Below are 111,157 nucleotides of genomic sequence, written 5' to 3' on the forward strand. Positions count from 1 at the left end.
GAGCACGTCGTCGAGGGGGTGCAACAGGATCTCGTCGGCCAGGTCCTCCGGGGACACCTCGTCGACCGCCGTCACGATGTGGTCCCTGGGGACCACGACGACCGTCTGCTCGGTGTAGAGGGGGATCGCGCTGAGCACCGTCCGGTCGACGGGCAGCCGGACGAGACCCGCGTCGGCGTCACCGGCCAGCAGCAGGCCGGCCGTCCGAGCGGCGGGCGCCTGGGTGAGGGTCAGCGGGACACCGGGCAGCCGCTCGTTCCAGACGCGCACCCACTTGCCGGGCATCACCCCGGGTGCGTACACGAGCCGGAACGACGGGGACACATCCGAGGCTGTCACCCTGCCAGGCTACCGTCCGTGGCCACGGGCCCGGACCGCCGGCGACGGCCTGAGGGCCGGCCGCGCCCGCCGGTGGTGGTCGGCGGTCGCGCGTACGGTCGATACCCTGGACACCATGACGTCGCACCAAAACACCCAGACGATGAAGCCCGCGACCGCGGCGAAGAAACTGGGTGTGTACCTCGAGGCCACCCCCGCCGAGTTCCGGGAGGGTGTCGTCTCTCGCGCCGAGCTGAACGCGCTCCAGGCAGACCCGCCCCAGTGGCTGCAGGACCTGCGGCGCAACGGTCCGCACCCCCGCCCCGTGGTCGCGTCGAGGCTGGGCGTCTCCATCGCCGGTCTTGCCCGCGGCGGAATCACCGAGCCGCTCACCACGGAGCAGATCGACGCCCTCAGGGAGGAGCGCCCCGAGTGGCTGGAGCGTGAGCAGGCCACTCAGGCGGAGGTACGCAAGGAGGCGGAGCGCATCAAGCAGCGGGACGCGGAGCGCGCGAAGCAGACCGGCTGACCCCGGCGCACCCTCCCCTCCCCTCCCCTCACGTCACGCCCCCTGACGTCGAACACCCCCGAAGGGATTTTCCCTTCGGGGGTGTTCTCGTTCGAGTGGAACGCCCCAGGGCGCGGACCCGGGGGACACGAACCTGCAGTACCCCTTTCGGAACATAGAAATATCTATCACCATGACTGCGCGCCGGGGCGCGAAGCCGCCCGTCGCCGTAGGTGATTGCCAGACAGTCAGGACTTCGAGACCTGTCCCGCGGTCCCTCTGGGCTCGCCACGTCACGTCAGTAACTGGTCGCCGAGGGGGCTGCGCAGGTAGAGCACGAGGTGTCCGTGCCGGGCCCGGGTGACCAGTCCGGCGCGGTGCAGGACGCCGAGGTGCCGGCTCACCGTGCCGGAAGTGACTTCCAACCGCTGAGCCAGTTCGGTCGTGCTGGTCGGCTGGGTGAGGTGGCCGAGGACACAGGCGCGGGTGCGGCCGGGCAGGTTGGCCAGGGCGGTTGGCGGAGCGGCCTGCGTCGAATGATCCGAGCCGAGAATCAAGCCCCCGCCCCAGGAGAACGGCCGGGCTCTTGAGCGGTCAGGACGGCAGGAGCACCTGCCGAGCCGTTTCGGGCGTCGTCGCGAGGCGGGGAACGAGCCGAACGTAGGCGACCATCCCGTGGGACCTCACCAAGGTCTGGGGTACCACGACCGCCGCGGCAGCAGCCATGTCGTCCGGCATAGGCCGACGTCTCGCCGAACCGCTGGCGTATCGCTTAGCGGGGCCTGAGTCCGTCGACGACGACGTCCAGCATGCGGTTTAGTTGGGGGCGCTGCTCGGGTGCGCCGGCTACGGAAAGCAAACCGGCGAGGATGCCGCCCACGTCGGTCGGGTCGATGTCGCTGCGCAGTTCTCCTGCTGTGGCGCCGGCCTTGAGCACCATCGCCAGGACCTGCTGGACCTCGTCACAGACCGGTCCGGTGCCGAAACGGCCGGAAGCGCTCATGGCCACCAGGGCCTCGCAGATGCCGCGTCGTTCGCCGGCCCAGTCGGCGAATCGGAGCATCCACGCGTGGAGGGCCTGTGCGGGCGGCTCGGTGGCCAGCAGGGTGCGCGCGTCCTCGCGCAAGGGGCGGATCTGGTCCCGGTAGACCTCTTCGACCAGATCCTCTCGGGTGGGGAAGTGCCGGTACAGGGTGGCACTCCCCACTCCCGCGCGCTTGGCGATCGCATCCAGCGAGATCGCGCGTCCGGAGGCGAAGACTTCGGCGGCCGTGACGATCAGCTGCTCGCGGTTGCGCTGCGCGTCGGCGCGCAGGGTGCTGCGTGGAGGTGTCATGGCCTTCGCGATCGTGAGTGCCGGATGAGACTCGGGAACGAATTGGGGATGTCCCCGGTTCAGTGTACGGTGACGCAAACGGGGAGTCCCCCGTTTGTGAAGCAGTCTCGCCGGCTGCTTCAGCGACGAAAGGTTTGCCATGCCTACAGCGCTCATCACCGGGGGGACGACCGGGATCGGCAGAGCGACGGCCGAGCTGCTGCACGCCCGCGGCTACCAGGTCGCGGTCACCGGACAGAATCCTGATTCCCTCACACGGGCACGGTCCGAGCTCCCCGACGACGTGCTCGTCGTCCGATCCGACGCGCGCGTGCTCTCCGACACCGACGCTCTGATGTCGGCGGTGTCGGCGCGGTTCGGGTCACTGGACCTGCTCTTCCTCAACGCCGGGGTATTCCGTCCGGCACCGGTAGCCGAGGTGACGGAGGAATCGTTCGACGAGCACGCCGACCTCAACTTCAAGGGCCAGTACTTCGCCCTCCAAAAAGCCCTTCCCCTCATGAACGACGGCAGCTCGATCGTCCTGACCGTGGGCATCGGATCCCGTCGCGGCAGCCCCGGCGCCACAGTGGGGGCGGGGACACGCGGCGCGCTGTTGGCGATGCTGCCCTCGCTCGCGCTCGAACTGGCTCCGCGCGGAATTCGCGTCAACGCCGTGAGCCCCGGGGCCACCGACACCCCGCTGTTCGACAAGCTGGGAGTGCCCCAGAGCGGTCGGGACGCCATGCGCGCGAAGATCCCCTTCGAGCGCTTCGGATCCAGCCAGGAGGTTGCGGAAGCAGTCGCCTTCCTCGCCTCGGACGCCGCCGGCTACATCACCGGTCAGGACCTCGCCGTGGCCGGCGGCTACGGGCTCGGCGCCTGACACACGGGCACATGCCGGTCGACCGGCCCGCACCTCTCGAACGCCACGCACCACCACCAGCCACGTACCACCACCACAGGAGGACGTCATGCCCCTCACTCTCGACACCTACCGGCTGCTGGGCCGTTCCGGGCTGCGGGTCTCACCGCTGGCGCTGGGCACGGCCACCTTCGGCAACGACTGGGGCTGGGGCGCCGAGCGGGAGGAGGCGCGCAAGCTCTTCGACCGCTACACCGAGCTCGGCGGCAACTTCTTCGACACCGCCAGCACCTACACCAACGGCAGTTCCGAGCGGCTGCTGGGCGAGTTCACCCGCACCAACCGCCCCGAAATGGTCCTGGCGACGAAGTACTCGACGCTGCGCCAGCCCGGTGACCCCAATTCCGGGGGTACGCACCGCAAGAGCATGCTGGCGTCGGTGGAAGCCAGTCTGCGGCAGCTGAACACGGACTACATCGATCTGCTCTATCTGAATGTATGGGACTTCAGGACGCCGGTGGAGGAGATCCTGCGCGGCCTGGACGACCTGGTGAGGCAGGGCAAGGTTCTGTATGTGGGGATCTCCAGCGCCCCTGCCTGGCAGGTGTCGCGCATGCAGGCGATCGCCGACCTGCGTGGCTGGTCGCCGCTGGTCGCACTGGAGATGGAGTACAGCCTGATCGAGCGTACCGGGGAGCGTGACCTGATCCCCATGGCACGCGAGATGGGGCTGGGTGTGGTCTCCTTCTCCCCGCTGGGCGGCGGGGTGCTCACCGGCAAGTACAGCAGGGAGGACCAGAACCCTGTGGGCCCGATCGCCGGCGAGACCGCCGGCAACCGCAAAAGCCTCAACGCCGCCCTGGGATGGGTCACCGACCGTAATCTCGCCATCGCCGATGTGGTAAAGGAGGTGGCCTCGGAGCTGGGCCACACACCTGCCCAGGTCGCACTGGCCTGGAACCTGCGCTCCCCGGGCGTAACGGCACCCATCATCGGCGCCCGCACCGTCGCGCAACTGGAGGACAACCTGGGCGCACTGCAGGTCGACCTCGCTCCCTCCCAGCTGGCCCGCCTCGACGAGGTCAGCGCCATCGACCTCGGCAATCCGCACGGCCTGCTCGCCAGCGACCACATCCGCGCCGTCACCACAGGCGACATGACGATCGAAAACCGCCGCTGATTCACTTCACGAACCGCAACATCCAGACATATCACCACGTTTTCGATGATGGAACGGAGCAACCTCGGCATGGGTAAGTACAGCGACAAGAATGTGGTGATCACGGGTGGCAGCAGCGGCATGGGGCTCGCGGTAGCGGAGCTGCTGGTGCAAGGCGGAGCCCGTGTGGTGATCACCGGCCGGTCTCAGGACACGCTCGACGCGGCGCGCAAGCGGCTCGGCGAGAATGCCGTGGCCGTCCGGAGCGATGTGGCCTCACTGCCCGACCTGGACACGCTCGCCGACCGCGTGAAGAGCGAGCTCGGCTCGATCGAGGCTCTGTTCGTCAACGCCGGAATCTCCGCCCTGACGCCCCTGGAGTCGACGACCGAGGAGGCATACGACGAACTGTTCGCGATCAACGTCAAGGGCGCCTTCTTCACTCTGCAGAAGCTCGCCCCGCTGCTGAGCACGGACGCCGGCGTCGTCCTCACCACCTCGATCGCGAACGTCATCGGCTTGGTGGACACCAGCGTCTACGCGGCCGGCAAAGCGGCGCTGCGCTCGATGGCCCGCACCTTCTCCCGCGAACTGCTTCCGCGAGGTATTCGTGTCAACGCGATCAGCCCGGGTCCCATCGACTCGGGGATTCTGGAAAGGATGAACTTGCCCGAAGAGGCCGCCGAACAGTTCAGGGCGGAGCGGACCGCGAGCAACCCCATGGGGCGTTACGGCACGGTCGAGGAGTTCGCCAAGGCGGCCGCATTCCTCGCCTTCGACGCCACGTACACCACCGGCATCGAGCTGGCCGTGGACGGCGGCGAAACCCAGCTCTGAACTCGCCCTGCCGTCCCGCCACGGGCGTAAGGCCCGCTACGACCGACCGAGAGACTTCCCTCACGACCGTCCAGGGATCATACGGAGGTCTTTTCGTGCGCTCAGCAGGACTGATCACGCAGACGCCGGTCACCGTTCATGGCGAGCATGTCGCGGTGCTCGGGATTGCCGGCCCAGTTCCTGCGCGCGGACGGCACAGATGCGGCGGGTGGTCCTGGCAGCAGCCCTTCGCCCCGCCGACGGCAGGTGAGCGAGTTCTGGCTTCGGTATGGGACGCTGCGGACGCAGGCCCTCAGTACCGAGGAATCCTCGCGCCTCATCAGGCACATGGCAGGGGAGCTGTGAGCATCGGCCAGCACATTGAGCAGTCCGACGACCTCGCGTGGTTCAAGAGCAGCTACAGCGGAACCAACGGCGGCGACTGCGTCGAGGTGGCCGCCGGGGCGGGCGCCGTGTACGTACGGGACTCCAAGACCGTGGGCGACGGCCCCGTGCTGCGGATCCGCCGGGACGGGTGGGCCGCGTTCGTGGCGCTCGCGGCCGTGTGGCGTCACCGTGTTCCCGAGTGTGACGACGGGCTCGTCCGTGTCCTTGAAGTGACGCGGACGAGCCCGTCGCCTGCTGTGGATCCCCGCGACGACCGCGGGTGCCGCAGCCGGGCACGGTGAGCAAGCGGACCGGCCGTCGCCGGGCCTTTCCGGGTCCGGGTTGACCCTCGACCTTGTCGAGGCACGAGGGTCGTGGGCGTGGAGAGCGAGATGCGCAGCATTGGTGAGACGGCCCGGGACTGCGGACTGAGCGTGAGTGCCCTGCGGTTCTACGACCGTGCGGGTGTGCTGGTCCCCGCCTGGGTCGATCCGGTGAGCGGCTACCGCTGGTACGCCCCCGGGCAGCTGGACGAGGCCCGGCTGCTGGCGCGGTTGCGGCGGACCGGCATGCCGCTGGCCGACATCCGGCTGGTGCTGGCCGGCTGGGCCGGCACGGACACCGACCTCGTACGGCAGCTTCTTCAGGCGCACCTGCGCCGGCTGGAACAGGGGTTGTCCCGTGCCCGCGGTGAGTTCTCCACGCTCCGAGCCCTACTCGACGACAGGGAGAACCCCATGACCTCGCTCCGTACCTCCTCGGCCCGGTCGGCCCTTGCCTCGCCCGAGCTGGCCGCCGCGTTGGACGCGGTCCGCTTCGCGGCCGGTACCGGCCCCGAGCTGCCGATGCTCGGCGGGATCCTCTTCGACCTCGAGGGCGAGGCGCTGCGCCTGGTGGCGACCGACCGGTACCGGCTGGCCGTCGCGCGGGTCCCGGTCACCGTGCACAGCGGGTCCCCCGTGCGGGTCCTCGTGCCGCTGCCGCTCGTCGACGCCATGCGTGCGCTGGCCGGAGGCCCCGAGCCCGTACGGCTCGCCGTCGACGGCGACCGGGTGACGCTGGAGACCGAGGGGGGCCGCCAGGTGGCCGGTCGGGTCCTCGATCACGAGTTCCCGGACTACCGCCGTCTGGTCGGTCTTCCCGCCGGGCGCCGCGCCCCGGTCGACGTGGCCGGCTTCCGGGAAGCGGTGCAGGAGGGCCCCGTCCGCACGGGCGAGGTGCGCGAGGAGGACGGGGCGCTCTACGACGTCAGTGTGATCGAGGCCGGCGCCGACGGCACGGTGCGCGTCTGCGACGACGGTGCGGACGGGGACGGTGGCCGTCTCGCGGTCAACCGCGCGTTCCTGCTGGAGGCCCTCGACGCCGGGGCCCGGGAGCGGCTGGTCCTGGAGTTCGGCGCCCCCACGGCGCCCCTCGCGATCCGCCGGCCGGACGACGAGGACACGTTCTCCCTGCTGATGCCGGTCCGGCTGGACGGCTAGGGCCGGGGGCGGGAGTGGCGCCTGCCGCATGCTCCCGGCACGCACTCCCGCCGTCCCCGCATCCGCACCACCCGGAAGCCCGGGTACGCCCGGTACGAGAGCTTTTGGGCGTCGCGCCGGGAGCGCACGCTCCCCCGAGCTCTCGGCTTCGCTCGGGCAGGGGCCCATGACACCGCGCGACCGCCCCTCGGGCGACGACGCCACTTCCGCCACAGGCCCCAGGCCCGGGGTCACCTCACCGAACACCAAGAAGGTCCCGTGCTCCACGCCCCCGCTCGGGGTGGGAACACGGGACCCGTGCCACGGAGAGGGACGGGTCCCGTGCTACGGCCGTTCGCTCTTGCCGTCCTCGACCGGCTCCAGCGTCTCCAGGGCGGGTACGGCCCCGGCAGGGGTGGCCGTGGCGCTCACAGGGGTCTTCTTCCTGGTCAGGCGGAGGGCGATGGGCTCGGTGTAGCGGGCGGTGAGCGGGCCCAGGAGGACCAGGATCAGGACGTAGGAGGTGGCCAGCGGGCCGAGCTGGGGCTCGATGCCCGCAGTGACCGCGAGTCCGGCGATGACGATGGAGAACTCGCCGCGGGCGACCAGCGCGCCGCCCGCGCGCCAGCGTCCCTTCCCGGAGATTCCGGCCCGTCGGGCGGCCCACCAGCCGGTGGCTGTCTTCGTCAGCGCGGTGACGACGGCCAGCACGAAGGCGGGCAGGATCACCGGCGGGATGGACTGCGGGTCGGTGTGCAGTCCGAAGAAGACGAAGAACACCGCGGCGAACAGGTCACGCAGCGGGGCCAGCAGGCTGTGCGCGCCCTCGGCCGCCTCGCCGGACAGGGCGATGCCCACGAGGAACGCCCCGACGGCGGCCGACACCTGCAACTGCTGGGCGAGACCGGCGATGAGCAGGGCCAGGCCGAGGACCACCAGCAGCAGTTTCTCCGGGTCGTCGCTGGAGACGAAGCGTGAGATGACCCGCCCGTAGCGGACGGCGACGAAGAGGACGAGTCCGGCGGCACCGAGCGCGACGGCCAGCGTGACGCTTCCCGCGGCCAGGCTGACGCCGGCCAGCAGGGCGGTGATGATCGGCAGGTAGACCGCCATCGCCAGGTCCTCCAGCACGAGGATGCTGAGGATGACCGGGGTCTCCCGGTTGCCGAGCCGTCCGAGGTCGTTGAGGATCTTGGCGATGACGCCGGAGGAGGAGATCCAGGTGACGCCGGCGAGGACCACGGCGGCGACCGGGCCCCAGCCGAGCAGCAGGGCGAGGATCGCGCCCGGGACGGCGTTCAGCAGCATGTCGACCAGGCCGGCCGGGTACTGGGTCTTGAGGTTGGAGACCAGGTCACTGGCGGTGTACTCGAGGCCGAGCATGAGCAGCAGCAGGATCACGCCGATCTCTGCGCCGATCGCGACGAACTCCTCGCTCGCGCCGAGCGGCAGCAGCCCGCCCTCGCCGAAGGCCAGGCCGGCCAGCAGGTAGAGCGGGATCGGGGAGAACCGCAGGCGCCCGGCGAGGCGCCCCAGGAGACCGAGTCCGAGAATGATCGCGCCGAACTCGATCAGGAAGATCGCGGAAGAGTGCATGCGCTCATTCCCGCCCGAGGATCTCGGCGGCGTTCTCGATGCCCTCGCGCGTCCCGATGACGATGAGCGTGTCACCGCCCGCCAGCCGGAAGTCGGGCGGCGGCGACGGGATCGCCTCGGCCCGGCGCAGTACGGCCACGATCGAGGAGCCGGTGTCGCTGCGCACCCTCGTCTCGCCCAGCACCCTGCCGTTCCAGTGCGAGGCGGCGGACAGCTCGATGCGCTCGGCGACCAGTCCCAGGTCGGTCGTGTGCAGCACGTTCGGGCTGTGGTGAGCGGGCATCAGCGCGTCGACCAGGGCGGCCGATTCGGCGACGCTCAGCCGCAGCGACTGGGCACAGGCGTCCGGGTCGTCGGGACGGTAGACGTTGACCGTGCGGGCACCGTCCCGGTGCGCGACCACGGACAGGTGCTGGTGCTCACGCGTGGTGAGATCGTACTTCACGCCGATGCCCGGCAGTGGCGTGGTGCTCATCCGTGGAGCAGGCACAGCCCGTCCCCTTCCCGGTCTTCTTCTGGTCGTCCGTGTATGACTGAGGGCCCTCATCACGCTGGTGGACGGCCCCAGGCAGGACATGGTGTCATCCCGCGAGCTCACCGGGATGTCGGGTATTGCCACGGACGGGCAGCAGGCGCAACGGCCACCGGTCGCCCACCGCACCGGCCGGGGCCCGGACCCGCGGCTCGGGAGCCTCCGGGTCCGTCCGGCGGCGGGGTGTGCCCCATGGGACCCATGGCGGAGGGACACGCGCGTGGGAGCATTTCCGTGACGCACTGATTCTGGAGGCGTGATGAGTGGTCTGATCGTTGTGGGAGTCGACGGGTCGGCATCGGGCCTGGCCGCGGTGGGGGCCGCGGCGGTGGAGGCCCGGCGGCGCGGGGCCGGGCTGCGAGTGGTGCACGCGTTCCTCTGGCCCGCCATGCATGTGCCACTGGGCGCCTCGCCGCTGGGACCGCCCGAGGGCGGTCTGCGGACCATGGCCGAGAAGCTGGTGGCCGAGGCGGTGGCGCACGCCGAGTCCGTGGCACCGGACGTGGAGGTCTCGCACGCCGTGGTGACGGGCGAACCGCTGACCGTGCTGGAGGCCCAGTCCCGCGACGCGGAGCTCGTGGTCGTCGGATCGCGCGGCATGGGCGGTTTCATCGGACTCCTGGTGGGATCGACGGCGGTGCATCTGGCGAGTCACGGGCGGTGCCCGGTGCTGGTCGTGCGGGAGACGGGAGCCGCGGACGGGCCGGTGGTGCTCGGGGTCGACGGTTCCCCGGCGGGTGCGAAGGCGATCGACTTCGCCTTCGCCGAGGCGTCGCTGCGCGGGGCCGAACTGGTCGCGCTGCACTCCTGGACCAGCTGGAACGCGCCCGCGCCCACGCCGCAGGACGAGAAGGCGCCCTACGCGAGCCGGCCCGGCGAGCTGGGGGCGGCCGAGGAGCGTCTGCTGTCCGAGGCGCTGGCCGGCCGGCAGGAGCGGCACCCCGGTGTGAAGGTGCGGCACGAGGTGGTGCACGGCGGCACACGCGAAGCGCTCATCGGGGCGAGCCGTACGGCTCAGCTGCTGGTGGTCGGGGCCCGGGGGCGGGGCGGGTTCTCCGGACTGCTGCTCGGCTCGGTCAGCCAGGCGATGCTGCACCACGCCCACTGCCCGGTGGCGGTCGTCCGCGGCGGCGGGGAGAAGGACGGGGACGCGTAGACCCCGCGCGCGTCCCGCTTTCCCCTTCCTCCCTCTCCCTTCCTGTTTCCCCCTCCTCCCTCTCCCTTCCTGCTCGTTCACTCGCCCTGTGTGCGGGGGCGAGCAGGGGTCCGCACGGGGTGTTCCGTCTCCACCCGCGGGTACTCAGGGCGTACCGGGGACGGACGGGAGGGAATGGTGGACGACGCGGTGATCGTCGGTGTGGACGGGTCGCCGTCCAGCCTCGCCGCGGTGGACGTCGCGGCACATGAGGCGCGCCTGCGCGGCGCGGAGCTGCGGATCGTGCACGCCTTCAGCCACTCCGCCGACCTGGACCCGATGGTCCACGGCGTCCTGGCTCAGGCCGAACGGCGGGCCCATGACCGTGCGCCGGGCCTGGAGGTGACCAGGACCGTGGCGTCCGGGGGCACCCTGACCGTGCTGCGGAGCGAATCGCGCCACGCGGTACTGGCGGTGGTCGGCGGGCGGGGCCACACCCGGCTCGGGGATCTGCTGCTCGGCTCGACGGTCGTCCGGCTGGCCGCCCACGCGGACTGCCCGGTCATGGCGGTCCGGGGCCGGCCCGGTCCGCGGGGACCCGTGCTGCTCGCCGTGGACGGTTCGCCCGCCGGGGCCGCGGCGGGCGAGTTCGCCTTCACCGAGGCGGGGCTGCGGGAAGCCCCGCTGATCGCGCTGCACGTGTGGAACACCTGGAGCGAGCCGACACCGTACGAGGGCCCGGCCGACCCGCTGAACGTGGCGGTCGACCTTGATCAGCTCCGGAAGAAGCACCGGCGCCGGCTGGAGGATACGGTGGCTCCTTGGCGGGCCGCGCGTCCGGAGGTGCCCGTGGAGCTGCGGCTCGAGCGGTCCCGGGTACGGAACGCACTGCTCGGCGCCGCCGAGGAAGCCCAGTTGGTGGTGGCCGGGGCCCGGGGGCACGGCGGGTTCACCGGGATGCTGCTGGGTTCGGTGAGCCAGGCGCTGCTGTACCACGCCGGCTGCCCGGTCGCCGTCGTCCGCGGCGAGCAGTGACCCGTCGGCAGAGTGACAGGGCGACAGGGGCGCCGGACACACCTGCGCGGTGAAGCGCCGGGAGCGGGCCCCGTTCCGGCTCACCGGCCTCCGAGGAAGCTCAGCCTGACCCGGCGGTCCGGGTTGTCGCGGTTCGTGTCGACCAGGCACACGGACTGCCAGGTGCCCAGTTCCAGTTGTCCGCCCAGTACGGGCAGGGTGGCGTGCGGCGGGACGATGGCGGGCAGGACGTGATCGCGGCCGTGGCCGGGGCTGCCGTGGCGGTGCTGCCAGCGGTCGTCGGCCGGCAGCAGGCTGTGCAGGGCCGCGAGGAGGTCGTCGTCGCTGCCGGCGCCGGTCTCGATGACGGCGACGCCGGCGGTGGCGTGCGGGACGAAGACGTTGAGCAGTCCGTCACGGCCGGCCGCCACCTCGCGCAGGAAGGAGTCGCAGTCGCGGGTGATGTCGGCGATCCGCTCCACGGAGCCGGTGGCGACGTTCAGGACCCGGGTGTTGAAGGCATCTGACATACGCCCCATCCTGGCCCATGAGCCGGAGGTCCTCGGGATCCGCGGTCTCCCGGACGGCCGCGGCGGTCCGTGGGAAGACGTGCAACCCTCAGCAGCGTTAGTAGAAATATGAACTGCATGAGCGAGGCTGCGGTGCCCGAGGACCGGGCCGCGCAGGACCGCGCGGCCGAGGTCCGGGTCGTCGTCGTGGGCGCCGGACAGGCAGGGCTGTCCGGCGCCCATCACCTGCGGCGCACCGGGTTCGAGCCGGGGCGCGACTTCGTGGTGCTCGACCACAACCCGGGCCCCGGCGGGGCCTGGCGGTACCGCTGGCCCTCGCTCACGTACGACAAGGTGCACGGGATGCACTCGCTGCCCGGCATGGAACTCACGGACGCCGACCCGGCCCGGCCGTCCTCCGAGGTCGTCACCGAGTACTTCGACCGCTACGAGCGGACGTTCGACCTGCGGGTGAGGCGGCCGGTGAAGGTGCGGGCGGTACGGGAGGGGACCGGCGGGCGGCTGCTCGTGGAGACCTCGGCGGGCACCTGGTCGACGCGGACGCTGATCAACGCCACCGGCACCTGGGACCGACCGTTCTGGCCGCGCTACGAGGGCCAGGAGACGTTCCGGGGGAGGCAGTTGCACACCGCCCGGTACCCGGGCCCCGAGGCGTTCGCCGGCCGGCGGGTCGTCGTGGTGGGAGGAGGCGCCTCGGCCACCCAGCACCTGATGGAGATCGCCCCGTACGCGGCGGAGACCACCTGGGTGACGCGGCGGCCTCCGGTCTACCGCGAGGGCCCTTTCGACGAGGACGCGGGACGGGCGGCCGTGGCACTGGTCGAGGAGCGGGTGCGGCAGGGGCTGCCGCCGCGCAGTGTCGTCTCGGTCACGGGGCTGCCGCTGACCGGCGCGATCCGCCGGAACATCGCCGACGGGGTGCTGGAGCGCCGGCCGATGTTCGACCGGATCACGCGGGAGGGTGTGGAGTGGAAGGACGGGCGGCGGGTGGCGGCCGACGTCATCCTGTGGGCCACCGGCTTCCGTCCGGCCGTCGACCACCTCACCCCGCTGCGGCTGCGGGAACCCGGTGGCGGCATCCGGGTCGAGGGCACCCGGGCGGTCGCCGATCCGCGCGTGCACCTCGTCGGCTACGGGCCCTCGGCCAGCACCGTCGGCGCCAACCGCGCCGGGCGTGCGGCCGTACGGGACATCAGGCGCCTGCTGGCAGAGGAGCGCGTCACGGTCTGAGAGGGCCGGCCGGGGAGCGCGCCGCGGTCCGACGCGGACGACCGGTGCGGCTCGTCTCACTTCTCCGCCGGCTGTTCGTGCCTCTCCCGCTGCTCCTTCTGCCGCGCGGTGAACTCGGCAACGTCGCTCTGGTGTTCCTTGTGGTCGGCGGTGAAGCGGGTGTCGCCCGGCTTGACCGTGACGAAGTACAGCCAGTCACCCGGCGTCGGATTGATCGCCGCGCGCATCGCCTCCTCGCCGGGGTTGTCGATCGGGGTCGGCGGCAGCCCCATGCGGGTATAGGAGTTGTAGGGGCTGTCGGCCCCGATGTCGGTCTCCTTGACGCCGGGCGTCGAACGGCCCAGGGCGTAGTCGACCGTCGAGTCCATCTGCAACGGCATCCCGCGCTCCAGGCGGTTGAAGATCACCCGGGCCACCTTGCCCATGTCGGCCTTGGTGGACGCCTCGGCCTGGACGATGCTCGCGATGGTGACGGCCTGGTAGACGTTCATCGCGTTGCGCTGTGCCCCGGCGGCGACGGGGGCTCCGTTGAACTTCTTGTTGGCCGCCTCGACCATCAGCGCCAGCAACTGCTCCGGTGTCGCCTTCTCCTTCAGCGGATACGTCCCCGGGAAGAGGTAGCCCTCCGGATTCCCCTCGGCGTCGGCCGGCAGCTCGAGGCCGGCCTTCGCGAGGGACTTCCTCGTGCTTCCCGCGGGCAGTTCGAGGGCCTTGTCGACGGCCGCGTACACCTGGCTCGCCCGTCGGCCCTCCGGGATCACCAGGGTCGTGGGGCGGGAGTCGCCGTCGTCGCCCAGGACGAGCAGGGGCACCGCCACGGCGGTACCGGCCACGACGGCCCCGGTCGCGATGAGGGCGAGCCGCCCCCGGCGCGTCAGTCGGATCGTGCTTCGTGACGGAGTGTTCGTCTGCATGCGGGCACGGTAACCCGCATATCGCCACAAACCTGGCATATTTTCATCTTGTCGACTCCAGTTGGGCGTCCCTGCGGACGAGGGCCGCGTACCGTCCGTCCCGCTCCAGGAGTTCCTCGTGCGTGCCGCGTTCGACCGCGCGTCCCGCGTCGAGCACCACGATCTGGTCGGCACCGCGGACGGTGGAGAGCCGGTGGGCGATGGTGAGCGTGGTCCGGTCGGCCGACAGCGCGTCGATGGCCTGCTGGACGGCGGCCTCGGTACGGGTGTCGAGCGCGCTGGTGGCCTCGTCGAGGACGAGCACGGGCGGGTCCCGCAGAATGGTCCGGGCGATCGCCAGGCGCTGCTTCTCACCGCCGGAGAAGCGGTGGCCTCGCTCCCCCACGACGGTGTCGTACCCGTCGGGCAGGGCGGCGATGTGGTCGTGGATCTGCGCCGCCCGGGCCGCCGCGTGGAGTTCCTCGTCCGTGGCGTCGGGCTTCGCGAACCGCAGGTTGTCGGCGACGGAGGCGTGGAAGAGGTACGTCTCCTGGGAGACGACGCCGACCGCGCGCGCCAGGGTGTCGAAGTCGAGGTCGCGCACGTCGACACCGTCGAGCGTGACCCTGCCCCCGGTGACGTCGTACAGCCGTGGCACGAGGTGGCCCAGCGTGGACTTGCCGGCGCCGGTCGAGCCGACCACCGCGAGGCTGGTGCCGGCGGGGACAGTGATGTCGATTCCGTCGAGGACGGGGCCGCCCTTGCCGTCGTAGCCGAAGGTGACGTTCTCGAACCGGACCTCGCCGCCGACCCGGTCGAGGTGGACCGGATCCGCGCGCTCGGTGATCTCCACGGGAAGGTCGAGATACTCGAAGATGCGCTGGAACAGCGCGAGCGAGGCCTGGATCTGGACCCCGGTCGACAGCAGGCTCACGGCCGGCCGGAACAGGCCCTGCTGGAGCGAGACGAAGGCGACGATCGTCCCGATGGAGACCCCGGGCCCTCCCGTACTCAGGGCGATGCCCGCGGTCCAGTAGATGACGGCGGGCATGGCGGCCATGACGATCGTGATGACGGCCATGCGCCAGCGGCCGGCCATGTTCGAGCGGACCTCCAGGTCCACCAGGCGGTCGGACTCCTCGGCGAAGGCACTGGTCAGCGAGTCGGACCGGCCCATGGTGCGGCCCAGCAGGATGCCGCTGACCGACAGCGACTCGGTGATCGTGGCGGCCATCGAGGCCATCTGCTTCTGACGCCGGGTGGTGATCTTCTTGCGTTCGTTGCCGACACGACGGCTGATCCACACGAAGGCCGGCAGCAGGACCAGTGAGACGACGGTCAGCCGCCATTCGAGGACGAGCATCGCGACGACGGTGGCGACGACGCTGGTGAGGTTGGAGACCAGGGAGGTCGCCGTGGAGGTCACGGTGGCCTGCATGCCTCCGATGTCGTTGGCGATGCGGGACTGGACCTCGCCGGTGCGGGTGCGGGTGAAGAAGGCGAGCGACATGTGCTGGAGCCGGTCGTAGACGGCGGTGCGCAGATCGTGCATCACGCGCTGGCCCACGGTCGTGGAGATCAGCGTCTGGAGCACGCCGAAGACACTGGTGAGGACGGCGCCGAGGATCATGCCGAGGGCCAGCAGGCTGAGGAGTCCGGTGCGTCCCTCGGGGATCGCGACGTCGAGGATCGCCTTGAGCAGGAACGGGGTGGCGACCGAGACGAGCGACGCCGCTCCGACGAGCAGACCGACGATCGCGAGGCGGCCCCGGTAGGGACGGAACAGCCGCAGGATGCGGCGTACCTGCCGGGGCTGCTCCTCGGCGCCCGCGGGTGCGCTCCAGGCGGGTTCATGGTCGGGGTGCATGGTCTCCTTCGAGGGCTCGGGAGCGGGAAGCCGGAGGCGTGAGCCCGGCGGGTCCGGGGGCCGGACAGGGATCGGTCCCGGGAGTCCCGGGACGGCGGAGCCTAGCTCATTGTTACCTACACTCACAATGAACGGCATGCTGATATTGTTCCGCACATGACCACCCCCGACCCCGACGGCCTGCTGGCCGAGCAGCTGCTTCGGCTGACCCTCCGGGTGCACCGCATCCAGAAGCGCCATCTGGTGCGGCGCGAGCTGGGCATCACCCCGGCCCAGTCCCGGCTGCTGCGCAGCCTCGCCCACTACGCCTCGCCGCCCCGCATGGCCGACCTGGCCGAACGGCTGGAGGTCGTGCCGCGCGCCGTGACCACACTGGTCGACGGGCTGGAGACCGGCGGCAAGGTGCGACGGGTGCCCGATCCGGCCAATCGGCGGGTGATCCGGATCGAGCTCACCGACGACGGACACGCGGCCCTGCGGGAGATCCACGCCGCGCGCAGGGCCGCCGCGGAGGAGATCCTGGCTCCGCTGGCGGACGAGCAGCGCGAGGTTCTCGGCGCGCTGCTGGACACACTGGTCGACGGCACGTCCGCCGCCCCGCAGCACCGCGACGCGTCCTGCTGAGCCGCCGCGCGGGGATCTGTTCCGAAGCCTCGTGACGCCGTCGGCCGGTGTGCCGCGTCGAGGTCGCCCGGCGGCCCCTGCCGCGCCGGTCCGGTCCGGTGTGCCACGAGGTTCCCGTCCGGCGGATCGCGCCGGTCCTGTGCGACGGCGTGAAAAATCGTTTGCCTTACGGCACGAGACGGCGTCAACCTGTCACGGTTTGCTGTCGCCGCCGTCCGAGGACGGCGCGCGGCCCCGCCTCCGCGAGCCCCTGGGACGTCATGCAGATCCAAGACCTTCCGTATCCCGACCCGGGCGTGCCCGACGCCCGCTCGGGCCCTCGATTCCTGCGGTGGCTCTTTCGGAATCAGCTGCCGGGCCAGCTCAAGTCCCTGGCCTGGGGACTGCTCCACTTCGCCTCCGTCGCCTCGCTCCCGTTCTGTGTGGGCATCGGCGTCCAGGCCGCCGTCGACCGTTCCGGCACCCGGCTCGCCCTGGCCGGCGGACTCATGGCCCTGGCCTGCGCGGGCAACGCGATCGGCGACACCTTCCTGCACCGGGCCGCGGTCACCAACTGGATCACCGCGGCCGCCCGCGTCCAGCAGTTGCTGGCCCGCAGGGCCGCGACCCTGGGTTCCGCACTGACCCGGCGCGTCGCGGCCGGCGAGGTCGTGGCCGTCTCCACCGGTGACGTCGAGAAGATCGGCTGGTTCGTCGAGGCCCTGTCCCGGTTCACCGCGGCCCTGGTCACCATCGTGCTGGTCTGCGTCGGCCTGGTTCTCTACCAGCCCGCGCTCGGTGTGGTCGTCGTCGTGGGCCTGCCCCTGCTGGCGCTCGCGGTCCTGCCGCTGCTGCCCCGCGCCACCCGGCGGGCCGACGTCCAGCGGGAGAAGGCCGGCCGGGCCACGGAACTCGCCTCGGACACCGTCGCCGGACTGCGTGTGCTGCGCGGCATCGGAGGCGAGGAGCTGTTCCTGGACCGCTACCGCCGCGCGTCCCAGGAAGTCCGCCACGCCGCCGTGCGCAGTGCCCGGATGTGGTCCCTGATCGCCGCGATCCAGGTGCTGCTGCCGGGACTTCTGCTGATCACCGTGGTCTGCTACGGAGTTCACCTGGCCCGTCAGGGGCGGATCACCGTGGGTGAACTGGTCACCGTCTACAGCTCGGTGATGCTGCTCGCGTACCCTCTGCGCCACTTCGAGGAGATCGCGATGGCCTACTCCTTCTCCCGGCCGTCGGCCAAGCGGGCTGCACGGGTGCTGTCACTGGAACGGGCCACGGACACCGCCGGTACGCGCGGCCCCGAGCGGCCTTCCGGCGACCTGTACGATCCGGCGACCGGTCTGCTCGCCCCGGCGGGCCGGCTCACCGCGGTGGTGTGCGGGGATCCGGACGCGGCGGGACACCTCGCCGAGCGGCTCGGCGGGCACGCGGCGCACACCACGCACGCCGAGCGGGACGGCTCGGTGCTGCTCGGCGGCGTGCCGCTCGACGAGCTGCCGCTGGACTCCGCGCGCGGCTGCGTCCTCGTCCAGGACAAGGATCCGGTGCTGCTGTCCGGCACGCTGCGCGAACTGCTCGACGTGCCCGCGTCCGGGGCCGTCCCGGCACGCGAGGCGCTGGACGCCGCGCAGTGCGGGGACGTACTGGCGGCACTGGTGCAGGGTTCGCTCGACGTCGCGGACCCGATGGACGCACAGCTCACCGAGCGCGGACGGTCCCTCTCCGGCGGCCAGCGGCAGCGGCTGTCACTGGCCCGGTCGCTGGTCACCGACCCGGAGGTCCTCGTTCTGGACGAGCCGACCTCCGCCGTCGACTCGCACACCGAGGCCCGGATCGCCGAGGGTCTGCGAGGGCTGCGGTCGGGCCGCACGACCGTGGTCCTCACCTCGTCGCCCCTGCTGCTGGACCGGGCGGACCAGGTGGTCTTCCTGCACGACGGGACGGTCGTGGCCGTCGGCGGCCACCGCGAACTGGTGCGTACCGAGCCCCGGTACCGGGCCGTGGTGACCCGCGAGACGGAGACGGAGACCGGGGCGAGGACCGAGGCGCGGCCCCGGGTGGAGAACGGGGCACGGGCCGGGACGGACGACCTGGCCGGTCTGGACCAGCTCGTGGAGATCGAGGAGACAGCATGATCGGCGTGGCGCCACCGTCCTACGACCCGGCGGCCCCGACCACGGCAGGCACCCTGCCCGTGGGCGCGCCCGCCACCGTCCGCACCTATGTGGGCGAGCTCCTCCGCAGGCATCGCAGGGCCTTCGTGCTCCTGATCACGGTGAACACCGTCGCGGTGATCTCCTCGATGGTGGGCCCGTATCTGCTGGGCGGCCTGGTGGAGCGCGTCTCTGACCGCGCACGGGAGCTCCACCTGGGTCCCACCGCCGCACTGTTCGTGCTGGCGCTGGTCGTCCAGGCGGTGTTCGTGCGGCAGGTGCGGCTGCGCGGAGCGATGCTCGGCGAGCGGATGCTGGCCGATCTGCGCGAGGACTTCCTGGTGCGGTCGGTCGGGCTGCCGCCCGGTGTGCTGGAGCGGGCCGGGACGGGTGACCTGCTGTCCCGGATCACGACCGACATCGACCGGCTCGGCAACGCGATGCGTGAGGCGGTGCCCCAGCTGGCCATCGGTGTGGTGTGGGCGGTGCTGCTGCTGGGCGGCCTGGTCGTCACGGCCCCCGAACTGGCGCCGGCCGTGCTGGTCGCCGTTCCGCTGCTGGTGGCCGGCTGCCGCTGGTACTTCCGGCGGGCACCGGCCGCGTACCGTTCCGAGGCCGCCGGATACGCCGCCGTGGCCGCGGCCCTCGCCGAGACCGTGGACGCGGGGCGGACCATCGAGGCGCACCGCCTCAGCGAGCGCCGGGTGGCGCTGTCGGACCAGCGGGTCAGGGAGTGGACGGCCTGGGAGCGCTACACGCTGTGGCTGCGGTCGGTGCTCTTCCCCGTCGTCAACATCACCCATGTGACCGTGCTCGGCTCGGTGCTGATGATCGGTGGCGTCTTCGTCCTTCAGGGCTGGACAGACGTCGGCCAGCTGACGACCGGAGCGCTGCTGGCACAGATGCTCGTCGACCCGGTGGGGCTGATCCTGCGCTGGTACGACGAGTTGCAGGTGGCCCAGGTGTCGCTGGCCCGGCTGGTCGGGGTACGGGACATCGAGCCCGACGCCGGTGACACCGCTCTGGCCCCCGACGGGCGCCATGTGCGGGCCGAGCGGGTGCACTTCGGCTACCACGAGGGCGTCGACGTGCTGCGCAAGGTGTCGCTCGAGGTCGCGCCCGGCACCAGACTGGCGCTGGTCGGCCCCTCCGGCGCGGGCAAGTCCACCCTGGGACGGCTGCTCGCCGGGATCTACGCCCCCCGGGACGGCACGGTGACCCTGGGCAGCGCCGAGCTGTCCCGGATGACCGCCGAAGACGTCCGCACCCATGTGGCCCTGGTCAACCAGGAGCACCACGTCTTCGTGGGTTCCCTGCGCGACAACCTGCGGCTCGCCCGGGCGGGTGCCGAGGACGCCGAGTTGTGGGCCGCGCTCGGCGCGGTCGGCGCGGACGGCTGGGCGCGTGCGCTCGACGAGGGCCTCGACAGCGAGGTCGGCTCGGGCGGGCTGGCGCTCACCCCGGCCCAGGCACAGCAGATCGCGCTGGCCCGTCTGGTCCTGGCCGACCCGCACACGCTGGTGCTGGACGAGGCGACCTCGCTGCTCGACCCCCGCGCGGCCCGGCACCTGGAACGCTCACTGGCCCGTGTCCTCGACGGCCGCACCGTCGTCGCCATCGCCCACCGCCTGCACACCGCACACGACGCCGACGTCATCGCCGTCGTCGAGGACGGCCGCATCAGCGAGCTGGGCAGCCACGACGAACTGGTCGCGGCGGACGGCGCGTACGCGGCACTGTGGCGCTCCTGGCACGGGTGAGTGCCTGCCCGTCGTCCCATGAACGGGCCCCTCACCGACGGGGGCTGTGGGACCCCGCAGCCGGGGGATTCCCCGCTCGTGCCCGGCCGGTGGCAGCGGTCGCCGTGTCGTCGGCCACCCGGGCTTCGTCCTCGACGAAGCCCGGGTCAGCGTCCGGTCGCCGATGATTTCCGCTGGCCCTCCAGCCCTTCATTGCTCTGAGGGCGCCGGGTGAGCACGAGCGGGCCGGTCTCGGTGATGGCAACCGTGTGCTCGGAATGAGCGGTGCGCGAGCCGTCGGCCGAGCGGATCGTCCAGCCGTCCGGGTCAAAAACGATCTTGTTGGTGCCGGCGGCGAACCAGGGCTCGATCGCGATCGTCAGGCCGGGACGCAGCTTCCAACCACGGCCGGGACGACCGTCGTTGGGGATGTGCAGGTCCTCGTGCATCGTGCGGCCGATACCGTGACCGCCGAACTCCAGGTTGACCGGGTAGCCGTACTCGGCGGCGACCGCGCCGATGGCCGCCGAGATGTCCCCGAGCCTGTTGCCCGGCCGGGCGACCTCGATCCCGGCTTCCAGGGCGACCTCGGTGGCCTCGATCAGCCTCAGGTCCTCCTCGGCCGGGGTGCCGACGATCACGGAGTGGGCCGAGTCCGCGGCCCAGCCGTCGATGACCACCGCCATGTCCATGGTCAGCAGATCCCCGTCGCGCAGCTTGTAGCTGTGCGGCAGCCCGTGCAGCACGGCGTCGTTGACCGAGAGGCACACCACGTTGCGGAACGGGCCCTTGCCGAACGAGGGCTCGTAGTCCCAGTAGCAGGACTCCGCGCCGCGCTCCTTGATCCGGCGGCGGGCGTGATGCTCCAGGTCCAGCAGGTCGACCCCCACCGCGGCGAGGTCGGCGAGTTCAGCCAGCACCTGGCCGACGAACTGTCCGGTGACGTGCATACGCTCGATGTCTTTGGGAGATTTGTGCTCGATCACTGCGGTCCTCGATTCCCCGGGGCACTGGCAGGTATATTTATACCAGGTGGAGTGGTTGCCGCCGGTCACCTGCGGCTCTAGCATGTGCGCATGGTTCGCTATCCGCTCGCCCCCGAACAGATCGAGGCGGGCCGACGCCTCGGGGCCGCGTTGCGCTCCGCCCGGGCCGGACGCAGCCCCGTCGAAGTGGCCTCGGCGGCGGAGATCTCGCCGGAGACCCTCCGCAAGATCGAGACCGGTCGGCTGCCGACGCCCGCGTTCGGCACCATCGTCCGGCTCAGCGAGGTACTCGGCATACCACTGTCCGAACTCGCCGCCGTCTGGCGCACCGATCCCGCCCTGAGCAAGGCCTCCTAGCAGCGGCCCTTCGCGGTGCGGCGCCGGCGTCGACGGGCCGCCCCCGTCCTCGAGGAGCTGGGCGAGGTGCTCGTCCAGGGTGAACGGGCCGGCGTCGATCGCGGCCTCCAGCCGGTCCGCAGCGCCATGGCCCTTCGCGATCCCCTGGCGGATCGTCTCGCGCCCGTCGTCGGTGGACTCCCGGTGGCCCCCGTGCGAGGACCCAGGTGCCGCGCCGCTCCGACAGCGGCAGGCCTGCTTCCCGGAGCTCCCCCGGACGGCGGTCGGCCGCGGACCGGCAGACGCCGACATCCGCGATGTCGCCCGCACGGGCCGGCCGGCGCCGCCGGTATCGTCCGCGGTGACCTGCCCCTGCGCCGCAGGCCACCGCCATCACCGACCGATGGGGTGCCGACGGCCACGACCGCCTGTCCGGGACTCTCGCCGCCCTCGCGACGACCGCCTCCGCGCCCGCCCCGTTCACCGGTACCGCCCTGGCCGTCCCCCTCGGCGGCTGCCCCCACCTGTCCACCGCCCTCGCTCCGGCCTCGGCCGGAGCAGCGCTCACCGCCCGGCACGCCACACCGACCGGCCGGACGGGCCGGCGGCCCTGCCGGAAGGCGGGGCCCGGTCCGTCGCCGCAGAAGCGCGGGAGACGATCGGCGAGTCGGGCCGGCGCCGGGTGGGTCATCCTCGGGCGCCGAGAAGCCCGGCGATCTCTCGGGCCGCGTCGCGAGCCGGCCGTCCGACGCCGATGAGCGTGGCGGAGGCGGGGCCCGTCCAGTCGCCGTAACCGAGAAGGTGCAGCCGGGGTTCCTCCACGGAGCGGGTGCCCCGGGTGGCGATGTGGCCGCGCGGGCCGCGCAGGCCCAGGGGTGACAGGTGCGAGAGGGCCGGCCGGAAGCCGGTGCACCAGATCACCACGTCGGCGGGCGTCCTCGTACCGTCGGCCCGGACGACACCGTCGCGGTCGAGGCGTACGAACAGGGGCGAGGCCTTGAGCAGTCCGGCGTCCCGGGCCTCGCGCACCGGCGGTACGGCGACGATGTCCCCCAGTGAGGCGACGCCTCCGGTGTCGGTGCGGCCTTCGTCGAGGGCGCGGCGGCGGGCGGTGGCCGCGTCGAACAGGGCGCGGCCGTCGATGTCGTCGGAGAGGAAGCGGGGTGGACGCCGGGTCACCCAGGTCAGTTCGGTGTCGTGGGCGAGGTCGGCTGCGATCTGCGCGCCGGAGTTGCCGCCCCCGACGACGATCACGCGTTGGCCCGCGAAGTCCTGCGGTCGGCGGTAGGAGACGGTGTGCAGTTGCCGGCCCGCGAAGTCCCCACGGCCCGGGACGGCGGGGAGGAAGGGGCGCCACCAGGTACCGGTCGCGCTGATCACCGAGCGTGCGTGCCAGGTGCCGGAGTCGGTCTCCACGCGCAGCAGCCGCCCGTCGTCGTGCACGCCGAGCACCTGGACCGGCCGCTGCACGGGAAGCTCGTACCGCTTCTCGTAGTCGCTCAAGTACGCCACCACGTGTCCGGCGTCGGGGTACTCCTCGCCCGGCTGCGTCGGCATGAGGCGGCCGGGGAGGGAGGAGAAGGCGGCCGGGGAGAACAGGTGCAGCGAGTCCCAGGTGTGCTGCCAGGCCCCGCCGGGGGTGGCCCGGGCATCGAGGACGACGAAGTCCAGGCCCTGGCGGCGCAGGTGGTAGCCGGCGGCGAGCCCTGCCTGGCCGCCGCCGATCACCACCACGTCGGTGTGCCCGGTCATGCCGCCTGCGCCGCCGCCCCGGGCGTGGTGCACCGTACGGTGCGGGCCACGGCCTCGCCGTGCCGTCCGGAACGGGAGCCCTGGCGCACGACTTCCCCGCGCACGACACGGTTCGCGACGGGCGTGTGCTCGTGGCGGACGACGGCTGCGCGGTCGCGGCGGGCACCGGGGGCCGTGGCGGTCGCCCCCTGTGCACGGCAGCCCGGGCGGTGCATCAGTACTCCCTTCCCTCAGTGGTCAGAGCGGACGGGGCGAACTTCCTGCGCCAGGCCAGGGACACGTAGACGAGACCGATCAGGACCGGGACCTCGATGAGCGGGCCGACGACTCCCGACAGGGCCTGGCCGCTGGTCACGCCGAAGGTGGCGATGGCGACCGCGATGGCGAGCTCGAAGTTGTTGCCCGCCGCGGTGAAGGCGAGCGTGGCGGTGCGGTCGTAGGCCAGGCCGATCGCCTTGCCCAGCAGGAAGGTTCCGGCCCACATCACGGCGAAGTACACCAGCAGCGGCAGCGCGATGCGCACGACGTCCAGCGGCTGGGAGGTGATGGTCCTGCCCTGCAGGGCGAAGAGGACGACGATCGTGAAGAGCAGGCCGTACAGCGCCCACGGGCCGATCCTCGGCAGGAAGTTGGACTCGTACTTCTCGCGGCCGAGCTTCTTCTCTCCGAGGCGGCGGGTGAGGAAGCCGGCCAGCAGCGGGACGCCGAGGAAGATGACGACGTTCAGGGCGATCTTCCACATCGAGATGTCCAGATGCTCGCCGTCGCCCAGGCCCAGCCAGCCGGGCAGCAGGTCGAGGTAGAACCAGCCCAGCAGGCCGAACGCCAACACCTGGAAGACCGAGTTCAGCGCGACGAGTACGGCCGCCGCCTCACGGTCGCCGCAGGCGAGGTCGTTCCAGATGATGACCATGGCGATGCAGCGGGCGAGGCCGACGATGATCAGGCCGGTGCGGTACTCGGGAAGATCCGGCAAAAAGATCCAGGCCAGGGCGAACATCACCGCCGGGCCGGCGATCCAGTTGATCACCAGCGACGAGGCCATGAGCCTGCGGTCGCCCGTGACGGCGTCGAGCCTGTCGTAGCGGACCTTGGCCAGGACCGGGTACATCATGATCAGCAGGCCGATGGCGATCGGCAGGGAGATGCCGCCGATCTCGACCTTGGCGAGGGTGTCGTTCAGGCCCGGGACGGCCCTGCCCAGGCCGAGCCCGACGGCCATGGCGATGAGGATCCAGACGGCGAGGAAGCGGTCGAGTGTCGACAGCTTCGCGACGACCGACGAGTCCTCGGTGGTCGCGGGTGCTTCGGTGCGGGTCACGGGCAGGCCCTCTTGTTGTCGGCGGCATTGCGGGCGGACTCGGCCAGGTCGGCGAACTGACCGGCGAGCGAGGCGATGACGTCCGGCCGGACCTTGTAGTACGTGTAGCGGCCGCACGGCTCCGTCTCGACGACACCGGCCTCGCGCAGCACTCTCAGGTGGTTGGAGAGGTTGGTCTGCCGCGCGCCGGTCTCCTCCACCAGGTGGGTGGTGCAGAGCGTCTCCCGGGCGAGCAGGGTCACGATTCGAAGCCTGAGCGGGTCGGCCAGAACCCGGATCAGGTCAGTGTCGACTGACGTCATCATGGACTGATAATCTCACATCAGTGGTGGCTGACACCACCGGGTGCTGAAGTCATTCGCACCTGATGCCGTCGTGAGACAAGAGAGACCTCCTGATGTCCGACAAACCCTCCGTGCTGTTCGTCTGTGTCCACAACGCCGGCCGCTCGCAGATGGCCGCCGCATGGCTGACCCACCTGGCCGGGGACCGCGTCGAGGTCCGTTCCGCCGGCTCCAACCCGGGTGCCGGCGTCAACCCGGCCGCCGTCGAGGCCATGCGCGAGGTCGGCATCGACATCTCCGCCGAGGTGCCGAAGATGCTCACCGTGGACGCGGTCCGGGAGTCCGACGTCTGCATCACCATGGGCTGCGGCGACACCTGCCCCGTCTTCCCCGGCAAGCGGTACCTGGACTGGCAGCTGGAGGACCCGGCCGGCCGGGGCGTCGAGGCCGTCCGTCCGATCCGCGACGAGATCAAGGTGCTGGTCGAGGGCCTGATCAAGGAGATCGCGCCGGAGCCACAGGCATGAACGTCTACAAGGGCGGAGAAGTCGTCCGGACGATCGTCGGCGCCAAGCCGAAGGCCGCGCTGGAACGCGAGCTGGCCGACCACCTCGGCTGAGCGGCGACGTCAAAGGGCCGGCCTCGCCGAGGACCGGCCCTTGCGCCGCGGATCGGCACCCGAAGGGATCCGGAGCTGCGGCATCGCGGCCACACCCGGTCGGGAGTTCCGCGTCGCCCGGCTGCCGGCCACCGGATCCGGCATGATCTTCAGGTAACGGCTCGGGGCCGGCTGCCGGAAGCCCGGGCAGTCGACGAGGCTCCCCGCACACGGGCTTCGCCGGCCGGCGCACGCTCGATGATGCGGAGGATCTGCAGCCGGGCGGGGTCGGCGACGGCCATGAGGACGAGGGCCGGACGCCCGGCCCCGGCCCGCTCGACGAGCAGGCACACGAGGCCGGGACCACAGGTCTCAGCCGTGGTCCGCCCGCTTTCCCCCCGCAGCGCGGGGGGCTGTGTGGTGGGCCGTGCGGCCGTGCCCGGGGGCCTGTCCCCCAGCCGCGGTGCGAGGCGGCCCGGGCGCGGGTTCGTCGGGTGTGCGGTCCGTCACCGGGTGCCGCCAGGTACGGGCCGTGCCGTTGCGCGGAGCCGAACCGGGGTGGAAGGGTGGAGTCAGGCACCGGCTCGGGGGACGCCCAAGTCTCCGGGGAACCGGGGTGCGGGTGACGCCAGTGCCCCGTACAGGCGCGGCCCGCAGCGGGCCATGGCGGGAACGGGCCCGTCCCCACCCCCTGGAGGTCCCCGTGAACAGAGCCGGCGGTTGGGGAGACGATGTCTACCAGCCCGACGGATCCGAGGTCCAGGACGACGCCGGACTGCTCGACGCCGAGGACACTCTCGAGAACGACGGCGTCGACGATCCCCTCGACCGGGGCTGGTCCCCTCCCGAGCGGCCATGGGCTGTGGAACACCGCGGGGTGACCGCGTCGGAGCGCAGGGCGGGCGAGACGCTGGACCAGCGGCTCGCCGAGGAGCTGCCCGATCCCGCCGCCTTCGACGGTGACGGCCTGGGCGACAGTGAGAGCACCGACGGCGAACTCCTGGACAACGAGGTCGGCACCGCACGCTCCGGCCGGCTCGTGGCTCCCGACGAAGGGGCGCACGAGGACGAGGAGGCCGCCCTGGTCGCCACGGACGTCGGCATCGACGGGGCGGCGGCCTCGGCCGAGGAGGCCGCCGTGCACGTCGTCGACGAGGACGACCTGCCCGGCTGACGCCACTGTTTCCCGGCCACCACGGCCGCCCGGGCGGTGCCGGCCGGCTGGCCCGCCCTCCGAACGGTCCCGGTGACCCGGTTCGCCCAGACCGTTTTGGCCGTCCGGACCGGCGGGGCCGATCACCTGGCACGCGCCGCACGCTCGCCCACCTCGCACGAGGAGCATCCATGCAGCAGGACAAGCACCCCGACTACCGCCCCGTCGTCTTCCGCGACCGGGCGGCCGGATACGCGTTCCTGACCCGGTCCACGGCGACCAGCGAGCAGACGATCGAGTGGGACGACGGCGAGACCTATCCGGTCGTGGAGGTGGAGATCTCCTCGGAGAGCCACCCCTTCTACACGGGAAAGGCCCGGACCGTGGACACGGAAGGACGCGTCGCCCGCTTCGAGCGCCGCTACGGCGGTGAAGGCTCCGGCTGAGCCGAGGACGGCGACCACCGGGTCGCGCCTGCGGCAGGGCGAGGGGCACAGCCCCTTCGTCCGCAGCTCAGATCAGGTTGAGCGCGGCCGCACAGCCCACGCCGCCGAGCAGCATGAACCCTGGCATCAGTACCTTGACCTCCACCCAGCTGCCCGCCCGGAACCGCATCGCCTTCGGCGGACCGAGGGGGTACCAGCGCTTGCGGCCCACCGGTATGGGCCACAGGATCGGGCAGCCGGAGATGGTCAGGGCGTCTCCGACGTCGTGCACCAGCGCTCCCAGGACGATCGGCAGCCCCAGCCACAGGTACTCCTGGCCCGGTGCCGTGAACAGCCAGTCGGCGCCGCTGCCCGGCTGGTCCAGAATGCCGGCGAGGATCCAGGCGCTGGTCGCGGCGAGCAGCCACACCAGGACCTCGCTGCTGGCGCCCCGGGTCGCCCGCCACAGCAGGCCCTCGATGGCCAGCACCATGTGGACGAAGAGGAGCGCCAGTACCGCCCACCGGCCGCCCGTGATCGCCAGTGCGGACGCGCCCCCTCCGATCAGGACCGCCCACAGCCACGTGTGGGTGAGGGTGCGGTGGCCGCCGGAGCGGCGCGGGTCGCCCGGTTTCCGGGTGGCCTTGTAGACGGCGTACGAGAGCTTGTCGACGATCTCGCACAGCCGCCGGGACACCGGCCCGAAGGACCTCGAGATCGTCGCCGCCTTGTGGTCCAGGTCCGGGGCGAGAGCGGCGCCGGCGCATATCAGTGCGCCGACCAGAAGCACCGGCCACGGCATCGGCTTCCCCGCGGCGGCCGTCGCCGCGCCCACTCCGAGCCATGCCGCGGCACCCGACAGTGAGTGTGCTGGTCCCATCATCCCGTGGCCCGCCCTGTTCTTCCTGTGCCGCTGTCCGGTTGACCAGGTGCGCTGCCGCCCCTTCGGCGCCACAGCGTAGCGTTCGCGATCTTCGTAACCGAATCCGATTCCCGCGCGGGGCCCGGCGGCAGGCAAGATGGGGGCGTGACCCTCATCGATCAGCTGCCGCCGACCGCCGACCCCGACGCCCTGTACGAAGCCTTCGAGTCCTGGTCCGGGGAACGCGGCCTCACGCTCTACCCCCACCAGGAGGAGGCGCTGATCGAGGTGGTCTCCGGGGCGAACGTGATTGTCTCGACACCCACCGGTTCGGGCAAGAGCATGATCGCGGCCGCCGCGCACTTCGCCGCGCTGGCGCGGGACGAGGTCACTTTCTACACCGCGCCGATCAAGGCGCTGGTGTCGGAGAAGTTCTTCGAACTGTGCAAGATCTTCGGCACGGAGAACGTCGGCATGCTGACCGGCGACGCGTCCGTGAACGCCGATGCCCCGGTCATCTGCTGCACCGCCGAGGTGCTGGCGTCGATCGCGCTGCGCGACGGCGGGAACGCCGACGTCGGCCAGGTCGTCATGGACGAGTTCCACTTCTACGCGGAGCAGGACCGGGGCTGGGCCTGGCAGATTCCGCTGCTGGAACTGCCCCAGGCTCAGTTCGTGCTGATGTCGGCGACGCTCGGCGACGTCTCCTTCTTCGAGAAGGACCTCGCCCGCCGCACCGGCCGCCCCACGTCGGTGGTCCGTTCGGCGACCCGGCCGGTTCCGCTGTCCTACGAGTACCGCTACACACCGCTCACCGAGACGCTCACCGACCTGCTGGCGGCCCGGCAGGCACCGGTGTACATCGTGCACTTCACGCAGGCCCAGGCGGTGGAGCGGGCGCAGGCGCTGATGAGCATCAACATGTGCACGCGCGAGGAGAAGGAGAAGATCGCCGACCTGATCGGCAACTTCCGCTTCACCACCAAGTTCGGCCGCAACCTGTCCCGCTACGTGCGGCACGGCATCGGCGTGCACCACGCCGGCATGCTGCCCAAGTACCGGCGGCTGGTGGAGAAGCTCGCACAGGCCGGTCTGCTGAAGGTCATCTGCGGTACGGACACGCTGGGCGTGGGGGTCAACGTCCCGATCCGCACTGTGCTGTTCACCGCCCTGACCAAGTACGACGGGAACCGGGTGCGCACGCTGCGGGCCCGTGAGTTCCACCAGATCGCGGGCCGGGCCGGACGGGCCGGCTTCGACACCGAGGGGTTCGTCGTCGCGCAGGCCCCCGAGCACGTCGTCGAGAACGAGAAGGCGCTGGCCAAGGCGGGCGACGACCCGAAGAAGCGCCGCAAGGTGGTCCGCAAGAAGGCTCCGGAGGGGTTCGTCGCCTGGTCGGAGCAGACCTTCGAGAAGCTCATCGGTTCCGATCCCGAGCCGTTGACCTCCCGCTTCCGGGTGACGCACACGATGCTCCTGTCGGTGATCGCCCGGCCCGGCAACGCCTTCGAGGCGATGCGCCGTCTCCTGGAGGACAACCACGAGCCGCGCAAGCAGCAGCTCCGGCACATCCGGCGGGCGATCGCCATCTACCGCTCGCTGCTGGACGGCGGCATCGTCGAGAAGCTGGACAGCCCGGACGCCGAGGGGCGGATCGTCCGGCTCACCGTGGATCTGCAGCAGGACTTCGCGCTGAACCAGCCGCTGTCCACCTTCGCGCTGGCCGCGTTCGAGCTGCTGGACCCCGAGTCGCCGTCCTACGCGCTCGACATGGTGTCCGTGGTGGAGTCCACGCTGGACGACCCGCGCCAGATCCTCGCGGCCCAGCAGAACAAGGCGCGCGGCGAGGCGGTCGCCCTGATGAAGGCGGACGGTGTCGAGTACGAGGAGCGCATGGAGCGCCTCCAGGACATCACGTACCCGAAGCCGTTGGAGGAACTGCTCTTCCACGCGTACAACACCTACCGCAAGAGCCACCCGTGGGTCGGTGACCATCCGCTGTCGCCGAAGTCCGTGGTGCGGGACATGTACGAACGCGCGATGTCCTTCACCGAGTTGGTGTCCCATTACGAGCTGGCCCGGACCGAGGGCATCGTGCTGCGGTACCTGGCCAGCGCCTACAAGGCCCTGGAGCACACCGTCCCGGACGACCTGAAGTCCGAGGATCTCCAGGATCTGATCGCCTGGCTGGGCGAGATGGTGCGCCAGGTCGACTCGAGTCTGCTGGACGAGTGGGAGCAGCTGGCCAACCCCGCGGAGATGACCGCCGAGGAGGCCCAGGAGAAGGCCGACCAGGTCAAGCCGGTCACCGCCAACGCGCGCGCCTTCCGTGTCCTGGTCCGCAACGCCATGTTCCGCCGTGTCGAACTGGCCGCTCTGGACCAGGTGGGCGCGCTGGGCGAGCTGGACGCCGAGGCCGGCTGGGACGCCGGCGCCTGGGGTGAGGCCATGGACAAGTACTGGGACGAGTACGAGGAACTCGGCACCGGCCCCGACGCCCGCGGCCCCAAGCTGCTGCTGATCGACGAGGAGCCGGACAACGGACTGTGGCGGGTCCGGCAGATCTTCGACGACCCGAACGGCGACCACGACTGGGGGGTCAGCGCCCAGGTCGACCTCACCGCCTCCGACGCGGAGGGCCGTGCGGTCGTCCGGGTCACCGATGTCGGCCAGCTGTGAACGCAGGAGCAATGTGCCCATGACGAACCCGACCGAGAGCCTCGTCGCCCTGCTCGACCTGGAGCAGATCGAGGTCAACATCTTCCGTGGCCGCAGTCCGCAGGAGTCGCTGCAGCGGGTCTTCGGCGGCCAGGTGGCCGGCCAGGCGCTCGTCGCCGCGGGCCGTACCGCGGAGGGCGACCGCCCCGTGCACTCGCTGCACGCGTACTTCCTGCGCCCCGGCCGGCCCGGGGTTCCGATCGTGTACCAGGTCGAACGGGTGCGGGACGGCCGGTCGTTCACGACCCGCCGGGTCACCGCCGTGCAGCAGGGCCGCACGATCTTCACTCTCACCGCCTCCTTCCACCAGCCTGAACAGGGGAGTTTCGAGCACCAACTACCGCCGGCCCGTGAGGTCCCGGATCCGGAGTCGCTGCCGACGGTCACGGAGGAGATCCGCGAGCATCTGGGCGAGCTGCCGGAGCAGTTGGAGCGGATGGCCCGCCGTCAGCCCTTCGACATCCGCTACGCGGACCGGCTGCGCTGGGACCCGGACGACGTCAAGGACGCCGAACCGCGCAGCGCCGTGTGGATGCGTGCGATGGGTCCGCTCGGCGACGATCCGCTGGTACACACCTGCGCTCTCACCTACGCCAGTGACATGACGCTGCTGGACGCCGTCCGGCTCCCGGTGGAACCCCTGTGGGGTCCGCGCGGCTTCGACATGGCGTCGCTCGACCACGCGATGTGGTTCCACCGTCCGTTCCGCGCGGACGAGTGGTTCCTGTACGACCAGGAGTCACCGATCGCCGTGGGCGGGCGCGGTCTGGCCCGGGGCCGGATCTACGACCGTGAGGGACGGATGCTGGTGTCCGTCGTCCAGGAGGGACTGTTCCGGGCGCTGTAGATCGCGGGCGGATCACCCCGGCCGGCGGGGCGGCGGGGCGGCGGGCAGCCGCCGCCCGAGCCACCGGGCAGCAGCCGCCGGGCGCCCGGTCCTCGTTTTCGGCCGCGCCGCCGGGCGGGCAGCGCGGCCGAACACCCCGCGTGGGCGCTCCGGCTCCCCGGGCATCGGCCCCGCCGGTGCGGCCCCGCCGGTGCGGGGCGGTGGGGGACGGGAGCCGGGCGGGGCGCCGGCCGGTGTTCGCGGGCCTGTGCCAGCAGTTGTGCCAGGTCCGCCTGGAGCCAGGCGATCTCGTCGGGGTCCTGGGCGGTCACGAGGGTCTCCGCGAGGACGGCGGCGGGTGAGCCCGGGGCTCCGCGGGAGGGCCGCCCGGGGCAGAACCGGCTGAGGTGGGAACGCTCGTAGGGGTCCCTGACCACCTCGGCCACGTGCGGTGGGGCGAGCAGGGAGGCGAGGGCTCCGGCGCGTGACCACGGGTCGGTGGCCCTTCGGAGCAGAACGGCCGCCCGGCGGGTGCGCCGGTTACGGGCCCGCAGGTCGAGGCCGGTGTCGAGCTGCCCCCTGAGATGGTCGGGCGTGCGGCCCCTCAGCAGCACGGTGTTCTTCTCGTCCGCCGTGAACTGCCTCAGCTCCTCGGCGGGACAGAGCCAGACCACGGCACGGTGGCGGTTGAGGCAGAACCTCGTGGGGACCAGCAGTCCCAGCCGGGCCAGGCACGTGAACCGGTCCTTCGTCACCCCCATGAGCAGCGCACCTTCTGTGGTGCCCACGGTCCTGACGCTCTCCCGCAGGGCCCTTGGGCGACCGGGACGGGCCCGCAGCCGTCGGAGTTCGCCACGGTCGACACGGCGGCCGGTGCCCGGTTCACCGGAGGTGACGCGAATCCGGCCGAGGTCCACGGCGAGGTCGAATTCCCCCGGCTTGAGGCCGAGTTCCCGTGCCACGCGATCTGCCGTGGCCCAGGAACCAACCGTCGCGACGTCATGTGTGGCGGTGTTTTCGGACATGCTCGTCTCCCCCGTGGAGTACGTGCGGCCGACGCCGTGTGCGCCGCCCGGAGAAAACCGTATCCGGTTCGCCACTCTTCGTGACAGATCTGTGGACAACTCCGCAGGGGTCGACGAACGTGCAGGTCAGTCGCCTACGGGGTCCTCGGGTTCCGGTCGGCGGGCGTCCACGTCCAGATGTTCGCCGACCCGGTTGACCAGCAGGGTCATCTCGTACGCGATCCGGCCGATGTCGGCCTCGGCCCCGCTGAGCACGCACAGGCAGCTGCCTGCGCCGGCCACGGTGACGAAGAGCACCGCGTCGTCGAACTCGATCATCGTCTGGCGCATCCCGCCCGCGCCGAAATGCTGTCCGGAACCCTTGGCCAGACTGTGCAGTCCGGACGACACGGCGGCCAAGTACTCCGCGTCCTCGCCTCGCAGCCCCGTGCTCCTCCCGGTCACCAGTCCGTCGTTGGACAGGACCAGTGCGTGCCGTACCTCCTCGACTCTCTGGGTCAGGTCGTCCAGCAGCCAGTCGAGTCCCCGGTTTTGCGCCATGCGGCGGATCCCCCCTTGCTCTGCCCCTGCAGATTCCTCCGCCAGCCTTCCCCACGACCGGGCGCCGGACAAGGAGGATAGGAGCCATGGGACAGAGGATGACCGACGAGGAATGGCGGGAGTTCGTCTCGTACGGAACCCGGACCGCCAAGCTTTCCACCGTGTGCGCCGACGGCAGTCCGCACGTGGCACCGGTCTGGTTCGTGCTCGACGGGGACGACATCGTGTTCAACACCGGCGAGGCGACGGTGAAGGGACACAACCTGGCCCGTGACGGGCGGGTCGCCCTGTGCGTGGACGACGACCGGCCGCCGTTCTCCTTCGTGGTGCTGCGGGGCCGTGCGCGGATCTCCGGGGACGCCGAGGACCTGGTGAGCTGGGCCACCCGGATCGCCGCGCGGTACATGGGCGAGGACCGTGCCGAGGAGTTCGGGGAGCGCAACGGCGTACCGGGCGAACTCCTCGTCCGCGTCACCGTCGAGAAGGTCCTGGCGGAGAAGAACCTCGCGGACTGACCGCCGGGCCGACCGCCGGGCCGGTGGCCGGATCCGCCGGCCCGATCCGGCGGCTCGGCGGCGCGCGTGATCGCGTACGGAGCGCGGGGGGCACGAGGGACGGGGGCGAGCCGCCGCGGGGCGCTGGGGGGCGGGCCGGCAGGTGGGGGATCATGCCGGACATGAGCGACGACCACACACACGTCCAGGAGTTCTTCACCGCACGCGCCGCCGACTGGGAACGCCGGTTTCCCGACGACGGTCCCGGCTACGCGGCCGCGGTCGCCGAACTCGGATTGCGCGAGGGTGACCGGGTCCTTGATGCCGGTTGTGGCACCGGGCGGGCCCTGCCCCCGCTGCGAGCGGCCGTCGGGCCCTCCGGAACGGTCCTCGGGGCGGATCTGACCCCGGCCATGCTGCGGGAGGCCGCACGGGCGGGACGGGACCGTGACACCACGCTGCTGCTCACGGATGTCGCCGCACTGCCGCTGCGTCCGGGGGCGCTCGACGCCGTGTTCGCGGCGGGTCTGATCGCACACCTGCCTCACCCGGCCGTGAATCTCAGGGAGCTGGCCCGGGTGGTGCGCTCCGGCGGGATGCTCGCGTTGTTCCACCCGATCGGCAGGGCGGCGCTCGCCGCACGCCAGGGCCGCACGATCACGCCGGACGACCTCCGCGCGGAACCCAACCTCCGTCCGCTGCTGGCTGGTTCGGGCTGGCGCATGACGTCCCACACCGACGAGGACACGCGGTTTCTGGCATTGGCCGTCCGGGAGGGCTGACCTGGTCGGGCCCCCCCCCCCCCCCGGGGCCCCCCGCGGCGGGGGGGGCGATCGAGGGGGGTGGTTCGCCCCGGCCGGGACGGAAAACCGCAGGCCCAGGTACGGGTACGGGGTCGTGACAAAGGGCTCGGGGCCGGATCGGTGTGCGCGCCGGGGGCACGGCGTCAGGCCGCCGGCGGGCCGAACGACCGGCAGGCCCGCGGACGGTGGCGTGGTCGACTCCTGCCGCCCCGGACGGTGCCGGGGCGGCGGCGCGGTAGCAGCGCCCGGCAGGGGCCCGGCCCTTCGGGACGGACCCCCGTGTCTCAGCGGCCCAGCTCCTTGCGCGAAACGCGGCGCAGCCTGCTCCGCTGCGAGGGGTCCAGGGCAAGGTACGCGGCGGCCGGGACTCCCAGGATGATCAGGAGCGCCGCCCACCAGGGCAGCCAGATGAGCAGGATGAGCCCGGCCGCCACACCTCCCGCGGCGATCTTGGCATTCTTCGACATGGTGTCGCCTCCTTCGCGGCCACTGCCGCTCTCTGTCGTGAGAACGGCCCCGCACTCCCGGCGGTTCCGACCGCACCCCTGAGACGTCCCTGAGGTTCACCCCTAGGGTTTCCCCGGAGGGCCGTCGTCGGCTCGCCGGACTCCCGGCCCGCCCACAGGCCGGCCGGGGCGGAGCACGACCGCGTGTCCATGGTGCCCCAGTTCACATCCCAGGCATACCCGGCCGACTGCGGCCGTGTTGTATCCTCGGCGACCCCACCTCCACTAGTCAAGTTTGATGAATCAAGGATTCCGTGATCGCTGCGCAGACGACTCCCGTGCCTCCCTCCCCCGCCCGGTACGCCGGCCTGGCCCGCTGCTCCGCCGTATTCGTACCCGGTGACCCCGCCCGTACCGGCCTCATGGCCTTCTGGCGGCCCGACGGGGCGGATCCCCCTGCCGTGGACACGGCACAGGTCGAGGACCTCACCGTCGTCGTGCCCGGCGGTGAGGGTGTGGCGGCGGCGGGCGTCCGTGCGGTCGTGCTGCCGTTGCGTGCCGCCCTGCCCGTCCTCACGCGTGCACGGGCCGGCGGTGACGGGCATCCCGCCCCCGTGTTCTGGGGCGCCGCCGCCCTGCACGCGCTGCGTCTGGTGGCGCGCGGTCTGCTGCTGCCGGGTCTGTCCCCGGCCGGCCACGACGCCTGGCGCGCGGGTCCGCTGGACGCCGAGGACGTGGAGGCGGTGCGCCGGCTCGCCGCCGCGATGCCGCCCGAGGCGCACGCCCAGCCGCTGGACGGCACCGGGCCCCTGCGGCTGCCCGACCCCGAACGGCTGCTGCGCTCCTTCCTCGACGCGGTCGCCGACACCCTGCCCCGCTCCCCCGCCGCGCCCCTGGTGACCGGCTCCCCCGCCTACGCCGTGCCCGAGCCCCAGCATCTGCCCGAACTGCGCGACTGGGCCGCCGACGTCGCCGCGGGCCACGACGCGGGCGTCCGCCTGTCGCTGCGCATCGAGGTGCACGGCCTCACCGACGCGTCAAAGGTCTGGGACGCACCGGAGGCGCCGGGGGGCACGGACCACGCCGCCCCCTCCGCCCACCCCACCGACGACAGCATCGGCGCCACGTTCCGGGCCGTGCTCCAGGTGCACTCCGTGAGCAATCCCGCGCTCGTCGCACACGCCACCGACGTGTGGGCCGGGACCGCAGAAGACCGGCACGGTCCGGCCGGACCGGCCGAGGGCTTCGGACCGCGGGCCCGGATGGGCACACTGCTCGCGCTGCGCCGGGCGGCCCGCGCCTGGGCCCCGCTCACGCCCCTGCTGTCGGCGACGGTGCCCGACGCGGTCGAACTCGCCGACGAAGAGGTCACCGAACTCCTCGGCGAGGGCGCGAGGGCGCTCGCGGCCGCGGGCGTCGACGTGCACTGGCCCAAGGAACTGACCCGCGGACTGACCACCCGCGCGGAGATCGGTCCCGCCGACGGGAGGCGGTCACCCGGCCGGGCAGGCTTCGAGGGCGCCTCCCGGCAACCGTCCTTCCTGTCGGCCGACGCGCTGCTCGCCTTCGACTGGTCGTTCGCCCTGGGCGACCGGACACTCACCCGCGCGGAGCTGGACCGGCTCGCGGAGAGCAAGCGGCCCGTCGTGCGGCTGCGTGACCGGTGGGTGCTGATCGACCCTCAGGAGGTGGTCCGCGCCCGCGCACGCCAGGACCACGAGGTCACACCTGTCGACGCGCTCGGGGCGGCCCTGACCGGCTCGGTGGAGGTGGACGGCCGCAGGTTCGAGGCAAGGCCCACCGGCTGGCTGGCGACCCTGCGGGACCGGCTCGCGGACCCCGGGTCCCAGGAGCCCGTCCCGCAGCCCGCGGCCCTCGCCGCCACCCTGCGGGACTACCAGCGGCGCGGGCTGAACTGGCTGGCCCACATGACGTCCGTGGGACTGGGCTGCTGTCTCGCCGACGACATGGGGCTCGGCAAGACGATCACCCTGATCGCCCTGCATCTGCACCGGCAGTCCGGCCCCGCGTCCGCCGGGCCCACCCTCGTGGTCTGCCCGACCTCCCTGATGGGCAACTGGCAGCGGGAGATCGAACGGTTCGCGCCCGGCACCCCGGTGCGCCGGTTCCACGGGGCGCGCCGCTCGCTGGCGGATCTGGCCGACGGCGAGTTCGTGCTCACCACGTACGGCACCATGCGTCTGGACGCCTCCCGGCTCGCCGAGGCGTCCTGGGGCATGGTCGTCGCCGACGAGGCGCAGCACGTGAAGAACCCGTACTCGGCGACGGCCCGGCAGCTGCGGTCCATCGGCGCACGCGCGCGCGTGGCGCTCACCGGCACTCCGGTGGAGAACAACCTGTCGGAGCTGTGGGCGGTCCTCGACTGGACGACGCCCGGCCTGCTGGGCCGGCTCGGGACCTTCCGCCGACGGTACGCGGACGCCGTGGAGGGCGGACAGGACCCTGCCGCGGCGGAGCGGCTGGCCCGGCTGGTGAAGCCGTTCCTGCTGCGCCGCCGCAAGGCCGACCCGGGTATCGCGCCCGAACTGCCGCCGAAGACGGAGACCGACCACGCGGTGCCGCTCACGCAGGAGCAGACGGCGCTGTACGAGGCCGTGGTACGTGAGGCCCTGGCCGAGATCTCCGGCACCTCCGACGTCTTCGGGCCCGACGGCATGGCGCGGCGGGGAGTGATCGTGAGGCTGCTGACCGGGCTGAAGCAGATCTGCAACCACCCGGCACAGTTCCTGAAGGAGGAGCGCCCGGTGATCGCGGGACGGTCCGGGAAGCTCGAACTGCTCGACGAACTCCTCGACACCGCGCTCGCCGAACGGGCCTGTGTACTGGTCTTCACACAGTACGTGCGGATGGCTCGGCTGCTGGAGCGGCACCTCGCCGGGCGGGGTGTGCCCTCGCAGTTCCTGCACGGCGGCACACCGGTCGCCGAGCGCGAGACGATGGTGCGGCGCTTCCAGGACGGCGAGGTCCCGGTCTTCCTGCTGTCGCTCAAGGCGGCGGGCACGGGACTGAACCTCACCCGTGCCGAGCATGTCGTGCACTACGACCGCTGGTGGAACCCCGCGGTGGAGGCGCAGGCCACGGACCGCGCGTACCGGATCGGGCAGACCCGCCCGGTGCAGGTGCACCGGCTGATCGCCGAGGGCACGGTCGAGGACCGCATCGCCGAACTGCTGGGCCGCAAGAGCGAGCTGGCGGACGCGGTGCTCGGCTCCGGCGAGGCGGCGCTCACGGAGCTGACGGACGCGGAACTGGCGGATCTGGTGGCACTGCGAGGGGGGCCGCGATGACCCGGTACGACGACGGTGACGGAGCCGGCGTGGAAGACACCGACGACTGGTACGAGCCCGAGGGAGCCCGGGCGGACGGGACCGGCCCGGACGAAACCGGCGGGAAGGGGGCCGACGGTGGGGCCGGCGTGGAGCGGACGTTCGCCGCACTGCCTGCCGCGCGGGGGCGTGGTTTCGCGCAGACGTGGTGGGGCCGGGCCTGGCTGACGGCGCTGGAGGGCACGGCGCTGGACGCCCAGCAGCTCACGGCGGGCCGCCGGCTCGCCCGCGCGGGAGCGGTCGGTGCCGTGTCCGTACGACCGGGGCGGATCACGGCCGTCGTGCGGGACCGTGACCGCACGGCACACCGCGCGGACGTGCTGTTGCGGGAACTGTCCGACGAACAGTGGGACCGCTTCCTGGACATGGCCGTCGAGCGGGCCGGGCATGTGGCGGCGCTGCTCGAGCGGGAGGTGCCGCCGCACCTGGTGGAGGACGCGGAGCTGGCCGGGGTCGACCTGCTGCCCGGCCCGGGCGGTCTGGAACCGGAGTGCGGCTGCGGGGCGTGGGACCACTGCGGTCACACGGCGGCGCTCTGCTACCAGGTGGCCCGGCTGCTGGACCAGGACCCGTTCGTCCTGCTCCTGGTCCGGGGACGCGGTGAACGCGCCCTGCTGGGCGCGCTCCGGTCCCGTGGCGGGCCGGCGTCCGCGGCCGCCTCCGGGGAGCGGTCCCGGCCGGAGGGCGTGGACGCGGCCGAGGCGTTCGCGGCCGGGGGCATCCGGCCCGCGCTGCCCGGCGTCGCCCCGCTTCCCGCGGAGCCGGGGGTGCCGCCGTCGCTGGACACGGACGAGCCTCCCGTCGCCGGGGTCCACCCTGCCGCCCTGGAGTTCCTCGCCTCGCGGACGGCCGCGCAGGCCCGCCGTCTGCTGGCGGAGGCGCTCCGGGACGGGCATGAGCGGCAGCCGGTGGCGCCGGAGCCGACGGTGGCGCGGGACGCGGTGCGGCTGGCCGCCGGTGAGCCTCCGCGCGCCGTGACGGACCGGCTCGCCGATGGTTCGGGCCGTGGCCGGGAAGGGCTGGCGGTGGCGGTACGGGCCTGGCGCCAGGGCGGGGCGGCGGCACTGGCCGTGCTCGACGAGGAGTGGGCGGTGGACGCCGGGACCCTTGCACGCGCGCGTGCCGCCCTGCAGTCGGCCTGGGCCGGGAGCGGCGAAGCCGAGCGGCCGGCGTTCCGGGTCCGCGCCAACCGCTGGACCCTCGACGGCGGTCGGATCCAGCTGCGTCTCGGGCGCGACGGCCGCTGGTGGCCGTACCGCAAGGAGCGCGGACGCTGGGTCCCGGTCGGAGCCGCCGCCCAGGACCCGGCGACGGCCCTGGCCACGGCGGACGCGGAGGATCCGGCGGAGCCTGGTACGCAGACCTGGGCGGGCGCGGGGACGCGTGCGGGGCGGCTCTTCGGGACGTAGTCCTCCCGAAGAGCCGCCCCGCCGGCCTCGTACGCCCTCGCGTTTCCGTTCGGTTCAGCGCAGCGCGGCCCCTCCCAGGGACGGCGGGAGCGATTCGAGGCCGCTCGGCAGGTTGCTGGGTACGTTGCTCGGAAGTTCGGTGGGCGGATCCCGCAGGCCGGTCGGCAGCAGGCTCTCCAGACCGCTGGGCAGCGCGCGCGGGAAGGCCGGGGGCAGTCCGGTGGGGAATCCGGACGGCAGCAGGCTCTCCAGGCCACTGGGGAGTTCGGACGGGACGCCCGGGGAAGGCTCCGGCGAGCCGTCGGTGCTGTTCCCGGTGGGCCGCTCGTCCGGCGCCCCGTCGTCTCCCGACACCATCAGCACGATCACGGCGGCGGCCACCACGGCCACGATCGTCGCGAGCACGATGAACAGGAGTCCCCGACGCCCGCCGGGGCCACGCCCCGGGCCGCCCCCGTCGTCGGGCGGGCCCGTCGGTGGAGGGGGCCCCTGGGGCGGCGGCGCACCGCCGTACGAGGGGGGCCGAAGCCGCCGCCCGGAGGCGGCGTGGCACCCGGCGGGCCGAGGGCCGGGGTGGTACCGGTGGCGTGGCCATACCGGCCACGGTCGCCTCGGACGCCCCCTGTGCGGGCATCCCGCACGGAATCCGGCACGGAGCCGGACCTCGGACCTCGGCTTCGGAGCCGGCGTCGGACATCGGCGTCGTCCGGTCCCCGCGCGGGGGGGGGGGGGGGGCCGGCGGCCCCCCCCCGGGGGGGCCCCCCCCCGGGGCCACCCCCCCCGGGGCCCCCCCGGGGGCGGCGCCCCCCCGGGGGGGGGGCCGCCGGGCCCCCCCCCCCCCCCCCCGCGGGGAGGCACCGCCCCGGGAACTCAGCCCCGGGCGCCCAGCAGGTGGTCCATCGCCAGCTGGTCGAGACGCTCGAAGCCCATGCCGCGTGCGGCGGCTGTGTCGGCGTCGAAGTCCTCGAAGGCGGAACGGTCGCCGAGCAGCGACCGGAGGCCGTCGGCCGCCGTGGGCTCGGCCAGCTGGTCCAGGCGGGCCGCGCGCAGTGCCTCCTGCACCTCGGGGTCGGAACGGAAGGCGGCCGCGCGGTCCTTGAGGATCAGGTAGTTGCGCATGCAGCCGGCCGCCGAGGCCCACACACCGTCGAGGTCCTCGGTCCGCGGCGGCTTGAAGTCGAAGTGCTTCGGGCCGCTGTAGCCGGCCGATTCCAGCAGGTCCACCAGCCAGAACGCGGCGCGCAGGTCACCGGCGCCGAACCGGAGGTCCTGGTCGTACTTGATGCCGGACTGGCCGTTGAGGTCGATGTGGAACAGCTTGCCCGCCCACAGCGCCTGCGCGATGCCGTGCGGGAAGTTCAGCCCGGCCATCTGCTCGTGGCCGACCTCGGGGTTGACGCCGTACAGCTCGGGCCGCTCCAGGCGCTCGATGAACGCCAGGGCGTGGCCGACGGTCGGCAGCAGGATGTCGCCGCGCGGCTCGTTCGGCTTGGGCTCGATGGCGAAGCGGATGTCGTAGCCCTGGGAGGTGACGTACTCGCCGAGCAGGTCGAAGGCCTCCTTCATGCGCTCCAGGGCGACCCGTACGTCCTTGGCGGCACCGGACTCGGCGCCCTCGCGGCCGCCCCAGGCCACGTACACCTCGGCACCGAGCTCGACCGCGAGGTCGATGTTGCGGATGGTCTTGCGCAGTGCGTAGCGGCGCACGTCGCGGTCGTTGGCGGTGAAGGCGCCGTCCTTGAACACCGGGTGGGTGAACAGGTTGGTCGTCGCCATCGGCACCTTCATGCCGGTGGAGTCCAGCGCCTGCCGGAACCGCTTGATGTGGCCCTCGCGCTCGCTGTCGCTCGAGCCGAAGGGGATCAGGTCGTCGTCGTGGAAGGTGACGCCGTGGGCGCCCAACTCGGACAGGCGCTGCACCGATTCGACCGGGTCGAGGGCGCGTCGGGTGGCGTCACCGAACGGGTCCCGTCCCTGCCAGCCGACGGTCCACAGGCCGAAGGTGAACCTGTCCTCGGGGGTGGGCTGGTAGTTCATGCCGCGGCTCCTTGCTCACTGAGACTATTTCGTCATGGCGATTTACAAATTAGTATGCAGCAGCATCTCTGGGAAGATGGTCAGCCCGCCGAGCCGCGTTAGAGGGAGAAATCGATGTCAGCAGCCGAGGGTCCGCTCGTCGTCGGCGTGGACACGTCCACCCAGTCCACCAAGGCGCTCGTCGTCGACGTGGCCACCGGACGGGTCGTGGCGAGCGGCCAGGCACCGCACACGGTGACCTCGGGGGCCGGCCGGGAGAGCGATCCACGTCAGTGGTGGGACGCCCTGACCCAGGCGCTGCGCCAGTGCGGCCAGGCCGCGCACGAGGCCGCCGCGGTGTCGATCGGCGGCCAGCAGCACGGGCTGGTCACCCTGGACGCGCGGGGCGAACCGGTGCGCCCGGCGCTGTTGTGGAACGACGTGCGCTCCGCGCCCCAGACCCACCGGCTGACCGAGGAACTGGGCGGCGCGAAGTTCTGGGCGGAGCGCACCGGAAGCGTGCCGGCCGCCTCCTTCACGGTCACCAAGTGGGCCTGGCTGGCGGAGCACGAGCCGGAGGCGGTCCGTGCCACCAGGGCCGTCCGGCTCCCCCACGACTATCTGACCGAGCGGCTCACCGGGCAGGGCACGACCGACCGCGGCGACGCCTCCGGCACCGGCTGGTGGGCCTCCGGGAGCGAGGCGTACGACGAGGAGATCCTCGCGCACGTGGGGCTGGACCCGGCTCTGCTGCCCCGTGTCGTACGCCCCGGCGAGGTGGCCGGGACCGTGCGGGAAGGCCATGAGCTGCCGTTCTCCAAGGGCACCCTGGTGGCGTGCGGCACCGGGGACAACGCGGCCGCCGCGCTGGGCCTCGGCGTACGGCCCGGCACGCCGGTGATGAGCCTCGGCACCTCGGGCACGGTGTACGCCGTGTCGCGGCGGCGGCCCGCCGACCCGACCGGCATCGTGGCGGGCTTCGCCGACGCGCGCGGCGACTGGCTGCCGCTCGCCTGCACACTCAACTGCACGCTCGCCGTGGACCGGGTGGCGACCCTGCTGGGCCTGGACCGCGAGGCCGTCGAGCCGGGTGACGGCGCCACACTCCTGCCCTTCCTGGACGGCGAGCGCACCCCGAACCTGCCGAACGCGTCCGGGCTGCTGCACGGGCTGCGCCACGACACGACCGGCGGTCAGTTGCTCCAGGCCGCCTACGACGGCGCCGTGCACTCCCTGCTGGGCGCGCTGGACCGCGTGGTCGACGAGGACGCGGACCCGTCGGCTCCCCTGCTGCTGATCGGCGGTGGTGCGCGGGGCACCGCCTGGCAGCGGACCGTACGGCGGCTGTCGGGGCGGCCCGTGCAGGTGCCCGAGGCACGGGAGCTGGTCGCGCTGGGAGCGGCGGCCCAGGCGGCCGGTCTGCTCACCGGTGAGGATCCGGCCGCGGTCGCCCGCCGCTGGGACACGGCGGCGGGACCGGTGCTGGAGGCGGTGGAGCGGGACGAGGAGACACTGGCCAGGATCGCCGGGGTACTCTCCGACGCGGCCCCGCTCCTGGAGCGCGGCACGGACACCGCCTGACGGCCTGGTCCGATCCAGGACCGGACCAGGCCCCCTCACCACCGACCGGGAACGACCGAGCGCTCCCCTGACCGACCGAGGACTGACGGAGGCATGAGCGCACCGCTGCACGAGGCCCGACCGGCCGCTCCGGGGCGGGTACTGCCCTCGGCCGGTCCGGAGCGCGCGCTGCCCGACACCCAGCAGGGCATGCGCCGCCGCAACCTCTCACGGGTGATGCACACCGTCAGCGCCCAGGGACCCCTGTCCCGGGCTGCCGTCGCCTCGCGCATCGGCCTGACCAGGGCGGCGGTGTCCACCCTGGTCGACGAGCTGATCCGCTCGGGCCTGCTGGAGGAGCTGGGCCCCGAACGGCCCGGACGCGTGGGCCGGCCGGGCTCGGCCCTCGCCGTCAGCGGGCGCGGTCCGGCCGGGATCGGCGCCGAAATCGGCGTCGACCATCTCGCGGTCTGCGCGGTCGACCTGCGCGGGGAGGTCCGGACGCGGGCCGTGCGGCACGTCCCGAACCGCGGTCGTGCCCCCCGGGCGGTGATCGGGGAGCTGACCGCGCTGCTGTTCCGGGTCGTCGCCACGGCCGAGGACGAGGGCCTGTGGCCGGCCGGGCTGACCGTGGCCGTGCCGGGCCTGGTGGCACGCGACGCGCGGACCGTCGTCCGCGCGCCGAACCTCGGCTGGCACGACACCGACCTCGGCGCCCTGCTCCCGGCACGGTTCCCGCTGACCGTGGCCAACGAGGCCGACTGCGGTGCGCTGGCCGAGCTCTGGCTCGGCGAGGAGACCCCGCGCGACTTCCTCCATGTGTCGGCCGAGATCGGCATCGGCGCCGCGGTGGTCGTGGACGGGCACCTACTGCTCGGAAAGCGGGGCTTCGCCGGCGAGCTGGGTCATGTGCCGGTTTGGCCGGACGGCCCGGAGTGCGCGTGCGGCGGCCGGGGGTGCCTGGAGCAGTACGCCGGCGAGGAGGCCGTGCTGCGCGCCGCCGGCCTGGAGCCCGGCGAGGACCGCGTGGGCCTGCTCGCGGGCCGCGCCGAGCAGGGCGACCCCGCCGTACGACGTGCCCTGCACGACGCGGGAACGGCGCTGGGCATCGCGCTGACCGGGGCGGTCAATCTCCTGGACCCCGAGGGCGTCGTCCTGGGCGGCGCGCTGTCCGGGCTCGCCCCCTGGCTGCTGCCCTCGCTCCGTTCCGAGCTGGCCCGGCGCACGGCGGGCCCGGCCTGCCCCGTCTCGGTGTCGGCCCTGGGCCCGGAGGGCCCCCTCCTGGGCGCGGCGCACTCGGTGATCCGGGGCGTCCTGGACGACCCCGCGTCCGTCGCCGAACGGGCTTGAGACCGCCCCTGTGCGCACGGTGCCGTTCAGGCCACCGCGGAAGGTGGTCGCCGCGGGTGAGTGCGCCCAGGGCCTGTGGCGCAGGTGGCGCCGTCGTCCGGAGGGCGGCCGCACGGCGTCGTGGGGCCCCCTCTGCTCGGGCGAAGCCGAGAGCTCGGGGAAACGTGCTCCCGGCGTGCCGCCCGGAAGCCCTCGTACCGGGGGGCGTACCCGGGCTTCCGGGCGGCGGGGCGGGAGTGACGCCTGCCGGGCGTCGTGCGGCAGGCGTCACTACCGCCCCAGGCCCTGGTCAGTCCCCACCGCCACCGCCACCGCCGTCCCCGCCCCCTCCGTCACTCCCACCGTTGTCGCCGCCGTCCGAGCCCCACCCGTCGCCGCCTCCGGGCTCGTTGTCGTCCCTCCCTCGGCCGAGGTTGCTGAACCAGGGGCGGCCCCACCACTCGTCGTCGGCGACGAGCGGCTCGTCCCTGTCGACCGGGCGCCGGCCCGGCCGGAACCGCGCCGACCCCGTCGTGTCCCCGATCCCGAAGGCGACGGCGAAGACCTGCGCCATGACGGCGTCCAGCGGGTCGGGGCTCTCGTACCGCACAGGGGCCAGCGGCAGCAGCACCGTGTCCCGCTCCGGCACCGGCCAACTCGGGGGACGCGTGAGGAGGGCGACCGGCCGTTCGTCGCGCAGCAGCCACGAACTCTCCGCGTTCTCCCGCCGCAGCACCCAGCGCCGGTCGGGCAGCCCCACCTCCACGGACCGCTTGGACTTGCGCCGTTTCTTCGTGAGAACGACTTCCGCCGCAACCTCGCCGACGGTCAGGCGCAGGCCCCTGGACGGCTCGAAACTGTCACGGTCGAAGCCGCGCGGCGCCCTGATCCGTACGACGGGAGCCCCCGGCCCCCACACGTCCACGCGCACCAGCCGGCGGTCCACGGCGACGGTGACCGGTCCGGCGGGTCCCGCCGCGGTCCGCCGCGCGATCCACAGCGGCACACCCTCGGCGCGGGCCCGGGCCGCGAGGGCGGCCACCCGGTCGGGCCCGCCGCACTGCCGGACCGCCAGTTCCCCCAGCGTGCGGGCGAACTCCGCGGCCCGCCGTACCTTCACCGGCGTGCTCGTGCCGGTGACGCGGGTCACCGGGACCGCCCCGGCCCCGGCCGGCAGCCACGCCAGCGGGCGTTCCGCCCCGCCGCCCCCGAGCCAGTTGCCTCGCTGGAACGCCTCGGCCATGGCGTGGAGGTTCAGTTCGCCCAACGGCGTGCTCCTGCCGCCCCTGCGCAGCCGGTCCCCGGAAAGCTCCACGGTCCGCGCCAGCGGATTCCACGACTGCTCCCCATAGAGCACCCTGCTCACCACAATCCCCGCCCCCCCCATGCCCACGCGGTGGGCCCGGCGGAGCCCGAACCGCCCCGTCGGTCGCCGACGGCTAGTTGCTGACAGCGAAGCGCATCAGGGCGTGCTCGTCGCCCTGCTTGACCTTCCCGGTGGTGTTGATCACTTCGAGCTTCCACGTGCCACCGACCCGGATCGCCCTGGCCACGGCGCAGCCGTTGTCCTGGGTCAGCAGGCTCGGCCAGATGTCGGCGACCTGCTGCGTGCTGCCCCCGCTCGCGTCGTAGACCTTGAAGCTGATGTTGCGCGCCTTCTGGAAGGAGGAGCCCTTCTTGTACGCGGCGGCGACGAACACGATCGACGTGATGTTGGGCGGGACCCGGGCGAACTCGACGGTGACCGTCTCGTCGTCCCCGTCGCCGTGTCCGGTCTGGTTGTCGCCGCTGTGGACCAGCGCGCCGTTGCCCAGGGGGTCGAGCGAGTCGAGACCCGCGAGGCGCACCGGGTCCCCGCCCTGCAGGGCGACGGCGATCAGGTCGAGGTCCGTGCCGGTCTTGCGGCGCAGCTTGCCCAGCACTCCGCCGCTGCTGCCGGCGGTCGGGTCCCAGGAGACCCCGATGGACAGATGGGTCACTCCGTCCAGGTCTGCCGGGCCGTCTTCCTTCGTGAGCGTGATCATGAGTGGGTCATCCTTCGTCGAGGCGGACTACGACACGCAAAGTGTGCCTGATGCCCTGCATGGCCCCCGTGCCCGGCCCCGAGGAGAACCCGGAGGGCCTCCGGGCGGTGTCCTCACCCGGTTTTTGGGCCCGCCCTCACCCCAGCCGCTCCTCGAGTTCCGCGCGGTCGGAGACGAACCCGAGCCGGTGGCCGCGGTTCGCCTCGCGCACGAAGCCGCGCAGGGCATCACTGCCGGCCACGTGGGAGGCGATGTCGCCGATGACCGCCAGGCGGAGACGGTGGTGGACGCACTTCCGCGCCACCTCGCCCGCGACGCCCGGGCGCAGCGAGAAAAAGTCGTCCGCCACTCGCTCGACCGGGACAGCCACCAGGTCCGCCTGACACCCCAGGGCATCACCGATCAGATCGAGAGCGGTCTGACCACCGCCCAGTTTCGTTCCGCCGTTGTCACACATGAGGACGGAGACTCCACGCACGCCACGAGGTGACTGTCCGTCATGATGTGATCATGCGTGAGAGGTGCGTCGCCTCACTGATCGATTACGAAACGCCCAACTACTGGTTACCGCACGGTGAGCGAGTCACTATGAGGCCATGACACCGGCGCAGCGAGCCATGGAGCGACTTCGGGCCTGGCCCGACCTCACCGTCTGCAAGGCAGGGTGCGGTACCGGACGGGCTCTCCGTTCCGTCCGGGACGAGGTCGTCCACTTCCACTCGGGACGGAACGTCGACCTCCACCTCACCCGCCGCGCCATCCAGCGCCTCCGCTACGACCTCAGCGCCTCGACCGCGATCCAGCTGGTACCGGGGTCGAACTGGGTGACGGTGCATCTGGACTGCGAGACCGACATCGACCTGCTGCTGACCCTGGTGAGCGTCGCCCTCAAGGCCCATCAGGCCACCCCGCCGCCCTCCCCCGTGCCGGCGGCCACCGGATGCAACTTCCACCGGGTCACGGTACTGCCGCGCGACCCGGTGACCGAACACTGAGAAGACGCCCGCTCCTTGACGGAGCGGGTCAAGGGCCCCACTCGTCCGCGGCACCCGGCCTCACGGCCGCAGACCGCTGACGATGTCCGCCGTCGCGGTCAGGCCGCTGTGGATGGCGGGGGCGATGTCCGAGCCGGCCAGACAGAACCCGAGCAACAGGCAGACGATCCCGTGGGAGAGCTTCAGCCCGCCGTTGCGCAGGAAGATCACCGCCAGGATCGCGAGCAGCAGCACCACAGAGATGGAAACGGCCATCGTCAACCTCCTCCGCCACGTCCGCTTCGCGGCGTTCGGCCGCAAGTGTGGCGTAGCGGAGGGTTCGTCCGGGCGACCGGCCTGTCCTCCGAACGTGTGGTGTCCACGACGTACCGCGGTCGGTACGCGTCCCGCCGCGGGAGGCAGGCGTCCTACCGCGGGCGGTACGCGTCGAGGAAGGATTCCAGCCCCGCGAGGTCGTCGGTGTTGAGGTGGTCGACGTCCGCGGCGACCAGTTCGCCCCACAGGGCGTCCCGGGCGGGGCCCGGCAGGTCGGGGGTGGCCCAGAACCGTACCGTCTGGCCGCGCGCGTGCGCGGTGCCCACGATGTCGTGCAGCTTGCGGCGCTCGGCGTCGGGAAAGACGCCGACGCCCCGCCAGGTGAAGTTGAGCGCCCAGTTGTCGCTGATCAGCGGAATCAGGGAGGAGCGGGCCGGACCGCCGAGGTCGGTCAGCCGGCCGTCGTAGAAGGCGTGCCGCACCCGCTGGGCCTCCATGGGCGCGCGGGCGGCACGGTGGCCCGAGACGACGGCGGTGACCGGTCCGGGCAGCACCCGGCCTCCCGCGCAGGTGGTGAACAGGTGCCGGTACCGCCGGAGGTGGCGGTGGAGCTCGAGGTAGGTGGACGCGCCCTCGGTCTTGATGTCGATGAGCAGCTGGAGCGGCTTGCGGTGCCCTCGGTACACCGCCCCGTGGTGGGCCCGCACGCGGGCGGCGAGGGGGTCGAGGTAGAGGGACTCGAGGGTGCGGGACGGGTCGAGGTCCTCGGGGTCGTGGGCGACCAGGAGTCGGCCGCCCACGAGGTGGATGTCGGCCTCGACGCTGCCGAAGCGGTGGTCGAGGGCGTCGAGGAGGGGACGCGGGTGCTCGTAGTCGTTGTGGGCGTGGGCCCGCCACAACGGCCGCGTCCGGTGACCGTGTTCACCGGCCAGCGCCTGGGCGGCCGGCAGAGCGATCGAGGCCGCGAGGGCGGTGCCGAGGGTGGTGAGGGCTCTGCGACGGGTGGTGAGGGCCATGCTCCGCCTCCCTGGAATGGCGTACGGGGACCTCTGGAGTATGAGGTCCACGCGGGTCCAGGGAGCAGTGCTGTGAAGCGAGTTGGCTGATCCGCCGTCGCCCGTTCACCTCCGGGAACCGCCGGACGCACGGACGCACGGACGCACGGACGCACGGACGCACGGACGCACGGGAGAGCCCGCGCCCGAGGGCGGGCTCTCCCGTGGGACTCGGTGGTGCGACCGGGTACGTGAGGCTGCGTCAGGGCGCTCGCAGGTCCACGAGTTCGGCCAGTGCCTCGCGGTGGGCGCCCGCCGTACCGTAGGCGATCGAGTCGGCCTTGGCCCGCTTCAGGTACAGGTGGACCGGATGCTCCCAGGTCATCCCGATGCCGCCGTGCAGCTGCAGTGCCTCCTCGGCGGCATGGACGGCGACCTGGCCCGCGTAGGCCTGTGCGACGGCGACGGCGACGGCCGCATCGGCGTCGTCACCCGCTGCCGCCTCGTCGGCAGCCGCCGCGCCGGCGCTCAGCGCTGCCGCCGCGTTGCGGGCCGCAGCGCGGAGGCTGACGACCTCGAGCCACAGCTGGGCGAGCCGGTGCTTGAGGGCCTGGAAACCGCCCACCGGCCGGTTGAACTGCCTGCGGTCCTTCAGATAGCGGACGGTCTCCGTCAACGACCATTCGGCGAGCCCGAGTTGTTCCGAGGCCAGCAGCCCGGCGCCCGTGCTCAGAGCCCGCCGCACAGCGGGTCCGGCGTCGCCGACCCGCTGTCCCGGGGCGCCGTCCAGGACGACACGGGCGAGGGGGCGGGTCAGATCCAGGGACGTCTGCCGGGCGACGGTGACGCCGGCGGCGTCCGCCTCGACGGCGTACAGCCCACCGTCGTCCGCTGGTACCAGCAGCACGTCGGCCGCGGCCGCGTCCGCGACACCGGCCAGTTCGCCGTGCAGGACGCCGTCCGCCGCGCGGGCGGCGGGAAAGGGAGCGCCGGGCGCGGTGTGCAGAGGGACGGCGAGGGCGCCGATCCTGCGCGCGGACGCCAGCGAGGCGAGCACCTCACCCCCGCCGGCACAGGCCAGAAGCGCGGCGGTGGCCACGACGGCGCTGGTCAGATAGGGCACGGGGGCGACGGCCCGGCCCAGCTCCTCCAGGACGACCGCGGCCTCCCGGTGCGTGGCGCCCTGGCCGCCGCGGTCCTCGGGCACCAGCAGCCCGGCGAGGCCCATGCCGTCGGCGAGCGCCTTCCACAGGGACAGGTCGTGCGGGGTGTCCGACTCGGTACGGGAGATCACCCGGGCCGCGTCGCAGTGGTCGGTGAGCAGGTCCCGGACGGCGGCGCGCAGCGCCTCTTCCTCCTCCGAGTACAGGAGAGCGGGCTGTGCGCTCTCCGGATCCGCCGGACTCACCGGGCCGGTCCCCGTCGGGCTCGTGGTACTCGTCGTGCTCATCGGGCCAGATCCTTCCAGGCGACGTCCTTGTCGGTACGCGGCTCGGCCGGGAGGCCCAGGACGCGCTCGGCGACGATGTTCAGCAGGATCTCGCTGGTCCCGCCCTCGATGCTGTTGCCCTTGGAGCGGAGGTAGCGGTAGCCGGCCTCACGGCCGGTGAAGTCGACCAGTTCGGGGCGGCGCATGGTCCAGTCGTCGTACAACAGGCCCTCTGCTCCGAGGAGTTCCACCTCCAGGCCGCTGATCTGCTGGTTGAGGCGGGCGAAGCCAAGTTTCATCCCGGCGCCCTCCGGCCCGGGCTGGCCGGCGACGAGCTGCTGGCGCAGGCGTTCGCCGGTGAGCCGGGCGACCTCTGCCTCCACCCAGAGCCCCAGCAGGCGCTGGTGCAGATCGTGGGTGCGCAGTTCGGGACGTTCGCGCCAGGTCCTCGCGACCGGGCCGATCATGCCGCCCTCACGGGGCAGCCGCATGCCGCCGATGGCCACGCGCTCGTTGTTGAGGGTGGTCTGCGCGACCCGCCAGCCGTCACCGACCTCGCCGAGCCGGCAGGAGTCGGGGATGCGGACACCGGTGAGGAAGACCTCGTTGAACTCGGCCTCACCGGTGATCTGGCGCAGCGGCCGCACCTCGACACCGGGGTCGGTCATGTCGCAGACGAAGTAGGTGATGCCCCGGTGCTTGGGCACGTCCGGGTCGGTACGGGCGATCAGGATGGCCCAGCGGGCGGCATGGGCGCTGGAGGTCCACACCTTCTGCCCGTCGACCACCCAGCCGTCCCCGTCCACACGGACCGCGCGGGTACCGAGGGCGGCCAGGTCCGATCCGGCGCCCGGCTCGCTGAACAGCTGGCACCAGACCTCCTCGCCGGTCCACAGCGGCCGCAGGTAACGGCGCTGCTGCTCCTCCGTGCCGAACCGCAGGATCGTCGGTGCGGCCATGCCGAGGCCGATGCCGATGCGCCGCGGGTCGTTGTCGGGCGCTCCCGCGGCCTCCAGCTCGGCGTCCACGACGGCCTGGAGGGACCGGGGGGCGCCGAGCCCGCCGAGCCCTTCGGGGTAGTGCACCCAGGCGAGTCCCGCGTCGAAGCGGGCGCGCAGGAAGTCGAGGCGGCTGGTGGTGGCGGGTGGCTGTGCGGACAGCAGGTCCTGGGTGCGCCGCCTCAGTCCGGCTGCGTCGGTCATGCGGCGGCTCCGTTCTTCGCTGCGGGGAGCACCGCGACGCGTCCGGTGGTGACGCCGTCCGCGACCCGCTGCACGGCGTCGGCGGCGCCGGACAGCGGCACGCGCTCACTCACCAGCGGTTTGACGACACCCCGGGCGGCCAGCTCCAGGAGCTGTCCGTGGCAGTGCTGGACGAGTTCCGGGTTCCTGGTGTTGTAGAGGCCCCAGTGCAGGCCGAGGATCGAGTAGTTCTTCACCAGGGCGTGGTTCAGCGCCGCGCTGGGAATCGTGCCGCTCGCGAAGCCGACGACCACGATCCGGCCCTCGAACGCGACGACCTTGGTGGACTGGGTGTAGGCGTCCCCGCCGACCGGGTCGTAGATCACATCGGCGCCGCGGCCGCCGGTGGCCTCCTTCACCGCGGCGATGACGTCCTGCTCGCGCCGGTCGATCACCACGTCGCATCCCAGCTCGCGGGCGACGGACACCTTGGCGGCTCCGCCGACCACGCCGATGACGGTGGCGCCGGCGGCCTTGCCGAGCTGCACGGCCGCGCTGCCGACGCCTCCCGCGGCGGCGTGCACGAGCAGGGTCTCGCCGGCCTCGAGGCCGGCCCGCCGGTGCAGCCCGAACCAGCCGGTCTGGTAGCCGATGTGGAGGGCCGCGGCCTCGGCGTCGTCCAGCGCGTCCGGCGCGGAGCGCAGTCCGGCGGCGTCCGCGACGGCGTACTCGGCGAAGCCGCCGTACGGCAGCGCGGGACTGGCGAGCACCCGGCGCCCGTCCTCGGTCTCGCCGCAGATCTCCACGCCCGGGGTGAACGGCAGCGGCGGCCTGACCTGGTACTGACCCCGGCACATCAGTGCGTCCGGGAAGTTGATGTTCGCGGCGCGCACCTTCAGCAGGACCTGGCCCTCACCGGGTGTCGGCCGCTCCACGTCCGCGAGGCGCATCACCCCGCCCGGCTCGCCGATCTCGTGCACCTGCCATGCCTGCATGCGGAGCCTCCACGGGACTGTGAACGTCGTGTTCGCCTGACCGGGTCCACTGCATACTAAGCGGTCGCTTGCCCCCCGGGGAACCGTCTCGCACATCACGGCCTCCCGCACCCGCGCCCGCCAGGGGGCGCCTCGTCCGTCAGGACCGCTTGGGACGTGCCCGTACGTGCATCCGCTCCCCCTGCGGGCCGAACAGGCTGAGGAACTCCACCGGCCCCTCCCCCGTCGACCCGAAGGCGTGCGGCACGCGCGTGTCGAACTCGGCGGCCTCCCCCGCCGTCAGCACCACGTCGTGCTCGCCCAGCACGAGGCGCAGCTTGCCGGACAGCACGTACAGCCACTCGTAGCCCTCGTGTGTACGGGGCTCGGGCTCGAACGCGCGCTGCGGTTCGAGCACCTTGTACGCCTGGAGTCCGCCGGGCTGGCGGGTGAGCGGCCAGTGGGTGCGACCACCCTGCTGGAACGGCTTGGCGCGGATGCGCGGATCGCCGACCGGCGGCGCGCCGACCAGTTCGTCCAGCGGCACCTGATGGGCCTGCGCGATCGGCAGCAGGAGTTCGAGGCTGGGTTTGCGCAGTCCGGACTCGAGCCGCGAGAGGGTGCTCACGGAGATGCCGGTCGCCTCGGACAGCGCGGCGAGCGTCACCTCCCGCTCCTTCCTGATCCGCCGCAGCCGGGGGCCCACATCCGCGAGGACGTCGTCAGTGGTCATACGGATATTGCAGGTTCGGCAAAGACATTTGTCAATCCGGCAGTACTCGGGCGACGGTCGACGTGGAGGTGGTCGGCATGACCGAGAAGAGTGGGAAGCCCCGCGACGGATTCGCGCACGGCAACGGAGAAAAGGACGGCACCGGTACAGGCACCGGCACCGGCTACGACGTGGTGGTCGTCGGAGGAGGTGCGGCCGGGCTGTCCGCCGCGCTGGTGCTCGGCCGGGCCCGGCTGCGGGCCCTGGTCGTCGACGCGGGCGAGCCGCGCAACGCGCCCTCGTCCCACATGCAGGGCTATCTGTCGCGGGACGGGATGTCACCGGCGGCGTTCCTGGCAGCCGGCCGCGAGGAGATCGCGGGTTACGGCGTCGAACTGCTCGCGGGCCGGGTGACGGACGTGACCCGGAACGACACCGGTACCGGTACCGGCACGGCGGACTTCACCGCCCTGCTGGACGGTGGCCGGACCGTCCGCGCGCGGCGCCTGATCGTCGCCACCGGACTGAAGGACGAGCTGCCCGCGGTCCCCGGTGTCGCCGAGCGGTTCGGGCGGGACGTGCTGCACTGCCCGTTCTGCCACGGCTGGGAGGTCCGCGACCAGCCGTTCGGGGTGCTCGCGTCGAGCGCCATGAGTGTGCACCAGGCCCTGATGGTGTCCCGGTGGTCCAAGGACGTCGTCCTCTTCCTGCACACGGTCGCCGAGGAGGAACTGTCCGACCAGGACCTGCGCCGACTGGCCGCGGCCGGCGTCGACGTGGTGCCCGGCGAGGTCGCGGGGCTGGTGGTCGAGGACGACCGGCTCACCGGCGTCCGCCTCGCCGACGGCTCCGTGCACGCCCGCTCCGTGCTGTACGTCGGGCCACGTCCCGTGCCGCGGACCAACTTGCTGGAGCGGCTCGGCGCCGAGCTGTCCGACACCCCGTTCGGCGCGTACCCGGTGGTGGACCCGACGGGGCTGACCTCCGTGCCGGGTGTCTGGGCGGCGGGCAACGCGATCGGCTTCGCCGAGCAGGTCGTCCACGCGGCGAGCGGCGGATACCGCGCGGCGGCCGCGATCGTCGGGGATCTGCTGATGACGGACCTGGACGCCGCGATGACCGGGTGATCCGCGGCTGGTGGTCCGAGGCGGCCCGGGTGTGGAACGCCGGGCTCCGTAGCACCATGGCTGCATGCTGCTGTCCCGGCTGGCCCGTGTGTCGCAGGAGGTCGCCGCCGCCTCGGCGCGGTCCCGGAAGGTCGAGCTGCTCGCCGAGCTGTTCCGGGAGGCGGAGGCGGACGACGCGCCCGTCGTCCTTCCGTATCTGGCGGGCCGGCTGCCGCAGGGCCGGATCGGCGTGGGCTGGAAAACGCTGAGCCGGCCGGTCGCCCCGGCGGACCGGCCGACCCTGACGGTGCGCGCGGTCGACGCCCGGCTCGGCCGGCTCGCCAAGGTGTCCGGGCCCGGTTCTCAGGCCGAGCGTGCCCTGCTGGTCGGGGAGCTGCTGGGCGTGGCGACCGAGGAGGAACAGCGGTTCCTGCTGGGCCTGCTCACCGGCGAGGTCCGGCAGGGGGCTCTGGACGCGGTCGCCGTGGAGGGGCTGGCGCGGGCGACCGGGGCACCGTCGGCGGGTGTGCGGCGGGCGGTGATGCTGGCGGGCTCGCTGCAGACGGTGGCCGGGGCACTGCTCGCGGACGGCCCCGAGGCACTGGAGCGGTTCCGTCTCACCGTGGGGCGCCCGGTGCTGCCGATGCTGGCGCACAGCGCCTCCTCGGTCGCCGAGGCGGTGGAGAAGCTGGGGGCGGCGGCGGTCGAGGAGAAGCTGGACGGCATCCGCGTCCAGGTGCACCGCGACGGCGACACGGTGCACGTGCACACCCGCACTCTGGACGACATCACCGACCGGCTGCCCGAAGTGGCCGCGGCGGCACGGGCGTTGCCGGGCGAACGGTTCATCCTGGACGGCGAGGTCGTCTCGCTCGACGAGCGGCTGCGTCCCCGTACGTTCCAGGAGACCGCCGGGCGGGTCGGTTCCCGGTCGGACGTGGCCACCGCCGCCCGGGACCTGCCCGTCGCCGCCGTCTTCTTCGACGCGCTGTCCGTCGACGGCCGTGAGCTGCTGGACCTTCCCTTCGCCGAGCGGCACGCGGAGCTGGCCCGGCTGGTGCCGCAGGCCATGCGGGTACGGGGCACCAGGGTGTCCGGCTCCGGGGACGTACCGGCGGCGGAGGACTTCCTCGCCGACACGCTGGCGCGCGGTCACGAGGGCGTCGTGGTCAAGGGGCTCGACGCCCCCTACAGCGCCGGGCGGCGCGGCGCGGCCTGGCTGAAGGTCAAGCCCGTGCACACGCTCGACCTGGTGGTGCTGGCGGCCGAGTGGGGGCATGGCCGCCGCACCGGCAGGCTGTCCAACCTGCACCTGGGCGCCCGCACCGCCGAGGGCGGCTTCGTGATGCTCGGCAAGACCTTCAAGGGAATGACCGACGCCATGCTGACCTGGCAGACCGACCGGCTGCGCGAACTGGCCGTCGGCACCGGCAGAGGCGACGCGAACGCGTACGTCGTCACCGTACGCCCGGAGCTCGTCGTGGAGATCGCCTACGACGGCCTCCAGCGCTCCACCCGCTACCCGGCCGGCATCACCCTCCGCTTCGCGCGGGTGGTCCGCTACCGCGAGGACAAGCGGCCGGACGAGGCGGACACCGTGGAGTCCCTGCTCGCCGCGCACCCCGGGCTGCTGCCGTGACCGGCGCCCGGAGCGCCGGCCTGCTGGTGTTCCGGCACACCGATCACGGGCTCGAGGTGTTGCTCGGTCATATGGGCGGTCCGTTCTTCGCCCGCCGGGACGCCGGCGCGTGGACCGTGCCGAAGGGCGAGTACGACACCGGTGAGGCGGCCTGGGCCGCGGCGCGCCGGGAGTTCCGGGAGGAGCTGGGGCTGCCGCCGCCCGACGGGGAGGCCGTGCCGCTCGGCGAGGTCCGGCAGTCGGGGGGCAAGACCGTCACGGCCTGGGCGGTCGAGGGCGACCTCGACCCGGCGGCCGTCGCGCCCGGCACCTTTGGGATGGAGTGGCCGCCGGGATCGGGGCGGATGCGGGAGTTCCCGGAGCTGGACCGGGTGGAGTGGCTCTCCCTGGAGCGGGCGCGGGCGCTGGTCGTCTCCGCCCAGGTCGCGTTTCTCGACCGCCTGGCGGAGCACTCGCCCTGAGGAACGCTCCCGCGTTGCGAGGCCCACCGCCGCGCGGGAGGGTCGACATGCACGCCCCGTCCCCAGGGAGGCCAGCCATGCCCATCGCAACGGTGAATCCGGCGAACGGCGAGACGCTCAGGACGTACGAGGCCATGGGCGAGGAGGAGACCGAGCGCCGGCTCCAGCTCGCAGAGGCCACGTTCCGCACCTACCGGACGACGACGTTCGGGGAACGCGCCCGCCTGCTGCACCGGGCCGCCGAACTCCTCGACGAGGACCGGCACAGCATCGCCGAGGTGATGACCACCGAGATGGGCAAGCCGGTCGGGCAGGCACGCGCGGAGGCCGCCAAGTGCGCCAAGGCGATGCGCTGGTACGCCGACCACGCCGCGGGCCTTCTCGCCGACGAGGAGCCCGACGCGTCCGACGTGAAGGACTCCGGCGGCTCCCGGGCTCTGGTGCGTTACCGGCCGCTCGGTCCGGTGCTCGCCGTGATGCCGTGGAACTTCCCGCTGTGGCAGGTCGTACGGTTCGCCGCGCCCGCGCTGATGGCCGGCAACGTGGGCCTGCTCAAGCACGCCTCGAACGTGCCGCAGACCGCCCTGTACCTGGAGGACCTGTTCCACCGGGCGGGCTTCCCCGAAGGCTGCTTCCAGACCCTGCTCATCGGCTCCGCCGCCGTCGACGCGATCCTGCGGGACGAACGCGTCAGGGCGGCCACCCTCACCGGCAGTGAGCCCGCCGGACGCGCGGTGGCCGCCACCGCCGGAGAGATGATCAAGAAGACGGTGCTGGAACTGGGCGGCAGCGACCCGTTCGTCGTGATGCCGTCCGCCGACCTGGACCGGGCCGCCGAGGTCGCGGTCACCGCGCGGGTGCAGAACAACGGGCAGTCCTGCATCGCCGCCAAACGCTTCATCGTGCACACCGACGTCTACGACGCCTTCGCCGAGCGCTTCACCCGGGGCATGCGGGCGCTGAAGACCGGCGACCCCATGGACGAGGCGACGGACGTCGGCCCCCTCTCCAGCGAGCAGGGCCGAAAGGATCTGGCGGAACTGGTCGAGGACGCCGTGCGGTCCGGGGCCCGTGTGCTGTGCGGCGGTGAACTCCCGGACGGGCCCGGCTGGTACTACCCGCCGACCGTCCTGGCCGGGATCACCCGCGACATGCGCGTCCACCGGGAGGAGGCCTTCGGCCCGGTCGCCACGCTGTACCGGGCGGCGGATCTGGACGAGGCGGTGCTGATCGCCAACGACTCCCCGTTCGGACTGAGTTCCAACGTCTGGACACGTGACGAGACCGAGGTCGACCGCTTCGTGCGCGATCTGGAGGCGGGCGGCGTCTTCGTGAACGGGATGACGGCGTCCCATCCGGCGTTGCCGTTCGGCGGGGTCAAGCGGTCCGGGTACGGGCGTGAGCTGTCCGGGCACGGAATCCGCGAGTTCTGCAACATCACCACGGTTTGGCACGGTGCGTGACGCTCCCGCGGCTACGATCCGGTCTGTGAACCGCGAAGTGACTCTGCCTCTGATCGTCGACCACCGCGGTACCTTGCAGGTCTCCGCGGCGGACGTGAGCAAATTGCTGCGCACGGTGGGCGGCCGGTGGCTGCATCTCGTGGAGTCCGGCGACGACCGGCTCGACGAGGACACGGTCGCCGCGCTCACCATCGAACTGGCGAAGCTGGCCGACCGGATCGACGTGGCGTGCATCGCGCACAGCAGCGGGAGCAGGGCCTAGGGTGCGGCCGGCGGTCGTCGGTCATGTGTTCAGACCGGCCGGAGCAGCGTCCTCCAGAACAGCGACTCGTAGCTCTGCAGCAGGTGGCCGTACCGGCGCGCCAGGCTCTCGTCGAGGCGGCCCGTGTCCAGGCCCTCCTGGACCGCTTCCGCCGCCGTCCGGTCCAGGCCGGGGGCCGGTTCGGCGAAGAGGTCGAAGAACGCGCAGGCTTCGTCGGTGAAGCCGTAGTGCGTGCGCAGCGCCCGGGCGATGGTGGCGCAGTAGCCTCCCCAGGCCGAGAAGTTGGCGGTCACGGAGAGGACGGCGTCGGCCGGTGCCGCGTTGAGGGCCAGCCAGGCGACGTAGGCGGGATAGGCCTGGCAGCCGGGCAGGGGGTCGTACGCCGCCGCACGCTCCCGGTCCACGCCACAGGCGGCGGCGAAGGCGTCCAGCCGGGCCGCCGCCAGGTCCTCGCCCCCGGCGAGGGCGGTGAAGTACGCGGCGGCCCCCGGCTGGTCCGCGGACCGGTCCGCCAGGTGCTGGAAGGCACGGCGGTCGGCGGGTATCACCCGGCTCTGTTCCAGGGCGAGCGCGGCCAGGGTGTCCCGGTCGGCCTCACCGCGGGCGATCAGCGGTACGAGCGGGTTGGACCGGGGGTCCGGGGCCAGTTCCCGCGTGATCGTCTCCAGCAGTTCCCGGGCCGTGCGCGTCATCGCGGTCTCCGTCGCGTCGGTCGGCCGGTCCGTGGGGTGACCGGCTCCCCCACCATGGTCCCCCAGGAGCCGGTGGACGTCACCCGAAACGACACGGCGCCCGGCGGTCCGGGGCACGGCAGTCCTTTGACGGCACGGCGGCCCGGGACGTGGACCACGCCGCCGTGCCGCCCTCGTTGCCTGCCCCCGGCCACCGTACCTAGCGGATGGGCATGCCCGACAGGGTGCGGGCGATGACCAGGCGCTGGATCTCGCTCGTGCCCTCGAAGATCGTGTAGATCGCGGCGTCGCGGTGCATGCGCTCCACCGGGTACTCACGCGTGTAGCCGTTGCCGCCGAGGATCTGTATCGCCTGGGCGGTGACCGTCTTGGCGGTCTCGCTGGCGTACAGCTTGGACATCGAGCCCTCGGCCGCCGTGAACGGCTTGCCGTTCACGGCCATCCAGGAGGCACGCCACACCAGGAGGCGGGCGGCGTCGATCTGGGTGCGCATGTCGGCCAGCTGGAAGGCGACGCCCTGGTTGTCGATGATCGGGCGGCCGAACTGCTCGCGGGTCTGCGCGTACTCCAGGGCGACCTCGTAGGCGGCGCGGGCAGTGCCGACCGCCATGGCGCCGACCGCGGGGCGGGACGCCTCGAAGGTGGCCATCGCGGCGTTCTTCACCCGCTCCCCGCCCTGCCTGGCCCGCTCCCGGGCGCGGGCGAGGCGTTCGTCGAGCTTCTCCTTGCCGCCGAGCAGGCAGGAACCGGGCACGCGGACGCCGTCCAGGATCACCTCGGCGGTGTGCGAGGCGCGGATGCCGTGCTTCTTGAACTTCTGGCCCTGGGAGCAGCCGGGGGTGTTCGGCGGGATGATGAACGAGGCGTGGCCCTTGGAGCCGAGCTCCGGGTCGACGACCGCGACGACGACGTGGACGTTGGCGATGCCGCCGTTGGTCGCCCAGGTCTTGGTGCCGTTGATCACCCACTCGTCCCTGGCCTCGTCGTACACGGCACGCGTACGCAGGGAGGCGACGTCGGAGCCGGCGTCGGGCTCGGAGGAGCAGAAGGCGGCGACCTTGACGTCGTTGGCGTCCCCGTACATCTGGGGGATCCAGGTGCCGATCTGTTCCTCGGTGCCGTTGGCGAGGACGCCGACGGCCGCGAGGCCGGTGCCGACGATGGACAGGGCGATGCCCGCGTCGCCCCAGAACAGCTCCTCCATCGCCATGGGGATGCCGAGGCCGGTGGCGTCGAAGTACTGCTGGGCGTAGAAGTCGAGGGAGTAGATGCCGACCTTGGCCGCCTCCTGGATGACCGGCCAGGGAGTCTCCTCGCGCTCGTCCCACTCGGCGGCCGCGGGGCGGATCACATCGGCGGCGAAGCCGTGGAGCCAGTCCCGGACCTCCTTCTGTTCGTCGTTGAGCTCCATGGTGAACTCGGCCATGTCCCCTCCAGCGGCGACGCACGTGCATGTTACTTGCGGTAACCAGAGTCTGTTACCGACAAGTAGGAAAAGTCAACTCCCCGGCCCTCCCGACATCCCGTCCGCCGCAGGTCACACCGTCAGTGTTAGTTTGCCCGGGCGTCACCGAATCAGCAGGGGTGGGGAGAGATCATGGACACCACACAGCGGACCGATCAGCAGAGGGCCGCCGACCGCCGTCGGCGCGAGCTGCTGGAGGCCGCCGACCGGGTGGTGCTGCGCGACGGCCCGCACGCCTCGATGAACGCGATCGCCGCCGAGGCGGGCATCACCAAACCGATCCTCTACCGGCACTTCGGCGACAAGGGGGGCCTGTACGCCGCCCTCGCCCAGCGGCACACCGACGCCCTGCTGGCCTCGCTGCGGGCGGCTCTGGACGCCCCGGCCGACCGGCGGGAACGGGTCGAGAACACCCTGGACACCTATCTCGCGGCGATCGAGCTGCGCCCCCAGGTGTACCGGTTCCTGATGCACCCGGCGGAGGGTTCGCCCGGCGACCAGGGCTTCGACGTCGGCAGACACTCGGCGCCGCTGCTGCGGCGCATGGGCGAGGAACTGGCCCAGGTCATCGAGGAGCGACTGGACCTCGGCCCCGGCAGCCAGCAACTGGCCCGTGTGTGGGGGCACGGGATCGTCGGCATGATGCACGCGGCCGGCGACTGGTGGCTCGGCGAACGGCCGTGCTCCCGGGCCGAGCTGGTGCGCAGCCTGGCCGACCTGCTGTGGGGCCGGCTGGCGGCGGCGGGCGACCGGGTCGGCGGGCCCGGGTTCTGAGCCCCGGGCCCGCCGTCCGCTCCGGAGCAGTCCGCCCCCTTCACCCTTCTCTTTCCACCTGCTCCGCCTGCTCTGCTCGCTTCACCCGGTCCCGCCCGCTCCAGGAGGCCCGCCGCGCCTGGCGGGTGAGTCTGCGCCGGCGCCAGCCGGTCAGGCGGTCGGCGTAGACGCGTCCCTCCAGGTGGTCGCACTCGTGCTGCAGGCACCGGGCGAAGAAACCCGTGCCGTGCACGGTGACCGGCTCCCCGGTCGCCGTGCGGCCCTCGACGACCGCGTGGTCGTGACGTTCCGTCCCGGCTTCCAGGCCCGGCAGCGACAGACAGCCCTCCGGGCCGCGCACCACCACGCCGTCCGTCTCGACCAGCCGCGGGTTGACCACATGGCCCAGATGGCGGACGTCCTCGTCGTCCGGGCAGTCGTACACGAACACCCGCAGTGGCACACCCACCTGGTTGGCGGCCAGGCCCACACCCCGTGCGGCGTACATCGTCGCGAACAAGTCCTCCACGAGGCGGGCCAGTTCCGGGCCGAAGTCGGTCACCTCCTCGCAGGGAGCGTGCAGCACCGGGTCGCCGAGCAGTGTGAGGGGCCGGACACGACCGTGGACACCGGGAAGGGAACCGTCTCGCATGGCGGTCAGAGTACGGTCCTGGCAGCAACTCCCGTCCCCTGGGTGGCGACGTGGTTCTGGAGTGCGAACGGATCTCGATAGGCTGAGGTTCACACCACGTGGCCGTCAGCCACAGGCGCGGCGCGTACGCAAGGAGGATCGAGACTTGATGGCAGGCAACTCGGACCCGCTCACGCCGCGGGCCAAGCTGGCCGTGACCGCCGGCAAGGCGGTCGCAGCGGCATCACGCGCCGCGGGACGCGGCAGCGGTTCGGTGATCGGTGGCCGGGTCGCGCTCAAACTCGACCCCGATCTCCTCGCCCGGCTCGCCCAGAACCTGGACTGCATCCTGGTGTCGGCGACCAACGGCAAGACCACCACCACCCGGCTCATCGCGGAGGCCCTGCGGGCCGCCGGGCCGGTCGTGTCCAACGCCCTCGGCGCCAACATGCCCGCGGGCATCACCTCGGCGCTCGCGGGCGGCTCGGAGTCGAAGTTCGGCGTCATCGAGGTCGACGAGAAGTACCTCGCCGGTGTCGCCCGCGACACCGACCCCAAGTGCATCGCCCTGCTCAACCTCTCCCGCGACCAGCTCGACCGGGCCGGCGAGACCCGGATGCTCGCGGAGAACTGGCGCGAGGGCCTGGCCGGCTCCAAGGCGGTCGTCGTCGCCAACTGCGACGACCCGCTGGTCGTGTGGGCCGCGTCCTCCTCCCCCAACGTGATCTGGGTCGCCGCGGGCCAGATGTGGAAGGACGACGCCTGGTCCTGCCCGTCCTGCGGCGGCGTGATGCAGCGCCCCGGCGACGACTGGTTCTGCGGCGAGTGCGGCTTCCGCCGGCCCACCCCGAGCTGGGCACTCTCCGGCGACCACGTCCTCGACCCGCACGGCTCCGCCTGGCCGATCCACCTCCAGCTGCCGGGCCGCGCCAACAAGGCCAACGCCGCGAGTTCCGCGGCCGTCGCCGCGGTGTTCGGAGTGCCCCCGCAGGTCGCCCTGGAGCGCATGTACCAGGTGCAGGCCGTCGCCGGCCGGTACGACGTCGTCCAGTACCAGGGCCGTGACCTGCGGCTGCTGCTCGCCAAGAACCCCGCGGGCTGGCTGGAGACGTTCTCTCTCATCGACCCGCCGCCCACCCCGGTGATCCTGTCGGTGAACGCCCGCTCCGCCGACGGCACCGACACCTCCTGGCTGTGGGACGTCGACTACACCCGGCTGACCGGCCACCCGATCGTCGTCCTCGGCGACCGGAAGCTGGACCTCGCGGTGCGGCTCGAGGTGGCGAACCAGCAGTTCCAGGTCTGCGAGGACCTCGACCAGGCACTCCAGCAGTGCCCGCCCGGCCGGATCGAGGTCATCGCCAACTACACCGCGTTCCAGGACCTGCGCCGCCGCGTCGGCAACTGACGCCGGCGACGCATCGCGACGTACTCACAAGGACAGTGACTTCATGAGCGACAACGGTCTGCGGATCGTATGGATCTACCCCGACCTGCTGAGCACCTACGGCGACCAGGGCAACGTGCTCGTCGTGGAGCGCCGGGCCCGGCAGCGCGGCCTCGACGTGTCCCGGCTCGACGTGCGCAGCGACCAGCCGATCCCGACGTCCGGCGACATCTACCTGATCGGCGGCGGTGAGGACCGTCCGCAGCGGCTCGCGGCCGAGCGGCTGCGCCGGGACGGCGGCCTGCACCGGGCGGTGGGGAACGGCGCGATCGTGTTCTCCGTGTGCGCCGGCTACCAGATCCTCGGCCACGAGTTCATCAACGACCTCGGCCAGCGGGAGCCCGGCCTGGGCCTGCTCGACGTCGTCTCGGTGCGCGGCGAGGGCGCGCGGTGCGTCGGCGACGTGCTGGGCGACATCGACCCGCCGCTGGGACTGCCGCCGCTGACCGGTTTCGAGAACCACCAGGGCGTCACCCACCTCGGTCCGACGGCCCGCCCGCTCGCCCGGGTGCGTTTCGGCAACGGAAACGGCACGGGGGACGGCACCGAGGGCGCCTACAACGACACCGTGTTCGGCACGTACATGCACGGTCCGGTGCTGGCCCGCAACCCGCAGATCGCGGACCTGATGCTGAAGCTGGCGCTCGACGTCAACGCGCTGCCGCCGACCGACGACCACTGGTACGAGGCGCTGAGGGACGAGCGCATCTCGGCCTCGCAGCAGCCCGCGTAGGCCCCGCGCTCCCCTGTGCCCCCTCGGACGGGCCGGTGCCCCCGGCCCGTCCGAGGGCTGATTCGCACAGGTGAGCACGGTAGTCCAGTAGGCGGACGCGCTCTTCGGTCCCACCCCCCGGTGCCGCTAGGGTGGCGGGGATCGAGCCGGACGACGCGGTCCGGTCCCGGCCCACGGCTAGAAGGTTGTTTCGGGCTATGCGTATTGGTGTCCTCACGTCCGGCGGCGACTGCCCCGGCCTGAACGCCGTCATCCGCTCCGTCGTGCACCGTGCCGTCGTCGACCACGGCGACGAGGTCGTCGGCTTCCGGGACGGCTGGAAGGGCCTCCTGGAGGGCGACTACCTCAAGCTCGACCTCGACGCGGTGGGCGGCATCCTCTCCCTCGGCGGCACCATCCTCGGCTCCTCCCGGGTCCGTCCCGAGCATCTGCGGGACGGGGTGGTACGGGCCAGGGGGCACGTCCAGGAGCTCGGCCTCGACGCGATCATCCCGATCGGCGGTGAGGGCACCCTGAAGGCTGCCCGGCTGCTGTCGGACAACGGCCTGCCGATAGTGGGCGTGCCGAAGACCATCGACAACGACATCGCCGTCACCGACGTCACCTTCGGTTTCGACACGGCCGTCGGTGTGGCGACCGAGGCGCTGGACCGGCTGAAGACGACCGCCGAGTCCCACCAGCGGGTGCTCATCGTGGAGGTCATGGGCCGTCACACCGGCTGGATCGCCCTGCACTCCGGCATGGCGGCCGGCGCGCACGCGATCGTGGTGCCGGAGCGGCCCTTCGACATCGAGGAGCTGGCCGCGAAGGTCGGCGCGCGGTTCTCGGCGGGCAAGCGGTTCGCCATCGTGGTCGCCGCGGAGGGCGCCAAGCCGCGGGCCGGAGGCATGGACTTCGACGAGGGCGGCAAGGACGTCTACGGCCATGAGCGGTTCGCCGGGATCGCACGGCAGCTCTCCGTCGAACTGGAGGCACGGCTCGGCAAGGAGGCGCGTCCGGTGATCCTCGGACACACCCAGCGCGGCGGGACCCCGACCGCGTACGACAGGGTGCTGGCCACCCGGTTCGGCTGGCACGCCGTTGAGGCCGCGCACCGCGGGGAGTTCGGACGGATGACCGCGCTGCGCGGGACGGACATCGTGACGGTGCCGCTGGCCGAGGCCGTCGAGACGCTGAAGACGGTGCCCGAGGACCGCTACGCCGAGTCGGAGTGTGTCCTGTAGCACCTGCCGCCCGTCGTCGCTCCGGCAGCCGCCGGGCGAAGCCGCCCCCGGTCGCAGCCGCGGCCGGGGGCGGTTCTAGTCTGGTGCGGACAGACGGCGGACAACCCCCCACGAAACGGAGCCGGCGGATGGATCACAGCGGGCACGGCATGACCATGGATCTGCCGCCGTTCACGCTGGGGCGAGGGCTCGCCTGGTCGGCGGACCCCTTCTTCCTCGTCGCCTGCCTGCTGGGACTGGGGCTGTACGGCTGGGCGGTCGTGCGCCTGACGCGGCGCGGCGACAAGTGGCCGGTGGGACGGACCGTCTCGTTCGTCCTCGGCGTGCTGAGCATCGGTCTCATGATGTGCACCGGGCTGAACGACTACGGCATGGTCATGTTCAGCGTGCACATGGTGCAGCACATGGTCATCAGCATGGTGTCGCCCATCCTGCTCCTGCTCGGCGCCCCGATCACGCTGGCGCTGCGCGCCCTGCCGCCGGCCGCCCGCGGCAGCAAGGGGCTGCGCGAACTGCTGCTGATGCTGCTGCACAGCCGCTACATGCGGGTCGTCACCCACCCGCTGTTCACCATCCCGATGTTCATCGCGAGCCTGTACGGGCTGTACTTCACCCCGCTGTTCGACTTCCTGATGGGCTCCCGGGTGGGGCACATCGCGATGATGGTGCACTTCCTCGCGGTCGGCCTGGTGTTCTTCTGGCCGATCATGGGTGTGGATCCGGGCCCGCACCGGCCGGGCCATCTGATGCGGATGCTGGAGCTGTTCGCGGGCATGCCGTTCCACGCGTTCTTCGGCATCGCGCTGATGATGGCGTCCGCGCCGATGGTGACGAGCTTCCAGAACCCTCCGGGCTCGCTGGGTATCGACGCGCTGTCCGACCAGAACGCGGCCGGCGGTATCGCCTGGGCGTTCAGCGAGGTCCCGTCCGTGCTGGTACTGATCGCACTGCTGTTCCAGTGGTACGCCTCGGACCAGCGGCAGGCCAAGCGCACCGACCGGGCCGCGGACCGCGACGGGGACAAGGAACTCGAGGCGTACAACGCCTACCTGGCCTCCTTGCACCCCACTGGGAAATGAACCCTTTCGATCACTTTCTCCCCCCTTCTCTCCCTGTCGCTCACTTTCTCCCCGATTCACCTGAGAGGTGCCACCGTTCAGTAGCATGAGCCGCCAGAGGCGGGCCGCCGGAGGGGGAAGCGGTCGCCGGGGGGAGAAGCGGTCATGGCACTGCGCGCGTCGTCGTCGGGAGCGGGCCGGGTCGTCGCCGGCCGTTATGTGCTGCTGCACCGGCTGGGCCGGGGCGGTACGGGGCACGTCTGGCTGGCCCATGACCAGAGACTCACCTGTGAGGTCGTCCTCAAGGAGATCGTGTCCGACGATCCGGCCGGGCCGGGGCAGGAGCGGGAGCCCAGGGTCGCCCGTGCCCGCGCGGAGGTCCGGCACGCGGCCGGTCTGCGTGATCACCCGCATGTGGTGACCGTGCACGACGTCGTGGAGCACGAGGGCCTGCCGTGGGTCGTCATGGAGTACGTGGCGGGCGCCGTGAACCTGAGGGAGCTGGTCGCCCGGCGCGGCGCGCTCGCTCCCGCCGAGTGTGCCCGGGTCGGGCTGGCCGTACTGGACGCGCTGACCACCGGTCACGAGCGGGGCGTGCTCCACCGGGACGTGAAACCGGCGAACATCCTGCTCGCCCCGGACCGCGCCAGCGCGCCGTACGGGCGGGTCCTGCTCACCGACTACGGCATCTCCGTGCGGCCGGGCACCGGTGAACCGCGGCACACCTCGGCGTCCGGGGTGGTCGGCACCGAGGGCTGGCCGGCGCCGGAGCGCGCCACCGGGAGTCCGGCGACGCCGGCCGCCGACCTGTTCTCCCTGGGCTGCACGCTGTACCACGGTGTCGAGGGACGCGGCCCCTTCGAGCGGGAGTCACCGCTCGCGTCGATCGCGGCGGTCGTCACGGAGGAGCCGCACCGGCCGGTGCGGGCGGGCGCCCTGGGGCCGGTGCTGCGGGGCCTGCTCGAGAAGGACCCCCGGCGGCGGACGTCCGCACGGGTGCTGGAGGCTGAGCTGTCGCGGCTCGTCACACCCGAGTCGCAGTCGTACGCCCGGCCGCCCACCGGCCTGGGCTCCCAGCCGCCCTGGGCCGCACCGGCCCCGCCCGCGGGCACCACAGCGCCCGCGGGAGCCGCTGAAGACGTGGCTCCCGCGGGACGCACGGCACCCGCACCCGCACATCAGCGTCCGCGCCGCCCCGTCCCGCGGGCGGCTGCCGCCGTCGGGCTCGGCGTGCTGCTGGCCCTGGGCGGCGCCTGGTACGCGCTGGCCGGCCGGACGGACGACGGGAGGGCGACGGCACCGTACGGGGATGCCGTGGGACTCGCCGAACCACTCGAGCGGGGCGACTGCGTGCGCGCCGTCTGGCCCGGTGGCCGCCGGTTCGCCGGCGTGCCCCGGCTCAGCGTCGAACCGGCCTGTGCGGGCGCGGCGGGCCGGGAGGTCGACGGGCAGGTCATGGGGTTCGTCGGGGCCGCCTCCGCCGAGGAGGCGCGGGAGCTGGGTCCGGCCCGGTGCGAGGAGGCCACCCGGGAGTTCCGCGGGCGTATGGCCGCGGTACGCCCTCTCGCCGTCGTACCCGTCCCGGAGGGTTTCGAGGAGACCGGGCGGCGCACCGCCTGTCTGGTCCTGGGGGCGCGGGGGCCGGTGTACGGACCGCTCGGCGACCGTCGCCCGTACGGCACGGCGATCGCGGATATTGTGTCGATGCAGCGCCGGGACTGCCTGGACACGCGTCCGGGGCGTCGGGCCCTGCTGGTGCCGTGCGGTGGCCGGTACGAGGAGCAGGTACTCGGGTTCACCCGACTGGGCGAGGAGGTCACGCTCACCGAGGCGCGCGCACTGGCGGACACGGCCTGCGCCCGTGACGTGCCGCCGCGTGACTACGGCTTCGACCCGTCCGTCCACGAAGCCGGGGCGTGGACCGGTGAGCTGTCCTGGGACACGGGCCTGCATGTCGTCGTGTGCACGGTAAAGCGGCAGAACGGGGGCACCATGGAGGGAACCGAACCATGAGGAGGGTGTCGCGATGCCCGGTTCCAGCAACGGTTCCACCTCGACGAAGACCATGGGAGTACTCACCGTCGGCGGGCTCGTCGTCGTGACGGCCTACACGGTGGCGCTCGGCAGCAACGGATGGCTGTGGTTCGGCTGGGTCGTCCTGGGGCTGATCACCCTCGCCATGGTCACCACACACAGTGCCTGAGCCACCGGACAGGCCCTGGCCGAGCCTGTCCCGGCACCCGACCGGCGGGCGGCTCACTTCGGTGTGAGCCGGCCCGCCAGGTGCACGCCCGGCTGGTACTTCGGCAGCCGGACGGTGACTCTCATGCCCGCGCCGACCGCGGTCTCGATGACGAGGCCGTGGTCGTCGCCGTACACCTGGCGGAGCCGGTCGTCGACGTTGGACAGGCCGATGCCGCCCGTGTGGTCGACCTCGCGGGCGAGGATGCGGCGCAGCAGGCCGGGGTCCATTCCGGCGCCGTCGTCCTCGATCACGACGAGGGCTTCGGCACCGGTGTCCTGTGCGGTGATCTGGATGTGGCACTTGTCGGCCTTGCCCTCGAGGCCGTGCTTGACGGCGTTCTCGACCAGGGGCTGCAGACAGAGGAAGGGCAGGGCGACCGGGAGCACCTCGGGAGCGATCTGCAGGGTGACGGAGAGACGGTCGCCGAAGCGGGCCCGGACCAGCGCCAGGTAGTGGTCGATGGCATGGAGCTCGTCGGCGAGGGTGGTGAAGTCGCCGTGCCGGCGGAACGAGTAGCGGGTGAAGTCGGCGAACTCCAGCAGCAGCTCGCGGGCCCGCTCGGGGTCGGTACGCACGAACGAGGCGATCACGGCGAGTGAGTTGAAAATGAAGTGCGGGGATATCTGGGCCCGCAGCGCCCTGATCTCGGCCTCGATGAGGCGGGTGCGGGACTGGTCGAGATCGGCGAGTTCGAGCTGGACGGAGACCCAGCGGGCGACCTCCGCGGCAGCCCGGACCAGGACCGCGGACTCGCGGGGCGCGCAGGCGACGAGGGCACCGTGCACCCGGTCGTCGACGGTGAGCGGGGCCACGACGGCCCAGCGCACCGCGCAGTCGGGGGTGTCGCAGGTGAGGGGGAAGGCCTCGCCGCGTCCGGACTCGAGGGGGCCGGCCAGGCGTTCCATGATCTCGGTGCGGTGATGGGCGCCGGCACCGTCCCAGACGAGGACCTGTTCGCGGTCGGTGAGGCACAGGGCGTCGGTGCCGAGCAGGGAGCGCAGTTTGCGGGCGGACCGGCCGGCGGTCTCCTCGGTCAGTCCGGCGCGGAGCGGGGGTGTGGCCAGGGAAGCGGTGTGCAGGGTCTCGAAGGTGGCGTGCTCGACGGGGGTGCCGAGGCCGGCGAGGCCGGGCGACCGTGCGGTGCGCCGGCCGAGCCAGAAGCCGGCGGCCAGCAGGGGCAGGACGGCGACGCACAGGCCCGCCAGGAATCCGCTCACTTGGACGACACCTCCGTTCGCAGTTCCTCCGGCAGATGGAACCGGGCGAGCACCGCCGCCGTGCCGGGCGGCACCCGGCCGGGGGTGGCCAGGGAGACCAGGATCATGGTGAGGAAGCCCACCGGCACCGACCACAGGGCGGGCCAGGCGAGCAGCGCGTGCCAGGCGCCCTGGCCCGGGTAACCGGCCATGGTCGCGGCGACGGCGAGGAAGGCGGAGCCGCCGCCGACCAGCATGCCGGCCGCCGCGCCGGGCGGGGTGAGCCGGCGCCACCAGATGCCCAGGACGAGCAGCGGGCAGAACGAGGAGGCCGACACGGCGAAGGCGAGCCCCACGGCGTCGGCCACCGGCAGCCCGCCGACCAGGACGCTGGCCAGGAGCGGGACGGCCATGGCGAGGACCGTGCCGAGCCTGAAGTGCCGTACGCCGCGCGAGGGCAGGACGTCCTGGGTGATCACGCCGGCCACGGCCATGGTCAGCCCGGAGGCCGTGGACAGGAACGCGGCGAAGGCGCCCCCGGCGACCAGCGCGCCGAGCAGGTCGCCGCCCACTCCCCCAAACATGCGGCCGGGCAGCAGGAGCACGGCGGCGTCCGCGTCACCGGTGAGGGCCAGTTCGGGGGCGTACAGGCGGCCGAGGGCTCCGTAGACGGGAGGCAGCAGGTAGAAGGCGCCGATCAGGCCGAGAACGGCGACGGTGGTACGACGGGCGGCGACACCGTGCGGGCTGGTGTAGTAGCGGACCACCACGTGCGGCAGGCCCATCGTGCCGAAGAAGGTGGCGAGGATCAGTCCGTACGTGGCGTACAGCGGGCGTTCCTCGCGGGACTCGGCGCGGGAGGGCGTCAGGGCGTCGTCGGCGCCGCGTCCCGCGGCCGGGACCTCGGCCCCCTCGGCGAAGGTCAGCCGGGTGCCGCCGTCGATGCGGTGGGTGCCGGCGGTCAGGTGGACCTCGGTGCCGTCGTGTTCGCGGCCGTCGACGGTGCCGTCCACGGTGACGGCCAGCGGGCCGGCGATTCTCAGGTCGACGGTGTCGTCGACGCGGACGACACGCTGTTCGCGGAAGGCCGCGGGTTCGTCGAAGGCGTGACTGGGCGCCCCGTCGCTCTGCCAGGCGAGGACCAGGAACAGGGCGGGCACGAGCAGGGCGGTGAGCTTGAGCCAGTACTGGAAGGCCTGCACGAAGGTGATGCTGCGCATGCCGCCGGCGGCGACGATGACGGTGACCACGACGGCGACGATCACTCCGCCGAGCCAGTCGGGGGCACCGGTCAGCACGGTCAGGGTGAGTCCCGCGCCCTGGAGCTGGGGCAGCAGGTACAGCCAGCCGACGCCGACGACGAAGGCACCCGCGAGCCGCCGCACGGCGTGCGAGACGAGGCGGGCCTCGGCGAAGTCGGGCAGTGTGTAGGCGCCGGAGCGGCGCAGCGGTGCGGCGACGAACAACAGCAGGACCAGATAGCCGGCGGTGTAGCCGACCGGGTACCAGAGCATGTCGGGACCCTGGACCAGGACCAGGCCCGCGATGCCGAGGAAGGACGCGGCGGAGAGGTACTCGCCGCTGATGGCGGCCGCGTTCAGGCGGGGGCCGACCGTGCGGGAGGCGACGTAGAAGTCGGAGGTGGTGCGGGAGATGCGCAGGCCGAAGGCGCCGACGAGGATGGTCGCCAGGACGACGAGGGCCACGGCGGGTACGGCGTAACTGGAGTTCACGGCGCCCGGGTTTCCTCAGCGGTCCTCGACGAGCCGCACGAAGTCACGTTCGTTGCGTTCGGCGCGGTGTACGTACCAGCGGGCGAGCAGGACCAGTGGCGGGTAGAGCCCGAAGCCGAGTACCACCCACTCCAGCCGGCGGGCGTCCGGGGCGGCCGCGAAGACCAGCGGGAGCGGTCCGACGAGCAGGACGAGGACCGCGAACACGGTCAGGCCGGTGCGCAGTTGGATGCGCATCAGGGAACGGACGTAGGTGTGGCCGAGGGTGGTCTGCTCGTCGATCTCGGTGCGCGGGCGGTAGTAACCGGAGGAGCGGCGGGTGCGGCGGGGCGGGCCGGTGACGACCACCCGGCGTTCGGTCGGGTCCTGCACGCCTTCTCCCCTCAGCCCGTGGTCCTGCGCATCAGCAGGTCCCGCAGTTCGCGGGTGTGCCGCCGGCTGACCTGGAGCTCCTCGGAGCCGATCAGGACACTCACGGTGCCCGTTCCGAGACGGAGTTCCCCGATGTGGCGCAGGGCGACGAGATGGCGGCGGTGGATGCGGACGAAGCCGCGTGAGCGCCAGCGTTCCTCCAGGGTGGACAGCGGTATGCGGACGAGGTGGCTGCCGCGGTCGGTGTGCAGGCGGGCGTAGTCGCCCTGGGCCTCCACGTGCGTGATGTCGTCGACCACGACGAAGCGGGTCACTCCGCCGAGTTCGACGGCTATGTGGTCCGGGTCGGGTTCGTGCACGGGGATGCGCGGGGTGCTGTCGCGCTGTTCGGCGGCGCGCAGTTCGACGACGCGACGGACCGCTTCGGCCAGCCGTTCCGTGCGGACGGGCTTGAGGACGTAGTCCACGGCCTTGAGGTCGAACGCCTGCACGGCGAAGTCCTCGTGCGCGGTGACGAACACGACCAGCGGCGGCCGGGCGAAGCCGCCGAGCAGCCGGGCGAGGTCGAGGCCGTCGAGGCCGGGCATCTGGATGTCGAGGAAGACGACGTCGATGGCCTCGGGTCCGTCGGGCCCCGACTCCAGCGCGCGGTTGATGCGGCGCAGCGCCCCGGTCGCGTCGCCGGCGCCCTCGGCACTGCCGATGCGGGGGTCCGCGTGCAGCAGGTAGAGCAGTTCCTCCAGCGAGGGGCGTTCGTCGTCGACGGCGAGGGCGCGCAGCATGAAGGTGGAGTCTAGGGGGGATTTCCGCGTCTGGACATGGCTCGGACGTGGGCTTTCCCGTCGGACGGCGAGGGCCTGCCGGTGCTGGTTACAGTGCGGGTATGAGCAGCAGGCCGGCACCGTTCGACGAGCTGGACCGACAGATCGTCACCGCGCTGGTGGCGAACGCCCGGACGTCCTTCGCCGAGATCGGCGCGGCGGTCGGCCTGTCGTCGACGGCGGTCAAGCGCAGGGTGGACCGTCTGCGCGAGACGGGGGTGATCACCGGGTTCACGGCGACGGTGCGGCCGTCGGCGCTGGGCTGGCGCACGGAGGCGTACGTCGAGGTGTACTGCGAGGGGGCGGCGCCGCCCCGGCGGCTGGCGGAGGTGGTGCGCAACCATCCGGAGATCGCCGCGGCGATGACGGTGACCGGGGGCGCCGACGCGCTGCTGCATCTGCGGGCGCGGGACGTGGAGCACTTCGAGGAGGTGCTGGAGCGGATCCGTGCGGAGCCGTTCATCCGGAAGACGATCAGTGTGATGGTGCTGTCCCACCTGATCCCGGAGAGTCCGGAGGCGGGCGCGAGCCAGCCGGCTCCGTAGCGCCCGCGGGTCCCCGCGCGAGGCGCAGCAGGCGTGCGCGCAGCGGGGGGAACACGCAGCATTACTGCGTGAGCGCGCACCTCCTGTTCCTTGTCGCCCGGCCCTGTCGCTTCCTACCGTGGAGACACCCCCGATGACACCGCGTGGAAGCGGAGGCACCCCTCTGTGACCGACACCCGTGTGCCGTCCCGACGGCGCTACCTCGTCTGCGACCCCGGACACTTCGCCGTGCGGTACGCGATCAACCCCTGGATGCGTCCCGACCGTCCCGTCGACCTCGCCCTGGCCCAGCGGCAGTGGCGCACGCTGATCGACGTCTACCGCGCCCACGGTCATACCGTGGAGAGCGTGAAACCGGTACCCGGCCTGCCCGACATGGTGTTCGCCGCGAACGCGGCGGTCGTCGTCGGGGGCCGTGTCCTCGGCTCCCTGTTCCTGTCGCCCGAGCGGCGCCCCGAGTCCGAGCCCTACGAGACCTGGTTCAAGGCGGAGGGCTTCGACGTCCACCGTCCCGAGTCGGTGTGCGAGGGCGAGGGCGACCTGGTTCCCGCCGGGCGCTGGATCCTCGCCGGCACCGGTTTCCGCACCGCCCGCGAGGCACATCACGAGGCGCAGGAGTTCTTCGGTGTGCCCGTGATCGGCCTGACGCTGGTGGATCCGTGCTTCTACCACCTGGACACGGCGCTGTTCGCGCTGGACGAGGAGAACATCGCGTACTACCCGGAGGCGTTCTCGCCGGGGAGCCGCGAGGTACTGGCCCGGCTGTATCCGGACGCGGTGACCGCGACCCGCGAGGACGCGATGGCCTTCGGCCTGAACTCCGTCTCCGACGGACGCCACGTGTTCGTCTCACCGGGGGCGACGGCCCTCGCCGCGCGGCTCGCCGACCGCGGCTACGTTCCCGTTCCCGTCGACCTGTCCGAGTTCCACAAGGCAGGCGGCGGGATCAAGTGCTGCACTCAGGAGATCCGCTCATGACCTCTGCCGCCCGTACCCGTTCGTCCGCCGAGCTGATCGGCGCGGAGGAGCCGGTGCTCGCGCACAACTACCACCCGTTGCCCGTGGTCGTCGCCCGCGCGCAGGGCGCCTGGGTGGAGGACGTGGAGGGCCGCCGCTACCTCGACATGCTGGCCGGCTACTCGGCGCTCAACTTCGGCCACCGGCATCCCGCACTGACCGGGGCGGCGCACCGCCAGCTGGACCGGCTCACGCTGACCTCGCGCGCCTTCCACAACGACCGGCTCGCCGAGTTCGCCGAGCGGCTGGCCGCGCTGACCGGGCTGGACATGGTGCTGCCCATGAACACCGGCGCGGAGGCGGTGGAGAGCGCGGTGAAGGTGGCCCGCAAGTGGGCCTACGACGTGAAGGGCGTCCCGGCCGGCGAGGCGACGATCGTGGTCGCCGCGGACAACTTCCACGGCCGGACGACGACCATCGTCAGCTTCTCGACGGACGAGACCGCCCGCGCCGGCTTCGGGCCCTTCACCCCGGGCTTCCGGGTCGTCCCGTACAACGACCTGGCGGCGCTGGAGGCGGCGGTCGACGGGACGACGGCCGCGGTGCTGATCGAGCCGATCCAGGGCGAGGCAGGGGTGAACATCCCCGACGACGGCTATCTGGCGGGCGTACGGGAGCTGACGCGCCGCGCGGGGTGCCTGTTCGTCGCGGACGAGATCCAGTCGGGACTCGGCCGTACGGGGCACACGCTGGCCGTGGACCACGAGTCGGTCGTCCCGGACATGGTGCTGCTCGGCAAGGCGCTGGGGGGCGGCATCGTCCCGGTGTCGGCGGTGGTGGCCCGGCGCGAGGTGCTCGGGGTGCTGCACCCCGGGGAGCACGGATCGACGTTCGGCGGCAATCCGCTGGCCGCGGCCGTCGGTACGGCGGTGGTGGAACTGCTGGAGACGGGCGAGTTCCAGCGCCGGGCGGCGGACCTGGGCGTGGTGCTGCGCGACGGGCTGGAGTCGCTGCTCGGCCGGGGCGTCGTCGGTTTCCGCTCGCGCGGGCTGTGGGCGGGCGTCGACGTGGACCCGGCGCTCGGCACCGGCCGTGAGGTCAGTGAGCGGCTGATGCGGGAGGGAGTCCTGGTCAAGGACACCCACGGGTCCACCATCCGGCTGGCCCCGCCGCTCACCGTCCGGGGCGAGGAACTCCGGGATGCCCTGGAGACACTGGGGAAGGTGCTGGGCCAGGGCGGCTGACCCGGCCCGTCCCCGTCCTTGTCCGCCCGTCCGGCCGTTTTCACCGGTCCCCGCCTCGCCCGGGAAGCCCGCTGCCCGGTTCCCGGGTGAAGATGGGGACAAGAGGTGGTAGACCACTCTCAGCGACAGAGAGGTCGGCCGTGGGCGGACACGTGAGCGGACATGGGGAGCAGGACGTTGCCCGGCAGCAATTCGACGTGGCCGACGCCGCTCCCCTGCTGCTCGATCCGCAGGGCGTGGTGACGAACTGGACCGGCCCGGCCGAGCGGCTGCTGGGGTACACGGCGGCCGAGGCGGTGGGCGGGAAACTGTCCGATCTGCTGACCGCCGAGGACGCCGAGCGGGTGCCGGAACTGGTCGGGCGCTGCCGGGCCGACGACGGCTGGGCCGGCCTGATGACGGCCCGGCACCGGGACGGACACGTGGTCCCCGTCATGGTCAGGGTGCTGCGGACCGTGGAGCCGCGTGGCCGCTCGTCCCTGCTGGTGCTGCTGTCGGAGCTGGCCGGCTCCTCGGGCTGGGACATGAGCCGCACGATGCTGGAGCAGATGGTCTCCGGATCGGCGATCGGGCTCGCGATCGTGGACACGGACCTGCGGTACGTGTGGTCGAACACCGCGCTCGAGCAGTTCGGCGGCGGCCCCGCGCAGCGGCGGCTGGGCCTGCGGTTCGCCGATATCCAGCCCGGACTGGACGCCGAGGCCGTCGAGGCGCGGATGCGCCACGTCCTGGAGACCGGCGAGTCGGTGGTCGGCTTCGAACACGTCGGCCGGGCCCGTTCGGCGCCGCTGCGGGAAACCGCGCACATGCTGTCGTTCACCCGGCTCGACGACGACCGGGGCAACCCGATGGGCGTCTACTACAGCGTCGTCGACATCACCGACCGGCACCGCGCGCGCCAGCGCCTCGCGCTGCTCGACCGGGCCGGCCGGCACATCGGCCGCACCCTGGACATCATGCACACCGCGCAGGAGCTGGCCGACGTCACCGTCCCGGACCTCGCGGACTTCGTGACCGTGGACCTCCTGGAGACGGTGCTCCGGGGCGCCGAGCTCCCGCCGGGACCGCTCGCGGAGACGGACAGGGTGCCGCTGCTCGGCGCGGGCCACCGGTCCGTGTACGAGGATCTGCCGCGCACGGTCCGGGACATCGGCGCGCCGGTCTCCTATCTGCCCGGTTCACCGCCGGTCCGCTGCCTGACCACGGGCAGGACCTGGCGTCAGGAGCAGCTCGACCCGCTCGCCCTGGAGTGGGCCGAGAGCAGGCCCGGCCTCCGGGAGGCCACGTTCCTGGAACTGGGGCTGCAGAGTGTGATGATCGTGCCGATCCGCGCCCGGGGTGTCACCCTGGGCATCACCGTGTTCTTCCGGCGCCGCCGGGACCCCTTCAGCGAGGACGACTCGAACCTCGCCGAGGACCTCGTCTCGCGCGCCGCGGTCTGTGTGGACAACGCCCGGCGCTACACCAGGGAGCGGAACGCGGCGCTCGTGCTGCAGCGCAGTCTGCTGCCCCACCGGCTCCCCGAGCAGGACGCCGTCGAGGTGGCCGCGTGCTACCGCCCGGCCGACGAGCTGACCGGTCTGGGCGGTGACTGGTACGACCTGATCCCGCTGTCCGGTGCCCGTGTCGCCCTCGTGGTCGGCGAGGTCCCCGGGCACGGTATCGACGCCGCCGCCGCGATGGGCCGGCTGCGGACCGCCGTACGGACCCTGGCCGCGCTGGACCTGCCCCCCGAGGAGGTGCTGGGGCATCTGGACGACCTGGTGTCGCAGTCGGCGTGCGAGGGGGAGGCCGAGCCGGCGGCGGCCTACGGCCAGTCCGTGGGATCCGGTTGCCTGTACATCGTCTACGACCCGGTCGAGGGGCGGTGCGCGATGGCCGCCGCGGGCCATCCCGCGCCCGTCCTGGTGGCGCCCGACGGCTCGGTCGGCTTCGTCGAACTGCCTGCGGGGCCTGCGCTCGGTGTGGGCGGTCCACCGTTCGAAGCGGTGGAGCTGCCCCTGGCCGAGGGCAGCACGGTCGTCCTGCACACCGACGGTCTGCTGGCCGGTGTCCCCGGCGGAAACGACGCGGCCGGGAACGGGACCGGGGACGCGGACCCCGGCCGGGAGCTGCTGCGGCAGGCGCTGCAAGCGGCTCCGGACTCCCTGGAGCAGTGGTGCCGGGCGGTGGTGGACGCTCTGGTACCGGCCCGCCCGTACGACGACGTGGCCATGCTGCTGGCCCGTACCCGGCTCCTGGACGCCGGCCAGGTGGCGGTCTGGGACCTGCCGGCGGATCCGGCCGTGGTGGCCGAGGCTCGCAGGAGGGCCACCCGGCAGCTGGGCCGCTGGGACCTGGACGAGCTGGTCTTCACCACGGAGCTGGTCGTCAGCGAGCTGGTCACCAACGCCATCCGGCATGCCGCCGGCCCCGTCCGGCTGCGGCTGATCCGGGGGCGTGCGCTGGTCTGCGAGGTGTTCGACGGCGGGGCGACCACACCCCATCTGCGTCATCCCCGCGCCATGGACGAGGGCGGGCGCGGGCTGCTGCTGGTCTCGCAGCTCGCCCAGCGGTGGGGCACCCGTTTCGTTCCCGACGGGAAGGTCATCTGGGCCGAGATGTCGCTGACCGGCCCGGACGACCTTTCCCTCGGCTGACGCCGCCGGCATCGCACGTCTCCCGAGCCGCCGGCCCACCCTGCCCGGCATGGTGGCGGCCCTCACCCCGGATCTCGTGTACGCGGACGTCGGCGAGGCTTCCCGGAAGGGACCGGGAGGTCCTGTGAGGAACTGCCGGGCCGCTGCGCGCACGGGGTCGACGGCGTCGGGTCCGCGACGTGGTCACCGCCTTCGTCGGCTTCGGCCGGCACACCGTCGCGTACGGCGGCGCCTGCCGTCTCCCTCCCTCTTGCTGGTCCGCCGCGACGGGCGGGTGGGGTTGCTCGGCCGGGGCACCGGTCACCCGCTCGACGCGCTCCCCGAACCGGCACCGAGGCCCGAGGCGACGACCACGTTCACGCCGGGACGGCCCTCGTGCGCTGCACCGGCGGTCCGGCCGAACGGCGCCGGGGGGACATCGGCACCGGCCTGTTCCGCCTCTGCGAGGCGCTGCGCCGCCACCGGACGCGGGATCCGCAGTCGCCGGCGGACACCGTGCCGCCGGCGCCGCCGCCCGGCGGCGCCGGCGACGGCAGCGCGCTGATCGTCGTCCGGCTGTGACGGTTCAGCCGGTGGTGGGCCGTGTGCCGTCGAGCAGGGCCAGCCGGTCCACGTTGTGCCGGTCCTCCTCGTCCCGGCCGGACACCGGGGCGAACCAGGCGTCGAGGATCTCCCTCAGCTGTGGCTCGGACGTGAGCCGCAGCCCGAGCGCCAGCACGTTGGCGTCGTTCCAGCGGCGTGCGCCGTCCGCCGTGTAGGCGTCCGTGCACAGGGCCGCCCGTACGCCCGGAACCTTGTTGGCCGCGATCGAGGCGCCCGTGCCGGTCCAGCAGCACACCACCGCCTGGTCCGCGGTCCCGTCGGCGACGTCGCGGGCGGCGGCCTCGGAGCAGAACGCCCACCGTGCGTCGCTCCCGGGACTCAGGGCACCGTGCACGCGCACCTCGTGGCCGCGCTCGCGCAGTTCGGCGAGCAGGGCGCGGGCCACGGGTTCGTCCATGTCGGAGGAGACGGAGATCCGCATGGTACGGAGCCTATGGGGTCTCCCCTGCTCGAGTGAAGCCGAGAGCGTGGGAAAGAAGCCCGCCCGGGGTACTCCGCCCGTGGAGCGGGCCGGGTGGAAAGCGCGGCGGCGCGCGTCCTCACCGGCTCGTGCGCCGAAGGGTGTTCAGCCGTACCGCGGGCCCGGCCCGGCCTGCCCCGGGCCTGTCGCACATGGTGCCGGACGGGCCCGCCCCGACCTACACTGACAACCCCACGACGTGCCGGTTGACCTGCTGCAACACGCCGCTGGGCCCGTCCGACGGAGTCGAGGAGCGCGCCCCTTGTTCTACTACCTGCTGAAATACGTACTGCTGGGCCCGCTGCTGAGACTGGTCTTCCAGCCTCGAATAGAGGGCCTGGAGCATGTGCCGTCGTCCGGTGCCGGCATCGTCGCCGGCAACCATCTGTCGTTCTCGGACCACTTCCTGATGCCCGCGATCCTCAAACGGCGCATCACCTTCCTCGCCAAGGCCGAGTACTTCACCGGCCCGGGCATCAAGGGCCGGCTGACGGCGTTCTTCTTCCACAGCGCGGGCCAGATCCCGGTCGACCGCTCCGGCAAGGAGGCAGGGCAGGCCGCGATCCGGGAGGGCCTCGGGGTTCTGGGCAAGGGGGAGTTGCTCGGCATCTATCCGGAGGGCACGCGATCGCACGACGGGCGCCTGTACAAGGGCAAGGTCGGGGTCGCGAAGATGGCCCTCACGGCCGGTGTCCCGGTGGTTCCCTGCGCGATGATCGGCACCTTCGAGGCCCAGCCGCCCGGCAAGGTCGTTCCCCGTATCCATCCCGTGGTGATCCGCTTCGGCGAGCCCCTCGACTTCTCCCGCTACGAAGGCATGGAGGACGAACGGGCGGTCCTGCGTGCGATCACCGACGAGATCATGTACGCCATTCTGAAGCTGTCCGGGCAGGAATACGTCGACCAGTACGCGGCCGTCGCCAAGGCGGAGGAGGCCGAGCGCAAGGCGCAGGAGAAGCGCCGCCTCCCGCGGCTGCCGCGGAACTGAACCGCCCGGTGGACGAGCGGTGAGGGGCGGCCGGACGACTCCGCGGGCCCCGCCCCGCGCGGGCGCCCGCGGCCCGGGGGGCGGGAGAAGCGCCGCCTCCCGCGGCTGCCGCGGAACTGAACCGCTCGTCCACCGGGTCCCGGCTCTCAGGGTCTCCTACGGCGCGGCTGTTCCGCGGCGATGCCGAAGCGCTGCTGTTCGCGGGGAGCGGACGCGGCCGTCCCGTGGACACCGGCCACCGTGCTGACCACCTGCTCGCCGACGGGCTCCCGGTCCTCGTCGAGTTCCTGGAGCCGGTCGAGTCGTCGCAGGTCGTCGGCGGACACGAGGGCGACGAGAGGCTTTCCGTGCCGGGTCACGACGACGCGCTCACCGCCGTACACCACGCGGTTGATCAGGTCCGCGAGCTCAGCCCTCGCTTGCGTCACCGGAATCTCGTAGGCCATGCCCCATCATAACGTCCTGTACGTCCTGTACGTTTTTGACAGAGGGTCGCCACGAGGAGGGGTCCATGACCCGCCCGCCCGCCACGTCCCGCCCGGGTCCACCGACCCCACGGCGCCCGGGCGCCGGCCCACGGATCCGTGCGCGAAGCCGATGGAGGAGCGGATCGCCCTCCCGGGAAGGCCGATCGACGAGACCTTTGAGGACGACCCGGTCGCCCGGTTCACGCACCGGCGCGGCGAGACCGAACCGCATGCCGCCACGCCGGCCCGGGCCCTGCGGGTACTGGACGGCGCCCGGCGCACGGCCCGGGTCACGCTGCCGCCGGGCTCCGGCAGTTGACGCCCGTACCGGTCCCACCGCGGTCGGCGTCGGCAACACGTCCGCACCCGAGTCGAAACGGACCAAAAGGGGTACCACCAACCGGCGTAGGCGAACCACTTCTTTTCGGACCGCCACGGTTGCGCACCACGCGCGGCCACGCACCGGAGCAGGCCACTGCGATGCTGGTCCGGGACTCCTCGAGACTCCGGACGGCAGCCCGGATGCGAGGCTGTCCACCCGAACGGATGAGTGGTGAGTAACAACACAAACCCCCGGTTCAGTTGGGATTTCGGACCGGCGGTTGCCAAGATCGCTCACTGACGACAAGACCCCGCCACCGCGGCGGGGCGATCCGGGCGGACGCCGAGTCCTGCCGCCGCCCGGATGACCGGTCGACAGGAGTGGATCGGCAGGAGTGGAGGACCCAAGCACGACGGGTCGCCGGAACGGGAGTTCGACTCCCGAGCCGAGCAGCCCTTGGGGTGAAGCCGCACTCGTGCGGCCGGGCAACTTCGCCAGCCCGAATCCGACAGGTCATCCTTCACAGGCGGCTGACGAAGGGTTGCGCATGACCGCGCTCAATCGTGTCCCGTCTCTCATGGCCAGGGCCGGCACGGCCTCGGCCCTCACCCTCGCCGCCGTGGGCGGCTCGATCGTCCTCCCGGGCACCGCCCCGGAGGCCTCGGCCGCGACCACGGCCACCAAAGCCCTCCAGGTCGCGGCGTCCAAGAAGGGCGCGCCCTACCGCTGGGGCGCCACCGGACCGAGCCGCTTCGACTGCTCCGGACTGACCCTCTACTCCTTCAAGAAGGCAGGCAAGGCACTGCCCCGTACCGCAGCCCAGCAGTACAACAAGACCCGCCACGTCTCCGCCTCGAACCGCAAGGCGGGGGACCTGGTCTTCTTCCATTCGGGCCGGAACGTCTACCACGTGGGCATCTACGCGGGCCAGGGCAAGCTCTGGCACGCCCCGAAGACCGGGGATGTGGTGCGCCTGCAGAAGATCTGGACCAACAGCGTCTGGTACGGCCGGGTGAAGTGATCCGCGAGGGCGGCGGCACCCCCCTGCCGCCGCCCCGCCGGACACGCCGAACGGCACCCGGACAACACACCGGCGTGGCGGCTCGAGGATCTGCGCATCGCCCGAACAGATGAGCAGGCCCGCTTCCCGGTCCCCTCCCGGTCCTCCTTCCGGTTCTCTCCCTGCTCGCTCCTCCACCTCGCCCGCGTTCCTGCCGTGGCCCCTACGGTTCCTGCCTGCCTGCCGCCTCGACCGCCGTGACCGCAACGGCGGGGACGGTCCACGGGAGGACGACGGAGACGGTTTTTCCGCCCTCCCTGGTCGGGCGGACCCTCATCCTGCCGCCGCACTCCACGGCCAGCCAGCGGATGATGACCAGCCCCCGGCCGTTGTCCTGCTGGACCGCGGCGGGGAGCCGTCTGGGGAACCTCGGATGGCTGTCGGTGACCCCGATGCACAGCCGGCCGTCGCGGTCGAGGGCGACGTCCACGGTGAACGTGGGCGACTGCCCCAGGGTGTGCTGCACGGCGTTGGTCGCGAGTTCGGACACGATCAGCCGGACGGTGTCGGACACTTCCGTGTCCTCCGGCATGCCCCACTCCGCCAGCGTGCCCACCACATGGGCGCGGGCCGCGGAGACCGAGGCAGGATCGCTCGGCAGAGTGATGGACGCTTCCAGGTGGTCTGCCATGGCGATGTCGTCCCTTTCCACGGGACCGCAGTCCGACACGGAGCGGCTGATTCGAGTACGGTCCCGCACTGGTGCTTCGTCGTCAGACTGCCATCACCACGGACCGTCGGCGACGATACGGCCAAGATATGCATATATCTGTCGCTCAAAGCGGTGAACTCTGCGACGGGAGACCGTGCACGGGTGGCCCTGAGGGAGTAAGGGGGAAGCCATGATGCAGCACGGTCCCGCGGTGCGCCGCCGGAAACTGGGCGCCGAACTGCGCTCGCTGCGCACATCGGCGGGGTTCACCAGTGGTGAGGCAGCCCGGTTGGTGGGCTGGCACCAGTCGAAGGTGAGCCGGATCGAGACGGGCACGAGCGGGGTGAAACCGGCCGATGTGCGGTTACTGCTCGACGCCTACGACCTGACCGATCCTCAGGTGCGGGAGTTGTTGATGGTGTTGGCGGGGTCGGACGACAGCGACGGACGGCACCACTGGTGGCACGCGTACCGGGGTGTACTGCCGCCCACCTACCGGGACTTCATCAGTCTGGAGTCCCAGGCCAGCGCGATGCGCACGCTGGAGACCACCGTGGTGCCCGGGCTGCTGCAGACACCGGAGTACGCGCGGGCCGTGACGGAGGCGGCGCTGGAGGACGCTTCGCAGGAGCGGCTGGACACACTGGTGGAGGTGCGGCTGGCCCGGCAGGACGTCCTGCGGGCGGACCCGCCGCTGGGGTTCAGCGCGGTCCTGGACGAGGCGGTGCTGCGCCGGCAGGTGGGCGGCCCCGGCGTCATGACCCGCCAGCTGGAACGGCTCGTGGAGGCGGCACGCCTTCCCCAAGTGCGTCTTCAGGTACTGCCGTTCACCGCCGGGGCACACATCGGCGTCACCGGCCCTTTCGTCATCTTCTCATTTTCGCGCACTTCCGATCTGGATGTTGTAGTGCTCGACCACTTGACGAGTAGCCTCTATCTGGAGCGGAAAGAAGACCTCCGGGTGTACTCGGAGGCTTTCAACGCGCTTTCGATCCACGCCCTTTCACCCGAGGACTCGTTGGATTTCATCGCCGGGACAGCTGCCGGCGTGTAAGGAGGCACGATGCCCGCACCGCCTCGGACCCTTCCCTCCAGCACCGACCTGCACGGTGTGCGGTGGCTGCGCAGCAGCCACAGCACGGGCGCGAACAACTGCGTCGAGACTGCCCGGCCCGCCGCCGGCCCCGGTGCCGGACTGCTCGCCGTGCGCGACTCCAAGGACCCGGACGGACCCGCGCTGCTCATCTCCCCCGGGAGCTGGACGAAGTTCGTGGCCGCGGTTCACTGACCTGCCGCTCCTTGGCCCCCACTCGCACTCGACCCTCCGTCATCGGGCGGCTCACGGCCGTGCCTCGCCGACTCATGGCCGCGTCTCGCCGATCACCTGTACAGCGCGTTCGATCTCGGCCCCGGACAGGTCCGCACGGGCGGTCAGTCTGAGCCGTGAGATGCCGTCGGGCACGGAAGGAGGACGGAAGCAGCCCACGGACAGGCCGGCCGCCCGGCAGTCGGCCGCCCATCGCACGGCCTGCTCCGGGGACGGGGCACGCACGGAGACGACCGCGGCGTCGGGGCGTACGGCTTCGAGGCCCGCGGCCGTCAGCCGGTTGTGCAGGTCCCGTGCCACCGCGCCCGCCCGGGCCGCGCGCCCTGGCTCACGGCGCAGCAGCCGCAGGGCCGAGAGCGCGGCGCCCGCGGCCGCCGGGGCGAGGCCCGTGTCGAAGATGAACGTCCGGGCCGTGTTGACCAGATGCTCGACGACCCGTGCCGGACCGAGCACGGCTCCGCCCTGGCTGCCGAGCGACTTGGAGAGCGTGAGCGTCGCCACGACGTCCCCGGCGCCGGCGAGCCCCGCCGCGTACGGGGCGCCGCGTCCGCCGTCGCCGAGCACCCCGAGGCCGTGGGCGTCGTCGAGCACCAGTCCCGCGCCGTGTTCACGGCACACCCCGGCCAGCGCGGCGAGCGGGGCGGCGTCCCCGTCGACCGAGAAGACCGTGTCGGACACGGCGACGGCGGCTCCGTCGTGCCCGCTCAGCGCCTTGCGCGCGGAGTCGGGGTCGGCGTGCGCCACGACCTGCGTCCTGCCCCGGGCCAGTCGGCAGCCGTCGATCAGGGAGGCGTGGTTGCCCGCGTCGGACACGATCAGCGAGCCGTGCGGGGCCAGCGCGGTGACGGCGGCGAGGTTGGCCGCGTAGCCGGAGGAGAGGACGAGGGCCGCCTCGAAGCCGCAGAAGTCGGCCAGTTCGCCTTCCAGCTCGGTGTGCAGTTCGGTGGTGCCGGTGACGAGCCGGGACCCGGTGGCCCCGCCGCCCCAGGTCCGCGCCGCCCGCGCCGCGCCCTCGGCCACTTCCGGATGCCGGGCCAGGCCCAGGTAGTCGTTGCTCGCCAGATCGAGGAGCGGTGCGTCGGCGGCCCGCGGGCGCAGGGTCCGTACGAGCCCGGCCCTGCGGCGCAGCGCCGCCTGCTCGTCGATCCATCCGAACGCCATGGGTCCTCCGGTGGCTTTGTAGGCAATGGACAGACACTAGCGGGGCGGTCGGCGGACCACTGTGTGGCCATGCCCACAGCCGTCAGCGCCTCTGTTGTACGAACCCTCCTTGGCCGGGACGGCGGAATAGGACAGGATCGGCTCCCATGGACCTGCTGAACACGCTGGTGGACAAGGGGCTTCGGCGCGAGACGCCGACCCGTGAGGAAGCGCTGGCCGTCCTCGGGACGTCCGACGACGATCTGCTCGACGTGGTGGCCGCGGCCGGGAAGGTACGGCGGCACTGGTTCGGGCGGCGGGTGAAACTCAACTATCTGGTCAACCTCAAGTCCGGCCTGTGCCCGGAGGACTGCTCCTACTGTTCCCAGCGGCTCGGCTCGAAGGCCGGCATCCTGAAGTACACCTGGCTCAAGCCCGAGCAGGCCTCGGACGCGGCCGCGGCCGGGCTGGCGGGCGGCGCCAAGCGGGTGTGCCTGGTGGCCAGCGGCCGCGGTCCGACCGACCGTGACGTGGACCGCGTCTCCGACACCATCAGGGCGATCAAGGAGGGCAACGAGGGCGTCGAGGTGTGCGCCTGCCTCGGACTGCTCTCCGAGGGCCAGGCGGAGCGGCTGCGCGAGGCGGGCGCGGACGCCTACAACCACAACCTCAACACCTCCGAGGCCACCTACGGGGGCATCACCACCACGCACACGTACGCCGACCGCGTGGACACCGTGCAGAAGGCGCACGCGGCCGGTCTGTCCGCCTGCTCCGGGCTGATCGCCGGCCTGGGTGAGAGCGACGCGGACCTGGTCGACGTGGTCTTCGCGCTGCGCGCACTGGACCCGGACTCGGTGCCGGTGAACTTCCTGATCCCGTTCGAGGGCACACCGCTCGCGAAGGAGTGGAACCTCAGCCCGCAGCGGTGCCTCAGGATCCTGGCGATGGTGCGGTTCGTGTGCCCGGACGCCGAGGTGCGGATCGCGGGCGGCCGGGAGGTGCATCTGCGCACGATGCAGCCGCTCGCGCTGCACCTGGCCAACTCGATCTTCCTCGGTGACTACCTCACCAGTGAGGGCCAGGCGGGCCGGGCCGACCTGGAGATGATCGCGGACGCCGGGTTCGAGGTGGAGGGCACCGACCGCGTGACACTGCCCGGACACCGGGCGGGCGCGGGTGCGGGCGGATGCGGGTCGCCCGACGGGGGTGACGGATGCGGGTCGCACGAGGGCGGTGGCGGGTGCGGGTCGGCATCCTTTGGCGCCGGGGCGTGCGTGGACACGGGGGCGGACGCGGGTCCGGGAACGGTGAGCGAGGGGACGGGCCGGGCCGGCGAACCGCGTACCGGTCTCGTCGCCGTCCGCCGGCGGGGCGCCGGAACGGATCTCGCCCCCAATGCCTGAGCGGTCCGTACCCGAGCTTCTCGAGCTGGACCGGCGGCATGTCTGGCATCCGTACGGGCCCATGCCCGGCCGCGGGGAACCACTCGTCGTGGAGTCGGCGAACGGGGTGCGGCTGCGGCTCGCCGACGGCTCGGGCGAACTGGTCGACGGGATGTCGTCCTGGTGGTCGGTGATCCACGGCTACAACCACCCCGTGCTGAACGAGGCCGTGCGCGACCAGCTGGGACGGATGAGTCATGTGATGTTCGGCGGGCTCACGCACGAGCCCGCCGTCCGGCTGGCGAAGCTCCTTGTCGACATGTCACCCGACGGCCTCGAGCATGTCTTCCTCGCCGACTCGGGTTCGGTGTCGGTCGAGGTGGCCGTCAAGATGTGCCTGCAGTACTGGCGTTCGCTCGGGCGGCCCGGGAAGCGGCGGCTGCTGACCTGGCGGGGCGGCTACCACGGCGACACCTGGCAGCCGATGTCGGTCTGCGATCCCGAGGGCGGGATGCACGAGCTGTGGACCGGGGTGCTCCCGGAGCAGGTGTTCGCGAAGGCCCCGCCCGCCGAGTACGAGGAGTCGTACGCCGAGCACCTGCGGGAGCTGATCGGGCGGCACGCCGGCGAACTGGCGGCCGTGGTCGTCGAGCCGGTGGTGCAGGGCGCGGGCGGCATGCGCTTCCACTCCCCCGCGTATCTGCGGGTGCTGCGCGAGGCGTGCGACGCGCACGACGTGCTGCTGGTGTTCGACGAGATCGCGACCGGGTTCGGCCGTACGGGCGCGCTGTTCGCGGCGGGGCACGCGGCGGTGACGCCGGACGTGATGTGCGTGGGCAAGGCGCTGACCGGCGGCTATCTGACCATGGCGGCGACGCTGTGCACCGCGCGGGTGGCCGACGGCATCTCGCGCGGCGACGTGCCGGTGCTGGCGCACGGTCCGACGTTCATGGGCAACCCGCTGGCGGCGGCCGTGGCCTGCGCCTCGATCGAGCTGCTGCTCGGGCAGGACTGGCTCGCGGAGGTCAAGCGCATCGAGTCGGGCCTGCGGGAAGGGCTGGCGCCGGCGGCCGGGCTGCCGGGCATCCGTGACGTGCGGGTCCTCGGCGCCATCGGCGTCGTCCAGCTCGATCGCGCGGTGGACATGAGGGCGGCCACGCGCGCGGCGGCGCGCCGGGGCGTGTGGCTGAGGCCGTTCCGGGATCTGATCTACACCATGCCGCCGTACGTCACCGGCGACACGGACGTGGCCCGGATCGCGGACGCGGTGTGCACGGCGGCCGAGGAGGGATGACATGCCGGTACTGGTGGTCACGGGCACGGGCACCGAGGTCGGGAAGACGGTGGTGACGGCCGCGGTCGCCGCGACGGCGCTCGGGGCCGGCCGGTCGGTGGCCGTGCTGAAGGCGGCCCAGACCGGGGTGCGGCCGGACGAGCCCGGGGACGCCGAGGAGGTCGTGCGGCTCGCCGGGGCCGTCACGGCCGCCGAACTGGCCCGGTATCCCGACCCGCTGGCGCCCGCCACCGCCGCCCGCCGGGCGGGCCGGGCGCCGGTGCGTCCGCACGACGTGGCCGAGACCGCCGCCAAGCTGGCCGCCGAGCACGATCTGGTGCTGGTGGAGGGAGCGGGCGGGCTGCTCGTGCGGTTCGACGAGGACGGCGGGACCCTGGCGGACGCGGCGGCGCTGCTGTCGGCGCCGGTGCTGGTGGTGGCGGCGGCGGGCCTCGGCACCCTGAACGTCACGGAACTGACGACCCGTGAACTGCGCTCGCGCGGGCTCGCCCCCGCGGGCGTGGTGATCGGCAGCTGGCCCGCAAGGCCCGGTCTGGCCGAGCGCTGCAACCTGCGGGACCTGCCGGAGGTGACGGGGGTACCGCTGCTGGGCGCGGTGCCGGCCGGCGCGGCGGCCCTCGGCCCGGCCGGCTTCCGGACGTCGGCGCCCGGGTGGCTGGCGGCGCGACTGGACGGCACGTGGGACGCGGCGGTGTTCCGGGGGCGGGAGGCCGGCTGATCCCCCGCGCGGGCCCTGTGCCCCGGGCGCCGGTGCGAGGGGTGCGCGGGGTGCTCACGGGGGACAATCACGGTAGGGCCCCGGTCGGCCCGGGGCTCGTCCTGCGGGAGGCGGGGCCCTCGTGACCTGCCTCGGCTCCCGGATTCGTCCAGACAGGGAGGCCCCATGTCCGCCGGCTCCGCGAAAGTGGCGCGGGATCCCGTGCACCACCCGCTGTTCGCCCGTTGCTACGCCCGGGTCAGTGAGGCCGCCGAGACCCGTGCGGGCATGGCCGCGGTCCGCCGGCGGCTGCTCGGCGGACTGTCCGGGCGGGTGATCGAGGTGGGCGCGGGCAACGGCCTCAACTTCGCGCACTATCCGGACACCGTCTCGGAGGTCGTCGCCATCGAACCGGAGCGGGTGCTGCGCAGGCTCGCCGTGGAGGCCGCCCCGCGTGCCGCCGTGCCGGTGGATGTCGCGCCGGGTGCGGCGGAGGCGCTGCCGGTCAAGAGCGAGGCGTTCGACGCGGCGGTGGTCTCCCTGGTGCTGTGCAGTGTGCGGGACGTGCCGCGGGCGCTCGCGGAGCTCCGGAGGGTGCTGCGGCCGGGCGGCGAGGTGCGGTTCTTCGAGCACGGGCGGGGCGGCGGCCGGGTCATGCGCTTCACCCAGCGCGCCCTGGACCGGACGGTGTGGCCGCTGCTGACGGGGGGCTGTCACGTGGCGCGGGAGCCGGTCGGCGCGCTGCGGGAGGCGGGCTTCGAACTCGGCCCGTACCGGCGGACGCTGATGCCGGAGAACGGGCCCGCGCTGCCGACGTCGTACTGCGTGCTGGGCACCGCCTGGCGGCCGTCGGACGACGCGGCGACGGATACGCGCTGATCACCGGCTCCGGTCGCCCGCCTGTTCCGGGACTCCGGCTGCTCGCTCGCTCCAGCTGCGCGGCGGCGGTGTCGTGCACGGAGGCCTCGCCGTTCTTGACCGGTCCGGTCGCCGCCATGGAGGAGATCCGGGGCCCGGAGGAACCTCACCCCCCGCATCGATTCGCCGGACTTGCCGCCGGACGTCGTCACCGCCCGGAAGCAGCGGATCATGTTCAAGACCCGCACCGTCCGGGGAGCGGACGGCGCCCTCAGCGAGGCCGAGGAGCCGCGGGCCACCGTCAACCACTGGTCGCCGGCCTCCACGTCGGCCTCGACGGTGCGGAGGCCGGGCTCGCCCGGCTCGACGGCCGCTCCGCCGTCCGCCTCGGCATGCCCGACCTCAGCCGCGTGGTCGGGCGAACCGGCACCGGCCCAGAACCCTCAGCAGACGATGACTGACGCAGCGAGGCCAGGCTCGGCTCATCGCCAGCCCGGGTTGTCGGTGGGCACGAACTCTCCGAAGAGTGACTCGTACTCATCCCCGGACTCAGTGACCACCAGGTGGTCCGGTTCCGTCCTCAGCACCGCACTCCTGAGCCGGGCGACGAGCTCGGACACAGGCACCCGGTCCAGCGACAGGGCCGCAGCAACCTGCGCCCGATGCTCGACAATCGCAGGCTCGTCGCTGACTCGGTCCTTTTCGAGGAGTACAGCAGCGGCCTCCATGGCCTCCAGCCTTCCGCCGCCCGAGAACTTCAGGCAGTCCTGCCACACGGCCAGACCGGTGACGATCTCCAACGCCTGCTTCAAGTCATCAGCGATCAGACCGCCCTGGCCCTCGGAGCTTGCGTACATCACGGGGCGACGCCCGTCCTCGTCAAGGCACAGGAAGAAGGTCCCGCCGGCCCAGTCACCAGCGATGGCCTCCAGCCAGGCACCGGAGGCCGCGCGGACCGCCTCACCGTGTTCCTTGCGGAAGATGCCGAACTCGAAGGAGGAATGCAGCAGTTCAGCGACGTCCGGGGTGTCCCGGATCAATGCGAGCAGATGATCGGTTGAGGTCACGGCGCGGACCTTAACAGGAGCCACCGACACGGACCCGACCCCAGAAGCAGAGAAGCACCTCGCCGGAAGCGAGGTGCGAAGGCGGGTCCCTCACCAGCAAGCCATTCAGTGGGTTCAGCCAATCCCCGGTCGGCGACCCGGAGGTCTCCCGGGGTCTGCCGCCCGGCGAACATCAGCAGCCGGGCGAGGCCGACGCGCAGGTCGTCCAAGGGACCAGCGGCGGCCTCCACGAAGGTGTGGCCGACCTCACCGGCGTCCTGCCGGGCCAGTTCCTCGGGGGGGCGGTTGACGCGCGTCCCGCGGGCCGGGGCGCGTTCCCTCGCCGCTCGGGCGGCGCCCTCGTCCACGCGTACGTCCTGCTGGTTCCTCGCCACGCCTTGAAGCCGGCGCGCCGGGACCTGCACCTGCACCTGCACCTGCACGGGGCGACGGAGACGGCAAAGATGCCTCTTACGTCGGAATGACACGGTTCTGCACCTACGGGGGATATCCGGTGTGGGCGCCATCACACTACCCTCGGGCTCGACCACCACGACCGGCACGGCCCGGTGTCCACACGGAGGAGGCGGTCTTGTCGACACCCGCTGCGGAACACGCCCCCGGCCTCGCGTCGGCCGACCCGGTCGCGGCCCGCGCCCGCGGCCTGACGAAGGCGTACGGATCCGGCGAGACGACCGTGCTCGCCCTGGACGCGGTGGACGTGGACATCGTGCGCGGCCGGTTCACGGCGGTGATGGGCCCGTCGGGGTCGGGGAAGTCGACGCTGATGCACTGCCTGGCCGGGCTCGACACCGTCTCGGCCGGACAGGTGTGGCTCGGCGACACCGAGATCACGGGGCTGAAGGACCGTGAGCTGACACGTCTGCGCCGGGACCGGATCGGGTTCATGTTCCAGTCGTTCAACCTCATCCCGACGCTGAGCGCGCTGGAGAACATCACGCTCCCCATGGACATCGCGGGCCAGAAGCCCGACGGGAAGTGGCTGGACCAGGTCATCGACACGCTGGGCCTGCGGGACCGGCTGCGGCACCGGCCGGCTCAGCTGTCCGGCGGCCAGCAGCAGCGCGTGGCCTGTGCGCGGGCGCTGGCCTCCCGGCCCGAGCTGATCTTCGCGGACGAACCGACCGGCAACCTCGATTCGCGTGCCGGACTGGAGGTGCTCGGGTTTCTGCGCGAGGCCGTGGACCGGCTGGACCAGACCGTCGTGATGGTCACCCACGACCCGGGTGCCGCCACCCACTCCGACCTGGTGCTGTTCCTGGCCGACGGGCGGATCGTCGACGAGATGGAGCGGCCCACGGCGCGGGCGGTGCTCGACCGCATGAAGCGGTTCGACGTCATCCGCGCCCAGGCCGGCGGCGACGGCGGCGGACCGGTACCGGGCGGCACCCCCGGCACCGCGCCCGTGGCCGGCTCCGCCGCCGGGGGTGCCGTACCCGCCGAGCCGGTCCCCGGCAAGGACGGCAAGGACGGCAAGGACTGAGACCTTGCTGAAGGCGACGCTCAGGAGCTTCCTCGCGCACAAGGGACGGCTGCTGCTGTCCGCGCTGGCTGTCGTCCTGTCCGTGGCGTTCGTCGCGGGCAGCCTGATCTTCTCGGACACCGTCTCCCGTACCTTCGACCGGCTCTTCGCCTCCGCCGCCGCCGACGTGACGGTGTCACCCCCGGACGACCTGGACCCGGCCGTGCCCACGGGCGAGGTCCGGACCGTGCCCGCCTCCCTCGCCGAACGGCTGGCCGGGCTCGACGGGGTCGAGTCCGCCCGCCCCGACGTCGAGGCCGGGAACATCGCGGTCGTCGACAGTGACAACGAGCCGGTGGGCCCGACGACCGGCGCGCCCACCCGCGCGGTGGACTGGTACGCCCACGAACGCAGCGTCGTGGAGCTGACCTCGGGCCGCCCCCCTCGCGGTGCCGGGGAGGCCGTACTGGACGCAAACACGGCCGACGCCAAGGACGTGGCGATCGGTGACACCCTGTCGGTGCAGGCGCAACCGGGCACCTTCCGCGTCGAGATCGTCGGGATCGCCACCTTCACCACCACGAACCCGGGCACAGCCCTCCTCTTCCTCGAGCCCGAGGTCGCCGCCGCCGCACTGCTGGGCTCCGCGGACCGGGCCACGAGCATCGCGGTCGAGGCGGCGCCGGGTGTGAGCGACGAGGAACTCGGGCGCCGGGTCACCGAGGCGCTCGGTGCCGGCGCCTACCAGGTGGAGACGGCCGACGAACAGGCCACGACGGCCGCCGAGGAACTGGGCGGGTTCCTCGACGTGATCAAGTACGTGATGCTCGGCTTCGCCGGGGTCGCGGTACTCGTCGGCACATTCCTGATCGTCAACACCTTCTCGATGCTGATCGCGCAGCGTACCCGCGAGCTCGGGCTGCTGCGGGCACTCGGCGCCGACCGGCGTCAGGTGCGCCGCTCGGTGCTCACCGAGGCGGTGCTGCTCGGCCTGGTCGGCTCGACGCTGGGCCTCGCGGCCGGCATCGGACTCGCCTACGGGCTGATCCGGCTGATGAGCGTCTTCGGCATGAACCTGAAGACCACGGAGATGGTCATCGGGTGGGGCACACCCGTCACGGCGTACGGGGTCGGGGTCGGGGTCACCTTCGTGGCCGCGTACCTGCCGGCCCGCCGCGCGGCGGCCGTGTCTCCCATGGCCGCCCTCGCCGATGCCGAGATCGCCGGGGTGGGACGGCCGCTGCGGACCCGCGCGGTGGTGGGTTCCGTGGTCGGGGCGCTCGGCGCGGCCGCCCTCGTGGGCTGCGCCGTCTCCACCGAAACGGGGCCGGCGGCGTCCCTGCTGGGGTTCGGGGTCGTCCTCACCCTGATCGCGACGGTCGTCGCCGGTCCGTTGCTGGTGCGGCCGGTGATCCGGGTGCTGGGCGGGGCCTTCCCCGCCCTGTACGGGCCGGTGGGCCTGATGAGCCAGCGCAACGCCCTGCGCAATCCCCGCCGTACGGGTGCCACCGCCGCCGCGCTGATGGTGGGGCTCGCCCTGGTCGGCGGCATGTCGGTGGCCGGCGCCTCCATGTCCCGCTCCTTCGACGAGCAGATCGACAGGACGCTGGGCGCGGACTTCGTCATCCAGAACGCCAACTTCCTGCCCTTTTCCCAGGAGGTCACCGACCGGGTGCGGGACACGGAGGGCGTGGGCCTCGTCGTACGGCAGCGGTTCGCACCGGTGGCGGTGCGGCTGCCGGACGGGGAGCGGATCGAGACGACCGCCGCCGGGTACGACGACCGGGTCGACGACGTCGCCCGGGTCGTGTACACCAGCGGCGACACGGCGGCTGCCCTGGCAGACGGCGGCATCGCCATGGACGCCGGTTTCGCCGCGGACCACGGCGTCCGGACGGGCAGTGTGGTCCCGGTCGAGTTCCCGGGCGGGCAGCGCACCGGGCTGACCGTGAGCGCCCTCACCGACATGGAGAGCGGCGAGGGCTTCGGCATGCGGGGCGGGCTGTTCCTCGGCATCGCGACGGTCGAGAAGTACGTGCCCGGCGGGCAGGACTCCACGCTGTACGTGAACGCCGCCGACGGCACGAGCGCGGAGGAGCTGCGCGACCGGCTGGAGACGACGCTCGAGCCGTACCCGCAGCTCCAGGCACGTGACCAGGCCGACTACAAGGAACTCGTGCACGACCAGATCGCGGTCCTGCTCCACCTCGTCTACGCCCTCCTGGGGCTGGCGATCATCATCGCGGTGCTCGGCGTGGTCAACACCCTGGCGCTGTCGGTGGTGGAGCGCACCCGGGAGATCGGGCTGCTGCGGGCCATCGGACTGGGCCGCCGGCAGCTGCGGCGGATGATCCGGCTGGAGTCGGTGGTGATCGCCGTGTTCGGCGCGGTGCTGGGTCTCGCGCTGGGGCTGGTGTGGGGCGTCTGCACACAGCAGGTGCTGGCGCTGCAGGGCATGACCGCGCTCGCGATTCCCTGGGGGACCATCGTGGCCGTCGTCATCGGCGCGGCGGTGGTCGGCATCGCGGCGGCACTGCTGCCGGCCCTGCGCGCATCGCGGATGAACGTCCTGGAGGCGATCGCGCACGAGTGACCCGCGCGTGGGGCGCCGCCGGGTACGCGCCCGGGGAACACCGGCGTCGCTGGGTCGAGCCGCTCCCGGACAACGCCCCGGACGGCAGGTTCCGAGCGTGCCTGCGGGCGGTGGACGAGCTCGCAGGCGATCTTGGGCGGTCCTTTACTCTGGGTGGGTCACTCGGTCCTCCATGAAAGGTTGTGTGCGTCCGCCCATGGGCGAGCCTCCCAGTAGAAAGCGGCATCGAAGTACCCGACGTCGCAGCGCATCGCATCGTGCACTCGTTCGCTTCCCGTCCGGCCGCGGGACGGAGGTGACCCGATGACCGAGCTGCTCCTTCTTCTGGTGGCGATCCTGCTCTCCCTCGCGTGCGGCGCGTTCGTCGCGGCCGAGTTCTCCCTCACCACGGTCGAGCGGTCCGACCTCGAGCGGGCCGTGGAGCGCGGCGACCGGGGCGCCGCAGGTGCCCTCAAAGCCGTACGGAACCTGACCTTCCAGCTCTCCGGGGCGCAGCTCGGCATCACGGTCACCAATCTGGTGGTCGGCATGCTCGCCGAGCCGTCGATCGCCGCGCTGATCTCCGGCCCCCTGGAGGCCGCCGGCATCTCCGCGTCGGTGGCGGGCTCCCTGGCACTGGTGCTCGGCACGGCTCTGTCGACCGTCTTCCTGATGGTGGTCGGCGAACTGGTGCCCAAGAACTGGGCGATCTCGTCGCCGCTCGCCGTCGCCAAGAACGTGGGCAACACGCAGCGCTGGTTCAGTGCCGCTTTCCGCCCCTTCATCACGCACCTGAACAACGCGGCGAACCGCATCGTGCGCCGCTTCGGTGTGGAGCCCGCGGAGGAACTGGCCTCCGCGCGCGGCCCCCAGGAGCTGGCGGCCCTGGCCCGGCACTCCGCCAAGGAGGGCGCCCTGGAGGCCGACACCGCGGAGCTGTTCGTCCGCACCCTGAACCTCGCCGATCTCACCGCGGAGAACGTGATGACCCCGCGCGTCCAGGTCGTCGCGCTGGAGGTCCAGGCGACCTGCGAGGACGTGGCGAACGCGACCCGGGCGACGGGGTTGTCCCGGTTCCCGGTGTACCGCGGCACCTTCGACTCGGTGGTCGGCACCGCGCACGTCAAGGACGTACTGGCGGTGCCCGCCGAGCGCCGGGCCCGGGTCCCCGTGTCGGAGATGATGCGCGAGCCGCTCCTGGTCCCGGAATCGCTCACCGTGGACCGGCTGCTGGACCGGCTCTCCGGCCGGCGCACCATGGCCGTGGTGATCGACGAGTACGGCGGTACGGCGGGCGTGGCCACGCTGGAGGACATCGTCGAGGAGGTCGTCGGCGAGGTCCGCGACGAGCACGACCCGCACGAGACCCCCGACCTGGCCCGGACGGGTTCGGACGAGGGCGGGCACGACCTGTTCTCGGCCGACGGTTCCGCGCGCGTGGACCAGCTGGCGCGGGTCGGCCTGCGCGCGCCGGACGGGCCGTACGAGACCCTGGCCGGGCTCGTGGCCACCGAGCTGGGCCGGATCCCCGCCGTCGGCGACACCCTGGAGGTCGTCGGCTGGCGGATGGAAGTGCTGGACGCGACCGGCCGTCGCGCGGCACGCGTACTGCTGCACGCGCCGCTCCCCGACCCGCGCCCCCAGGACGCGGGGGACGAGCGGTCCGGTACCGGGTCGGCCGCCGAGCCGGACGGCCGGACGGCCGGCAGGGGACACGGCACGACGCGTGAGAAGGGGGTCCGGCGATGATCGCCGTACAGCTGCTGATCGGTCTGGCGACGCTGGTCGTCAACGCCTTCTTCGTGGGTGCCGAGTTCGCTCTGATCTCGGTGCGCCGCAGCCAGATCGAGCCGTACGCCGACCAGGGCGACCGGCGCGCCAAGAACGTGCTGTGGGGCCTCGAGCACGTCTCCGCCCTGATGGCGGCCGCGCAGCTCGGCATCACGCTGTGCACCCTGGTCCTCGGTGTGGTCGCGGAGCCGGCCATCGCGCACCTGCTGGAACCGGCGTTCCACGCGATGGGCGTGCCGGACGGCGCGGGGCACGCGGTGTCCTTCGTGGTCGCCCTGTCGCTCGCGACGTATCTGCACATGCTGCTGGGCGAGATGGTGCCGAAGAACATCGCGCTCGCGGAGCCCGTGCGCAGTGCGCTGATGCTCGGTCCGCCGCTGGTGGCACTGTCCCGGGCGCTGCGCCCGGTGATCTTCACGATCAACGCCTTCGCCAACGCGCTGCTGCGGCTGCTGCGGGTCGAGGTGCGCGACGAGGTCGTGGCGACCTTCTCCGACGCGGAACTGGCGCAGATGGTGAAGGACTCCGGCGAGGCGGGTCTGATCGACGACCGTGCGCAGGAGCGTCTGAACGACGTGCTGGAGCTCGGCCGCCGGCCGGTGCGGGATGTGGTGCTGCCGCTGGAGAGCGTGGTCTACGCGCGCGTGGGCGTCACCCCCGAAGGGCTGGAGGCGCTCTCGGCCGAGTCCGGGTACTCCCGCTTCCCGGTGGTGGACGAGGGCCGGCGGATCGTCGGCTACCTGCACGTGAAGGACGCTCTCGACGCCTCGCCGCGTGACATGCCGTTCCTGCTGCGGGACATGCGTTCCATCGCGCGGGTGCGGGAGAGCACGCCGATGGACGACGTTCTCACCGCGATGCGCGGCAGCCGTACGCATCTGGCGGCCGTGCTCGGGTCGGACGGACGGCTGGCGGGCCTGGTGACGATGGAGGACGTCCTGCAGAAGCTGTTCGGCCAGCGGGTCTGAGCGGGGCCCGGGCGGCCCCCGAGCGGGGAGGGAGCCGACCGACCGACTGGTATGTGCACGGGATATCATCTCTGTCGCCATGCGGACGAACCCCACTCACACCAGCCTGGTCGCGGTCGGCGACTCCTTCACCGAGGGCATGTCGGACCTGCTGCCCGACGGCACGTACCGGGGGTGGGCCGACATCCTCGCGGCGCGGATGGCGGCCGTCGCGCCCGGCTTCCGGTACGCCAACCTCGCGGTGCGCGGCAAGCTGATCCGGCAGATCGTCGACGAGCAGGTGGACGCCGCCGCGGCCATGCGGGCCGACGTGGTCACCCTGGTCGGCGGACTGAACGACACGCTGCGGCCCAAGTGCGACATGGTCGTGGTGCGGGATCTGCTGACCGAGGCGGTGGAGCGGCTGGCCCCGCACTGCAAGCAGCTGGTGCTGATGCGCAGCCCGGCCCGCCAGGGCCCCGTGCAGGAGCGGTTCCGGCCGCGCATGGAGGCGCTGTTCACCTGTGTCGACGAGCTGGCCGAGCGGCACGGCGCGCTGGTCGTCGACCTGTACGGGGCGCCCGCTCTCGGCGATCAGCGGCTGTGGGACGTGGACCGGTTGCACCTGACCGCCGACGGTCACCGCAGGGTCGCCGAGGCGGTGTGGCAGACGCTGGGCTACCCGGCCGGGGACCCCGAGTGGCGGCTGCCCCCGCCGGCCTCGCTGCCGCCGGGCTGGACGGCGCGGCGGGTCGCGGACGCCCGGTTCGCGCGGCAGCACCTGCTGCCGTGGATCGGCCGCCGTCTCACCGGCCGTTCCTCGGGCGACGGCCTCCCGCCGAAGCGCCCCGAGCTGCTGCCGTACGACCTGCGGTGACGGCGGGTCGGCGCCGCCTTGCCCTCGTAGTTTCCTCCGGATCACCCCGCGGCGCCGACCTGCACGAATCACCAGTAAACTCCGTACACGTGACTGCTGCGCCCGCCAAGCCCCGTATCCCGAACGTCCTCGCCGGACGCTACGCCTCCGCCGAGCTCGCCACGCTCTGGTCGCCCGAGCAGAAGGTGAGGCTGGAGCGGCAGCTCTGGCTTGCCGTGCTGCGGGCGCAGAAGGACCTCGGCGTCGAGGTGCCGGACGCGGCGATCGCCGACTACGAGCGAGTCCTCGACCAGGTCGACCTGGCCTCCGTCGCGGAGCGCGAGAAGGTCACCCGGCACGATGTGAAGGCGCGGATCGAGGAGTTCAACGACCTCGCCGGGCATGAGCACGTGCACAAGGGGATGACCTCCCGCGACCTCACCGAGAACGTGGAGCAGCTGCAGGTCCGGCTGTCGCTGGAGCTGATGCGCGACCGTACGGTGGCGGTGCTGGCCCGGCTCGGCAGGCTGGCCGGCGAGTACGGCGAGCTGGTCATGGCCGGCCGCTCGCACAATGTGGCGGCCCAGGCCACCACGCTCGGCAAGCGCTTCGCCACCGCCGCCGACGAGTTGCTGGTCGCCCACGGCCGGCTGGAGGAGCTGCTGGGCCGCTATCCGCTGAGGGGCATCAAGGGCCCGGTCGGTACGGCGCAGGACATGCTGGACCTGCTGGGCGGCGACGCGGACCGGCTCGCGGAGCTGGAGCGGCGGATCGCCGGGCACCTGGGCTTCGCCGAGGCGTTCACCTCGGTCGGTCAGGTCTACCCGCGGTCGCTGGACTACGAGGTGGTGACCGCGCTGGTGCAGCTGGCGGCGGCACCCTCGTCGCTGGCGAGGACGGTCCGGCTGATGGCCGGGCACGAGCTGGTCACCGAGGGCTTCAAGCCGGGTCAGGTCGGCTCGTCGGCGATGCCGCACAAGATGAACACCCGTTCCTGCGAGCGTGTCAACGGCCTGATGGTGATCCTGCGCGGCTACGCCTCGATGACCGGTGAGCTGGCGGGCGACCAGTGGAACGAGGGCGACGTGTCCTGCTCGGTGGTGCGCCGGGTGGCGCTTCCCGACGCGTTCTTCGCGCTCGACGGGCTGCTGGAGACGTTCCTGACGGTGCTCGACGAGTTCGGCGCGTTCCCGGCGGTCGTCGCCCGGGAACTGGACCGCTACCTGCCGTTCCTGGCCACCACCAAGGTGCTGATGGGCGCGGTGCGCGCGGGTGTCGGCCGTGAGGTCGCGCACGAGGCGATCAAGGAGAACGCCGTCGCCACGGCCCTCGCGATGCGGGAGCAGGGCGCCGAGCGCAACGACCTGCTCGACAAGCTCGCGGCCGACGAGCGGATCCCGCTCGACCGGCCCGCCCTGGAGGCGCTGATGGCGGACAGGCTGTCCTTCACGGGCGCCGCGAGCGCCCAGGTCACCGCGGTCGTGGGCCGTATCGACGAGATCGTCAAGCGGCATCCGGAAGCCGCCGGCTACATCCCCGGGGCGATCCTCTGACGCGCTTCACCCCGGAGGAGTTGCAGGCCGCCCGCGACCGGTTGGTGCCGGACGTGGCCGCGGACGGCCTGCACGTGCTGTTCTGCGGCATCAACCCGGGTCTGATGACGGCCGCGACGGGCCACCACTTCGCCCGCCCCGGCAACCGCTTCTGGCCGGCGCTGCACCGCTCCGGCTTCACGCCGAGGCTGCTGGTGCCGTCCGAGCAGGAGGAGCTGCTGTCGTACGGGCTCGGCATCACCAATGTCGTGGCCCGGGCGAGTGCGCGGGCCGACGAGCTGAGCGCCGAGGAGTACCGGGAGGGCGGGCGGCTGCTCGCCCTGAAGGTGGACCGGCTCCGTCCGCGGTGGCTGGCCGTTCTGGGGGTCACCGCGTACCGGGTCGCGTTCGACGACCGCGGGGCGAAGGTGGGGCCGCAGGCCCGGACGATCGGCGACACGCGTGTGTGGGTCCTGCCCAACCCGAGCGGGCTGAACGCGCACTGGACGCCGGCAGCCCTGGCCGAGGAGTTCGCGCGGCTGCGAGAGGCCGCGCGGGGGTAGGCGCCGGGGGGGCCCCCCCCCCCGGGGGGGGGCGGGGGGGGCGGGGGGGGGGGCGGCCCCCCGGGGGGGGGGGGCGGCCCGGCTTCGGGTCAGGCGTCCCTGCGGCGCAGGCTCCACGCTCCCGCCAGCAGTGCGGCGGCCGTCCACAGGGCGGTCACCGCAAGACCCGCCCAGGGGCCCGGCGTTCCCTCGTGCGTCTGCTGGAGGATCACCTGTCCGGCCCGGTCGGGCAGGAAGTCGGTGGCGGTGCCGGCCGCGTCCCCGATCACGAACGACACGATCAGGATGAACGGGATCAGCACGGACAACGTCGCCACGCCGCTGCGCAGCAGGGTGGCCAGTCCGGCCGCGAGCAGGGCCATCAGTGTGAGGTAGATGCCGCAGCCCACGACCGCACGCGCCTGCTCGCCCGCGGTGAGCCCGTCCGCCGCGGAACCCATCGTCGCCCTCGCGGCGAAGAGGGAGGCCAGGGCCGTCAGCAGACCGACGGCGAGCGCCGGCAGGGCGATGGCGGTCACCTTGGCCGCGAACCAGTGTCCGCGCTGCGGGACCGCCGACAGCGACAGCCGCAGCGCGCCGCCGCGGAACTCCGCCGACACCGCCATCGCGCCGAAGGAGATCGCGGCGATCTGCCCCAGGTGGACCCCGAACTGGGTCGTGAACAGCGGGTCGAACTCCGGTTCCGACGCGCTCGAGGCACCGCCGAGCGCGGAGAACGCGGTGCCCGTCACGAACAGCACCCCCAGCGCGCCCAGCAGCGGGCGGAGGGTGCGGATCTTCAGCCACTCGGCGTGGAGCACGGGTGCGAACTGCATGGTCAGGCCTCCCGGGGCGGTGCGGCGAACTCGGTCTCGGCTGCTGTGAGGTCCAGGTAGGCCTGTTCCAGCGTGCCCTCGTCCGCGGTGAGTTCGAGGATCGGTACGCCCGCGGCGGAGGCGAGGCGCCCGATGTCGTCCACGCGCGCGTGCGGCACGGTCCAGTGCCCGTCCCGCTGCCCGACCACCTCGTGACCGTGCGGGGTGAGCGCGCTCTTCAGGGCGACGGGGTCCGAGGTGCGGATACGGACGGCCGGTCGCACGCGGGCCTCGATGAACGCGCGCATCGGGGTGTCCGCCAGCAGCCGGCCCCGGCCGAGGACGACGAGGTGGTCGGCGAAGGACGCGGTCTCGTTCATCAGATGGCTGGAGACCAGCACGGTGCGCCCCTCGTCGGCGAGCCGGCGCAGCAACTGCCGTACCCACACGATCCCTTCCGGGTCGAGCCCGTTGGAGGGCTCGTCGAGCATCACCACCTCCGGGTCGCCGAGCAGGGCGGCGGCGATGCCCAGCCGCTGGCGCATGCCCAGGGAGTACGTCCGTGTCCTGCGCGTGGCCGCCGGGGCCAGACCGGTCTCCGCCAGCACCTCGTCGACCCGGCGGTCCGGGATGCGGTTGCTCGCGGCCAGGACCCGCAGGTGGTCACGGCCGGTGCGGGAGTCGTGCGCGGCCTGCGCGTCCAGCAGGGCGCCGACGCGGCGCAGCGGTTCGCGCAGCGTGGCATAGGCACGGCCGCCGAGGGTGGCGGTGCCGGCCGTCGGGCGGTCGAGGCCGAGCACCAGCCGCATGGTGGTGGACTTTCCGGCGCCGTTGGGGCCGAGGAAGCCGGTGACGCGGCCGGGCAGGACCCGGAAGGTGAGGTGGTCGACGGCTCGCCGGGTGCCGTACTCCTTGGTCAGGTCGTGGATGTCGATGCTGGTCATGCGCACCAGCGTGGCCGCGGCCCGGGGACCGGCGCCTCCCCCGGGCGGGGGGACCGTCTCCCCCTCGCGGGGGAGGTCCGTCGCCGGTGGCGGTGCCACGATGTCCCCATGGTCCGCATGCTGCGCCCGTTCACCCGGGCGGTGACGTACACACGGTGGCTGCATCTGTTCATCGCCGCCGTGTGGCCCACCGTGTGGTCCTTCGTCGACAGTTCCCGCATGTACGTCGCCGTGGTGCTCCTCGCACTCGCCGGGCTGGTCCCCGCGATGCGGACGGGAGAGGGGATCCAGGCCTCCGTGCTGCTCCTCGGCCGCCGTCCCGGCGTGGAGGACCCCCTGCACACGGGAGATCCGGGGAAGGAGGAGGGTGCGGGCCGCAGGGAGATCGTCACGACTCCGGCCACCGGCTGGGCGGACCGCGGACGGACCGTCGTGTGGCTCCAGTGCCGCCTGGCCATCGGCTGCGTGGTCTCCTTCCTCAGCGTGCATCTCCCCCTGCTCGCCACGGATCTGGCGGCGACGGCCCGCGGCGGCACACCGGACCCCTCGACGTTCGTCCGGGTTCCCGGACAGCACTGGTGGCACGCGCTGCTGGTTCCCCTGCCGGTGCTCCTGCTCGCCGGGCTGGTCGTCGGGGCGGGCGGGCTCATCACCGTGCTCGCCCTGAGGCTCCTCGGCCCCTCCCCCGCCGAGCGTCTGGCCGCGCTGGAGACCCGTACCGAGCAGCTCCTCGAGCGCACCCGTATCGCGCGCGAACTGCACGACACCATCGGCCACGCCCTGACCGTCGCCGTGGTGCAGGCCGGTGCCGCGCGGGCGGCGGGCGACCCCGCCTTCACCGACCGGGCCCTGGAGGCCATCGAGGAGACCGGCCGGACCGCCCTGGAGGACCTGGACCGGGTCCTCGGCATCCTGCGCGAGCCGGCGAGGCCCGTGAGCAGCCGACCGACGCTGGTGGACGCCGACCGGCTGCTGGAGTCCGCCCGCTCCTCCGGCGTGAAGGTGGACGCCGAGGTGGCCGGCCCCCTGGACACCGTGCCGGGCCCGGTCTCGCGCGAGGGGTACCGCATCCTCCAGGAGTCGCTGACCAACGTGCTGCGGCACGCGGGGCAGGTCCCGGTGCGGGTGGGGGTGCGGGTCGCCGACGGCACCCTGCTGCTGGAGATCCGCAATCCACTCGCCGGGAAGGCACCGGGCCCCGGACGCGGCAGCGGCCTGCGCGGTGTCCGCGAGCGCGCCGCGCTGCTGGGCGGCCGGGCGCGGACCGGTCCGCACGGGGGTGACTGGCGGGTCCGGGTCGAACTGCCGCTGGGCTGAGGCGGGGTGTGCCGCACCGGGCCGTAGGCTGGCCGGATGCCGGTCACCGTTCTCCTGGTCGACGACGAACCCCTCGTACGCGCGGGCCTGCGGGCCGTGCTGGAGGCACAACCCGACATCGAGGTCGTCGGGGAGGCGGCCGACGGGGCGGCGGTGGTTCCGCTGGTGCGGCAGTTGCGGCCGGACGTGGTCGCCATGGACGTCCGCATGCCGCTGATGGACGGCATCGAGGCCACCCGTACCGTGCTGCGGACGGTCGCGGACCCGCCGAAGATCATTGTGGTGACGACGTTCGAGCAGGACGAGTACGTGTACGAGGCACTGCGCGCGGGCGCCGACGGATTCCTGCTGAAGCGGGCGCGGCCCGCCGAGATCGTGCACGCGGTGCGGCTGGTCGCCGAGGGCGAGTCGCTGCTGTTTCCGGCGTCGGTCCGGCAGTTGGCCGCCCAGTACGGTGAGAGCGGCGGCAACCACGCGGTGCGGGCCGTGCTGGAGCGGGCGCGGCTGACCGAGCGGGAGGCGGAGGTGTTGCGGCTGATGGCGCGGGGCCTGTCGAACGCGGAGATCGCCGGCCGGCTGGTGGTGGGGGCGGAGACGGTGAAGTCGCATGTGAGCGCCGTGCTGGCGAAGCTCGGGGCGCGTGACCGCACGCAGGCGGTGATCACGGCGTACGAGTCGGGGTTCGTGGCACCCGGGTGAGGCGGGTGCGGCGGAGCCGAGCCGTGTGAGACGGGGCGTGTGGGGCGGGTCGTGTGAACGGTCGGGCGGGTCGCGGCAGTCCGGTCGTGGGCCGGAGGTGGTCGTGCCCGGTGGTCGCCGGGACCCGCCGTGCCGAGTACGATCCGCCCCACACGCGCACGAGCGGGGAGGACGGACGGTGAGTCGGCTGACCGGCGGGGATCCCTCGCTGCTGCGGAGGATCAACTCCGCGGTGGTGCTGCACGCGCTGCGTGCCACGGACTGCGCGACGCTGACCGAGGTCACCAGGGTGACGGGGCTGTCGCGGCCCACCGTCGAGGGCGTGGTCGAGGGGCTGATCGAGGCGGGCCTCGTCGTGGAGAAGGCGGCTGAGGAGGGTGCGGCGCGGCGCCAGGGGCGGCCGGCCAGGAGGTTCCGGTTCCGGGCGGAGGCCGGGCATCTGCTGGGCCTGGAGATCGGACCGCACCGGGTGGCGGCGCTGCTGGCCGACCTGGACGGCCGGGTGGTCGGAGCCCAGGCCAAGGACGTCGGGGAGACCGCCGGTGCCGACGAGCGGCTGGAACGGCTGCGCGCCGCCGTCGCAGAGCTGCTGCGCCGGGCCGGCGTGCCCCGCGACTCGCTGCGGGCCGTGGGCGTGGGGACGCCCGGGATCGTCGAGGCGGACGGCACCGTACGGCTGGGCACGGCACTGCCCGGGTGGACGGGGCTGGATCTGGGCGAGCAGCTGAGCCGGTCCTTCGAGTGTCCGGTGCTGGTCGAGAACGACGCCAACGCGGCGGTCGTGGCCGAGCACTGGAAGGGCGTCGCGACCGGGACCGACGACGTGGTGTTCGTGCTGGCCGGACTGAGTCCGGGCGCCGGCTCACTGATCGGGGGGCGGCTGCACCGGGGGTACGGCGGGGCGGCCGGTGAGATCGGCGCGCTGCATCTGCTGGGCCGCGAGGCGACCCCCGAGAAGCTGCTCTCCACCACGGACGAGCCGCTGCATCCGCTCGACGAGCGGGCGGTGGCCGAGGTCTTCGCCCAGGCGCGCGAGGGCGACAAACGGGCTCTCGCGGCCGTGGAGCGCTTCATTCGGCGGCTGGTCCACGACGTGGCGGCGCTGGTGCTGGCCCTGGACCCGGAACTCGTCGTGATCGGCGGCTGGGCGGCCGGGCTGGACGGCGTGCTGGAGCCGTTGCGGCGCGAGCTGGCCCGCTACTGCCTGCGTCCGCCGCGGGTCGCCCTGTCCCGCCTCGGGGAGGCGGCGGTGGCGACGGGTGCGGTACGGCTCGCCCTGGACCATGTGGAGCAGCAACTCTTCGCGGTGGAGGGCACGGTGACGGCCCGCCGGTAGGCGGCGCACCGCCCGCGTGGCACCACGCGTCCCAGGCATGCCCGGCGCCGCCGGTCTGTTTCCCCGGCCCTCAGCGCCCACCTCGCCGACACCCCATGTGCCGCTCGGTCGGCGGCCGGCGCCCGGAGACGCCGAGGCTCAGCAGGCGCGGCGCTCGGGGCCGTGGTGGATCTCCACACCTCCGAAGTCGCCGAAGGTCAGCCGGCAGGTGTCCGCCCGGTAGGTGGCCACGGAGAGCGCGGCGACGCGGCCCCGTGCGATGAAGCGGGTGGTGACGACGAGGACGGGCGCGCCCGGCAGGCGGTCCAGCTCCTTGGCGTCGTCCGCGCGGGCGGAGCCGAGCTCCACCGCGTTCTCGTGCCGCTCCAGCTCCAGGTGCTGCAGTTCGCGCAGCACCGCACGCGCGCGGGCCGCCCCCGACGGGGCGTCTATGGCGGTGAGGCCGGGCACCGAGGAAGCGGGGATGTACAGGAGCTCGGCGGCAACGGGCTGCCCCTGCGAGACCCGGGACCGCCGTACGGTGTGCACGGGCTCGTCCCGGACTGTCGCCAGGGTGTCGGCGACGGCCGCGGGCGGTGCTTCGAGCGTGCAGTCCGCGGCCTGCCAGGCGTCGTCGGACCCGCCCGGCCAGGCGTGCTGCGCCGTGCCGAGGGACACACCCATGCGCGGCGGGGCGACGGTGGTGCCCACGCCCCGGCGGCGCTGCAGCCTGCCTTCCAGCTCCAGCTGCTCCAGCGCCTGACGGAGCGTGGCACGGGCCACGCCGAAGCGGGCGGCCAGATCGCGCTCGTTGGGCAGGATCTCACCCACCGCGAACTCCGAGTCGAGGGCCTCGCTGAGCACGGTCCTGAGATGCCAGTACTTCGGTTCCGGCACCGTTTCCAACTGCGTGGTCCCCACCCTGTCCTCCGCGATCGCCGGGTCCGGTGGCGTTTTAGCGCCCTTGTTTATTAAAGGTTGTTTCACTTCTCTGCGACCATATGGTGGCCCTCACCCTTGGTCAATACCAATCGGACAGGGCGACGGGGCCCAGGCCGGACGGCGCGGGCCCCGTGCGCGGGCGGCCGGCCCCTACTCGGCGGCCGCCAGCGAGCGCAGCTTGTCGGGGTTGCGGATGATGTAGACCGTCTGGACCCGGCCCTCGGCGACGTCCAGCTGGAAGACGGGGCCGGGCCTGTCCCCGGTGAGGACCAGTGCCGCGGGGCCGCCGTTGATCTCCAGGAGACGGACCGGGGGGTCGAAGAAGCCCTTGCGGGTGACACCGACGAGGAAGCGGCCCACCTTGTCGGCGCTCTCCAGCACGCGCAGCGGGGCGCGCGACTTGCCTCCGCTGTCGCCGACCAGTCGTACGTCGGGGGCGAGCAGCTTCATGAGCCCTTCCAGATCCCCGCCGGCCGCCGCCGCCAGGAAACGTTCGGTCAGATCGCGGCGCCGGGCGGGGTCGACGTCGTAGCGCGGACGGCGCTCCTCGACGTGTCTGCGGGCCCGCGCGGCGAGTTGGCGCACCGCCGGTTCGCCGCGGTCGAGCAGGGCGGCGATCTCGGAGTAGGGGTAGCCGAACGCCTCCCGCAGGACGAACACCGCACGCTCCGAAGGGGACAGCGACTCCATGACGACGAGGACGGCGAGGGAGACCGAGTCGGCGAGCACCGCCTGCTCGGCGGTGTCGGGAGCGGTGTCGCCGAAGTCGGTGACGTACGGCTCGGGCAGCCACGGGCCGACGTACGTCTCGCCCCGTGCCTTGATCTGACGCAGCCGGTCAAGGGCGAGGCGGGTGGCGACACGCACCAGGTAGGCGCGCGGCTCGCGCACCTCGGACCGGTCGCCGCCCGCCCAGCGCAGCCATGTCTCCTGGACGACGTCCTCGGCGTCGGCCACCCGGCCGAGCATGCGGTAGGCGACCCCCAGGAGGACGGGGCGGTGTTCTTCGAAGGCGTTGGTCACGGTGTCGGTGCTGTCGGTGCTCACCCCTGCATCCCAGCCGACCCGCGCGGCGGTGTCCAGGCGGATCCGGGCACCTCCCGGATCCGGAGCCCCGTAGCGGGCCCCGGAGGGCTACCCGTCGGTAGTAATTGCTGACAAGCTGTCTACGGCGTCGGACGGCGTCCCACCCCGAGCCCCAGACGAGGAGCACTCCCATGTCCGCGACCGTCTCCTTCGAGGTCACCTCCGCGCACGGTCCGCGGACCGTGACCCTGTCCTACGCGCGCGTGGGCCGCGGCGAACCGCTGCTCCTGCTGCACGGCATCGGTCATCACCGCCAGGCGTGGGACCCGGTCGTGGACATCCTCGCCGCCGAGCGCGAGGTGATCGCCGTGGACCTGCCCGGTTTCGGCGCCTCCCCGGCACTGCCGGGCGGCCTCACCCACGGCCTGCCCACCATGAACGCCGCCCTCGTCGCCCTGTGCGAGAAGCTGGGACTCGACCGGCCCCATGTCGCGGGCAACTCGCTCGGCGGTCTGCTGGCCCTGGAGCTCGGCCGTGAGAAGCGGGTGCGGTCCGTCACCGCACTGTCCCCGGCCGGGTTCTGGACCCGTGCGGAGCGGCGGTACGCCTTCGGCGTGCTGATCGGGATGCGGCGGATCGCGGAGCGCATGCCGCTGCCCCTGGTCGAGCGGCTCGCCCGCTCCGCGGCCGGGCGCGCGGCGCTGACCAGCACCATCTACGCCCGTCCGGGCCGCCGCTCCCCCGAGGCGGTGGTCGCCGAGACCCGCGCGCTCGCCGGGGCCACCGGCTTCACCGAGACGCTCCGGGCGGGCACCGCCGTACGGTTCGCCGACGACGTGCCCGGCATCCCGGTCACCATCGCCTGGGGCGCCCGCGACCGGCTGCTCGTCCCGCGCCAGGGGGTCCGCGCCAAACGGACGATTCCCGGGGCGCGGCTGGTCCGGCTGCCCGGCTGCGGTCATGTCCCGATGAACGACGACCCGGCCCTGGTCGCCCGCGTCCTGCTCGACGGCAGCCGCTGAACGGGTCGGTACGCGGCGCCGGCTGCGCGTCGCCCCCCGCGGCTTGGCGGCGGGTTGTTCACTTGGGGTTTGCGTGCGGGCCGCACCGCCCGAGTACGTGTGGCAGTGCACACCGGCCGGATCTCCCGCCCCTGGAGGCGCATCCATGTCACCCCGTCCGCTCCCCGGTCGTCGTTCCGTCCTGCGCGGCTCGCTCGCGGCCTCGGCGGCCCTGACCCTGCCCGCCGTCGGGTCGGCGCCCGCCTTCGCCCGGTCAGGGCGCCCCGAGGCGAAGTGGGGTGTGCAGACGGGTGACGTGACGCGCGACTCCGGGTTGGTGTGGGTGCGCTCCGACCGCCCGGCCCGGATGATCGTCGAGACGTCGGCGACCGAGTCGTTCCGCCGCCCGCACCGCCGGCACGGCCCGTTGCTCGGCCCCGGCACGGACTTCACCGGGACCACCCGGCTGCACGGGCTGCCGGCCGGTGAGCAGATCCACTACCGGGTGCGGCTCGCCGACCCGGACGACCCGCGCCGCTGTGGCGAGCCGGTCACCGGTACGTTCCGGACGGTGCCCGCGCGGCGGCACGAGGGCGTGCGGTTCGTGTGGTCGGGCGACCTGGCGGGGCAGGGCTGGGGCATCAACCCCGATTTCGGCGGCTACCGGATCTTCGAGGCGATGGCCCGCACCGACCCCGACTTCTTCCTGTTCAGCGGCGACACCGTCTACGCCGACGGGCCGATCCCGGCGACCGCCGCACTGCCGGACGGCGGTGTCTGGCGGAACATCACCACGAAGGAGAAGTCCAAGGTCGCCGAGACCCTGGCCGAGTTCCGCGGCAACTTCCGGTACAACCTGCTGGACGAGCACTTCCGCCGGTTCAACGCCCAGGTGCCGTCCATCGTGCAGTGGGACGACCACGAGGTGCGCAACAACTGGTATCCGGGCCAGCGGATCGCCGACACGGACAGCAGGTACACGGAGAAGAGCGTCGACGTACTGGCGGCGCGGGCACGGCGCGCCTTCAGTGAGTACTTCCCGATGTCCACGTTGCGGCCGGGCGCGCGCCAGGGCCGGGTCCACCGGGTGCTGCGGCAGGGGCCGCTGCTGGACGTGTTCGTGCTGGACATGCGCACGTACCGCAATGCCAACTCCCCCGGTGACCAGACCGTGGACCCGCAGGGGATCCTCGGGCGGGAGCAGCTGGAGTGGCTCAAGCGGGAGCTGGCGCGGTCGCGGGCGGTATGGAAGGTGATCGCCGCGGACATGCCGATCGGCCTGATCGTGTCCGACACGAGCGAGGGCGGCCGGCACGTCGAGGCGGTGGCCCAGGGCGACCCGGGAACGCCGCTGGGGCGCGAGCTGCAGATCGCCGAGCTGCTGCGGTTCATCAAGCACCGGCGGATCACCGGCACGGTGTGGCTGACGGCCGACGTGCACCACACCTCGGCCCAGCACTACCAGCCCGCGCGGGCCGCGTTCGGGGATTTCGAGCCGTTCTGGGAGTTCGTCTCCGGGCCGTTGAACGCGGGCGCCTTCCCGGCGAGCGCGCTCGACGGCACCTTCGGTCCGGAGCGGGTGTTCGTGAAGGCGCCGACCGCGGCGAACGTCTCGCCCGCCGGCGGTTACCAGTTCTTCGGCGAGGTCGACATCGACGGCGGCAGCGGAGAGCTGACCGTACGGATGCGGGAGCAGGACGGGACCGTGCTGTACACGAAGCGGCTGCAGCCGGGCCTGGTCGGCCAGTAGCCGGAGGACGGGCAGCCAGTCGTCCGACAAACCGACAAAGGGATCATAGTTACCATAAGAACTCTTTACTCGCCAGCCATGGCACGTTAGTGATCACGAAACACACTTCCTTCACAGTGGTCGCATGAGTCGAGACATGTCAGACGTGGCGCGAGACCGGCACGGCCGTCCCCCGCGGGGGCGGACGAGAGGCGGACCGACCTCGCGGTTCACGGCGGCGTTCCACAGTTGGCGGGCACGCCGCCACGGTCACGCGCCCCCTGCGTCCGATACCGGCGGCCCGCCCCCGGCCGCCGCCGGGGCCGGGGGCGGCACCCCGGCCCGGAGCACGCTGTGGCGGATGCGGACGACGGTGCGGGACGAACCGGGCGCGCTGGCCTCGCTGTGCACGGCGCTGGCCGGGGAGCGTGTCGACATCCTGAGTCTGCAGACGCACCCGCTGGGCCGGGCCACGGTCGACGAGTTCCTGCTGCGGGCCCCCGCCGACCTGTCCGGCACCGGCCTCACGGCTGCGGTGGCGGGCGCCGGGGGCACCGGCACCTGGATCGAGCGGGCCGACGCCCACGACCTGGTGGACGCCCCGACCCGGATGCTGGGCCTCGCCGCGCGTACGGCACTGGACGCCTCGGAGCTCCCGCTGGCACTGCGGCAGTTGCTGGGGCGGTGCACGATCCGTTCGCTGCCCGCCGTGCCGGGCCCCGGCCGACGGGCACCGGAGGGCGTGCCGGTCGAGGGGACCCTGGAGGACACCGTGATGCGGCTGCGCGCCCCCGAGGGCGGCGTGATCACCGTGGAGCGGCCGTACCTGCCGTTCACCCCCACCGAGTTCGCGCGGGCCAGGGCCCTGGTGGAGCTGGACGCCCGGCTCGGCCCCCGGGTCCCGCGCGGCCAGGACGTCCTCACGCTGCCCGAGGGCGGCGACATCACCGTGCGCCGGGCGGACACCGGCGACCTGGAGGCGGCCCGGGCGATGCACGAGCGGTGCTCGCCCGAGACGCTGCGCCTGCGCTACCACGGGCCGGTCGGCGACGTGGACCGCTACCTGAACCACCTGCTGAGCCCGCGCTTCGGCCGCACGCTCGCAGTACGGACCGCCTCGGGGCAGATCGTGGGACTCGGCCATCTGCTGTGGGACGGCGACGAGACCGAGGTGGCCCTGCTCGTCGAGGACGCCTGGCAGCGCCGGGGCATCGGCGGCAAGCTGCTCGCCCGGCTGGTGGCGATGGCCGGCGAGGCGGGCTGCGCCCATGTCTACGCGGTGACGCAGGCGTCCAACACCGGCATGGTCGCCGCGATGCGCGGCCTGGAGCTCCCCCTCGACTACCAGATCGAGGAAGGCACCCTGGTCATCACCGCCCGCCTGGAGCAGCGGCCGGCCCGCCGCGCACAGGAGGAGCGCGACGAGCAGGAGGAGCGCGGCGAGCAGGAGCACGGCGGCTCCCGGATCGGCCGCCGGCCGTAGCCACCGCACCACGGAACACGCGGACCGGAGCGGCCCGGCGGAATCCGCCGGGCCGCTCCGTCGCCCTGCCGCGTGCGTGCGCGGTGCCTCAGCCGAGCGTCCCCTCCGGGCCGCCCAGCGCCTCGTCCAGGTCGGCCCACAGGTCGTCGACGTCCTCCAGGCCGACGGAGAGCCGCAGCAGCCGGTCGCCGACTCCCGCGGCCCTGCGGTCGTCGGCGTCGACGATGCGGTGGCTGATGGACGCCGGGTGCTGGATGAGGG

106 protein-coding genes, 5 pseudogenes and 1 riboswitch (2 of these 112 running past the window's edge) are annotated in these 111,157 nt (G+C 72.7%); of the genes and pseudogenes, 65 read left to right on the forward strand and 46 right to left on the reverse strand.

Annotated elements, in window-relative coordinates:
- Positions 1-339 carry the start of a LysR family transcriptional regulator substrate-binding protein gene (locus ORI94_RS14470; protein ID WP_266075217.1) on the reverse strand. The gene continues 462 nt to the left of window position 1, outside the view, so the window shows 339 of its 801 coding nt (coding positions 1-339); it begins with the start codon at positions 337-339; its stop codon lies beyond the left edge, outside the window.
- Positions 340-454: 115 nt separating this feature from the next.
- Here ORI94_RS14470 and ORI94_RS14475 point away from each other — a divergent pair, with 115 nt between their 5' ends.
- Positions 455-847, forward strand: coding sequence for a DUF5997 family protein (locus ORI94_RS14475; RefSeq protein ID WP_266075218.1), 393 nt, complete (start codon positions 455-457; stop codon positions 845-847).
- Positions 848-1,119: 272 nt separating this feature from the next.
- Here the strand turns inward: ORI94_RS14475 and ORI94_RS14480 are convergent, their stop codons facing one another.
- Complete coding sequence (locus tag ORI94_RS14480; RefSeq protein ID WP_266075221.1) at positions 1,120-1,383, reverse strand: ArsR/SmtB family transcription factor; 264 nt, start codon at positions 1,381-1,383, stop codon at positions 1,120-1,122.
- Between the two features lie 215 nt (positions 1,384-1,598).
- A complete protein-coding gene (locus ORI94_RS14485; RefSeq protein ID WP_266075223.1) occupies positions 1,599-2,162 on the reverse strand; it encodes a TetR/AcrR family transcriptional regulator in 564 nt (187 codons plus the stop codon).
- 139 nt (positions 2,163-2,301) lie between these two features.
- Between ORI94_RS14485 and ORI94_RS14490 the strand changes: the two genes are divergently transcribed.
- From ORI94_RS14490 to ORI94_RS14510, 5 genes and pseudogenes are all read left to right on the forward strand, one after another.
- Complete coding sequence (locus ORI94_RS14490; protein ID WP_266075225.1) at positions 2,302-3,027, forward strand: SDR family oxidoreductase; 726 nt, start codon at positions 2,302-2,304, stop codon at positions 3,025-3,027.
- Between the two features lie 88 nt (positions 3,028-3,115).
- Complete coding sequence (locus tag ORI94_RS14495) at positions 3,116-4,186, forward strand: aldo/keto reductase (RefSeq protein ID WP_266075227.1); 1,071 nt, start codon at positions 3,116-3,118, stop codon at positions 4,184-4,186.
- Between the two features lie 69 nt (positions 4,187-4,255).
- Positions 4,256-5,002 carry an SDR family oxidoreductase gene (locus ORI94_RS14500; RefSeq protein ID WP_266075229.1) on the forward strand — a complete coding sequence of 249 codons (747 nt, stop codon included), beginning with the start codon at positions 4,256-4,258 and terminating at the stop codon, positions 5,000-5,002.
- A gap of 347 nt (positions 5,003-5,349) precedes the next feature.
- Positions 5,350-5,544, forward strand: a pseudogene (locus ORI94_RS14505) (DUF397 domain-containing protein); the annotation flags it as partial.
- A 216-nt stretch (positions 5,545-5,760) separates the two neighbouring features.
- Positions 5,761-6,849 (forward strand): MerR family transcriptional regulator, encoded by a 1,089-nt coding sequence (locus tag ORI94_RS14510; RefSeq protein WP_266075231.1) that lies wholly within the window; start codon positions 5,761-5,763, stop codon positions 6,847-6,849.
- Between the two features lie 324 nt (positions 6,850-7,173).
- Here ORI94_RS14510 and ORI94_RS14515 read toward each other — a convergent pair whose 3' ends face one another.
- Both ORI94_RS14515 and ORI94_RS14520 read right to left on the reverse strand, forming a co-directional pair.
- Positions 7,174-8,424: a cation:proton antiporter gene (locus tag ORI94_RS14515; protein WP_266075233.1), complete on the reverse strand. Its 1,251-nt coding sequence runs from the start codon at positions 8,422-8,424 to the stop codon at positions 7,174-7,176.
- Between the two features lie 4 nt (positions 8,425-8,428).
- The gene (locus ORI94_RS14520) at positions 8,429-8,899 is read right to left on the reverse strand and encodes a cation:proton antiporter regulatory subunit (protein ID WP_266075235.1); all 471 of its coding nucleotides are present in this window, start codon (positions 8,897-8,899) and stop codon (positions 8,429-8,431) included.
- Between the two features lie 316 nt (positions 8,900-9,215).
- On the opposite strand from ORI94_RS14520, the gene ORI94_RS14525 reads away from it, so the two are divergent.
- Complete coding sequence (locus ORI94_RS14525; protein WP_266075237.1) at positions 9,216-10,112, forward strand: universal stress protein; 897 nt, start codon at positions 9,216-9,218, stop codon at positions 10,110-10,112.
- Positions 10,113-10,286: 174 nt separating this feature from the next.
- Complete coding sequence (locus ORI94_RS14530) at positions 10,287-11,126, forward strand: universal stress protein (RefSeq protein ID WP_416237825.1); 840 nt, start codon at positions 10,287-10,289, stop codon at positions 11,124-11,126.
- Positions 11,127-11,206: 80 nt separating this feature from the next.
- Here ORI94_RS14530 and ORI94_RS14535 read toward each other — a convergent pair whose 3' ends face one another.
- Positions 11,207-11,635, reverse strand: a complete 429-nt coding sequence (locus ORI94_RS14535; protein WP_266075239.1) for a YjbQ family protein — start codon at positions 11,633-11,635, stop codon at positions 11,207-11,209.
- 117 nt (positions 11,636-11,752) lie between these two features.
- On the opposite strand from ORI94_RS14535, the gene ORI94_RS14540 reads away from it, so the two are divergent.
- The gene (locus tag ORI94_RS14540) at positions 11,753-12,865 is read left to right on the forward strand and encodes an NAD(P)-binding domain-containing protein (RefSeq protein ID WP_266075241.1); all 1,113 of its coding nucleotides are present in this window, start codon (positions 11,753-11,755) and stop codon (positions 12,863-12,865) included.
- Between the two features lie 56 nt (positions 12,866-12,921).
- Here the strand turns inward: ORI94_RS14540 and mltG are convergent, their stop codons facing one another.
- Positions 12,922-13,779, reverse strand: coding sequence for an endolytic transglycosylase MltG (gene mltG / locus ORI94_RS14545; RefSeq protein WP_266075243.1), 858 nt, complete (start codon positions 13,777-13,779; stop codon positions 12,922-12,924).
- A 43-nt stretch (positions 13,780-13,822) separates the two neighbouring features.
- Positions 13,823-15,625, reverse strand: a complete 1,803-nt coding sequence (locus tag ORI94_RS14550) for an ABC transporter ATP-binding protein (RefSeq protein WP_266075245.1) — start codon at positions 15,623-15,625, stop codon at positions 13,823-13,825.
- A 156-nt stretch (positions 15,626-15,781) separates the two neighbouring features.
- On the opposite strand from ORI94_RS14550, the gene ORI94_RS14555 reads away from it, so the two are divergent.
- The 3 genes from ORI94_RS14555 to ORI94_RS14565 all read left to right on the forward strand — a co-directional run bounded on the left by ORI94_RS14555 (position 15,782) and on the right by ORI94_RS14565 (position 20,144).
- Positions 15,782-16,249 (forward strand): MarR family winged helix-turn-helix transcriptional regulator, encoded by a 468-nt coding sequence (locus tag ORI94_RS14555; RefSeq protein WP_266075247.1) that lies wholly within the window; start codon positions 15,782-15,784, stop codon positions 16,247-16,249.
- 260 nt (positions 16,250-16,509) lie between these two features.
- A complete protein-coding gene (locus tag ORI94_RS14560; RefSeq protein ID WP_266075249.1) occupies positions 16,510-18,366 on the forward strand; it encodes an ABC transporter transmembrane domain-containing protein in 1,857 nt (618 codons plus the stop codon).
- Positions 18,363-20,144 (forward strand): ABC transporter ATP-binding protein, encoded by a 1,782-nt coding sequence (locus tag ORI94_RS14565; RefSeq protein WP_266075251.1) that lies wholly within the window; start codon positions 18,363-18,365, stop codon positions 20,142-20,144. Before ORI94_RS14560 ends, ORI94_RS14565 begins: the two co-directional genes overlap by 4 nt.
- Positions 20,145-20,290: 146 nt before the next feature.
- Here ORI94_RS14565 and map read toward each other — a convergent pair whose 3' ends face one another.
- On the reverse strand, positions 20,291-21,109 hold the full coding sequence (gene map, locus ORI94_RS14570; RefSeq protein WP_266075551.1) for a type I methionyl aminopeptidase: 819 nt from the start codon (positions 21,107-21,109) through the stop codon (positions 20,291-20,293).
- A gap of 90 nt (positions 21,110-21,199) precedes the next feature.
- On the opposite strand from map, the gene ORI94_RS14575 reads away from it, so the two are divergent.
- Positions 21,200-21,466, forward strand: a complete 267-nt coding sequence (locus ORI94_RS14575; protein WP_266075253.1) for a helix-turn-helix domain-containing protein — start codon at positions 21,200-21,202, stop codon at positions 21,464-21,466.
- 60 nt (positions 21,467-21,526) lie between these two features.
- Here ORI94_RS14575 and ORI94_RS35525 read toward each other — a convergent pair.
- The 4 genes and pseudogenes from ORI94_RS35525 to ORI94_RS14595 all read right to left on the reverse strand — a co-directional run.
- Positions 21,527-21,757, reverse strand: a pseudogene (locus ORI94_RS35525) (DUF6192 family protein); the annotation flags it as partial.
- Between the two features lie 375 nt (positions 21,758-22,132).
- Positions 22,133-23,197, reverse strand: coding sequence for an ArsO family NAD(P)H-dependent flavin-containing monooxygenase (locus ORI94_RS14585; RefSeq protein ID WP_266075255.1), 1,065 nt, complete (start codon positions 23,195-23,197; stop codon positions 22,133-22,135).
- A gap of 214 nt (positions 23,198-23,411) precedes the next feature.
- Positions 23,412-24,518 carry an ACR3 family arsenite efflux transporter gene (gene arsB, locus ORI94_RS14590; RefSeq protein ID WP_266075257.1) on the reverse strand — a complete coding sequence of 369 codons (1,107 nt, stop codon included), beginning with the start codon at positions 24,516-24,518 and terminating at the stop codon, positions 23,412-23,414.
- Positions 24,515-24,823 carry an ArsR/SmtB family transcription factor gene (locus tag ORI94_RS14595; protein ID WP_266075259.1) on the reverse strand — a complete coding sequence of 103 codons (309 nt, stop codon included), beginning with the start codon at positions 24,821-24,823 and terminating at the stop codon, positions 24,515-24,517. Before ORI94_RS14595 ends, arsB begins: the two co-directional genes overlap by 4 nt.
- Positions 24,824-24,915: 92 nt before the next feature.
- Between ORI94_RS14595 and ORI94_RS14600 the strand changes: the two genes are divergently transcribed.
- The 4 genes and pseudogenes from ORI94_RS14600 (at position 24,916) to ORI94_RS14615 (ending at position 26,999) form a co-directional block, all read left to right on the forward strand.
- On the forward strand, positions 24,916-25,329 hold the full coding sequence (locus tag ORI94_RS14600; RefSeq protein WP_266075261.1) for an arsenate reductase ArsC: 414 nt from the start codon (positions 24,916-24,918) through the stop codon (positions 25,327-25,329).
- Positions 25,326-25,421: pseudogene (locus tag ORI94_RS14605) on the forward strand (thiol reductase thioredoxin); the annotation flags it as partial. The gene ORI94_RS14600 and the pseudogene ORI94_RS14605, both read left to right, overlap by 4 nt.
- A gap of 682 nt (positions 25,422-26,103) precedes the next feature.
- On the forward strand, positions 26,104-26,574 hold the full coding sequence (locus ORI94_RS14610; RefSeq protein WP_266075263.1) for a DUF5709 domain-containing protein: 471 nt from the start codon (positions 26,104-26,106) through the stop codon (positions 26,572-26,574).
- Positions 26,575-26,744: 170 nt separating this feature from the next.
- Positions 26,745-26,999, forward strand: coding sequence for a type B 50S ribosomal protein L31 (locus ORI94_RS14615; protein ID WP_266075265.1), 255 nt, complete (start codon positions 26,745-26,747; stop codon positions 26,997-26,999).
- 67 nt (positions 27,000-27,066) lie between these two features.
- Here ORI94_RS14615 and ORI94_RS14620 read toward each other — a convergent pair whose 3' ends face one another.
- The gene (locus tag ORI94_RS14620; protein ID WP_266075266.1) at positions 27,067-27,861 is read right to left on the reverse strand and encodes a metal-dependent hydrolase; all 795 of its coding nucleotides are present in this window, start codon (positions 27,859-27,861) and stop codon (positions 27,067-27,069) included.
- A gap of 144 nt (positions 27,862-28,005) precedes the next feature.
- On the opposite strand from ORI94_RS14620, the gene ORI94_RS14625 reads away from it, so the two are divergent.
- Both ORI94_RS14625 and ORI94_RS14630 read left to right on the forward strand, forming a co-directional pair.
- The gene (locus ORI94_RS14625) at positions 28,006-30,519 is read left to right on the forward strand and encodes a DEAD/DEAH box helicase (RefSeq protein ID WP_266075268.1); all 2,514 of its coding nucleotides are present in this window, start codon (positions 28,006-28,008) and stop codon (positions 30,517-30,519) included.
- 19 nt (positions 30,520-30,538) lie between these two features.
- The gene (locus tag ORI94_RS14630) at positions 30,539-31,405 is read left to right on the forward strand and encodes an acyl-CoA thioesterase (protein WP_266075270.1); all 867 of its coding nucleotides are present in this window, start codon (positions 30,539-30,541) and stop codon (positions 31,403-31,405) included.
- On the opposite strand, the gene ORI94_RS14635 is transcribed toward ORI94_RS14630, so the two are convergent.
- On the reverse strand, positions 31,342-32,409 hold the full coding sequence (locus ORI94_RS14635; protein WP_266075272.1) for a DUF6397 family protein: 1,068 nt from the start codon (positions 32,407-32,409) through the stop codon (positions 31,342-31,344). The two genes, ORI94_RS14630 and ORI94_RS14635, sit on opposite strands and share 64 nt — an antisense overlap.
- Positions 32,410-32,535: 126 nt before the next feature.
- Positions 32,536-32,949: a roadblock/LC7 domain-containing protein gene (locus tag ORI94_RS14640; RefSeq protein ID WP_266075274.1), complete on the reverse strand. Its 414-nt coding sequence runs from the start codon at positions 32,947-32,949 to the stop codon at positions 32,536-32,538.
- Positions 32,950-33,035: 86 nt separating this feature from the next.
- On the opposite strand from ORI94_RS14640, the gene ORI94_RS14645 reads away from it, so the two are divergent.
- Both ORI94_RS14645 and ORI94_RS14650 read left to right on the forward strand, forming a co-directional pair.
- The gene (locus tag ORI94_RS14645; protein WP_266075276.1) at positions 33,036-33,464 is read left to right on the forward strand and encodes a PPOX class F420-dependent oxidoreductase; all 429 of its coding nucleotides are present in this window, start codon (positions 33,036-33,038) and stop codon (positions 33,462-33,464) included.
- A 161-nt stretch (positions 33,465-33,625) separates the two neighbouring features.
- Positions 33,626-34,225 (forward strand): class I SAM-dependent methyltransferase, encoded by a 600-nt coding sequence (locus ORI94_RS14650; RefSeq protein WP_266075278.1) that lies wholly within the window; start codon positions 33,626-33,628, stop codon positions 34,223-34,225.
- Positions 34,226-34,530: 305 nt separating this feature from the next.
- Here the strand turns inward: ORI94_RS14650 and ORI94_RS14655 are convergent, their stop codons facing one another.
- Positions 34,531-34,713 carry a hypothetical protein gene (locus tag ORI94_RS14655; RefSeq protein WP_266075280.1) on the reverse strand — a complete coding sequence of 61 codons (183 nt, stop codon included), beginning with the start codon at positions 34,711-34,713 and terminating at the stop codon, positions 34,531-34,533.
- A 401-nt stretch (positions 34,714-35,114) separates the two neighbouring features.
- Here ORI94_RS14655 and ORI94_RS14660 point away from each other — a divergent pair, with 401 nt between their 5' ends.
- Positions 35,115-38,000: a DEAD/DEAH box helicase gene (locus tag ORI94_RS14660; protein ID WP_266075553.1), complete on the forward strand. Its 2,886-nt coding sequence runs from the start codon at positions 35,115-35,117 to the stop codon at positions 37,998-38,000.
- A complete protein-coding gene (locus tag ORI94_RS14665; RefSeq protein WP_266075282.1) occupies positions 37,997-39,448 on the forward strand; it encodes an SWF or SNF family helicase in 1,452 nt (483 codons plus the stop codon). Before ORI94_RS14660 ends, ORI94_RS14665 begins: the two co-directional genes overlap by 4 nt.
- A 54-nt stretch (positions 39,449-39,502) precedes the next feature.
- On the opposite strand, the gene ORI94_RS14670 is transcribed toward ORI94_RS14665, so the two are convergent.
- Positions 39,503-39,853 carry a hypothetical protein gene (locus ORI94_RS14670; RefSeq protein WP_266075284.1) on the reverse strand — a complete coding sequence of 117 codons (351 nt, stop codon included), beginning with the start codon at positions 39,851-39,853 and terminating at the stop codon, positions 39,503-39,505.
- A gap of 465 nt (positions 39,854-40,318) precedes the next feature.
- Entirely contained in the window at positions 40,319-41,485 is a 1,167-nt protein-coding gene (gene xylA / locus ORI94_RS14675) for a xylose isomerase (protein WP_042169565.1), read from the reverse strand.
- A gap of 114 nt (positions 41,486-41,599) precedes the next feature.
- Between xylA and xylB the strand changes: the two genes are divergently transcribed.
- On the forward strand, positions 41,600-43,045 hold the full coding sequence (gene xylB / locus ORI94_RS14680; RefSeq protein ID WP_266075289.1) for a xylulokinase: 1,446 nt from the start codon (positions 41,600-41,602) through the stop codon (positions 43,043-43,045).
- 93 nt (positions 43,046-43,138) lie between these two features.
- A complete protein-coding gene (locus tag ORI94_RS14685; RefSeq protein ID WP_266075291.1) occupies positions 43,139-44,374 on the forward strand; it encodes an ROK family transcriptional regulator in 1,236 nt (411 codons plus the stop codon).
- 289 nt (positions 44,375-44,663) lie between these two features.
- Here the strand turns inward: ORI94_RS14685 and ORI94_RS14690 are convergent, their stop codons facing one another.
- From ORI94_RS14690 to ORI94_RS14700, 3 genes are all read right to left on the reverse strand, one after another.
- On the reverse strand, positions 44,664-45,719 hold the full coding sequence (locus tag ORI94_RS14690) for a hypothetical protein (protein ID WP_266075293.1): 1,056 nt from the start codon (positions 45,717-45,719) through the stop codon (positions 44,664-44,666).
- 73 nt (positions 45,720-45,792) lie between these two features.
- Positions 45,793-46,377, reverse strand: a complete 585-nt coding sequence (locus ORI94_RS14695; RefSeq protein ID WP_266075295.1) for a TerD family protein — start codon at positions 46,375-46,377, stop codon at positions 45,793-45,795.
- A gap of 136 nt (positions 46,378-46,513) precedes the next feature.
- The gene (locus ORI94_RS14700) at positions 46,514-46,834 is read right to left on the reverse strand and encodes a DUF4180 domain-containing protein (protein ID WP_416237826.1); all 321 of its coding nucleotides are present in this window, start codon (positions 46,832-46,834) and stop codon (positions 46,514-46,516) included.
- A gap of 139 nt (positions 46,835-46,973) precedes the next feature.
- On the opposite strand from ORI94_RS14700, the gene ORI94_RS14705 reads away from it, so the two are divergent.
- Positions 46,974-47,372 (forward strand): luciferase family protein, encoded by a 399-nt coding sequence (locus ORI94_RS14705; protein WP_266075299.1) that lies wholly within the window; start codon positions 46,974-46,976, stop codon positions 47,370-47,372.
- 60 nt (positions 47,373-47,432) lie between these two features.
- Here the strand turns inward: ORI94_RS14705 and ORI94_RS14710 are convergent, their stop codons facing one another.
- The 6 genes from ORI94_RS14710 to ORI94_RS14735 all read right to left on the reverse strand — a co-directional run bounded on the left by ORI94_RS14710 (position 47,433) and on the right by ORI94_RS14735 (position 52,939).
- Positions 47,433-47,627: a hypothetical protein gene (locus ORI94_RS14710; RefSeq protein ID WP_266075301.1), complete on the reverse strand. Its 195-nt coding sequence runs from the start codon at positions 47,625-47,627 to the stop codon at positions 47,433-47,435.
- Between the two features lie 152 nt (positions 47,628-47,779).
- Complete coding sequence (locus ORI94_RS14715) at positions 47,780-48,643, reverse strand: phosphatidylinositol-specific phospholipase C/glycerophosphodiester phosphodiesterase family protein (RefSeq protein WP_266075303.1); 864 nt, start codon at positions 48,641-48,643, stop codon at positions 47,780-47,782.
- A gap of 241 nt (positions 48,644-48,884) precedes the next feature.
- On the reverse strand, positions 48,885-50,072 hold the full coding sequence (locus tag ORI94_RS14720) for an acyl-CoA dehydrogenase family protein (RefSeq protein WP_266075305.1): 1,188 nt from the start codon (positions 50,070-50,072) through the stop codon (positions 48,885-48,887).
- The gene (locus ORI94_RS14725) at positions 50,069-51,253 is read right to left on the reverse strand and encodes an acyl-CoA dehydrogenase family protein (RefSeq protein WP_266075307.1); all 1,185 of its coding nucleotides are present in this window, start codon (positions 51,251-51,253) and stop codon (positions 50,069-50,071) included. Before ORI94_RS14725 ends, ORI94_RS14720 begins: the two co-directional genes overlap by 4 nt.
- A complete protein-coding gene (locus ORI94_RS14730) occupies positions 51,250-52,227 on the reverse strand; it encodes an NADPH:quinone oxidoreductase family protein (RefSeq protein WP_266075309.1) in 978 nt (325 codons plus the stop codon). Before ORI94_RS14730 ends, ORI94_RS14725 begins: the two co-directional genes overlap by 4 nt.
- Positions 52,228-52,366: 139 nt before the next feature.
- Positions 52,367-52,939 carry a helix-turn-helix domain-containing protein gene (locus ORI94_RS14735; protein ID WP_042169588.1) on the reverse strand — a complete coding sequence of 191 codons (573 nt, stop codon included), beginning with the start codon at positions 52,937-52,939 and terminating at the stop codon, positions 52,367-52,369.
- Positions 52,940-53,016: 77 nt separating this feature from the next.
- Here ORI94_RS14735 and ORI94_RS14740 point away from each other — a divergent pair, with 77 nt between their 5' ends.
- The 5 genes from ORI94_RS14740 to ORI94_RS14760 all read left to right on the forward strand — a co-directional run bounded on the left by ORI94_RS14740 (position 53,017) and on the right by ORI94_RS14760 (position 57,849).
- Positions 53,017-54,045, forward strand: coding sequence for an NAD(P)/FAD-dependent oxidoreductase (locus ORI94_RS14740; RefSeq protein ID WP_266075312.1), 1,029 nt, complete (start codon positions 53,017-53,019; stop codon positions 54,043-54,045).
- Between the two features lie 64 nt (positions 54,046-54,109).
- A complete protein-coding gene (locus ORI94_RS14745) occupies positions 54,110-55,663 on the forward strand; it encodes an ATP-dependent DNA ligase (RefSeq protein ID WP_266075314.1) in 1,554 nt (517 codons plus the stop codon).
- Positions 55,660-56,124, forward strand: coding sequence for an NUDIX domain-containing protein (locus tag ORI94_RS14750; protein WP_266075316.1), 465 nt, complete (start codon positions 55,660-55,662; stop codon positions 56,122-56,124). The genes ORI94_RS14745 and ORI94_RS14750 overlap by 4 nt, the downstream gene beginning before the upstream one ends.
- A gap of 77 nt (positions 56,125-56,201) precedes the next feature.
- Positions 56,202-57,587 (forward strand): NADP-dependent succinic semialdehyde dehydrogenase, encoded by a 1,386-nt coding sequence (locus ORI94_RS14755; RefSeq protein ID WP_266075318.1) that lies wholly within the window; start codon positions 56,202-56,204, stop codon positions 57,585-57,587.
- Positions 57,588-57,612: 25 nt separating this feature from the next.
- Entirely contained in the window at positions 57,613-57,849 is a 237-nt protein-coding gene (locus ORI94_RS14760; protein ID WP_266075320.1) for a DUF6213 family protein, read from the forward strand.
- Between the two features lie 29 nt (positions 57,850-57,878).
- Here ORI94_RS14760 and ORI94_RS14765 read toward each other — a convergent pair whose 3' ends face one another.
- Positions 57,879-58,541 (reverse strand): transcriptional regulator, encoded by a 663-nt coding sequence (locus tag ORI94_RS14765; RefSeq protein WP_266075322.1) that lies wholly within the window; start codon positions 58,539-58,541, stop codon positions 57,879-57,881.
- 199 nt (positions 58,542-58,740) lie between these two features.
- Positions 58,741-59,967 (reverse strand): acyl-CoA dehydrogenase family protein, encoded by a 1,227-nt coding sequence (locus ORI94_RS14770; RefSeq protein ID WP_266075324.1) that lies wholly within the window; start codon positions 59,965-59,967, stop codon positions 58,741-58,743.
- Positions 59,968-60,138: 171 nt separating this feature from the next.
- Between ORI94_RS14770 and ORI94_RS14775 the strand changes: the two genes are divergently transcribed.
- Positions 60,139-60,780, forward strand: coding sequence for a TetR family transcriptional regulator (locus tag ORI94_RS14775; RefSeq protein ID WP_266075326.1), 642 nt, complete (start codon positions 60,139-60,141; stop codon positions 60,778-60,780).
- A 40-nt stretch (positions 60,781-60,820) separates the two neighbouring features.
- On the opposite strand, the gene def is transcribed toward ORI94_RS14775, so the two are convergent.
- Positions 60,821-61,411, reverse strand: a complete 591-nt coding sequence (def, locus tag ORI94_RS14780) for a peptide deformylase (protein WP_266075328.1) — start codon at positions 61,409-61,411, stop codon at positions 60,821-60,823.
- A gap of 148 nt (positions 61,412-61,559) precedes the next feature.
- Between def and ORI94_RS14785 the strand changes: the two genes are divergently transcribed.
- The 6 genes from ORI94_RS14785 (at position 61,560) to ORI94_RS14810 (ending at position 68,054) form a co-directional block, all read left to right on the forward strand.
- Positions 61,560-62,798 (forward strand): Mur ligase family protein, encoded by a 1,239-nt coding sequence (locus tag ORI94_RS14785; protein WP_266075330.1) that lies wholly within the window; start codon positions 61,560-61,562, stop codon positions 62,796-62,798.
- Positions 62,799-62,841: 43 nt separating this feature from the next.
- Positions 62,842-63,570, forward strand: coding sequence for a type 1 glutamine amidotransferase (locus ORI94_RS14790; RefSeq protein WP_042169609.1), 729 nt, complete (start codon positions 62,842-62,844; stop codon positions 63,568-63,570).
- A 197-nt stretch (positions 63,571-63,767) separates the two neighbouring features.
- Positions 63,768-64,793 (forward strand): 6-phosphofructokinase, encoded by a 1,026-nt coding sequence (locus tag ORI94_RS14795; RefSeq protein WP_266075332.1) that lies wholly within the window; start codon positions 63,768-63,770, stop codon positions 64,791-64,793.
- A 128-nt stretch (positions 64,794-64,921) separates the two neighbouring features.
- Positions 64,922-65,872, forward strand: coding sequence for a cytochrome c oxidase assembly protein (locus ORI94_RS14800; RefSeq protein ID WP_266075334.1), 951 nt, complete (start codon positions 64,922-64,924; stop codon positions 65,870-65,872).
- 144 nt (positions 65,873-66,016) lie between these two features.
- Complete coding sequence (locus tag ORI94_RS14805; RefSeq protein WP_266075336.1) at positions 66,017-67,864, forward strand: serine/threonine-protein kinase; 1,848 nt, start codon at positions 66,017-66,019, stop codon at positions 67,862-67,864.
- A gap of 13 nt (positions 67,865-67,877) precedes the next feature.
- Positions 67,878-68,054 (forward strand): hypothetical protein, encoded by a 177-nt coding sequence (locus tag ORI94_RS14810; RefSeq protein WP_266075338.1) that lies wholly within the window; start codon positions 67,878-67,880, stop codon positions 68,052-68,054.
- Positions 68,055-68,107: 53 nt separating this feature from the next.
- Here ORI94_RS14810 and ORI94_RS14815 read toward each other — a convergent pair whose 3' ends face one another.
- Genes ORI94_RS14815 through ORI94_RS14830 form a run of 4 tightly spaced genes read right to left on the reverse strand, consistent with a single transcriptional unit; the run spans position 68,108 to position 72,179 of the window.
- Entirely contained in the window at positions 68,108-69,313 is a 1,206-nt protein-coding gene (locus tag ORI94_RS14815; protein ID WP_266075340.1) for a sensor histidine kinase, read from the reverse strand.
- Positions 69,310-71,025, reverse strand: a complete 1,716-nt coding sequence (locus ORI94_RS14820; protein WP_266075342.1) for a cation acetate symporter — start codon at positions 71,023-71,025, stop codon at positions 69,310-69,312. The genes ORI94_RS14815 and ORI94_RS14820 overlap by 4 nt, the downstream gene beginning before the upstream one ends.
- A 15-nt stretch (positions 71,026-71,040) precedes the next feature.
- Positions 71,041-71,397, reverse strand: coding sequence for a hypothetical protein (locus ORI94_RS14825; protein WP_266075344.1), 357 nt, complete (start codon positions 71,395-71,397; stop codon positions 71,041-71,043).
- An 11-nt stretch (positions 71,398-71,408) separates the two neighbouring features.
- Entirely contained in the window at positions 71,409-72,179 is a 771-nt protein-coding gene (locus tag ORI94_RS14830; RefSeq protein WP_266075346.1) for a LytR/AlgR family response regulator transcription factor, read from the reverse strand.
- A 101-nt stretch (positions 72,180-72,280) separates the two neighbouring features.
- Between ORI94_RS14830 and ORI94_RS14835 the strand changes: the two genes are divergently transcribed.
- The 5 genes from ORI94_RS14835 to ORI94_RS14855 all read left to right on the forward strand — a co-directional run bounded on the left by ORI94_RS14835 (position 72,281) and on the right by ORI94_RS14855 (position 78,164).
- Positions 72,281-72,763, forward strand: coding sequence for an Lrp/AsnC family transcriptional regulator (locus ORI94_RS14835; RefSeq protein WP_266075349.1), 483 nt, complete (start codon positions 72,281-72,283; stop codon positions 72,761-72,763).
- Positions 72,764-72,928: 165 nt separating this feature from the next.
- The gene (gene ddaH, locus ORI94_RS14840) at positions 72,929-73,741 is read left to right on the forward strand and encodes a dimethylargininase (RefSeq protein ID WP_042169626.1); all 813 of its coding nucleotides are present in this window, start codon (positions 72,929-72,931) and stop codon (positions 73,739-73,741) included.
- The gene (gene rocD / locus ORI94_RS14845) at positions 73,738-74,964 is read left to right on the forward strand and encodes an ornithine--oxo-acid transaminase (RefSeq protein ID WP_266075352.1); all 1,227 of its coding nucleotides are present in this window, start codon (positions 73,738-73,740) and stop codon (positions 74,962-74,964) included. The genes ddaH and rocD overlap by 4 nt, the downstream gene beginning before the upstream one ends.
- Positions 74,965-75,116: 152 nt before the next feature.
- Positions 75,117-77,603 carry a SpoIIE family protein phosphatase gene (locus ORI94_RS14850; RefSeq protein WP_266075354.1) on the forward strand — a complete coding sequence of 829 codons (2,487 nt, stop codon included), beginning with the start codon at positions 75,117-75,119 and terminating at the stop codon, positions 77,601-77,603.
- A 375-nt stretch (positions 77,604-77,978) separates the two neighbouring features.
- Positions 77,979-78,164 carry a hypothetical protein gene (locus ORI94_RS14855; RefSeq protein ID WP_266075356.1) on the forward strand — a complete coding sequence of 62 codons (186 nt, stop codon included), beginning with the start codon at positions 77,979-77,981 and terminating at the stop codon, positions 78,162-78,164.
- 4 nt (positions 78,165-78,168) lie between these two features.
- Here the strand turns inward: ORI94_RS14855 and ORI94_RS14860 are convergent, their stop codons facing one another.
- Positions 78,169-78,627: an RpiB/LacA/LacB family sugar-phosphate isomerase gene (locus ORI94_RS14860; protein WP_266075358.1), complete on the reverse strand. Its 459-nt coding sequence runs from the start codon at positions 78,625-78,627 to the stop codon at positions 78,169-78,171.
- Between the two features lie 301 nt (positions 78,628-78,928).
- On the opposite strand from ORI94_RS14860, the gene ORI94_RS14865 reads away from it, so the two are divergent.
- Positions 78,929-79,654, forward strand: a complete 726-nt coding sequence (locus ORI94_RS14865; protein ID WP_266075360.1) for a lysophospholipid acyltransferase family protein — start codon at positions 78,929-78,931, stop codon at positions 79,652-79,654.
- Positions 79,655-79,800: 146 nt separating this feature from the next.
- Here ORI94_RS14865 and ORI94_RS14870 read toward each other — a convergent pair whose 3' ends face one another.
- Complete coding sequence (locus ORI94_RS14870) at positions 79,801-80,100, reverse strand: type II toxin-antitoxin system Phd/YefM family antitoxin (RefSeq protein WP_266075362.1); 300 nt, start codon at positions 80,098-80,100, stop codon at positions 79,801-79,803.
- 151 nt (positions 80,101-80,251) lie between these two features.
- On the opposite strand from ORI94_RS14870, the gene ORI94_RS14875 reads away from it, so the two are divergent.
- Together ORI94_RS14875 and ORI94_RS14880 are read left to right on the forward strand one after the other, a co-directional pair.
- Positions 80,252-80,440, forward strand: a complete 189-nt coding sequence (locus ORI94_RS14875; RefSeq protein ID WP_266075573.1) for a hypothetical protein — start codon at positions 80,252-80,254, stop codon at positions 80,438-80,440.
- 333 nt (positions 80,441-80,773) lie between these two features.
- Positions 80,774-80,987: riboswitch (cyclic di-AMP (ydaO/yuaA leader) on the forward strand.
- 3 nt (positions 80,988-80,990) lie between these two features.
- The gene (locus ORI94_RS14880) at positions 80,991-81,464 is read left to right on the forward strand and encodes a C40 family peptidase (protein ID WP_266075364.1); all 474 of its coding nucleotides are present in this window, start codon (positions 80,991-80,993) and stop codon (positions 81,462-81,464) included.
- 202 nt (positions 81,465-81,666) lie between these two features.
- On the opposite strand, the gene ORI94_RS14885 is transcribed toward ORI94_RS14880, so the two are convergent.
- Positions 81,667-82,134, reverse strand: a complete 468-nt coding sequence (locus ORI94_RS14885; protein WP_266075366.1) for an ATP-binding protein — start codon at positions 82,132-82,134, stop codon at positions 81,667-81,669.
- A gap of 214 nt (positions 82,135-82,348) precedes the next feature.
- On the opposite strand from ORI94_RS14885, the gene ORI94_RS14890 reads away from it, so the two are divergent.
- Together ORI94_RS14890 and ORI94_RS14895 are read left to right on the forward strand one after the other, a co-directional pair.
- Positions 82,349-83,209 (forward strand): helix-turn-helix domain-containing protein, encoded by an 861-nt coding sequence (locus ORI94_RS14890; protein ID WP_266075555.1) that lies wholly within the window; start codon positions 82,349-82,351, stop codon positions 83,207-83,209.
- Positions 83,210-83,218: 9 nt separating this feature from the next.
- Complete coding sequence (locus ORI94_RS14895; protein WP_266075368.1) at positions 83,219-83,443, forward strand: DUF397 domain-containing protein; 225 nt, start codon at positions 83,219-83,221, stop codon at positions 83,441-83,443.
- Positions 83,444-83,515: 72 nt separating this feature from the next.
- On the opposite strand, the gene ORI94_RS14900 is transcribed toward ORI94_RS14895, so the two are convergent.
- A complete protein-coding gene (locus ORI94_RS14900) occupies positions 83,516-84,643 on the reverse strand; it encodes an 8-amino-7-oxononanoate synthase (RefSeq protein WP_266075370.1) in 1,128 nt (375 codons plus the stop codon).
- Between the two features lie 146 nt (positions 84,644-84,789).
- On the opposite strand from ORI94_RS14900, the pseudogene bioB reads away from it, so the two are divergent.
- The 4 genes and pseudogenes from bioB to ORI94_RS14920 form a co-directional block, all read left to right on the forward strand.
- A pseudogene (gene bioB, locus ORI94_RS14905) lies at positions 84,790-85,888 on the forward strand (biotin synthase BioB); the annotation flags it as partial.
- 132 nt (positions 85,889-86,020) lie between these two features.
- Complete coding sequence (locus tag ORI94_RS14910) at positions 86,021-87,301, forward strand: adenosylmethionine--8-amino-7-oxononanoate transaminase (RefSeq protein WP_266075374.1); 1,281 nt, start codon at positions 86,021-86,023, stop codon at positions 87,299-87,301.
- Between the two features lies 1 nt (position 87,302).
- A complete protein-coding gene (bioD, locus tag ORI94_RS14915) occupies positions 87,303-88,019 on the forward strand; it encodes a dethiobiotin synthase (protein WP_266075376.1) in 717 nt (238 codons plus the stop codon).
- Positions 88,020-88,184: 165 nt separating this feature from the next.
- A complete protein-coding gene (locus ORI94_RS14920) occupies positions 88,185-88,877 on the forward strand; it encodes a class I SAM-dependent methyltransferase (protein ID WP_266075378.1) in 693 nt (230 codons plus the stop codon).
- A gap of 461 nt (positions 88,878-89,338) precedes the next feature.
- Here the strand turns inward: ORI94_RS14920 and ORI94_RS14925 are convergent, their stop codons facing one another.
- Positions 89,339-89,923, reverse strand: a complete 585-nt coding sequence (locus ORI94_RS14925) for a hypothetical protein (RefSeq protein WP_266075380.1) — start codon at positions 89,921-89,923, stop codon at positions 89,339-89,341.
- A 215-nt stretch (positions 89,924-90,138) separates the two neighbouring features.
- A pseudogene (locus ORI94_RS14930) lies at positions 90,139-90,297 on the reverse strand (toxin-antitoxin system HicB family antitoxin); the annotation flags it as partial.
- Positions 90,298-90,494: 197 nt separating this feature from the next.
- Here ORI94_RS14930 and ORI94_RS14935 point away from each other — a divergent pair.
- From ORI94_RS14935 to mug, 7 genes are all read left to right on the forward strand, one after another.
- A complete protein-coding gene (locus tag ORI94_RS14935; protein ID WP_266075382.1) occupies positions 90,495-91,406 on the forward strand; it encodes an ABC transporter ATP-binding protein in 912 nt (303 codons plus the stop codon).
- A gap of 4 nt (positions 91,407-91,410) precedes the next feature.
- On the forward strand, positions 91,411-93,978 hold the full coding sequence (locus ORI94_RS14940) for an ABC transporter permease (protein ID WP_266075384.1): 2,568 nt from the start codon (positions 91,411-91,413) through the stop codon (positions 93,976-93,978).
- Between the two features lie 303 nt (positions 93,979-94,281).
- The gene (locus ORI94_RS14945; protein ID WP_266075386.1) at positions 94,282-95,706 is read left to right on the forward strand and encodes a hemolysin family protein; all 1,425 of its coding nucleotides are present in this window, start codon (positions 94,282-94,284) and stop codon (positions 95,704-95,706) included.
- Positions 95,703-96,716, forward strand: coding sequence for a hemolysin family protein (locus tag ORI94_RS14950; protein ID WP_266075388.1), 1,014 nt, complete (start codon positions 95,703-95,705; stop codon positions 96,714-96,716). Before ORI94_RS14945 ends, ORI94_RS14950 begins: the two co-directional genes overlap by 4 nt.
- A gap of 79 nt (positions 96,717-96,795) precedes the next feature.
- Positions 96,796-97,572 (forward strand): SGNH/GDSL hydrolase family protein, encoded by a 777-nt coding sequence (locus tag ORI94_RS14955; RefSeq protein WP_266075390.1) that lies wholly within the window; start codon positions 96,796-96,798, stop codon positions 97,570-97,572.
- 89 nt (positions 97,573-97,661) lie between these two features.
- Positions 97,662-99,104, forward strand: coding sequence for an adenylosuccinate lyase (gene purB / locus ORI94_RS14960; RefSeq protein ID WP_266075392.1), 1,443 nt, complete (start codon positions 97,662-97,664; stop codon positions 99,102-99,104).
- Between the two features lie 44 nt (positions 99,105-99,148).
- On the forward strand, positions 99,149-99,646 hold the full coding sequence (mug, locus tag ORI94_RS14965; RefSeq protein ID WP_266075557.1) for a G/U mismatch-specific DNA glycosylase: 498 nt from the start codon (positions 99,149-99,151) through the stop codon (positions 99,644-99,646).
- Between the two features lie 89 nt (positions 99,647-99,735).
- Here mug and ORI94_RS14970 read toward each other — a convergent pair whose 3' ends face one another.
- Both ORI94_RS14970 and ORI94_RS14975 read right to left on the reverse strand, forming a co-directional pair.
- Positions 99,736-100,461 carry an ABC transporter permease subunit gene (locus ORI94_RS14970; RefSeq protein WP_266075394.1) on the reverse strand — a complete coding sequence of 242 codons (726 nt, stop codon included), beginning with the start codon at positions 100,459-100,461 and terminating at the stop codon, positions 99,736-99,738.
- 2 nt (positions 100,462-100,463) lie between these two features.
- Positions 100,464-101,384, reverse strand: a complete 921-nt coding sequence (locus ORI94_RS14975; protein WP_266075396.1) for an ABC transporter ATP-binding protein — start codon at positions 101,382-101,384, stop codon at positions 100,464-100,466.
- 108 nt (positions 101,385-101,492) lie between these two features.
- On the opposite strand from ORI94_RS14975, the gene ORI94_RS14980 reads away from it, so the two are divergent.
- The 3 genes from ORI94_RS14980 to ORI94_RS14990 all read left to right on the forward strand — a co-directional run bounded on the left by ORI94_RS14980 (position 101,493) and on the right by ORI94_RS14990 (position 104,736).
- On the forward strand, positions 101,493-102,701 hold the full coding sequence (locus ORI94_RS14980) for a sensor histidine kinase (protein WP_266075398.1): 1,209 nt from the start codon (positions 101,493-101,495) through the stop codon (positions 102,699-102,701).
- A 36-nt stretch (positions 102,702-102,737) separates the two neighbouring features.
- Entirely contained in the window at positions 102,738-103,400 is a 663-nt protein-coding gene (locus tag ORI94_RS14985; protein ID WP_266075400.1) for a response regulator transcription factor, read from the forward strand.
- A 178-nt stretch (positions 103,401-103,578) separates the two neighbouring features.
- Entirely contained in the window at positions 103,579-104,736 is a 1,158-nt protein-coding gene (locus tag ORI94_RS14990) for an ROK family transcriptional regulator (RefSeq protein ID WP_266075402.1), read from the forward strand.
- A gap of 138 nt (positions 104,737-104,874) precedes the next feature.
- On the opposite strand, the gene ORI94_RS14995 is transcribed toward ORI94_RS14990, so the two are convergent.
- Together ORI94_RS14995 and ORI94_RS15000 are read right to left on the reverse strand one after the other, a co-directional pair.
- Entirely contained in the window at positions 104,875-105,636 is a 762-nt protein-coding gene (locus tag ORI94_RS14995) for a GntR family transcriptional regulator (protein WP_266075404.1), read from the reverse strand.
- 171 nt (positions 105,637-105,807) lie between these two features.
- Positions 105,808-106,704, reverse strand: a complete 897-nt coding sequence (locus ORI94_RS15000; RefSeq protein ID WP_266075406.1) for an RNA polymerase sigma-70 factor — start codon at positions 106,702-106,704, stop codon at positions 105,808-105,810.
- Positions 106,705-106,874: 170 nt separating this feature from the next.
- On the opposite strand from ORI94_RS15000, the gene ORI94_RS15005 reads away from it, so the two are divergent.
- The 3 genes from ORI94_RS15005 to ORI94_RS15015 all read left to right on the forward strand — a co-directional run bounded on the left by ORI94_RS15005 (position 106,875) and on the right by ORI94_RS15015 (position 110,896).
- Complete coding sequence (locus ORI94_RS15005; protein ID WP_266075409.1) at positions 106,875-107,705, forward strand: alpha/beta fold hydrolase; 831 nt, start codon at positions 106,875-106,877, stop codon at positions 107,703-107,705.
- 145 nt (positions 107,706-107,850) lie between these two features.
- The gene (locus tag ORI94_RS15010) at positions 107,851-109,434 is read left to right on the forward strand and encodes an alkaline phosphatase D family protein (RefSeq protein ID WP_266075411.1); all 1,584 of its coding nucleotides are present in this window, start codon (positions 107,851-107,853) and stop codon (positions 109,432-109,434) included.
- A gap of 124 nt (positions 109,435-109,558) precedes the next feature.
- The gene (locus tag ORI94_RS15015; protein ID WP_416237827.1) at positions 109,559-110,896 is read left to right on the forward strand and encodes a GNAT family N-acetyltransferase; all 1,338 of its coding nucleotides are present in this window, start codon (positions 109,559-109,561) and stop codon (positions 110,894-110,896) included.
- 88 nt (positions 110,897-110,984) lie between these two features.
- On the opposite strand, the gene ORI94_RS15020 is transcribed toward ORI94_RS15015, so the two are convergent.
- A protein-coding gene (locus ORI94_RS15020) for a trans-sulfuration enzyme family protein (protein WP_266075415.1) crosses the window boundary here: on the reverse strand, positions 110,985-111,157 show its final stretch. 991 nt of this gene lie beyond the right edge of the window; only the last 173 of its 1,164 coding nucleotides appear in the window; the start codon falls outside the window, past its right edge; it ends in the stop codon at positions 110,985-110,987.

It is taken from the genome of Streptomyces sp. NEAU-W12 (genome assembly GCF_026242095.1).
Classification (GTDB): domain Bacteria; phylum Actinomycetota; class Actinomycetes; order Streptomycetales; family Streptomycetaceae; genus Streptomyces.

Coding starts and splice junctions, on each gene's coding strand:
- ORI94_RS14475 (WP_266075218.1), top strand. CDS start 455: ATGACGTCGCACCAAAACACCCAGACGATGAAGCCCGCGACCGCGGCG.
- ORI94_RS14485 (WP_266075223.1), bottom strand. CDS start 2,162: ATGACACCTCCACGCAGCACCCTGCGCGCCGACGCGCAGCGCAACCGC.
- ORI94_RS14490 (WP_266075225.1), top strand. CDS start 2,302: ATGCCTACAGCGCTCATCACCGGGGGGACGACCGGGATCGGCAGAGCG.
- ORI94_RS14495 (WP_266075227.1), top strand. CDS start 3,116: ATGCCCCTCACTCTCGACACCTACCGGCTGCTGGGCCGTTCCGGGCTG.
- ORI94_RS14500 (WP_266075229.1), top strand. CDS start 4,256: ATGGGTAAGTACAGCGACAAGAATGTGGTGATCACGGGTGGCAGCAGC.
- ORI94_RS14510 (WP_266075231.1), top strand. CDS start 5,761: ATGCGCAGCATTGGTGAGACGGCCCGGGACTGCGGACTGAGCGTGAGT.
- ORI94_RS14515 (WP_266075233.1), bottom strand. CDS start 8,424: ATGCACTCTTCCGCGATCTTCCTGATCGAGTTCGGCGCGATCATTCTC.
- ORI94_RS14520 (WP_266075235.1), bottom strand. CDS start 8,899: ATGAGCACCACGCCACTGCCGGGCATCGGCGTGAAGTACGATCTCACC.
- ORI94_RS14525 (WP_266075237.1), top strand. CDS start 9,216: ATGAGTGGTCTGATCGTTGTGGGAGTCGACGGGTCGGCATCGGGCCTG.
- ORI94_RS14530 (WP_416237825.1), top strand. CDS start 10,287: ATGGTGGACGACGCGGTGATCGTCGGTGTGGACGGGTCGCCGTCCAGC.
- ORI94_RS14535 (WP_266075239.1), bottom strand. CDS start 11,635: ATGTCAGATGCCTTCAACACCCGGGTCCTGAACGTCGCCACCGGCTCC.
- ORI94_RS14540 (WP_266075241.1), top strand. CDS start 11,753: ATGAGCGAGGCTGCGGTGCCCGAGGACCGGGCCGCGCAGGACCGCGCG.
- mltG (WP_266075243.1), bottom strand. CDS start 13,779: ATGCAGACGAACACTCCGTCACGAAGCACGATCCGACTGACGCGCCGG.
- ORI94_RS14550 (WP_266075245.1), bottom strand. CDS start 15,625: ATGCACCCCGACCATGAACCCGCCTGGAGCGCACCCGCGGGCGCCGAG.
- ORI94_RS14555 (WP_266075247.1), top strand. CDS start 15,782: ATGACCACCCCCGACCCCGACGGCCTGCTGGCCGAGCAGCTGCTTCGG.
- ORI94_RS14560 (WP_266075249.1), top strand. CDS start 16,510: ATGCAGATCCAAGACCTTCCGTATCCCGACCCGGGCGTGCCCGACGCC.
- ORI94_RS14565 (WP_266075251.1), top strand. CDS start 18,363: ATGATCGGCGTGGCGCCACCGTCCTACGACCCGGCGGCCCCGACCACG.
- ORI94_RS14575 (WP_266075253.1), top strand. CDS start 21,200: ATGGTTCGCTATCCGCTCGCCCCCGAACAGATCGAGGCGGGCCGACGC.
- ORI94_RS14585 (WP_266075255.1), bottom strand. CDS start 23,197: ATGACCGGGCACACCGACGTGGTGGTGATCGGCGGCGGCCAGGCAGGG.
- ORI94_RS14595 (WP_266075259.1), bottom strand. CDS start 24,823: ATGATGACGTCAGTCGACACTGACCTGATCCGGGTTCTGGCCGACCCG.
- ORI94_RS14600 (WP_266075261.1), top strand. CDS start 24,916: ATGTCCGACAAACCCTCCGTGCTGTTCGTCTGTGTCCACAACGCCGGC.
- ORI94_RS14615 (WP_266075265.1), top strand. CDS start 26,745: ATGCAGCAGGACAAGCACCCCGACTACCGCCCCGTCGTCTTCCGCGAC.
- ORI94_RS14620 (WP_266075266.1), bottom strand. CDS start 27,861: ATGATGGGACCAGCACACTCACTGTCGGGTGCCGCGGCATGGCTCGGA.
- ORI94_RS14630 (WP_266075270.1), top strand. CDS start 30,539: ATGACGAACCCGACCGAGAGCCTCGTCGCCCTGCTCGACCTGGAGCAG.
- ORI94_RS14635 (WP_266075272.1), bottom strand. CDS start 32,409: ATGTCCGAAAACACCGCCACACATGACGTCGCGACGGTTGGTTCCTGG.
- ORI94_RS14640 (WP_266075274.1), bottom strand. CDS start 32,949: ATGGCGCAAAACCGGGGACTCGACTGGCTGCTGGACGACCTGACCCAG.
- ORI94_RS14645 (WP_266075276.1), top strand. CDS start 33,036: ATGGGACAGAGGATGACCGACGAGGAATGGCGGGAGTTCGTCTCGTAC.
- ORI94_RS14650 (WP_266075278.1), top strand. CDS start 33,626: ATGAGCGACGACCACACACACGTCCAGGAGTTCTTCACCGCACGCGCC.
- ORI94_RS14655 (WP_266075280.1), bottom strand. CDS start 34,713: ATGTCGAAGAATGCCAAGATCGCCGCGGGAGGTGTGGCGGCCGGGCTC.
- ORI94_RS14660 (WP_266075553.1), top strand. CDS start 35,115: ATGGCCTTCTGGCGGCCCGACGGGGCGGATCCCCCTGCCGTGGACACG.
- ORI94_RS14665 (WP_266075282.1), top strand. CDS start 37,997: ATGACCCGGTACGACGACGGTGACGGAGCCGGCGTGGAAGACACCGAC.
- xylA (WP_042169565.1), bottom strand. CDS start 41,485: ATGAACTACCAGCCCACCCCCGAGGACAGGTTCACCTTCGGCCTGTGG.
- xylB (WP_266075289.1), top strand. CDS start 41,600: ATGTCAGCAGCCGAGGGTCCGCTCGTCGTCGGCGTGGACACGTCCACC.
- ORI94_RS14685 (WP_266075291.1), top strand. CDS start 43,139: ATGAGCGCACCGCTGCACGAGGCCCGACCGGCCGCTCCGGGGCGGGTA.
- ORI94_RS14695 (WP_266075295.1), bottom strand. CDS start 46,377: ATGATCACGCTCACGAAGGAAGACGGCCCGGCAGACCTGGACGGAGTG.
- ORI94_RS14700 (WP_416237826.1), bottom strand. CDS start 46,834: ATGTGTGACAACGGCGGAACGAAACTGGGCGGTGGTCAGACCGCTCTC.
- ORI94_RS14705 (WP_266075299.1), top strand. CDS start 46,974: ATGACACCGGCGCAGCGAGCCATGGAGCGACTTCGGGCCTGGCCCGAC.
- ORI94_RS14710 (WP_266075301.1), bottom strand. CDS start 47,627: ATGGCCGTTTCCATCTCTGTGGTGCTGCTGCTCGCGATCCTGGCGGTG.
- ORI94_RS14715 (WP_266075303.1), bottom strand. CDS start 48,643: ATGGCCCTCACCACCCGTCGCAGAGCCCTCACCACCCTCGGCACCGCC.
- ORI94_RS14720 (WP_266075305.1), bottom strand. CDS start 50,072: ATGAGCACGACGAGTACCACGAGCCCGACGGGGACCGGCCCGGTGAGT.
- ORI94_RS14725 (WP_266075307.1), bottom strand. CDS start 51,253: ATGACCGACGCAGCCGGACTGAGGCGGCGCACCCAGGACCTGCTGTCC.
- ORI94_RS14730 (WP_266075309.1), bottom strand. CDS start 52,227: ATGCAGGCATGGCAGGTGCACGAGATCGGCGAGCCGGGCGGGGTGATG.
- ORI94_RS14735 (WP_042169588.1), bottom strand. CDS start 52,939: ATGACCACTGACGACGTCCTCGCGGATGTGGGCCCCCGGCTGCGGCGG.
- ORI94_RS14740 (WP_266075312.1), top strand. CDS start 53,017: ATGACCGAGAAGAGTGGGAAGCCCCGCGACGGATTCGCGCACGGCAAC.
- ORI94_RS14745 (WP_266075314.1), top strand. CDS start 54,110: ATGCTGCTGTCCCGGCTGGCCCGTGTGTCGCAGGAGGTCGCCGCCGCC.
- ORI94_RS14755 (WP_266075318.1), top strand. CDS start 56,202: ATGCCCATCGCAACGGTGAATCCGGCGAACGGCGAGACGCTCAGGACG.
- ORI94_RS14765 (WP_266075322.1), bottom strand. CDS start 58,541: ATGACGCGCACGGCCCGGGAACTGCTGGAGACGATCACGCGGGAACTG.
- ORI94_RS14770 (WP_266075324.1), bottom strand. CDS start 59,967: ATGGCCGAGTTCACCATGGAGCTCAACGACGAACAGAAGGAGGTCCGG.
- ORI94_RS14775 (WP_266075326.1), top strand. CDS start 60,139: ATGGACACCACACAGCGGACCGATCAGCAGAGGGCCGCCGACCGCCGT.
- def (WP_266075328.1), bottom strand. CDS start 61,411: ATGCGAGACGGTTCCCTTCCCGGTGTCCACGGTCGTGTCCGGCCCCTC.
- ORI94_RS14785 (WP_266075330.1), top strand. CDS start 61,560: ATGGCAGGCAACTCGGACCCGCTCACGCCGCGGGCCAAGCTGGCCGTG.
- ORI94_RS14790 (WP_042169609.1), top strand. CDS start 62,842: ATGAGCGACAACGGTCTGCGGATCGTATGGATCTACCCCGACCTGCTG.
- ORI94_RS14795 (WP_266075332.1), top strand. CDS start 63,768: ATGCGTATTGGTGTCCTCACGTCCGGCGGCGACTGCCCCGGCCTGAAC.
- ORI94_RS14800 (WP_266075334.1), top strand. CDS start 64,922: ATGGATCACAGCGGGCACGGCATGACCATGGATCTGCCGCCGTTCACG.
- ORI94_RS14805 (WP_266075336.1), top strand. CDS start 66,017: ATGGCACTGCGCGCGTCGTCGTCGGGAGCGGGCCGGGTCGTCGCCGGC.
- ORI94_RS14810 (WP_266075338.1), top strand. CDS start 67,878: ATGCCCGGTTCCAGCAACGGTTCCACCTCGACGAAGACCATGGGAGTA.
- ORI94_RS14830 (WP_266075346.1), bottom strand. CDS start 72,179: ATGCTGCGCGCCCTCGCCGTCGACGACGAACGCCCCTCGCTGGAGGAA.
- ORI94_RS14835 (WP_266075349.1), top strand. CDS start 72,281: ATGAGCAGCAGGCCGGCACCGTTCGACGAGCTGGACCGACAGATCGTC.
- rocD (WP_266075352.1), top strand. CDS start 73,738: ATGACCTCTGCCGCCCGTACCCGTTCGTCCGCCGAGCTGATCGGCGCG.
- ORI94_RS14860 (WP_266075358.1), bottom strand. CDS start 78,627: ATGCGGATCTCCGTCTCCTCCGACATGGACGAACCCGTGGCCCGCGCC.
- ORI94_RS14870 (WP_266075362.1), bottom strand. CDS start 80,100: ATGGCCTACGAGATTCCGGTGACGCAAGCGAGGGCTGAGCTCGCGGAC.
- ORI94_RS14875 (WP_266075573.1), top strand. CDS start 80,252: ATGGAGGAGCGGATCGCCCTCCCGGGAAGGCCGATCGACGAGACCTTT.
- ORI94_RS14880 (WP_266075364.1), top strand. CDS start 80,991: ATGACCGCGCTCAATCGTGTCCCGTCTCTCATGGCCAGGGCCGGCACG.
- ORI94_RS14885 (WP_266075366.1), bottom strand. CDS start 82,134: ATGGCAGACCACCTGGAAGCGTCCATCACTCTGCCGAGCGATCCTGCC.
- ORI94_RS14890 (WP_266075555.1), top strand. CDS start 82,349: ATGCAGCACGGTCCCGCGGTGCGCCGCCGGAAACTGGGCGCCGAACTG.
- ORI94_RS14895 (WP_266075368.1), top strand. CDS start 83,219: ATGCCCGCACCGCCTCGGACCCTTCCCTCCAGCACCGACCTGCACGGT.
- ORI94_RS14900 (WP_266075370.1), bottom strand. CDS start 84,643: ATGGCGTTCGGATGGATCGACGAGCAGGCGGCGCTGCGCCGCAGGGCC.
- ORI94_RS14910 (WP_266075374.1), top strand. CDS start 86,021: ATGCCTGAGCGGTCCGTACCCGAGCTTCTCGAGCTGGACCGGCGGCAT.
- bioD (WP_266075376.1), top strand. CDS start 87,303: ATGCCGGTACTGGTGGTCACGGGCACGGGCACCGAGGTCGGGAAGACG.
- ORI94_RS14920 (WP_266075378.1), top strand. CDS start 88,185: ATGTCCGCCGGCTCCGCGAAAGTGGCGCGGGATCCCGTGCACCACCCG.
- ORI94_RS14945 (WP_266075386.1), top strand. CDS start 94,282: ATGACCGAGCTGCTCCTTCTTCTGGTGGCGATCCTGCTCTCCCTCGCG.
- ORI94_RS14950 (WP_266075388.1), top strand. CDS start 95,703: ATGATCGCCGTACAGCTGCTGATCGGTCTGGCGACGCTGGTCGTCAAC.
- ORI94_RS14955 (WP_266075390.1), top strand. CDS start 96,796: ATGCGGACGAACCCCACTCACACCAGCCTGGTCGCGGTCGGCGACTCC.
- ORI94_RS14970 (WP_266075394.1), bottom strand. CDS start 100,461: ATGCAGTTCGCACCCGTGCTCCACGCCGAGTGGCTGAAGATCCGCACC.
- ORI94_RS14975 (WP_266075396.1), bottom strand. CDS start 101,384: ATGACCAGCATCGACATCCACGACCTGACCAAGGAGTACGGCACCCGG.
- ORI94_RS14980 (WP_266075398.1), top strand. CDS start 101,493: ATGGTCCGCATGCTGCGCCCGTTCACCCGGGCGGTGACGTACACACGG.
- ORI94_RS14985 (WP_266075400.1), top strand. CDS start 102,738: ATGCCGGTCACCGTTCTCCTGGTCGACGACGAACCCCTCGTACGCGCG.
- ORI94_RS15005 (WP_266075409.1), top strand. CDS start 106,875: ATGTCCGCGACCGTCTCCTTCGAGGTCACCTCCGCGCACGGTCCGCGG.
- ORI94_RS15010 (WP_266075411.1), top strand. CDS start 107,851: ATGTCACCCCGTCCGCTCCCCGGTCGTCGTTCCGTCCTGCGCGGCTCG.
- ORI94_RS15015 (WP_416237827.1), top strand. CDS start 109,559: ATGAGTCGAGACATGTCAGACGTGGCGCGAGACCGGCACGGCCGTCCC.